The organism is Nonomuraea antimicrobica, assembly GCF_039536965.1.
GTDB lineage: Bacteria > Actinomycetota > Actinomycetes > Streptosporangiales > Streptosporangiaceae > Nonomuraea > Nonomuraea antimicrobica.
Map to the genome: position 1 here is coordinate 55,748 of NZ_BAAAZP010000074.1, position 112,786 is coordinate 168,533.

Below are 112,786 nucleotides of genomic sequence, written 5' to 3' on the forward strand. Positions count from 1 at the left end.
ATGGCCTCTGAACTGGGTGGGGCTACCAGGACTTGAACCTGGGACCTCTTCCTTATCAGGGAAGCGCTCTAACCGTCTGAGCTATAGCCCCGCTCGCACCCCGAACGCTATCGCATCCGCCTTGGAGAAGGCGAACCGATTGTTCGGACGAGGAAAAGCTTACCGCCTTCGGCGGGCTGCTCGCGCCGTACGCTCCCCTGGAGCACGGCGCGAGCACCCGGCCGCAGCAGCCCCTATTCGGCCTCGCTGAACGTCACCTCGACGCCGCCCACCAGGTCGGAGGCGATGTTGTAGATGACCGCCCCCAAGGTGGACAGGGCAGTGATCAGTACGACGTTGACCGCCCCGATGAGTGCCGTGTACCCCAGAATCCGGACCGGCTCGAACCAGGACGCGATGTCGATCGGGATGGAGTTCTGGCCGCCCTCGCCCTGGCCGAGCTGGTTGACCAGGTCGACGATGGAGTCGAACACGCCCAGCGCCGACAGCACGCCGTACAGGACGGCCACGGCCACGAACAGCACCACGAAGCAGACCAGGGACACCACGAAGCTGAACTTCATGGCCGACCACGGCTCGACACGGCGCAGGACCAGATGGGCCTTGCGGGGGAGCCGGCCGCCGGAGGAGTTTGACCCCTTCTTCTTGTTGGTCAGCTCGACGACGGGCGGGGCCTCGGTGGCCAGCGACGGACGGATGCGCACCGTGTCGTTGCCCTCCGGCTGCCCGGGGCCGCCCTGCGGGCCGCCGGGTCCGGCCCCGACGGGCACGCGAGGCCCGCCGGGCCCGTTCGGGCCGGAGACAGGGCCAGGGCCCGGAGCAGGTCCGGTGACGGGGCCGGGCGCACCCGGCTGACGCGGCGATGGCCTGCCGTCGTCCTTGCCCGGCAACGGCCCACCCTGAGCGGGCGAGGTGTCGCGGCCGTCATCGACCGCGTCGAAGATCTCGGTTTCTCTGGGCTTCTTCGGTTGTTGTCCGTTACCCGAAGCCGCCTTGGTCCTGGCGGAGCCACCCTGGGCGCTCATGAACTATTCTCCTCCCCCGTCTTCCTCATTTTCCACCGAAGTCTCCATGGACTCCGCGTTCCGGGCGAGGGCCACCACGCTGTCGCCTTCAGCGAGATTCATCAATCGCACTCCCATGGTCTGGCGGCCGGACTGCTTGATCTCTCCGGCACTCGTCCGGATCACCCCGCCGGCGGACGTGATCGCGAAGACCTCATCCTCTGGGTTGACCATGACGGCTCCGACCAGCTTGCCACGGGAAGTCACGATTTTCGCCGTCAGCACACCCCTACCGCCACGTCCTTGAACTGGATACTGCTCCACTGGCGTCCGTTTTGCGTACCCACCCTCGGTAGCGATAAGCACATCTTGACCGTCGGCGATCCGATTCATGGCGAGAAGTTCGTCACCTTCGAGGAACCTCATGCCGATGACACCGCTGGTCGCCCGCCCCATGGGACGGAGCGCGTCGTCGGAGGCGGTGAACCGGATCGACTGCGCGCCCTTGGAGACGAGCAGCAGGTCGTCGGACTCGGAGACCAGGCGGGCTCCGATGACCTCGTCGTCCTCCCGCAGGTTGATCGCGATCAGACCGCCCGATCTGGGGGAGTCGTATTCGGACAGGCGGGTCTTCTTGACCAGCCCGCTGCGGGTGGCGAGGACGAGGTAGGGGGCGACGTCGTAGTCGCGTAGGTCGAGAACTTCCATGACTGTTTCGTCGGGCTGCATGGCAAGAAGGTTCGCAAGATGCATGCCCCGGGCGTCACGACCTGCGTCGGGCAGCTCGTACGCCTTGACGCGGTAGACCCGGCCCTTGTTCGTGAAGAACAACAACCAGTGGTGCGTCGTGGTGACGAAGAAGTGGTCGACGATGTCGTCCTGGCGGAGCTGCGCCCCGCGTACGCCCTTGCCGCCCCGCTTCTGGGCCCGGTAAAGGTCGGTACGGGTGCGCTTGGCGTAGCCGCCCCTGGTGATCGTGACGACGATCTCTTCCTCGGCGATGAGGTCCTCGATGGACATGTCACCGTCGTAGGCGATGATCTCGGTCTGCCGGTCGTCGCCGAAGCGGCCGACGACCTCCGCCAGCTCCTCGTTGATGATCTCCCGCTGGCGGCTCTCGCTGGCCAGGATCGCGTTGTACTCGGCGATCTGGGTCATCAGGGACTCGTACTCGTCCTGGATGGCCTGCCGCTCCAGGGCGGCCAGCTTGCGGAGCTGCATGTCGAGGATGGCCTGAGCCTGCACCTCGTCGATCTCCAGCAGCCCCATGAGGCCCTGCTGGGCGGCGGAGGCGGAGTCGGAGGCCCGGATGAGGGCGATGACCTCGTCGAGCCGGCTGAGCGCCTTCAGCAGGCCGCGCAGGATGTGCGCCCGCTCCTCGGCCTTGCGCAGCAGGTAGCGCGTCCGGCGGACGATGACCTCGATCTGGTGCGCCACGTAGTGCCGGACGAACTGGTCGAGCCGTAGCGTCCGCGGCACGCCGTCGACCAGGGCCAGCATGTTGGCGCCGAAGGTGTCCTGGAGCTGGGTGTGCTTGTACAGGTTGTTGAGCACGACCTTGGCGACCGCGTCGCGCTTGAGCACGATGACCAGGCGCTGCCCCACCCGCGAGGAGCTCTCGTCACGGACGTCGGCGATGCCGGTCAGCTTGCCCTCGCGCACCAACTCGGCGATCTTCAGCGCGAGGTTGTCGGGATTGACCTGGTACGGCAGCTCGGTGACGACCAGCGCCTGCCGCCCCTTGTCCTCCTCGACCTCGACCACGGCCCGCATGGTGATCGAGCCGCGCCCGGTGCGGTAGGCGTCTTCGATGCCGCGCCGGCCCACGATGAGCGCCTTGGTCGGGAAGTCGGGCCCCTTGACCAGCCTGATGGCCGCTTCGAGCAGCTCTTCGTCGCCGGCCTCCGGGTTTTCCAGCGCCCACTTGACCGCCGCGGCGACCTCGCGCAGGTTGTGCGGCGGGATGTTGGTCGCCATGCCGACCGCGATGCCGCCCGAGCCGTTGACCAGCAACTGCGGGAACCGCGCCGGCAGGACGTCGGGCTCCTGCGACTTGCCGTCGTAGTTGGGACGGAAGTCGACGGTCTCCTTGTCGATGTCGCGCAGCATCTCCATGGCGATGGGCGCGAGCTTGCACTCGGTGTAGCGCATCGCCGCGGCCGGGTCGTTGCCCGGCGAGCCGAAGTTGCCCTGGCCGTCGACCAGCGGGTAACGCAGCGACCACGGCTGCGCCAGGCGTACCAGCGCGTCGTAGATCGAGGTGTCGCCGTGCGGGTGGTAGGTGCCCATCACGTCGCCGACGACGCGGGCGCACTTGAAGTAGCCGCGGTCGGGACGGTAGCCCCCGTCGTACATCGCGTAGAGCACGCGCCGGTGCACGGGCTTGAGACCGTCGCGCACGTCCGGCAGCGCCCTGGACACGATGACGGACATCGCGTAGTCCATGTAACTGCGCTGCATCTCGGACTGGATGTCGACCGGCTCGATGCGCTCAGCCGGGGGAGTGGTGTTCACGTCCGTCACAGGTAAAGGTCCTTCTGCTGGCTAAACGTCGAGGAAGCGCACGTCGCGCGCGTTGCGGATGATGAAGTCGCGCCGCGCCTCCACGTCTTCCCCCATCAGCACGCTGAACAGGTCGTCGGCCTGCGCCGCGTCGTCGAGCGTGACCAGGCGCAGCAGCCGGGTCTCCGGGTTCATCGTGGTCTCCCAGAGCTGGCTCGCGTTCATCTCGCCCAGCCCCTTGAAGCGCTGTACGTTGTCGCGCGGCCGCGGGTCGGGCTTGCCGTTGGCGATGCCCTCGGCGATGACCGCGTCGCGCTCGGCGTCGGAGTAGGCGTAGGAGGCGTCCTCGCCCTTGCGGTCCCACTTGATCTTGTAGAGCGGCGGGCACGACAGGTAGACGTGACCGGCCTCGATCAACGGCCGCATGAACCGGAACAGCAGCGTCAGCAGCAGCGTGTTGATGTGCTGGCCGTCCACGTCGGCGTCGGCCATGAGGATGACCTTGTGGTAGCGCAGCTTGGTGATGTCGAACTCGTCGTGCACGCCGGTGCCCAGGGCCGTGATCAGCGCCTGGACCTCGTTGTTCTTGAGGACCTTGTCGATCCGCGCCTTCTCGACGTTGAGGATCTTGCCGCGGATGGGCAGGATCGCCTGGAAACGCGAGTCGCGGCCGCCCTTGGCCGAGCCGCCGGCCGAGTCACCCTCGACGATGAACAGCTCGCACCTCTCCGGGTCGTTCCACTGGCAGTCGGCCAGCTTGCCCGGCAGCCCGCTGCCCGCCTCCAGCAGCGACTTCCGCCTGGTCAGATCGCGCGCCTGGCGGGCGGCGATGCGGGCGCGGGAGGCCTGCAGGGACTTGTTGATGATGTCCTTGGCCTCGCCCGGGTTGCGCTCGAACCAGTCGCGCAGGTGGTCGTTGCAGGCCTTCTGGACGAACGACTTGGCCTCGGTGTTGCCCAGCTTGGTCTTGGTCTGGCCCTCGAACTGCGGGTCGGACAGCTTCACCGAGATGATCGCGGTCAAGCCCTCGCGAACGTCTTCACCGGAGAGGTTGTCGTCTTTACCCTCTTTGAGGAACTTCTGCTCGCGCGCGTAGCGGTTGACGATCGACGTCAGCGCCGCGCGGAAGCCCTCCTCGTGGGTGCCGCCCTCCGCCGTGTTGATGGTGTTGGCGAAGGTGTAGACCGACTCCGAGTAGGAGTTGTTCCACTGCATGGCGATCTCGACCGCGATGCCGTCGCCCTCCTCCTCGAAGGCGATGATCGACGCGTGCGCCGGCTCCTTCTTGGAGTTGAGGTGCTGGACGAAGTCGGCCAGGCCGCCCGCGTAGCTGTAGACGACCTGGCGCGGCTCGCCGTTGACGTGGTCGGGGCGCTCGTCGGTGAGCGTGATCGTCAGGCCCTTGTTGAGGAAGGCCATCTCCTGGAAGCGGCGCGAGAGCGTCTCGAAGTTCCAGGTGGTGGTCTCGAAGACCTCCGCGTCCGGCCAGAACGTGACCGTGGTGCCGGTCTCGTCGGTCGGCTCGCCCTTGGCCAGGGGCGCCGTGGGCTTGGACATCTCGTAGCGCTGGCGCCAGTAGAAGCCGTTCTGCTTGACCTCGACCTCCAGGGCGGTCGACAGCGCGTTGACGACGGCCGAGCCGACGCCGTGCAGGCCGCCGGAGACCGCGTAGGACTGGCTGTCGAACTTGCCGCCCGCGTGGAGCGTGGTCAGCACGACCTCCACGGCCGAGCGCTTCTCCACCGGGTGGATGCCCGTGGGGATGCCGCGACCGTTGTCGATGACGCGCACGCCGTTGTCGGCCAAGATCGTGACGTCGATCCAGCTGGCATGGCCGGCCAGGGCCTCGTCGACCGCGTTGTCCACGATCTCCTGGACGAGGTGGTGCAGGCCGCGCTCACCGGTCGAGCCGATATACATACCCGGGCGCTTGCGAACCGCCTCAAGCCCTTCGAGTACGGTGATTGAGCTAGCGTCGTAGGACAACTGCGAAATCCTCCTGCCGCGGACACGCGGCGGGGGAGGCCATCATTCGCGAAAGCTGCCCCTGCCGTGCCCGTCACCGTCGTGAGTGCCCCGATGCGCGGTCACCCAGGGGAGTCGGCTTGCTGCCGGGGTGACACGCAAGCGGACGTGTCCGGAATCCTTTTTCATTCTACCGCCTCCGGAGGGCCAAGGTGGCAATGAACGCGCCTGTGATGCCCTCTAGCTCGTTTTGCCCCCTGTCAAGCATCCCCCCTCCGGAAAGGGGGCTTATCGCGTCTGCGGCTGTCTGATCGCTCCCGGCGCCTAACCGTAGGTGTCGCCCGGGCCCCGGCTTCCGGTCACCCGCAAACCCCCCGTCGGACGGGGCCCGCCCTGCGGCCCCTTGACCTTCACCTTCGTCACGCTGCCGTCGCCCAGCTCCTCGTTGAGCCTGCGTACGAGGGTGCGCGCGAGTAGCCTGACCTGCGTCGCCCACGCCGTGGAGTCGGCCGCGATCAGCACCTCACCGTCGTCGAACGACTCGGGCCTGGTGTGCGCGGCCAGGTCAGGACCCACGATCTCGGGCCAGCGGCCGAACACCGCGCCGACGGCCGCGGGACGCTCCCAGCCTCGATCGGCGAGCAGGTCGGCGATGGCTCGTCCGAAAAGCTGTGGATCGCCGTTCTCCCGGCGCGGCCCCTTCGCCTTGCGCCGGGGCTCGCGGCGGGGGAGCTGGCCGCGCTTGGCCGCGTCGGCCTTGGCCTGGGCGAGCTTCTCCCTGGCCATCGCCACGCCCCTGGCGGTCGCGTTTTCTCCGCCTCGGGTCAGCCTCGGGTCGTCCCCAGCCTGTGGACGAGCACCGGACGCCTTCGGGGCGCCGTCGCCAGGACTTGGGTCGTCAACGGACACGGCCCACGCTCCCCTCCGCGACGTCGTATCTGCCTCCCACCAGCTCGCGCGGCACGTCGTCGGGCACGGCCGCCGTGATGAGCACCTGCTCGGCCGGCGCCACGATCTCGGCCAGCCGCCGCCTGCGCTGGCTGTCGAGCTCGGCGAACACGTCGTCGAGGATCAGCACCGGATCGCCGCCGTCGGCCCGCAGCAGGTCGTAGGCCGCCAGCCGCAGCGCCAGCGCGAACGACCACGACTCGCCGTGGCTGGCGTATCCGCGGGCCGGCAGGTCGCCGAGGCCGAGGACCAGGTCGTCGCGGTGCGGGCCGACGAGGGTGACCCCGCGTTCGAGCTCGGACGAGCGGACCTCCACTAGCCGCTCCCGCAGACGTTCTTCAAGGGTTTTCCCCAAGTCTGTGGATAACGTCTGTGTATCGAAAGATCCCCGCTCACCGGGGACTTCGCCCTCGGGAAGACCCTCCTCCTGGTCCTCGCCTGTGGACAACGTGCTGCGGTAGGCGAGCGTCGCAGGAGCGCTCGACGGGGCGAGCGCGGCGTAGGCCCCGGACACCAGCGGCCGCAGCGCCTCGATGAGCTCCAGCCGCGCCCGCAGCAGCTCGGCCCCGTGCCTGGCGAGGTGGGAGTCCCACACCTCCAGCGTGCTCAGCACGTCGCCCGCGCCCGCCGCGGCGAACCCGCTGTCGCCCTCCTGCCGCCGAGGGCTCCTGCTGCCCCTGCGGGCCTGTGCGGCCGTGCGCAGCAGTGCGCTGCGCTGCTTCAGCACCCGGTCGTAGTCGGCTCTGACGCCGGCGAACCTCGGAGCCCTGGCCACCAGCAGGTCGTCGAGGAAGCGGCGGCGCTCGGACGGGTCGCCCTTGGCCAGCGCGAGGTCTTCCGGCGCGAACAGCACCGTGCGCAGCAGGCCGACGACGTCACGCGCCCTGGACACGGGGGAGCGGTTGAGCCGGGCGCGGTTGGCCCGCCCCGGGTTGATCTCCAGCTCGACCAGCGCCCGGCGCTCGTCCCTGTGGACGGCGCAGCGCACGATCGCCCTCGTGGCCCCCTGCCGCACCAGCGGCGCGTCGCTCGCGACCCGGTGGCTGGAGTGCGTCGCGACGTAGCCGAGGGCCTCGACCAGGTTGGTCTTGCCCTGGCCGTTGGGACCCACGAACGCCGTGACACCCGGCTCCAGGCCGAGCTCCACGGAGGCGTAGGACCGGAAGTCGATCAGCGAGAGGTGGGCGACATGCACCCCACGAAGGTTAGTGGGCCTCGCGGGTCACCGGGGTCACCGGCATGCGTTCTTGTGGAAAACCCTGCGTCTGTGGATAACCCTGGCCCGCGCCCGCCGACTCAGCGAGCGGCCTCGCGCGGCGGCGTCACGTCGGCGCCGGGGGAGTCGGCGCCCCTGCCGGTGCTGCCCTCCGTCGAGCTGATGGCGTGGCCGCCGAACTGGTTGCGCAGCGCCGCCACGACCTTCATCGCGGGGGAGTCGTCCTGGCGTGAGGCGAACCTGGCGTAGAGCGCGGCGGTGATGACCGGCAGCGGGACCGCGTGGTCGACGGCGGCCTGCACGGTCCACCGGCCCTCGCCGGAGTCTTGCGCGTAGCCGCGGAGCTGATCGAGGTGCTCGTCGTCGTCGAGCGCCCGCACCAGCAGGTCGAGCAGCCAGGAGCGGATCACGGTGCCGTGGCGCCAGCTACTGAAGGAGCCCTTGACGTCTTTGACGACGTCGGACGCCTCGAGCAGCTCCCAGCCCTCCGCGAACGCCTGCATCATGCCGTATTCGATGCCGTTGTGGACCATCTTCGCGAAGTGCCCGGCACCGACGTCGCCCGCGTGGACGAAGCCGTCCTCGCCCTGGGGCTTGAGGGTGTCGAAGATCGGCATGACCCGGTCGACGTCGGCCTTGTCGCCGCCGCACATGAGCGCGTAGCCGTTCTGCAGGCCCCAGACGCCGCCACTCACGCCGCAGTCGACGAACCCGATGCGCTTGCCCGCCAGCTCGGCGGCGTGCTTCTGGTCGTCCACATAGTGTGAGTTTCCGCCGTCGATGACGATGTCGCCCTCGTCGAGCAGCCCGCCCAGCTCGTCGATGGTGGTCTGGGTGGGCTTGCCGGCCGGGACCATGACCCAGACCACGCGCGGCGCCTCCAGGCGTTCGGCCAGCTCTTTCAGGCTGGCCACGTCGCTGATGGCCGGATCGCGGTCGTAGCCGACGACGTCGTGGCCGCCGCGGCGCAGCCGCTCGGCCATGTTGCCGCCCATCTTGCCCAGCCCCACCATGCCGATCTGCATGACTGTCCTCTACCCCCTCGTCGGACTTCCATCATCCCCGATGACAGGTTCAGCCTGACAAGCGGATGGGCATGATCAGATAACGGTAGTCGGTGGTGGCGGTGTCCTCCACAGGCTTGCCACCCGTGAGGATAGCGGGCTTCGTCGATGTGGTCATCTGCAACCGCGCGATGTCGGAGTCGATGGCCCCCAGGCCCTCCAGGAGGAACTGGTGGTTGAAGGCGATGTTCATCTCCTCGCCCTCGTAGTCGACCGGGAGCGCCTCGACGGCCTGCGCCTCGTCGCCGCTGCCGGCCTCCAGCACGACCTCGCCGCTCTTGAACGCCAGCCGCACCGGGGTGTTGCGCTCGGCGACCAGGGCGACGCGCTTGACCGCCTCCACGAACGTGCCTGTGGACAAGTCGGCGCGGGCGGAGAACTCGGTGGGCAGCAGTGAGCGGTACTTCGGGAACTCGGGGTCGAGCAGGCGCGTCGTCGTACGCCGTCCGGCGCTGGAGAAGCCGATCATGCCCTCCCCGGTGCCGCCGGCCGAGCTGAGCGCGATCTCGACCTCGGCGCCGGTCGCGCCGAGCGCCTTGGCGGTGTCGGCGAGCGTCTTGCCCGGGATCATCGCGATGGCGGCGAAGTCGGGCTGGCCCGGCTGCCACTTCAGCTCGCGTACGGCCAGCCGGTAGCGGTCGGTCGCGGCGAGGGTCACCGTGTCGCCCTCGATCTCCATCCGGACGCCGGTGAGCATCGGCAGCGTGTCGTCGCGGCCCGCGGCGACGGCGACCTGGCCGACGGCCGAGGCGAACACGTCGCTGCCCACCCGGCCCGCGGCCGGGGGCATGGCGGGCAGGGACGGGTAGTCCTCCACAGGCATGGTCAACAGGGTGAACCGGGCGCTGCCGCAGGTGACGACCGCCTTGGCGCCGTCCACCACGAAGTCCACAGGCTGTGCGGGAAGAGCGCGCGTGATCTCGGCGAGCAGCTTGCCTGAGACCAGGACGACTCCCGGCTCGCCGGTGTGGACCTCGAGCGTCACCTCGGCGGAGACCTCGTAGTCGAAACCGGAGAGCTTGAGCCGCTGCTCGTCCGTGACCTCGAGGCGCATGCCGGCGAGTACGGGCACCGACGGTCGCGCCGGGAGGCTGCGTGCCGTCCATGCCACCGCCTCAGCGAGGACGTCTCGCTCGATTCGGAACATCACGGTGATCAGCCTCCTGGGTTCGTCGTTGATTGAAGGATCTCAAGGATCCACCCTCCCGGACTCGCGCTCCGAGAGAACCCCTCTATGGGTCTTTGAGTTTCTTAGTTAGAGATAAGAGGTCATCACACTAGGGGCTGTGGAAACTGTGGACAACCAGTGTCTTGGCTGCTCAGTGGCCTTGTTTTCATCCACTGGGGGTGTGGGCCGAGCCTGGGGAGAACTCATGGTGCCTGGGGACGAAGAATTTTCGCCCACAGGCCGTCCCCAGATCATGGTGCCTTCATCCACGGATGAGGGCGGGTTATCCACGAGGTTTCCACAGGTTGTCCACCGGGTAAAAGGGCCCGTTCTGGAGCCCCAGATCGGTTGTTCACAGTCTGTCCACACGTTGTCCACTGGTAGTCCCCAGGTTCTCCCCAGGATGTCCCCAGCACTGTCCCCAACCGATGTGGATGGATTTTTCCCAGCATTGTGGGGTGAACTGCGGGTGACATTTTGCGTTTTCGCTGGTCCACAGTGTTTTCCACAGGCTGTGTATGACTTCACGACCCGCGCTGTGTCTGCTTGATCCGCATTGTTAGCTCGTTGACCTGGTTGTACATCGACCTGCGCTCCGCGATGAGGGACCGGATCTTGCGCTCGGCGTGCATCACGGTGGTGTGGTCGCGTCCGCCGAACTGCTGGCCGATCTTCGGCAGCGACAGCTCGGTCAGCTCGCGGGCCAGGTACATGGCGATCTGCCGGGCGTTGACGAGCGCCCGGCTGCGTGAGGTGCCGCACAGGTCGTCGATGCTGATGCCGAAGTACTGGGCGGTCTCGCTCATGATCGCCGCGATGGTGATCTCGGTGTCGGACTCGGAGGTGATGAGGTCCTTCAGCACCACCTCGGCGAGCTGCAGGTCGACGCCCTGCCTGTTGAGGCTGGCGAACGCCGTGACCCTGATCAGCGCGCCCTCGAGCTCGCGGATGTTGGTGGAGATGCGGCTGGCGATGTACTCCAGCACCTCGGGTGGCGCGGCCAGGCCCTCCTGGATGGCCTTCTTGCGCAGGATCGCGATCCGGGTCTCCAGCTCGGGCGGCTGGACGTCGGTGATCAGGCCCCACTCGAACCGGTTGCGCAGCCGGTCCTCCAGCGTGATGAGTTGCTTGGGCGCCCGGTCGCTGGAGATGACGATCTGCTTGTTGGCGTTGTGGAGGGTGTTGAAGGTGTGGAAGAACTCCTCCTGCGTCTGCTCCTTGCCCTCCAGGAACTGGATGTCGTCCACGAGCAGGATGTCGATCGCGCGGTAGCGGCCGCGGAAGCCGTCGGCCTTGTGGTCGCGGATGCTGTTGATGAAGTCGTTGGTGAACTCTTCGGAGCTGACGTATCTCACCCGCGCGCCGTCGTACAGGCTTTGGGCGTAATGCCCGATCGCGTGCAGCAGGTGGGTCTTCCCCAGCCCGGAGTCCCCGTAGATGAACAGCGGGTTGTACGCCTTCGCCGGCGACTCGGCCACCGCCACGGCCGCCGCGTGGGCGAACCGGTTGCTGGCTCCGATAACAAATGTCTCGAACGTGTACTTCTGGTTGAGTCTGGCCGGTTCGCTGGGCTTGTTGCTCTTCGCCTCCCACCGGTTCGGCGCGGGCTCCGGCGTCTTTTCCACAGGCGGTGTGTACGACTGCCCCTGTTCATAACCGAAGCCCTGCTGTGGATATTCGGTGGATATCTGAGGCTGCTCCGGCTGTGGAGAGTAGAACTGCGGCGGCTCCGAAGGCTGGTTGTGCTGGGGCTGCGCGGGCAGCGCGTAGCGGAGCTGACTCTCCACACCCTGGGGATAACTTTGAGTCACAGGCTGTTGATGAGAGTCGACGACGGGCGGTTCGGGAGCCGTCGTGTCGATCATCACGGCCAGTCGCATGGTCTGGCCGAGCTCCTGGGAGAGCGCGTGCGCCACCAGCGGGCGCAGCTTGCCCTCGATGAGGTCCTTGAGGAAGTCGTTGGGGACGCCGAGCACGATCGTGTCGTTGGCCCGCGCGATCGGGCGCACCATGGACAGCCAGGTGCGCTGCTGGATCGGCACGCTCTCGTTGAGGAAGTTGCCCAGGGCCCTCGCCCAAACCTGGCTGAGGTCGACACCGGTCATGGTGTGGTCCCTTCCTTCCTCTCGCGGCCCCCCGCGATCGTTCATCCACATGGCGCGACCGCCCACGGTGATCAGCGACCCCTTCGTCCACACGCGGCAGGCGGTCTCTCTGCCCACGCCCTCCACAGGCGATCCACAGGCTGTCCACAGCCCTTGGGCAGGCCCGAAAGGGCCGACAGTATCTATGTGCACAGCCGTGTTCAAGACGTTGTCCACAGCCTAGTGGCACCTGAGTGCACAAACTGTGGACGTGGGACCGGCGGTGGAAAAGTGGCCTGTGGATTAGTGGATAACCGGTCTGATTTGACCTGGACGGCACTTGGCCCGTAACGTACGACGGTCGGCTTGTCACGCGACGGCTATTTCGCGTGCCCTCGCTTTCCTGGCAGGCCAGCCCTGTGTGTTAGGCGCCCTTGTGGCGCACCATCAAGCCTGGAGCCCACCCGTGAGCAAGCGTACTTTCCAGCCGAACAACCGTCGCCGCGCGAAGACCCACGGCTTCCGGCTGCGGATGCGCACCCGGGCCGGTCGCGCCATCCTCGCCGCTCGCCGCCGTAAGGGCCGCGAGAAGCTGTCGGCCTGACCGTCCTTCGCGAGTGCAGCCCGCCGGCAGATCAGGCCGGCGGGCGTTAGACGTATACGGTGCTGTCCCGTCACTCCCGCATGCGACGCGGGGAGCAGTTCGAAGCGGCCGTCAGGCGCGGTAGGCGCGCGGGCCGCCCGACCCTAGTGGTGCATTTCACCATTTCGGGGGAAGAGCCACCTCTGGTGGGTTTCGTGGTGAGCAAGGCGGTTGGTGGCGCCGTGACCCGAAACAAGGTCAAACGACGGCTCCGACACCTGATGCGGGACCGTCTTGACCGGCTGCCGCGAGGTAGCCTGCTTGTGGTACGCGCCAATCCACCGGCCGCGTCCGTGCGATTCGAGCAACTGGCCGCCGAGCTCGATCTCGCGCTGGATCGTTTGCTCAGGCGGCGCGAGTCCTCGACGGGTGGACAAAAATGACGGAGCAGCCGCAAGGGGCGGCGCCGGGCCTAGTCGCCCAGGCGCTGATCATCCCCATTCGGTTCTATCGGGCGTTCATCAGCCCGCTGCTCGGTCCACGCTGCCGGTTCTATCCGTCGTGCAGTGCATACGGGCTCGAAGCGATTGCCGTACATGGCGCATTGCGCGGTACATGGCTGACTGTCCGGCGCATCGGGCGGTGCCACCCATTCCATCCCGGAGGTATAGACCCGGTGCCCCCACGCCCGGTCCGGTCCCACGAAACGCAAGGGAGATAGCTCGGTGGAGCTGTCCTGGCTGAGCTGGCTGTACCAAGCCGTAGCCCAAGTCATCATTTGGATCCATACTGCATACAGCACGGTCCTCAACCCGGACAGCGGGCTGACCTGGGCGTTGACGATCATCACGCTGACCGTGTTCATGCGGATTCTGATCTTCCCTCTCTTCTTGAAGCAGATGCGCTCGTCGCGGAAGATGCAAGAACTCGCCCCCAAGGTCCAAGAGCTGCGCAAGCGCTACAAGAACGACAAGCAGCGCATGAACCAGGAGGTCATGGCGCTCTACCAGGGCGCGGGCGCCAACCCCCTCGGCGGCTGCCTCCCGGTCGTCGCGCAGTTCCCGATCTTCATCTCCATGTTCACGGTGCTCCAGAACATGGCGAACGGGCACGCGAAGTACGGCATGACCAAGGAACTGGTCGACAGCGCCCGGTCCGCGCACATCTTCGGCGCGCCGCTGCCGGCCAACTTCTGGATGTCGTCCGCCGAGATCGCGGGATTCGACGCGGGTGTCGTCCAGACGAAGGTGGTCCTGGCGATCTTCGTGGCGGTCAGCTCGCTGACCACGTTCCTCACCGTCCGGCAGAGCGTCACCCGCTCCATCGCCCAGATGCCGGACAACCCGATGGCGCAGCAGCAGAAGATTCTCATGTACATCTCGCCGCTGTTCGCCTTCTTCAGCCTGAACTTCCCCCTCGGCCTGATCCTTTACTGGGTCACCACCAACGTGTGGACGCTCGCTCAGCAGCACTGGTTCTACAGTCGGCATCCGATGCCGCAGTACGACGCCAAGGGCAACGTGATCCCGATCCAGGCCAAGCCCGGTCTCATTGCCAAGCTCCGCAAGACCACTCCGGAAGAACAGGCCCCTCCGCCGCCTCCGGAGCCTAAGATCATTAGGCAGCAGCCGAGCCGGCAATCCCGCAGCAAGCGCACCGGCAGCAAGAAGTCTTGAACACGAAGGAGAGGCCGGCCATGACCGAGGCCGAGCAGGAGAAGGCTCCTGATCTCAACGCGCTGGAGCAGGAAGGCGAGATCGCTGCCGACTACGTCGAGGGCCTTCTCGACATCGCCGACATCGACGGTGACATCGACATGGACGTCGAGGGCGACCGCGCCATGGTGTCCGTCGTGGGGCTCAAGAGCACCGAGCTGGTGGGCCCCGGGGGAGAGGTCCTGGAGGCGTTGCAGGAGCTGACGCGTCTGGCCGTGCACCGGCAGACGGGGGAGCGCTCGCGGCTGATGCTCGACGTGGCGGGCTACCGCGAGCGGCGCCGGGTCGAGCTGACCAAGCTCGGCACCGAGGTCGCCAACGAGGTCAAGGAGGACGGCGAGCCGAAGTCGCTGCAGCCGATGACCCCGTTCGAACGCAAGATCGTCCACGACGCGGTCGCGGCCGCCGGGCTCCGCAGCGAGTCCGAGGGCGAGGAGCCGCAGCGGTACGTGGTGGTCCTGCCCGCCTGAGTCGGATCCCGTGCTCGGGGTTCGAGGTGCGTTCGTGCCTGTCGATCCGGCCGTCTGCCCCGCCGTTCGTGGCGCGGTGGGCGGCCGTTTCGTATGTGCTGCTTTTTATCCCTGCACTTAAGGCGTACCCCTTCTTATCCCGCTTCTCGGATATGCCCCGACATGTCATGCGAAATATTCACCGACTGCCCCCAACCATGCGCGGACGGCGCGCTCACAGGCCGCCTTTACCCGGGGCCGCTAGTCTTCCCTTGTGATCTCACCCAATAGCCTTGGGTAGAGATCGGACTCGAAACCCAAGACCTGTCGCCGCGAACATCGAACGCCGGGCGACGACTCCGTACCGATACACCGATCAAGGGCCACCAGCCCCAGAAAGGGCCACCGAGCAGTGAGCGATGAGCTTCCGGAGCCTCCGGACATAGCGCGGGACGTCTTCGCCGGGGAGGCTTGGGATCGTGCCAACGCGTTCGCCGAGCTGCTGGCGGGTCCCGGTGTCGTCCGTGGGCTGCTGGGTCCGCGGGAGGTGCCCCGGATCTGGGATCGCCATCTGCTCAACTGCGCGGTGGTGGCCGAGGTGGTGCCGCCCGACGTACGGTTGGTGGACATCGGCTCGGGGGCCGGGCTGCCCGGCCTGGTCCTGGCGATCGTCCGGCCGGACATCACCGTGACGCTGCTGGAGCCGTTGCTGCGCCGTACCGTGTTCCTGGAGGAATGCGTCGACGCGCTCAAGCTCGGCAACGTCGAGGTGCTGCGCGGCCGGGCGGAGGAGCTGGCGGGCAAGCGTGAGTTCGACGTCGCCAGCGCCCGTGCGGTGGCGCCGCTCGACCGCCTCCTGAAATGGGCGATGCCGCTGCTGCGCGAGGGTGGCGAGCTGATCGCCATGAAGGGGGAGCGGGCCGCCGGCGAGCTGGCCGAGGCCGAGGAGCAGTTGCGAGCCAGCGGAGCCCGAACGGCCGAGCTCGTGACCGTCGGGCGCGGTAAAGTCGAGCCGCCTGCAACATTGGTTCGGGTGGTAGCGGGTCGCGCGCCGGAGAGAGCCAGGCGGCGACAAAGGAGGTGACGGTTGTGCCAGTCGCGTCAAGTGGGCTTGGCTGGCCGGACAGCCGTCCGTCCGAGAGTCCAACCGGGGTTGGCTGGCCCGAAATGGGCGTGTCGCGACAGCAAATTCCCGGCACCGGCAGACCACTGGTTGAAAGGATGGCCATCGTGACCCAAACCCCCCTGAACCCCGGTGATTCGCCGTTGGTACGAGAGGCGCTCAGCTCAGTGGTTTCACGTGAAACATCTGCGACCCAGACGGCCGCCCCGACCGGCGAGACCTCCGGTGACGGCGCCGGCGCCTGGCCGCGCCCGCTCAAGACTCGAGTGGTCGCGGTGGCCAACCAGAAGGGTGGCGTGGGCAAGACGACCACTTCGGTCAACATCGCCGCCGCCCTGTCGATGCACGGCCAGCGTGTCCTCGTGGTGGACCTCGACCCGCAGGGCAACGCCTCCACCGCCTTGGCCACGGAGCACCGTGGTGATGTTCCGGACGTGTATCAGGTGCTGGTCGACGATCTTCCGATGGCGGACATCGTCAAGCAGGTGCCCGAGATGCCCAACCTCTATTGCGCCCCGGCGACCATCGATCTGGCGGGGGCTGAGATCGAGCTGGTCTCCTTGGTGGCCAGGGAGGCGCGGCTCCGGCGTGCGCTGGCGGCGTACGAGGGGGTGGACTTCGACTACATCATCATCGACTGCCCGCCCTCGCTCGGCCTGCTGACTGTCAACGCGTTGGTGGCGGCCGACGAGGTGATGATCCCGATCCAGTGCGAGTATTACGCGCTGGAAGGCCTCGGGCAGCTCCTGAGGAACGTGGACCTGATCAAGGCCCACCTGAACCCGACGCTGCGGCTCTCGACCATCGTGCTCACGATGTACGACGGGCGTACCCGGCTCGCCTCGCAGGTGGCGGATGAGGTGCGGTCCCACTTCGGGGACACCGTGCTGGAGACGGTCATCCCGCGCAGCGTCCGGCTGTCGGAGGCGCCCAGTTATGGGCAGTCGGTGATGACGTACGATCCGGGGTCGAGCGGGGCGACGGCGTACTTGGACGCGGCCCGCGAGATAGCCCACCGGGCCACCGTCGCCTGACCGTCGGTCGTTCCCCTGTTGGCGTCGGGCCCGGTGCACGCTCCTGTAGCGGGTCGGCCTGTTGGCGCGCGCCGTAGCTTCCGCATGCCTGGGCTCGTTCGGTGAGGGCGCGCATGGGCGCTTCTCCGGCTCGCTCGGCTCCGGTGGGTGCGCCGGCTTGAGCCGGGGGAGGGTCGGCCGGGCGGAGGGCGGCACGGGGAAGTGGCGAGTTGGGTACGTGCTGCGCGACGACCCAGGGCAGCGTGCGGGCGGTCGTGTTGGCGCGTCGCATTCGACGACGCGTTGTCGGCCGACCACAGTGCCGGGAGTCCGTCGGCGACCGCTCACGTGGAGAGGCGCACGGTCGCTCACGCGGAGGCGTACGGTCGCTCACGCGGAGAGGCGCGCGGTCGACCGCGTTGAGCAGCGTGCGGGTCGATCGCGTGGAGCGGCGTACGGTCACTCACGTGGAGCAGCGGCGTACGGAAGCTGCGGCGTACGGGTCGATCGCGTCGAGCAGCGTACGGTCGATCAGGTGAAGCGGCGTGCGGTCGATCGCGTGGAGCGACGTGCGGGTCGATCGCGTTGAGTGGCGTGCGGTTGATTCCGGGGGCGGCCTTGTCGCCCCCACCGCTTCAACTTCTCCTGAGCCCTTGAGGACGCCGGTGAGTGCGCGTTGAGTGGTTGGGGAAAGCGGTTAGAGCGAGGGTGCGGCGATCCCGTGTACGCATCTTGGGCCGGAGTCACGAGTTGGGCAGATTTGTGACCGTGTCGGTGTAAATCCAACGGGACGGCGTGTGGCGAGCGGGCACTACGTCGGGCGTACGACGGTAACCTCTCCTGGAGTGACCGGAATCGACCGGGTGGATGAGGAGACGCAGTGAGTCAGCAGCGGCGGGGATTGGGCAAGGGGCTCGGGGCGCTCATCCCGACCGGTCCTATCGTTGACGGCACGGGGGCGGCGCCGTCCCCGGCGAATGGTTCAGCGGAGGATACGGGGCCGAAGCCGATTGCGGGGGCGTACTTCAAGGAGGTCGCTCTTCGCGCGATCGTCCCCAATCCGCGTCAGCCGCGTGGGGTCTTCGACGAGGAGCGCCTGGACGAGTTGGCGGCCTCGATCCGGGAGGTCGGCCTACTGCAGCCGATCGTGGTCCGGTCGGTCGGCGGTGGCAAGTATGAGCTGATCATGGGGGAGCGGCGCTGGCGAGCATGCCAGCAGGTCGGGTTGGATCCGGTCCCCGCCATTGTCCGCAACACCCAGGACACCGATCTCCTCCGCGACGCGCTCATCGAGAACCTTCAGCGCGAGCAGTTGAACGCTCTGGAAGAGGCGGCGGCATACCAGCAGTTGCTCGACGACTTCCAGGCGACGCACGAGGAGCTCGCGCAGAAGGTCGGCCGGTCTCGCCCTCACATCACCAACACGCTGCGCCTCCTCAACCTCCCTCCTGAAGTTCAGCGAACGGTGGCGGCCGGAGTCATCAGCGCGGGCCACGCCCGAGCACTCCTCGGTCTGAAAGGCCCCGAAGAGCAGCTACGGCTTGCCAAGCGAATCGTGGCGGAGCTGCTCTCGGTGCGGCAGGTGGAGGAGATCGTTGCCATGGGCAGCGCCGAGGCGGCGAAGAACCCGCCCCGCGAACGTCAGCCGACCAAGCCGACGGCTCCCGGCCTGACCCACCTCGCCGACCGTCTCTCGGATCATTTCGAGACCAAGGTGAAGGTGGATCTGGGGCGGAGGAAGGGGCGGATCGTCGTGGAGTTCGCGACGATCGACGACCTTGAGCGGATCATCGGCACGATGGCGCCGGAGGCGGTCCGAGCGATGAGGGAAGCGGAAGACTGACGCGCTCGGGTCGTCTTCTTCTTTGTTCCACGTGAAACATGAAGCTGTTGGGCGCGGACGTTGCGGTTTCACGTGAAACAAGGAAGCCCGGCCATCGATAGTCAGCCGCCTTCCCGCGCCACCCGCTTTCCCTGTCGGCCACTTTCCCTCGTCGGTTACCGTCTCAGGCTGGCCGCCTCCTCGGGCTGGCCGCCTCCTCGGGTCGGCCGCCTCCTCGGGTCGGCTACCTTCCCGGGTCGGCCGCTTTCCCGCGTCGGCCGGCTTCCCTCGTCGGTTACCGTCTCGGGCTGGCCGCCTTCTCGCGTTGACTGCCTTCTCGCGCTGGCTGGCTTCTCCCGCCCCCGTCGTTCTCCTTGCTGGAGATCGAATGCGGCAGGTGGCGCTTGTTTCACGTGAAACAAGCGCCGTGGCGGCGGTCGCGCGGTGCGATCGGTCGGGACAAGCGGTATGGATCCGGCGAGTGAAAGGGCGCCGTGTTTCACGTGAAACACGGCGCCTCGAAGGCAGCCGGTGAACGGCGAGGGTGGGCGTCGGTTGGCGTTCCTCTACGCGGTGGCGGCTTTGCGGATGTCGTCGAGGAAGTCGTCCACGTTCTCGGGTGTCGTGTCGAACGCGGTCATCCAGCGGACGGTACCGGCCGCCTCGTCCCAGAAGTGGAAGAGGTAGCGCTGCCGGAGCGCCTCGGCGACCGTGGGCGGGAGGGTGGCGAACACGGCGTTGGATTGCACCGGGTGGGCGAGGGAGACGCCAGGGAGGTCCGCGAGCCCGTCGGCCAGACGGTTGGCCATGAGGTTCGCGTGTGCCGCGTTCCGCCGCCACAGGTCGTCCGTCAGGAGGGCGGAGAGTTGCGCGGAGATGAAGCGCATCTTCGAGGCGAGCTGCAGCGACTGGCGGCGCAGGAACGGGACGGCGTGCGCCAGCGACCCATCGAGCACCACCACCGCCTCGGCGGCCAGGGCGCCATTCTTGGTGCCGCCGAAGCTGAAGACGTCGACACCGGCGGCGGTCGTGATGGCCTTCAGTTCGCAGTCGAGGTACGCGGCGGCGTTGGCAAGCCGGGCACCGTCGACGTGCAGGCGCAGCCCGGCCTCGTGCGCCACGTCGGCGAGCGCGGCGATCTCGGCGGGGGAGTAGCAGGTGCCGAGTTCCGTCACCTGGGAGATGGAGACGACCGTCGGCTGAGTCTCGTGGGGATTGCCGAGGCCGCCCAGGCGTGACGTGACGTCTTCTGGACGAAGCTTGCCGTCCCGCGTCGGGACGGTCATGAGCTTCACGCCGAGCAGGCGCTCCGCGGCACCTGCCTCATGGGTGGCGATGTGCGCGCTGTCGGCACAGATGACGGCGTCGTAGCGGCCGAGCATGAGGGCCAGGCCCACCATGTTGGCGCCTGCCCCGTTGAGCACCGCGAAACCCTGCGCGCCCGGACCGAACACTTCCTTGGCCTTGTCCTCGAACGTGGACGTCCAACTGTCGTCGCCGTACGCCGGTGCGTCTCCGTGGTTCGCGGCGGCCATCGCTTCGAGGATGGTCGGATGCACGCCTGCGTGGTTGTCACTGGCGAAGCTCTTGGGGTACATGGAATCGATCAGCACACCGTAAGGCTACTTACCTCGCGTGTGGCGGCCTGTCGGCCGGGGGTGGTGATGCGGCGACGGGGAAGGTGATGGGGAAGCCGTGCCGTGCGCACATGGCCGACCGCACACGGAAACAGCTGGTTCCGGAGGACGCGGCGCGCCTCCAAGAGGGATCGGGGCGGGTGGTCGTATCGCCCACCGCCTCGCTCGTGCGGGGTCACCATGTTCACATGAGCGCGCCCGTGCCGACGCGGGCTCGTCCCGAGTGAGGGCGGGCCTCGTACCGGGGCGGTGCGGAGGAAGGAGTGGGTTACGAAGCCCGGGCGCGGGCGGCGGCGTTCTGGAGGAGGGTGCGGCAGAGGTCGCCGAGATCTTGCCCGGCCGCCTCCGCCGACATCGGCAGGAGGGAGGTCTCCGTCATGCCGGGGGCCACGTTGACCTCCAGGAAATGCGGCACCCCGTCGGCGTCGACGATGAGGTCCGTACGCGAGATGTCCCGCAGCCCCAGAGCCGTGTGGGCCGTCACGGCCGTCTCGGCGCACGCCGCCGCGGCCGCTGCTGAGAGCCGGGCCGGGGCGAAGAACTCGGTGTGCCCGGCCGTGTAGCGGGCCGCGTAGTCGTAGACGCCTTCGTCCGGCACGATCTCCACGGCCGGCAGGGCCACCGGGCCGTGGCCGAGGTCGACGACGGAGACCGCCACCTCCACGCCCTCCACGTACCGCTCGATCAACGCCGTGTCGCCGTACGCGAAGCAGCCGACCATCGCGGCGGGCAGTTCCTCGGCCGTGCGGACGAACGAGGCGCCCAGCGCCGAGCCGCCCCGTGCGGGCTTGACGAAGAGGGGGAGACCGAGGTGTTCGACGATGCGGCCGAGCACGACCGTGGCGCCGAGGTCGTGGAAGGTCTCCTTCGGCAGCGTGACGGACTCGGGAGTACGCAGCCCGACCGACCGGACGACCGCCTTGGCGGTGGGCTTGTCGAAGGCCACCCGGCACGCGTCGGGGTCGGCGCCGACGTAGGGGACGTTGAGCAGCTCCAGCACGGACCGGATGGCGCCGTCCTCGCCCGCGCCGCCGTGGAGGGTGACGAACACCGCGTCCGGCGGGTCGGCGAGGATCGAGGGGACGAGCGAGGCGTCGGTGTCTCGTGCCTCCACGTCGATGCCGGTCGCGCGCAGCACCTCGCTGACCCTGCGACCCGAGCGCAGGGAGACCTCTCGCTCATAGGAGAGGCCCCCGGCCAGCACCAGCACGTGGCCCAGATCGCTCATCACATCTCCTCCGCTCGCGGCACGCTGTCCAACCGTACCGGCGCCTGGGGTGAATGGTGTACGGGAGGTGCTATCTGCGGCGATCCCATCCCATCCCAGCCAAACGGCAGGGGATTCCTTGACGACGAAGTGAGGGGCCGGCGCGGCGGCCGGCCCCTCACGTGAAGCGGTCAGGCCAGGTCGGGCCCCGGAGTGTCGACGCCCTGGTGGTCGCGGGCGGAGGCGGTGCCGAACGTGTCTCTGAGCTGCATCTCCTGCTCGATGACTCCGGCCAGCCTGCGCACCCCTTCACGGATGCGGTCGGGCTCGGGATAGCAGTACGACAGCCGCATGTGCCGCGCCCCGCTGCCGTCGGAGAAGAACCCGGTGCCGGGCACGAACGCCACCCGCTCGGCCACCGCCCGCGGCAGGATCGCCTTCGAGTCGAGCCCCTCGGGCAGGGTCGCCCACACGAAGAAGCCGCCTCCGGGACGTGTCCACGTCACCTCGGGCGGCATCAGCGACTCGAGCGCGTCGAGCAGCGCGTCGCGGCGCTCGCGGTAGAGCTCCCTGAACGTTTTGATCTGCTCCTCCCACGGCTGCGTGGCCAGGTACTGCCCCACGGCGAGCTGCGTGAACGAGGAGTGCGACAGCACGGCCGACTCCATGGCCAGCACGAGCTTCTCGCGGATGGCGTGCGGCGCCAGCGCCCAGCCGACGCGGAACCCGGGGGCGAGCGTCTTGGAGAACGACCCCAGGTAGACCACGCCGTCCGGATTGTCGGCACGCAGCGCGCGCATGGGCTCCCCGTCGAAGCCGAGCAGCCCGTACGGGTTGTCCTCGATGATCAGGATGCCGGCCCGCTGGCAGATGTCGAGGACCTGCTGGCGGCGGGCGATGTTGAGGGTGACGCCGCCGGGGTTGTGGAAGGTCGGGATCGTGTAGAGGAACTTGATGGGCGCCCCTGCCGTCTCCAGCGCGTAGATCGTCTGGGCGAGCGACTCGGGCACGATGCCGTGGTCGTCCATAGCGATGTGTACGACTTTGGCCTGATAGGCGGCGAACGTCCCCAGCGCCCCCACGTACGAGGGGCCTTCGGCCAGCACGACGTCACCCGGGTCGATGAAGATCCGGGTGATCAGGTCGAGGGCCTGTTGCGATCCGACGGTGACGACCACGTCGTTGGCCCCGGCGCGAATCCCCTCCAGCCGCATGACCTCGCAGATCTGCTCACGCAGATGCAGGTCGCCCTGGCCGGAGCCGTACTGCAGCGCGACGGGGCCGCGCCGCGTGACGAGGTCGGAGACCAGCTCGCCGACCATGTCGAGGGGAAGAGCCGTGACGTACGGCATGCCGCCCGCGAGCGAGACCACCTCGGGCCTCGACGCGACGGCGAAAAGAGCTCGGATCTCGGAGGCGACCATCCCGGTAGCTCGTGCGGCGTACCGATCGACGTACGCGTCGATGCGCGACCCTTGGGTCGCGGGCGTCTGACCGTGATCAAGCTCTTGCGTCACGGCCCACCTCCTAGGTGTCATATCGGACTGAAATACCAGATTACGCCAGACGGACATGTCGCCCGTGACCGGGCTCGACCGTCGTGGTGTCCGCTGGTGGCATCTTCACTGGGCTACGATGCCACCTGTAGACGCGGTTTTCGCGCGCTTTTCCTGGTCAACGATAGGGGCCGTAGTTGTCGCGCCGGCTGGTCAACATAACCCTGGACAATCTCGAAGATCTGCCGCGCCGCTGCCGACGGTGTGTGTTCTGGGAGCTCGACCCGATGAGCGGTGAGCGCGCGGTCGACTCGGGTGACCCCGGGCTGGAGAAGGAGGCCTGGATCTCCGGCACCCTGCTCGAATGGGGGAGCTGCGGGAAAATCGCCTATGTCGACGGGGCTCCCGCGGGGTTCGTGGTCTACAGCCCGCCGCTCTACACCCCGCGTTCGGTGGCCTTCCCCACCTCGCCGGTCAGCGCCGACGCGGTGCTGTTGATGACGGCGCACATCGTTCCGGAGTTCTCGGGTGGTGGGCTGGGGCGGATGCTGGTCCAGGGCGTGGCCAAAGACCTGACGCGGCGCGGTGTGAAAGCCATTGAAGCTTTTGGGGACCTGAAGTGGGAAGAGCCTAGTTGTATAGTTCCGGCGGAATACTTGCTTTCTGTGGGGTTTAAGACAGTTCGTCCACATTTGCGTTTTCCGCGGTTGAGGCTGGAGCTCAAGAGTGCCGTCTCGTGGCGTGAGGACGTCGAGGTCGCCTTGGAACGCCTCCTCGGCTCCATGAGTCCGGAACGCGCGCTACGCCCCGTCTGAGAGCCCCACAGGGCCACCCAACGCCCGGCAGGCGGGCACACACGCGAAAGCCCCCCGCGGGCCAGAGATCCGCGAGGGGCTGTCGGCGGGCGAAGCGCGCCCCGACGGGCGAGTCACCGGGCGGGGCGGGCTAGATGATGCCCTCGAGCTCGCGCAGCAGCATGGCCTTCGGCTTGGCGCCGATGATCTGCTTCACGACCTCGCCACCCTGGTAGACGTTCAACGTGGGGATCTGGAGCACACCGTACTGGCGGGGAACCTCGGGGTTCTCGTCGATGTTCAGCTTGACGATCTGGAGCTTGTCGCCATGCTCCTTCTCGATCTCCTGAAGGATGGGCGCGACCTGACGGCACGGGCCGCACCACTCGGCCCAGAAATCGACCAGCACGGGCTTGTCGCTCTTGAGGACCTCGGATTCGAAAGTGGCGTCGGTGACAGCCTTCACGGTGCGCTCCTTACTTCTCGTTGTTGGCCAGCCAGCGCTCGGAGTCGAGCGAGGCCGCGCAGCCGGTGCCGGCCGCGGTGATGGCCTGGCGGTAGGTGTGGTCGACGACGTCGCCCGCGGCGAACACGCCCTCGATGTTGGTCGCGGTGGAGGGGGAGGCCACCTTGATGTAGCCGTTCTCGTCGAGGTCGATCTGACCCTTGACCAGCTCGGTGCGGGGATCGTGGCCGATGGCCAGGAACAGCGCGTCGGTCGCCAGCTCGCACTCCTCGCCGGACTTGACGTTGCGCAGTTTCACCGCCTCGACCTTGGTGTCGCCGAGCACGTCGGCGACCTCGGAGTCCCAGACGAAGCGGATCTTGTCGTTCGAGAGTGCCCGGTCCTGCATGATCTTGCTCGCCCGCAGCGAGTCGCGGCGGTGCACCACCGTGACCATGCGCCCGAACCGGGTCAGGAACGTGGCCTCCTCCATCGCCGTGTCGCCGCCGCCGACGACCACGATGTCCTTGTTGCGGAAGAAGAACCCGTCACAGGTCGCACACCAGGACACGCCGTGACCGGACAGTCGCTTCTCGTTGTCCAGCCCGAGCTCGCGGTAGCCGGAGCCCATGGCCAGGATGACCGACTTGGCGTAGTAGGTCTCGCTGTGGGTCTTGATGACCTTGGGGTTGGCCTTCAGGTCGACCTCGACCACGTCGTCGGCCACCAGCTCGGCGCCGAACCGTTCGGCCTGCTTGCGAAGGTTGTCCATCAGGTCGGGGCCCATGATGCCGTCGGGGAACCCAGGGAAGTTCTCCACGTCGGTCGTGTTCATGAGCGCGCCGCCCGCGGTGACGGAGCCCTCGAAGACGAGCGGCTTGAGTTCGGCGCGTGCGGAGTAGACAGCCGCCGTGTAACCGGCGGGGCCGGACCCAATGATGATCACGTTACGAACGTCGCTCAACGCTCCACGCCTTCCTCGTCTGCTGTTGCCATGGGCGTCAACAGATCCTAGGCCGCCGTGATTCCCCAGCCCTACCCCACACCGCCGGGACAAACGAAAGAGCCCGCCGAAGCGGGCTCTGACGTGGGCTTTCCGTTACCGCTGAGATCACGTTACCGGTGGGTGCCCGTCACCAGCGGCCCAGGGCGGGCTTACGCAGGTTCTTGCAGTTGAACGGGTCGACGACGTCGATGCGGATCTTCTTGGTGGCCTGCTGCTTCCAGGAGGTGACGATGAGGGCCTCCTGGCCGTTGTACTGCCCCTGGTCCACCGCGAACACGTCGAGCTTGGACCGGTTGGACACCGCGGTGACGCACTTGGCGACCTTGTCGGCGTCGCTGGAGTCGCTGTGCAGCATCGGCGCGGGGCCGAGGAAGCTCTGCAGCGACATCCGCAGCTCGGGGTCGCTGTAGTTGTGGCCGCTGTCGGTCAGCGCGTACGCCCTGGCCCTGGTCGCGGACTTCGTCGGCACCGGAGACTGCTTCGGCTGGGACGTCTGCGGGGGCAGGGCGGCAGGCGGCACGACGCTCACGCCGCTGTCATCGCCCCCGGCGACCACCAGGTTGGTGGCGGCCATGGCCGTGCCGACCACGACGGCCGCCGCCGCGGCCGCGATCGCGGGCATCGCCCAGCGCCGCCGCCGGATCGTATGGCTTCTGGCCGGGACGATCGTGCCGTCGTCGGACACCACGCCGAGGCGCACCGGCTCGGGGACGTCTGCCCCTCCCACCGGCGAGGGGACCTCGACCGGACGCTCCCACGGGGCGTCCCGCATGAGCTCGTCCCAGTCAGGTGGTTCGGCGAGGCCGACACTTCCACGCCGCCTGGAGGACTCGGCCTCGGCGGCCAGGGCCTGGTCTATGCGCAGTGCGACGCCCATCGGCATGGCCGGTGTGGGGGTCGCGGCCAGGACCTCGCGAACCGCCGCCAGATCCGCCAGCGACTCCCCGCAGGGGTCGCAGACCGCGAGATGCTCGCGGACCCGGCGTGCCGTGGCAGCGTCCAAGAGACCCTCGGCCAGCTCGGCGAGGATCTCAAGATCGTAGTGCGTATCACCCGTCACGAAGTTCTGCTCCCTTCGCGGATGAGACGCGATTGAGGTCCGTTCGGTTCCGCAGATGCGAAAGAATTGGGGCAAGTTTCGCGCGCCCTCGGGCACACCGGCTCTTCACCGTGCCACTGGGCACCTGAAGCACCTGAGCTGCGTCTTCGACCGAATAGCCCATCATGTCCACCAGCACCAGCGCCGCCCGCTGGTCGGCGGGCAGCAGCTTCAGAGCGGCCGAAACCTCCATCGAGACCTCGCGCTCGACGGTCTGGTCGGGCAGCGGGGTCTCGCGCTCCGCGGCCTCGATGAGCTCGTCGTCGGCGACCGGCCGGACGGACTTGCGTCGCATCCGGTCGAGGCAGGCGTTGACCACGATGCGGTGCAGCCAGGTGGTGACGGCCGCCTCGCCGCGAAACGTGGCGGCCTTGCGGTAGGCGGAGACGAAGGCGTCCTGCACGGCGTCGGCGGCCTCGTCGGGGTCACCGAGCGTACGCAGGGCGACCGCCCACATGCGGTCACGGTGCCTCTTGACGATTTCACTGAAGGCGTGTGGATCCCCGTTGATATGCGCGGTCAGCAGCTCGGCGTCTGTGACTGCCGGCCGCTCCGCTGCTGAGGGTGTCTCGGGTGGGGAGTTCACAAGAGAGATTCCTGATTATGCCGATCCGGGAGAGTGCACCACTACCTCATAGATGGTGCCATGAAAAGTGCCCGCATCCATCGGAACACGCGTAAACCAGATCAAAACGTACTGACCGCTTGTCGCCTGCTCGGGGGTGAGCGTGGTCTTGCCCGCCGCGTTCTTCGCCGTCGCCACGGTCTTGAGCGCGCCCAGCTCGGGGGAGTCGCCCACCTTCAGCTCGACGGTCGCCCCCTGGGCCTGCGACAGCGTCGCCACCACGTCGCTGATCTGCATCGACTCGCCCATGTCGAGCAGCAGGCCCACGCCGTCCTTGAGCCGGCCCAGCTCGGCGCTGCTGTAGGTCTCTGTCTTCCACAACGTGTCCGGTTTGCCATCGATGGCCAGCTTGGCCATTTCGGACTTCTCCTCGTTGTCGCCGAGCGGGTCGAAGCCCTGGGCCTTGTCGGGCTTGACCACCTTGGCCTCGGCCGAGGCCGCCGCGGGGTCGCTGGGCCGCGCGCTGGCCGTCTGGGATGCGGTCGGGCTGCCCAGGCTGCGGCCGATCGTCCAGGCGCCGACGCCGACCGCGGCGATGACCAGCAGCACCAGCAGCGTCACCAGCACCCGGTTGACCGTGCCGCCGCCGCCGTTGCCGGACACCCGGCGCGGCGGCAGAGGCGGCAGCGTGGGAATGGCGGCCGCCTGCCGGTGGGCGATGTCGAGGCCCTCGGTCTGGGACGCCGAGGCCACCGCGGGGGTCGAGGGGTAGGAGATCGGGATCGGCATCGGCCTGGCCACGTCGGCCAGCGACTCGGCCACCTCGGACGGGCTGGTCAGCATGCTCTGGCCCCTGCGCGACTCGGGCAGGCACGCCCGCACGGTGACCGCGTCGAGGTAGCCGGGCACGCCGGCGGTGACCTGCCGGGGCGTGCAGAAGTGGCCGTCGTTCATGGGGGCGGCGGGCAGCCCGCCCTCCTCCTCGTCGCCCGGCCAGTGACCGGTCAGGCCCGCGTACAGCAGCCGGCCCAGGCCCTCGGCGTCGTCGAGCGCCGGTTGGTCGGTGGTGAGCCCGTACATGGCCGCGTCGACCGCCACGCCGAGCACCTTGACCGTGTTGCCGGTCGTCCACACCAGGTGGGAGGGGCGCAGGCACAGGTGGTAGAGCTGCGCCGCATGGGCGTGGGCGAGCGCCTCGGCGGCCTCGGCCACCAGCCCGGCCGCGCGCTCGGGCTCCAGCGGCCCGGCGGCCAGCAGGTCGGTCAGCGACTCACCGTTGACCCACTCGCTGACGACGTAGGCGTGATTGTCGTCCTCGGCCGCGTCGAACACCTGCGTCAGGCGCGGGTCGGTGAGCCTGCTCGCCGCGCGGGCCGCGGTGACGACCTCGTGGACGCGCGGGAAGTCGGGCGAGAAGGTGTGCACCGTCACGGGACGGGCGAGGATTTCGTCGATGGCCTTCCACAACGTTGCGCCGTCGGACTCGCTGACGCGATCTTCCAACCGGAAGCGCTCGGCTAGACGGGTGCCGGGTTCGACGGCCGACGTGCTGCTCACTGGCTCACTCCGCTTGGCCGATCGGGCGTACTCATGACTCGACTCACCTGCGTGGTCATGTTCCACGAAGGCGCGTTATGCCGGGTGGATCCGCCCACGCCCCTCCTGCTTCCATTCGCGCGTGTCGGGCTCCATGGTAGTGCCGAGTAGATTCCGCCCGCGTTCTTTACCGACCTACCCGCCTCGCGACCATCCCAACGAGCGAGTTGACCTCGGGGATGCGCATTCTGTGGGCAACCGCGAGATAGAGCAGCATGCCCAGCCCGCCCCCGATGCCCAGCACGATCACCGAGTTGAGGAAGCGGAGCCCGTCGAAGACGCCCGTGAAGATCCAGACCGCGGCCAGCGCGAGCACCGCCGTGGGCAGCGCCGCGAGGTACATCCTGGTCATCGCCATGCCGACGGCCCAGCCGCCCAGCCCCTGGACCCGGCGGGCGGCCAGCCACCACGCCAGGGTCGCGCCCAGCGCGTACGCGATCGCGTACGCCAGAGCCAGTCCCATCACCGCGTAACGAGGCGGCAGCGCCACGTACAGCAGCACCATGAGCAACGCGTTGACCGCGGTCGTCCCCGCCCCGATGAACACCGGAGTCCTGGTGTCGCCGAAGCTGTAGAAGACCCGCAGCAGCAGTTGGAACACCGCGAACGGCACCAGAGCCAGCCCGTAGACCTGCAACACGTTGCCGATGTAGACGGCGTCGGCGACGCTGTTGGCCCCGTGCCCGTAGATCGGCACGGTGATGGCCGGCCCGAGCACCATGAGCAGCAGCGACACCGGGACCATCAGCGAGCAGACGAGCCGCACGCTCGACCCGAACTCGGCGCGCACGTCGCCGAACCGCCCCTCGGCCACGGCCCGGCTCATGCGCGGCAGCATGGCGGTGATCACCGAGACGCCGATCACGCCGTACGGGAGCTGGAAGAGCTGGAAGGCCAGCGTGTACGGGCTGATGCCGTGCCCCTCGACCAGGCTGCCCGCCGCGCTGGCCAGGTTGGTCGTCAGCATGAAGCCGAGCTGGGTGACCACCACGTAGCCGATCGTCCACACGCCCGCCTTGCCCATCTCGCCCAGCCGGGCGTTGCGCAGGTCGAAGCGGGGAACGAAGTTGAACCCGACCCGCCGCAGCGCCACGATCAGCACCGCCGCCTGCGCCACGATGCCGGCCGTGGTGCCCAGACCGAGCAGCGCCAGGTCGCCGTTGGTGGCCTGGCCGATGTCGGCGCCCGTGCCGACCAGGGCGTAGAACACGAACACGACGATGACGACCAGGTTGTTGAGCACGGGGGCCCACATCGGGGCGCCGTAGCGGTCGCGGGTGTTGAGAATGGCCCCGGCCACCGCGCCCACCCCGAAGAAGGCGAGCTGCGGCAGGATGAAGCGGGCCAGCGTGACCGCGACCTCGAATCTCCTGCTGCCCGGGGCCCAGTCGGTGTAGAGGTCGATCAGCAGCGGCGCGGCCAGCACGGCGAGCACCGCGACCACGGCCAGCGCGACCGTGGAGATCGTCAGCAGCCGCTGCTCGTAGGCCCGGCCGCCGTCGTCGTCGTGCTGCTGGGCCCGGACGATCATCGGCACCACGACGCTGCTCAGCACTCCCAGGAGCAGCAGGTCGAGGATGCTGAACGGGATGGCGTACGCGGCGTTGTAGGCGTCACCCAGCGCCGCCGTGCCGATGGCGTAGGCCAGCACCATGGTCCGCACGAACCCCGTGACCCTGGACACCATGGTGCCCGCCGCCATGATGGCGCTGGCCCGAAGCATGCGGCTCATTCGGTCTCACTCTCCCGGGACTTGGCGCGCGCGAGTTTGCGCTCCGACCGCCGCCGCAGCAGCCGCGTGACCACCGCGGCGAGCATCACGGTCAGCGCCGCCCCCACGATCACCAGGGCGATCCCGGTGTAGCCGGTGGTGCGGATCGTCAGCCGCTGCGGCTCGCCGTACGGCTGGCCGTCGGCGGTCATGAGCTGGACGGTCACCGTCGCGTCGCCGCTGGTGTCGGGGGCGGCGCTCATCGACACCTGGAACGTGGTGATCTGCCCGGTGCCGATCACCCTCGTGTCCGGGGTGCGGCTGTCCGGGTTGAGACTGACCGTGAGCAGCTCGGGGTCGTCGGACTTGACGTCGAGGTAGAGCTCGACGGGGGCTTCCATCTCGTTCTTGACGCTGATGGGCACCACGCCGTTGCTGCCCGCCAGCGTACGCGGCTGGTCGGGGCCCTCTCCGGTGATCTGGATCTGCGCGGTCTTGGCGTCGACGGCCGTGCCGACCAGCTTGGTGACGGCTCGGCCCGTACGGGTGCTGTTGCGCCAGGCGGAGGAGGTCAGCCGCAGCACCGCCGTCTCGAAGCGGGACGGCTCCTCGTTCTGGAACACCTGCGCGATGCGCTCCGACTTCGACCAGGCGTCCTTGACCGGCGCGAGGTAGTTGGCGGTCAGCTCTTCCTTGCGGTCTGCGGCGGTGTAGGTCAGGCCGGCGCGGGGGACGGACGCCTTGCCGGGCTTGACCGAATCCAGCGGGCTGAGCTGCAGCCACGGCAGCCGCTCCGCGGTCTTCAGCAGGGCGGTGACGAGCGTCGGGTTGGGGTTCCAGCGGCGGGAGGGGGCGACGACCAGCGACCTCGGCCGGGTCTGGCCGGGCTCGGAGGCGATCATCGCGGTCTCGGCGATGAAGCGCTGTGTGCTGAGCAGGGTGGAGGTGCCTGAGGCCGGCTCGAACATGCGACTCAGCTCGGCGTCGGCGACCAGCGCGGTGACCGGGCTGTTGACCGCGTCGAGCGTCGTGGCCGCGTCGGGCGTGGTGGTGAGGGGTGCCTGCGGCGGCAGGTTGGTGGAGTTGAGCAGGACGGTGTTGACCCCGCTGACCGAGAGCAGGTCGAGCGCGTCGGCGTCGAGCAGCCCGGCGGGCGGCCAGTTGATGTTCGTCTTCGTGTTGGGGCTGATCGTCGCGGCGACCGTCTGGCCGCCCAGCTTGATGGCGCGGTCGGTCTGAGTGTCGAGCCCCTGGTGGGCCAGCGCGGCCACGTCGGGATCGGCGTACGGGACCGCGACCACGGGCGACGCGGCCAGCGCCGTGCGCATGGTCGTCAGCCACTGCGTGGCCGCGGCGCTGGGCGGCTTGGCCTGGGGGCCGTCCTTGGTCTTGACGTCGTAGCCCTTGGCCATCGCGTTGAGGTCGTCGAGCAGTGACGGCTCGATCACCCACGTGACGCTGTCAGGCGCGGACTGCGCGATGGTGGCCAGGTCGGCCAGGCGGCCCCGGCCGGCGATCGACTGGCTCAGCTTGTCGTCCACGAACAGCGGCTTGCCGCTCTGCGGGTCGACGTCGGTGCCCCGGTGCGGCTGGTCGATGACGGGCAGCGCGACGGAGAGCTTGTTGCTCGGCAGCTTCGGCACCGTGGGCGGCGCGTACGTCAGGAACGTGCGCTGCGCGACCAGCGGCACGCCGTTGGGCGCCACGTCGACGGCGATCGGGTAGACCCCGAACGACCGGAGGCTGAGCTGCACAGGCGTCGCGGTGAACTGCCAGCGCTGCGAGGCTCCGGGGGCCAGCGACGGGATCACCGCCCGCGAGTTGCTGGAGACGGAGCCGGGCAGCGTGGTGAGGCTCTGGTCGGCGGCGTAGGAGCTCATCGTGGTGCGGTCGGCGAACGGCTGCGACTCGTAGCGCAGCCGGATCAACACGTTGTAGAGCGTCGAGCCGGTGTCGTTGCGCACCGTGCCGGTGAACGTGATCTGGTCGGTCAGGCTCTTGGGCACATCGGGCGTGATCGACGAGATCGACACCGAGGCGGTCTGCCTCTGGGCCGCGTTCGCGGTCGGCTTCGCGGCAGCCTGGTGCGGCGTCACCGCCATGACGGGGGCGAGCAACGCGGCGGACAGCGCGGCGATCAGCGTGGCCTTACGGATCACGCGGACGCCCGGCCTGGACTACGACGACGCACGCCCGCAATGGTACGGGCTCAGTGCCGTCGTGCGACCGCCGCACGTGACGCTCCGGCCCGCGGGCACCGTAGGTCGACGATCTTTCCTGGTGGCGATGCCGGCAGGTCGCGGGACCGTCCCCGGCGGCTCTTCCGCGCGTGTCATGGGACGCGGAAGGCTACGATCTCATGATGGACCTGGTGTGCGAGGAGCCGGCGGTGGATCGCGGGGGCGTCCTTCATATAGTCCTCCTTGCCGCATTCCATGCCCCCGACGGTCCGTGGACCGACGGTAAGCACACAAGAAGGCCGACTCTGCTTTGTCCGACTCAACTCTGACCGACTCAACTCTGACGGAAAGCCAGCAGCAGGGCATGAACGACCTGTTCAGAAAGATCGCCCCAGTGGCCGACGAGCTGGGCCGCCTGTTCGCCGCCCAGGGGCACGAACTGGCCCTCGTCGGCGGCCCCGTGCGCGACATCCTGCTCGGCCGCAGCGGCAACGACCTCGACCTGACCACCGACGCCCACCCCGAGCGGGTGCTCGAGATCGTCAGAGACTGGGCCGACTCCGTGTGGACGATCGGCATCGACTTCGGCACGGTCGGCCTGCGCAAGGGAAACTGGCAGATCGAGGTCACGACATACCGGAGCGAGTCGTACGACCCCAAGTCGCGCAAGCCCGACGTCATGTACGGCGAGACCCTGGAGGCCGACCTCGAACGCCGTGACTTCGCGGTCAACGCGATGGCGGTGCGGCTGCCCGGCCACGAGTTCGTCGACCCCTACGGCGGGCTGGACGACCTGCGCGCCAGGCTGCTGCGCACGCCGGGGGCCCCCGAGCGGTCGTTCGGCGACGACCCGCTGCGCATGCTGCGGGCCGCCAGGTTCGCCTCGCAGCTCGGGTTCGCGGTCGACCCGCGGGCGGTGACGGCGATGACCGAGATGGCCGAGCGCATCGAGATCGTCTCGGCCGAGCGCATCCGCGACGAGCTCGACAAGCTGGTCTGCGGTGCCGACCCCCGCGAGGGCCTGCGACTGCTGGTCGAGACGGGTCTGGCCGCCCACGTGCTGCCCGAGCTGCCCAAGCTGCGCCTGGAGATCGACGAGCACCACCGGCACAAAGACGTCTACGAGCACTCGCTGACCGTGCTCGACCAGGCCATCGCGCAGGAAGACGACGGCAAGCCCGACCGCGTCCTGCGCTGGGCGGCGCTCCTGCACGACATCGGCAAGCCCAAGACCCGGCGGCACGAGCCAGGGGGTCGGGTGTCGTTCCACCACCACGAGATGGTCGGCGCCCAGATGACGAAGCGGCGGATGGCCGAGCTGAAGTTCCCGAAGGACGTCGCGTCCGACGTGGCCCGGCTGGTCGAGCTGCACCTGCGCTTCCACGGCTACGGCACCGGCGAGTGGACCGACAGCGCCGTGCGCCGCTACGTGCGCGACGCCGGCCACCTGCTGTCCCGGCTGCACAAGCTGACCAGGGCCGACTGCACCACCCGCAACAAGCGCAAGGCGCTGGCGCTGTCGCGTACCTACGACCACCTCGAAGAGCGCATCGCCAGGCTGGCCGAGGAGGAAGAGCTGGCCAAGATCCGGCCCGAGCTCGACGGCAACGAGATCCAGCGGGTGCTCGGGGTCGGGCCTGGGCCGGTGGTGGGGCAGGCGTACAAGTTCCTGCTCGACCTCAGGCTCGACAAGGGTGTGATCGGCAAGGAGGCGGCCACCGAGGCGCTGCTGGAGTGGTCTCGGTCAAACGACCTCGGCGCGTGACGACGGCGTGATGACCATCCGGTACACGAGCGCCGCGGCGGCGTAGCCGACCCCGATGATCATCACGGCCGCGTACGACTTGCCGTCGGCGGGCAGGATGAGCGCCGACAGGGCGGCGGCGAGCACGTACATGCCGTTGAAGAGCATGTCGTAGATCGAGAACGCGCGGCCCCGGTAGATGTCCTCCACGTCGCGCTGGACGGTGGTGTCGGCGCAGATCTTGACGCTCTGCCCGGCCACCCCCAGCACGAACCCGGCCGCCGGCGGCCCCCACTCCTGGAACGGCAGGATCAGCACCGCCGCCAGCACCCCGGCCGCCACCAGCGCGATCTGCACCCAGAGGCCGATACCGAACCGCTCGGTCGCGTACGGGGTGACGATCACGGCGAGGAAATAGCCGACTCCTGAGACGGCCACCACCACGCTGATCCCGCGCAGCGCGGCCTCGGGGTCGCCGTGGGAGAAGTAGTAGCGGTAGAGGATGATGCCCGTCGCGGTGCACATGCCGTACAGGAAGCGGTGGGCGGCCATCGCGCCCATGGTGGCGGCGGCCATGCGGCGGTGCACGAGGTGTCGGGCGCCGTCGCTCAGCCCGGCGACCACGTTGTGCAGGGCGTCGCGCGCCTGCGGACGCTCGGGGTCGGACCACGGGCCGAGCAACTGGCGGTCCATCGTCCGCGCCACCAGCGTGCTCATCGTGAACACCACGCCGGAAGTGACCAGCAGCAGCGCCACGCCCGTGTCGTCGCCGCCGAAGATCTCGCGCAGCAGGAAGCCCACGCCCGCGCCGACGAACGTGATCACCGTGCCCGACGTCGGCGTGACCGCGTTGGCCGCCATCAGCCGCTCGGGCGGCACCACGTGCGGCAGCGAGGCGCCGAGCGCGGCCAGGAAGAACCGGTTGACCCCGAGCACGCCGAGCGCCGCCGCGTAGAAGGCGGGATCGGGCGCGTCGGCGGCGACCAGACCGGCCGCCACCAGCAGCAGCATGCCGCGTACGAACGGCGCCACCACCAGGATCTGCCGCCTCGGCCAGCGGTCGATGAAGACGCCCACGAAGGGCCCGAGCAGGCTGTACGGCAACAGCAGCACCGCCAGCCCGGCGGCCACCTCGATCGCGGTCGTCTGGTTCTCCGGGCTGAAGAAGGCGAATCCGGCCACCGCGAACTGGAAGATCCCGTCGGAGAACTGGGAGACCAGCCGGGTGCCGAAAAGCCGCCTGAAATCTCGCCCCCGCAGGACCACGCGGAGATCGGCGACGAAAGACACGCCGTCAGCCTAGCCCCGCGTCCGTGCTTTAGGATGCCCCGGGATCGGTAGGACAGATGAACTTCGGGTTCCGGATCGCCCGGGTGATCTCGTACGCTTCATAGCGTGACCATCGAGGAACACGTTGTGCTGGTCGACCCCGACGGCCGCGCGGTCGGCACCGCTCCCAAGTCGTCGGTGCACGGCCGCGAGACCCCCCTCCATCTGGCTTTCTCCAGCTACGTCTTCGACCACGAAGGCCGCGTGCTGCTCACCAGGAGGGCCGACCACAAACTCACCTGGCCAAGTGTCTGGACCAACAGTTGCTGCGGCCACCCGCTGCCCGGCGAGCCGCTCGACCACGCGGTCCTGCGCCGCCTCTCCTACGAGCTGGGGCTCACGGCCGAGGGCGCCGACCTCATGCTGCCCTCCTTCTCCTACCGCGCGGCGATGGCCAACGGCATCGTCGAGCACGAGCTGTGCCCGGTCTACCGGGTCATCGCCGACGGGCCGGTCGAGCCCAACCCCGAAGAGGTGGGGGAGACGCGGTGGATGCCGTGGAAGGAGTTCGCTGAGGGGGCGCTCAACGGGCTGCTGGCGATCTCGCCCTGGTGCAGGGAACAGGTGCCGCTGCTGACTGAGCTGGGCGCCGACCCGCTCTCCTGGCAGCCGGCCGCGAGCACCGCCCTACCCGCGGCGGCCCGGCTCTGAACCAGACCGACGGCGCCGCGCCCCCGCTACGAGGGCACGGCGCCGCGGCCGAGGGCCCAGGTCAGCGCGTCAGCGCTCGACCTCGCCCCGGATGAACTTCTCGACGTAGTCGCGGGCCTCGTCGTCGGAGAACTGCTCCGGCGGCGACTTCATGAAGTACGAGGACGCCGACAGGATCGGCCCCCCGATGCCGCGGTCGAGCGCGATCTTGGCCGCGCGCACCGCGTCGATGATGATCCCCGCCGAGTTGGGGGAGTCCCACACCTCGAGCTTGTACTCCAGGTTGAGCGGCGTGTCACCGAACGACCGCCCCTCCAGCCGCACGTACGCCCACTTGCGGTCGTCCAGCCACGGCACGTGGTCCGACGGCCCGATGTGCACGTCGGCCTTGCCCATCTCGTGCGGGATCTGCGAGGTGACCGACTGCGTCTTGGAGATCTTCTTCGACTGGAGGCGCTTGCGCTCCAGCATGTTCATGAAGTCCATGTTGCCGCCGAAGTTGAGCTGGTACGTGCGCAGCAGCTCCACCCCGCGGTCCTCGAACAGCTTGGCCAGCACCCGGTGCGTGATGGTGGCGCCCACCTGTGACTTGATGTCGTCGCCCACGATCGGCACCCCGGCCTCGGTGAACTTCTCGGCCCACTCCGGGTCGGAGGCGATGAAGACCGGCAGCGCGTTCACGAACGCGACCTTGGCGTCGAGTGCGCACTGCGCGTAGAAGCGGTCGGCCTCCTCCGACCCGACGGGCAGGTAGGACACCAGCACGTCGACCCGGTTGTCACGCAGCACCTGGACCACGTCGACGGGCGCCTCGTCGGACTCCTCGATGATCTCCCGGTAGAACTCGCCAAGGCCGTCGAAGGTGTGGCCGCGCTGGACCGTCACCCCCGTGGGCGGCACGTCGCAGATCTTGATGGTGTTGTTCTCACTGGCGACGATCGCCTCGGACAGGTCGCGCCCGACCTTCTTGGCGTCCACGTCGAACGCGGCGACGAACTCGACGTCGCCGACGTGGTACTCGCCGAACTTCACGTGCATCAGGCCCGGGACCCGTGTGTCCGGGTCCGCGTCCTTGTAGTAGTGAACGCCCTGGACCAGCGACGACGCGCAGTTGCCGACACCGACAATGGCCACGCGAACCGAACCCATCGCACTCGCTCCCTTACTCATCAGTTGACGTGGTGTCTCGGTCGGGCCTCTCCTCTGACGAGGCCCGACGCTCCGTTGCGATCAGCTCGTTCAGCCAGCGCACCTCGCGCTCGACGGACTCGAGCCCATGGCGTTGCAGCTCGAGCGTGTAGCTGTCGAGACGCTCTCTGGTACGCGCCAGCGCAGTGCGCACCGCGTCGAGCCGCTCCTCCAGCCTGCTACGGCGGCCTTCGAGGATGCGCAGCCGCACTTCGGCCTCGGTGTGCCGGAAGAAGGCGAAGTGCACGCCGAAGCTCTCGTCCTCCCAGGCGGACGGACCCGCCTGGGTGAGCATGTCCTGTAGGCGTTCCTTGCCGTCGGCGGTCAGCTTGTAGACGATCTTCGATCTGCCGCCGACGATCGCGGAGGGAGCGGGCTGCTCCTCCGCGATGAGGCCCTGAGCCAGAAGCGATCGCAGACACGGGTACAGCGACCCGTAGGAGAACGCACGGAACATCCCCAGCAGGGCGTTGAGCCGTTTGCGCAGCTCGTAGCCGTGTAGCGGCGTCTCGTGCAGCGACCCGAGCACGGCCAGTTCCAAGACCCTGCCCTGTCCGCTGGCCACTGGAACCGCCCCCTCTCGCATCGATGTATCGAGCCGATACATCCCGAGGATACGTCCAGCCGCTATATGGCCGCAATCTATGAATCTGCCAAGCCGTTGGGATGAACCCGTAAAACGCCGTAGTCTGGCGCTCATGTGGTCACAGAGAAGGGTGGTGGATTACGGCCTCGCGAAACGGGCGGTGGTCCGCTCCCTGCGCACGGGGCATGCCTCGCGCGGTGACGTCTGTGACGCACAGCCCTATCTCCTTCGCGCGGCACGCCACTTCGGCAAGCCGACCGAACGCACCTGCCCGGTCTGCGAACGGGAGAACGTCACCGACGTGACCTACGTCTACGGCGATTCCCTCGGTCGGCATGCCGGTCAGGCAAAGGTCACCTCAGAACTCGACGCCATGGCTCATGATTACGATGAGTTCCGGGTGTACGTTGTCGAGGTCTGCCAAGGTTGTTCCTGGAATCACCTGACGGTTTCGTATGTCCTGGGCAACGGACCGCCGGACCTCGTCGATCAGACGTGAAGACCGAGGGCGGCGAGATGCCTCACGCCCAACCGCCGTTACAGTTCCGACGACGTTGCGAGGACGTGTGAGTCACAGCATGAACGAGGGGACGGCCCGCCCGGGGAGGCGCCGTCGCTCCAACTCATCCCGTTCTTTGCCCCAGGGTTCCCCGGCCCAAACCGGGGAGCAGGGCTATGGGGCGGCACAGCCGCCGCGTCGTCCGGAAGCGGCCTACGAGCAGACCGGCGCCATGGCCGCACAGCCGTACGACGAGCCTTCGCCCAGGCGCTCGCAGTCGTACGACGAGCCTCCTGGACGCGCGCGGTCGTACGACGAGGCGCCCAGGCGTGCGCAGTCGTACGACGAGCCTGCGCCCAGGCGCGCACAGTCCCGCCAGGCACGGGCCGAGCACCCCACGGGCGCCGGCGACCAGCCGGGGCCGCGCTCGCGTGCCCGCCAGGACACGCGTGGGGTGAGTCACGAGGAGACGATCGTCAGCGACGGTCCGCGACGCTCGCGCCGCCGGGGGTCGGACGGTCCGCCGGAGCCCCCGGGGCCGCCCACGAAGCAGGGCGGCGGTCGCGGCGGCTGGCGCAGGTTCGTCCCGAACTGGAAGATCGTCGTGGTCGGCGTCGTCGTGCTCTCGGCCGGCCTCTTCGGCATGATCATGGTCGCGTACGCGAACACCGCCATTCCCACCGAAGCCCAGGCAGAGGCGCTGGCCCAGCAGAGCACCATCTACTACCGCGACGGCAAGACCAAGATCGCCGACCTGGGCTTCAAGCGCGAGTCCGTTCCTATCACGGCCATGGCGCAGGTGGTCAAGGACGCCGCGGTGGCCATCGAGAACGACACGTTCTACGAGGACTCCGGCATCTCCATCCCCGGCATGTTCCGCTCGGTGTGGATGACCGTGTCAGGGGAGCAGCTCCAGGGCGCCTCGACGATCACCCAGCAGATGGCCCGTAACTACTACGACGGCCTCAGCCAGGAAGTGTCCATCAAGCGGAAGGTCATGGAGATCTTCGTCGCGGTCAAGCTCGACGACGAGCTGACCAAGGACCAGATCCTGCAGAACTACCTCAACACCGTCAACTTCGGCCGGGCCTACGGCGTCCAGACCGCCGCCAAGGCGTACTTCGGCTCCAAGGCCACCGCCGCCAACCTCACCCCCGAGCAGGGCGCCTACCTCGCCGCGCGCATCCAGCGGCCCAACTGGGAGCCCGACGACCCCGCGCTGCAGAGCCGCTTCAAGACCGTCATCGACTACATGGCCAAGCAGTGGCCCGACAAGTACGGCAACCTCCCGCAGACCGCCAAGTTCCCCAAGACGCTCAAGAACCCGCCCAACACCGACCTGTCCGGCATCAAGGGCTACATGGTCGAGCAGGTGCTGCAGGAGCTGGAACAGCGCAACCTGAGCCGCGACGAGGTCAAGAGCGGCGGCTACAAGATCACCTCGACGTTCGACAAGAAGCTCATGAAGGACGCGCAGACCGCGGTCAAGAGCACCATGAAGGAATTCGGGATGAGCACCGAGTTCCACGGGGGCCTGGCCGCGGTGGATGCCCAGCACGGCCGCGTCCTGGCCTTCTACGGCGGTGACGACTACCTCACCGACCCGTGGAACGAGCCCTTCCAGTCCACGAAGCAGGCCGCCTCCGCCTTCAAGCCGTACGTGCTGGCGGCCTGGCTGCAGGCCGGCTACTCGCTCAAGAGCTTCGTGCCGGGCAACCAGACGGTGCCGAAGGAGCTGCCGGGCCAGCAGCCGGGCGGCATCAAGAACAGCCACAACGTCGGCGCCGCCGTCGACGTGGTCAAGGCCACCGCAGAGTCGGTCAACACGGCCTTCGTGTCGATGGCGTTCGCGCTGCCCAACCAGCTCGAAGACGTCCAGAAACTCGTCGAGGACGCCGGGTTCAACCCGAAGCGCATGAAGGATGACATCGACGAGCACCACTACCAGTTCGCCATCGGCAGCGCCCTGGTGACACCGGTGGAGCAGGCGGCCGGCTACGCCATCTTCGCCAACGGCGGCAAGTACACCCGCTACCACGTGATCCGCGAGGTCAAGCAGAACAACAAGCTCGTCTACGGCGAGCAGGCCACCTCCAAGTCGGTCATCAACGCCGACGTCGCCGCCGACTCGACGATCGCCATGCAGGAGGTGCTCAAGAGCGGCACGGCAGCGGGCAAGGGCCTGGGCAACAGGCCGGCCGCCGGCAAGACCGGGACGAACAACGACGAGAAGGAAGCCTGGTTCGTCGGCTACACGCCGCAGATCTCCACGGCGGTCGGGTTCTACCGTGAGCAGTGCCGGACCAAGTCGGGCAAGGTCGTGCCGCCGGAGCACTCCAACTGCCCCTACCTCCGCAAGGGCAGCGACAAGTACGGCCCGGACAACCCGTACACGGAGCCCAAGGAGGTCTCCCTGGGCTTCGAGGGCGCGGGCCCGCCCACGATCGCCTGGCAGCGGTTCATGCAGCTCGCGCACGAGAAGCTGCCGGTCGAGCAGTTCCCCGACCGGGCCGAGGTCGGGGTCGCGGAGAACATCGTGCCGAGCCCGACGCCCACGCCGTCGCCCACGCCGGAGGCCGACGACGATCCGTTCGGTCCCGACGACCCGTTCGCCGACGAGAACCAGGACTGCCTGATCGGCTGTGACGAGAGCAACCCGACCGTCCCCGACGAGCAGCCGACCATCGACGAGGGCAACGGCTTCCCCGAGACGCAGGACGACGTCGGTGACGTGGGCGTCGCGGGCGGCGGCTCGCCCGACAACCAGGGGTCCGGCGGCTCGCGGCAGGTGCCCGTCAGACCAGAGGACCAGTGACGAGCACAGTGACGAGCACCGAGGCACGCGCCCCCTGGGTGGCGCGTGCCGTGCCGTACCTGCCCCTGGGGCTGATCGCGGTCCTGGGGGCCAGCCTGGCGTACGTGGTGCGCCTGCCCTGCCGCACCGGCGGCTGGAACAACCAGGTCACCACGTACACGAACTTCTGCTACACCGACATCTACCCGCTCTACTTCGACCGGGAGCTGTCCACCCAGAACCCCTACTTCGCCAGCGTGCCGTTCGACAAGCAGGTCGAGTACCCGGTGGTGCTGGGCGAGGTCATGCAGGTGTTCAGTTGGATCGCGCGGGCGCTCGACCCCGACAACGTCGCGCAGGCGGTGCGCTTCTACGACCTGACGGTGATCCTGCTCGGCCTCTGCCTCGTGGTCGGCGTGCTGCTGATGGCCGCGGTGGCCGGGCCCACGCGCCGCTGGGACCCCCTCTGGTACGCCATCTCGCCCGCCGTGGTGCTGGCCGCCTACATCAACTGGGACCTGGTCGCGGGCGCGCTGTCACTGGGCACGCTGCTGGCCTGGAAACGGGGCCGGCAGGTGCCCGCAGGGGTGCTGCTGGGGCTGGCGATCGCGACCAAGTTCTATCCGCTGATGTTCGTGGGCGCGTTGTTCCTGCTGACGTGGCGTACCGGGCGATGGCGGCCGTTCCTGGTCACGATGGGCTCGGCGGCGGCGGCGTGGCTCGTGGTCAACGTGCCGTTCATGGTCTTCGCGTGGGACGGCTGGCGCAGGTTCTACGTCTTCTCCCAGGAACGCGGGGTCGACTGGGGCTCGCCGTGGCTGTTCTTCCAGAACAAGGGCTGGCCGGTCCTGGGCGAGGCCGACGTGAGCACGCTCGGCATGGCGGCGCTGGCCGTCATGTGCCTGGGCATCGCCGTGCTGACGCTGGCCGCGCCGCGCCGTCCCCGGCTGGCGCAGATCTGCTTCCTGGCGCTGGCCGCGTTCATGATGACGAACAAGGTGTGGTCGCCGCAGTTCGTGCTGTGGCTGGTGCCGTTCGCGGTGCTGGCCAGGCCCAACTGGAAGCCGCTGGCGCTGTGGCAGCTCGCCGAGGTCTGGTACTTCATCGCGATCTGGCTCTACCTGCTCGCCCAGCCGCCGCTCGATCGGGACGACCTGGGCATCGCCGACGACACGTACTTCACCGCCGTCTGGGGCCGGGTCATCACGATCGGGATCATGATGGCGCTGGTGGTGCGCGACATCCTCCGTCCTGAGAAGGACGTGGTGCGCCAGGCCGACATAGACGACCAGGCGGGCGGCGTGTTCGACCGCGCCCCTGACCGCTTCACGCTGGCCACCCTCACCAAGTGACCCGCCAGGCGCCCGGCAGATGATCACTCGCTCGATCGGCCGGGACGCGCTGCTGCTCTGGTTGGGCTCGCGGGCCGGGCTGCTGGTCGCGACGGCGCTCGGGGTGGCACTGGCCGAGTACGCCGACAGGTGGCGCAAGTGGGACGCCACCCTGTTCATCACGATCGCCCAGTACGGCTACGACGGAGAGCCCGGCAAGCCGCCCGACGAGGGGCTGCCGGCGTTCTTCCCCGGGCTGCCCGCGGCGCTGCGCCTGGTCCACCTCGTGATCCCCGACTGGGGGGCGGCCGGGCTGCTGGTCTCGCTGGTCGCCGGGGCGGTGGCCGTGGTGGCGCTGGCCCGGCTGGCCGAGGCCGAGGGCGCCTCCGGCTGGATCGCGGTGCTGGCGCTGCTGTTGTTCCCGATGGCGGTGTTCCTGGCCGCGGGATACAGCGAGTCGCTCTTCCTGGCCTTCGCGATCCCGGCGTGGCTGGCGGCCAGGCAGGGGAACTGGGCTTCGGCGGCGTTCCTGGCGGCGGGGGCCTCGTGCGTGCGGATCACGGGGTTGTTCCTGGCCGTGGCGCTGGTGGTCGAGTTCGTGATGCGGCGCGATCCGGTGCGGCAGGCGGCGTGGCTGGTCGTGCCGTTCGTGCCGCTGGTGGCGTACTCGTATTACCACTACGGCAGGACCGGCGACTGGCTGGCCTGGAAGCACGCCCAGGAGGCCGGGTGGGGGCGCGACTTCGCCTGGCCGTGGGAGGCGTGGGGGACGACCTGGCAGTCGGCCATGGAGTCGGGCGACTTCGCGGTGGCCTTCCGCATGGAGATCGTCGGGGCCGTGGCGGCGGTGGGCGTGCTGGTCTGGCTGCTGGTGCTGCGGCGGTGGAGCGAGGCCGTCTACACGGGTACGCAGGCGGCGGCGCTGATGACGTCGGCGTACTATCTGTCGATCCCGCGGTCGCTGCTGCTGTGGTTTCCGCTGTGGGTGCTGGTGGCCAGGCTCGCGACCCGGCGTACGTGGGTGATCGCCCTCTACGCGCTGATCTCCGCCCCGCTGATGATCGCCAACGCCGGCCGTTTCCTGAGCGGAGCCTGGGCCGGCTGAGGGAGATCAACTTCCCTACCCGGTTTCTCGTCTCGGTAATCCAGGGAAGTTATCCACAGGCTGTGTGTATTCGCTAGAGGTTCTTCCTCAGGAACGCGATGTCGGCCGCCTGGCCCTCGGCGGGCGTCTCCACCACGACCGGCGCGCCGGCCGCCCGGCAGACCGCCAGGATCAGCTCGGGGTCGATCTTCCCCTGGCCCAGGTTGGCGTGGCGGTCGGCGCCGGAGTCGAAGTCGTCGCGCGAGTCGTTGCAGTGGACGAGGTCGATGCGCCCGGTGATCGCGATGACGCGGTCGACCACGTCGACCAGCTCTTCGCCGCCGGCGTGGGCGTGGCAGGTGTCGAGGCAGAACCCCACGTCGAACCCGTCGAGCGCGTCCCACAGCCGCGCGATGCGCTCGAGCTTGCGCGCCATCGCGTTGCCGCCGCCCGCGGTGTTCTCGATCAGCACCGGGATGGGGCACTCCATGCGCTCGAACACCTTGCGCCAGTTGTCGAACCCGCTCTGTGGATCGTCGTCCTTGTTGACGTGCCCGCCGTGCACGATCAGCCCCTTGGCGCCCAGCCCGGCGGCGGCCTTGAGGTGCTGCTCCAGCAGCTTGCGGCTGGGGATCCTGATGCGGTTGTTGGTGGTCGCCACGTTGACCAGGTAGGGGGCGTGGATGTAGATGTCCACGCCCTCGACCGGTTTGGCGGGCAGCACGGGCTTGTCGTAACCCTGCGGGTCGCCGAGGAAGAACTGCACCACCTCGGCCCCCACCTCCGCGGCGTGGGCGGCGGGGTCGTCCTGATCGACATGAGCTCCGATGCGCACCATGTCACCGAGCTTATCCGTTTGGCAGGCACGCGTTCGGGCAGTCGGGAGGCTCCCCTACCTCCTGAGGAGAAGCAAAATATGAGCCGCTGGCGCTTACGAGCGCTGATCGTTTTGATCTACGTCGCCGTGGGCCTCTACATCGCCTGGGTGTACGACTACATCACGCCGGGGCTGCTCAAGGACCTCGTCGAGGCGCTGCTCGCGATCTTCCTGTGGTTCCTGGTCCTGCTCGGAACAGACCTGCGCATCGGCGGGTGAGCCGCATATCGGACGGCCCCGGAGCAGGCACGCCCGGGGCCGTCACCCATGTCCGTACGCTCGGCATCGGCCGCTCGGGCCTGGGGAAAGCTAGGGATGAGGGAGGAAACCGCCGTGAGCGATGCCGAGCGCGGCCCCGACGAATGATCCGACGAGCCCGATGATGTTGAGCGAACGCTGCGGCGTGGTCGCCGAGATGTACTGAGAATAGAGGCCCATCCCGAACCCCAGGGTGCCGAACCACGACGCGATGATGTGCGCCGAGGTCCAGAACGTCGAGACGAAGGCCACCACGCCACACGCCAGCGTGGCGATGGCCAGGACGTTCTCGACCGGGTGTGAGCGTCCGTCGGTGTTGAGCGTGAGCCTGAACCGCTCCCTCTCGGAGGGCTGAAGCACATGTGGCACAGCCACCACCCCCTTGGTTTCCTAAAGGCTTTCCCACCATCGCGCGACTGGTAACCTGGGCACGCTGCGTTGTGATGGGTGATCCATCGCCCCGGGCAGGCCGAAAAGGGGCCACGCTCGGGCTCACGTCAGCGTCCTCCTGTCACGGCAGAGCGTCGTGACCGCAAGAGTCCAGAGGAGGTTGGAGTCCCGCATGCGTCGTTACGAAGTAATGGTCATTCTGGACCCTTCGCTCGATGAGCGCACCGTCACGCCGTCCCTCGACCAGTTCCTCACCGTCGTGCGCAACGACGGCGGCACTGTGGAGAAGGTCGACGTCTGGGGCCGGCGCCGTCTCGCCTACGACATCGACAAGAAGTCCGAAGGCATCTACGCCGTCATCGACCTGTCCGCGGAGCCCGCGACGGTCAAGGAGCTCGACCGGCAGATGAACCTCAACGAGGGCATCCTGCGCACCAAGGTCCTGCGTCCGGACGTGCACTAACCTCCGGCTTTTGTCGGGGAAGACCCGTACTCTGAGCCGTAACCCAAGCGAAGGCGTGCAGGAAGGCGAGCGCTAGCCATGGCAGCAGGCGACACCGTAATCACCATCGTCGGCAACCTGGTCGACGACCCGGAGCTGCGCTTCACCCCGACGGGGCAAGCGGTGGCTCGATTCCGCATCGCGTCCACTCCGCGGTTCATGGATCGACAGACCAATGAGTGGAAAGACGGCGAGAGCCTCTTCCTGACCTGCAACGTGTGGCGGCAGGCGGCGGAGAACGCCGCCGAGAGCCTGCAGCGCGGCATGCGGGTCATCGTGCAGGGGCGGCTCAAGCAGCGGTCTTACGAAACCAAGGAAGGCGAGAAGCGCACGGTCTACGAGGTCGAGGTCGACGAGGTCGGCCCGTCTCTGCGCAACGCCACCGCCAAGGTCAACCGCACCTCCCGCCAGGGCGGGGGCGGCGGCGGCTTCGGCGGCGGCCCGGCCGACGACCCGTGGGCCTCCGCGTCGCCCGCCCCGCCTCAGGGCGGCGGCTTCCAGGGCGGCGGCGGTGGCGGCGGCGGCCAGCAGGGCGGCGGCGGCTTCGGCGGCGGCAACGACTTCAGCGACGAGCCGCCTTTCTAGATCCAGTTCACCAGCCCGAGTCCATTCCCGCCCCGAAGGCGGGGCTCTGAAAGGAGCACCACGATGGCAAAGCCGGCACTGCGCAAGCCCAAGAAGAAGGTTTGCCTGTTCTGCCACGACAAGATCTCCTACGTCGACTACAAGGACACGGCCCTGCTGCGGAAGTTCATCTCCGACCGCGGCAAGATCCGTGCGCGCCGGGTGACGGGCAACTGCACCCAGCACCAGCGCGACGTGGCGACGGCGATCAAGAACGCCCGTGAGGTGGCTCTGCTGCCCTACACGAGCACCGCGCGCTAAGGAGGCCTGTCGAAATGAAGCTCATCCTCACTCACGAGGTCTCCGGCCTCGGCACCCCTGGCGACGTCGTCGAGGTCAAGGACGGCTACGGCCGTAACTACCTCATTCCGCGCGGCTACGCCATGCGCTGGACGCGTGGGGCCGAGAAGCAGATCGAGACCATCCGCAAGGCTCGTGACGCCCGCGAGATCCGCGACCTCGGCACCGCCAAGGAGGTCGCCGGTCAGCTCGGCGCGCTGCGCGTCCGCCTGGCCACCCGCGCGGGTGACTCGGGCCGCCTGTTCGGCTCGATCACCACGGGTGACATCGCCGACGCCGTCAAGGCCGCCGGTGGCCCGATCCTCGACCGCCGCCGCATCGAGATCGTCAACCCGATAAAGAGCGTCGGCTCCCACAAAATCACCGTCAAGCTGCACCCCGAGGTGCGGGCTTCGGTCGACGTGGAGGTCGTCGCGGGCTGAGCCCGTCTGCGAAGCCCCCGCCTCGTGCGGGGGTTTTCCATTTCTCGCGCCTTTTCCCGCGCCCCTTTCGCGCCGAGCCGCCCCCGCCCTCGCTGCCAGGCCCTGACCGCCAGGTCACCCGCCGTCCGGCCGACGGTCGAGTGACCCCTCGGGCGCTATTTCCTACCCGGGCCGCGTAGAATGCCGTCGTCCTTCTGCATGTTCCCCCTGGAGGCAAGGCCATGGCCACTCGCCCGTTGATGCTGCTCGCGCTGGCCGTGGCCGTGGCCGGGTGCGCGCCCGTCGACAACACCGACAACACCGCCGGCTCCGGCACGACCACCGCGGCGGCCCCGTCGCAGTCCACGGCCTGCGCCAAGGAGCAGCTCCAGCTCGTCACCCCCGGCAAGCTGACCATCGGCACCGACAAGCCCGCCTACGAGCCCTGGTTCAAGGACGACGACCCGAGCAACGGCCAGGGCTTCGAGAGCGCGGTCGCGTTCGCCGTGGCGGGCGAGATGGGCTTCGACCGCAGTGAGGTGCAGTGGAGCACGGTGAAGTTCGACTCCGCGTACGCGCCGGGGGAGAAGCAGTTCGACTTCGACGTCAACCAGGTCTCGATCACTCCCCAGCGGGCCGGGGCGGTCGCCTTCAGCAAGGGCTACTACACGGTCAAGCAGGCGATCGTGGCCGTCGAGGGCGGCAAGTACGCCGGGGCGAAGAGCCTGGCCGAGCTGAAGGACGCGAAGATCGGCGTACAGGTCGGGACGACCTCGCTCGAAGCGGTCAAGAACGTGATCAAGCCGGCCGACGACCCCAACGTCTACAACGAGCAGATCGACGTCGTGACCGCGTTGAAGAACAAGCAGGTGGACGCCGTGGTGGTGGACCTGCCGACCGCGTTCTACGTGACGGCCGCCCAGGTCGACAACTCCAAGATCGTGGGCCAGTTCAGCTCGACCGGCGGCACGCCGGAGGAGTTCGGGCTGGTCATGGAGAAGGGCAGCGCGCTCAAGACGTGTGTCGACAAGGCCGTTGACGCGCTGAAGTCGAAGGGCGAGCTGGCCAAGATCGAGCAGCAGTGGCTCGGCTCGGCGGCGGGCGCCCCCGAGTTGCGATGAGCGAGTGGGTCAAGTCCGAGCGGCAGGCCGAGCGCGAGCATGTCCGCAGGTCGCGCGCCCGCCGCTCGGCCTCGATCGCGACGGCCTCGACGCTGGTCTTCATCGTGCTGGTCGTCTGGGGGATCACCAACTCCCCTGGCTGGTCGCGGGTGCGGGAGACGTTCTTCGACGGTGAGCAGTTCGCCGTGGCGCTCCCCGACGTGCTCAGCGGGTTCGTGCTCAACGTCAAGATCTTCCTCGTCGCCGAGGTGCTGATCCTGGTCATCGGGCTGCTGGTGGCGCTGGCCAGGGGGATCAGGTCGCCGGCGTTCTTCCCGATCCGGGCACTGGCCACGCTCTACACCGACGTCTTCCGCGGCGTGCCGACGATCCTGGTGATCTACCTGGTCGGGTTCGGGCTGCCCGCGCTGCGGCTGCAGGGCATCCCGTCCGACCTGGCGACTTTGGGGATCATCGCGCTGACGCTCTCGTACGGCGCGTACGTGGCCGAGGTGTTCCGCTCCGGCATCGAGTCCGTGCACCCGAGCCAGGTGGCCGCGGCGCGCTCACTCGGGCTCAGCCATGCCAAGACCATGAGGTTCGTGGTCCTGCCGCAGGCCACCCGCAGGGTCGTGCCGCCGTTGCTGAACGACTTCGTCTCCCTGCAGAAGGACACCGCGCTGGTGGCCACCATCGGCCCGCTGGACGCGCTCAGGCAGGCGCATATCCACGCGGCCAGCACGTTCGACTACACGCCCTACCTGGCCTCGGCGCTGCTGTTCATCCTGCTGACGATCCCGATGGCCAGGTTCACCGACCATCTGGCAGCGCGCACGCGCAGGAGGCGTGGAGCATGAGCGAGCACACGAGCCTGCTGACCGTCGAGGGGGTGTGGAAGAACTTCCACGGCCACAGCGTGCTGCGCGGCATCGACCTGGAGGTGGCCCCGCACGAGGTGGTGAGCCTGATCGGGGCCTCTGGCTCGGGCAAGTCCACGCTCCTGCGCTGCGTCAACCTGCTGGAGACGGTGGACGACGGCGCCGTCTTCCTCGACGGTGAGGAGATCACCCACCCGCGCGTGAACGTCGACGAGGTACGCAAGCGGCTGGGCATCGTCTTCCAGGCGTTCAACCTGTTCCCGCACATGACCGTGCTGGACAACATCACGCTGGCGCCCCGCCGGGTGCACGGGGTGAGCAGGGGGCGGGCGGAGGAGGAGGCGCACGACCTGCTGACCAGGTTCGGGCTGGCCGAGAAGGCACGGGCCTACCCCGACCAGCTCTCCGGCGGGCAGCAGCAGCGGGTGGCGGTCATCAGGGCGCTGGCCACCCAGCCCACGCTGATGTTGCTCGACGAGGTCACCTCGGCGCTCGATCCCGAGCTGGTGCTGGAAGTGCTGGGGATCATCAGGGAGCTGAAGGAGTCGGGCATGACGATGATCCTCACGACGCACGAGATGGGCCTCTGCCGGGACATCTCCGACACGGTGTGCTTCCTCGACGGCGGCGTGCTGCTGGAGAAGGGGCCGCCCGAGCAGATCTTCACCGAGCCGGAGCACCCGCGTACGCGGGAGTTCCTGCGCAGCGTCCTGGACTCGGGACGGTTCTAGCGGCGGTGCCGTCCGTGGACCGGTCTGGCGGGGAGGTCCGGCTGGGCCAGGACGCTGTGGCGGCGGCCGTACACGAGGTAGACGAGCAGGCCGAAGGCCATCCACAGCACAAACCAGGCCCAGGTCAGCACCCGCAGGTTGACCATGAGCCAGAGCGTGGCCACCAGCGACAGCGCGGGCAGCAACGGCGACAGCGGCACCCGGAACCCCCGCTCCAGGTACGGCATGCGCCGCCGCATCACGATCACCCCGGCCGCCACGAACGTGAAGGCGAACAACGTCCCGATCACCACGAGCTGCTGCATCGTGAGCACCGGCACGAACTCGGCCAGTACGATCGCCACCAGCCCGATCACCAGCGTGACCCGGGTGGGCGTGTGGTAGCGGCGGCTGACCGAGGCCAGGGCGCGCGGGATGAGCCCGTCACGGGCCATCGAGAACAGCACCCGTGTCTGCCCCACGATCAGCACCAGGATCACGGTGGTCAGCCCGAGCACCGCGCCCGCGTCGATGACGTGCGCCATCCACCCCGCGCCCACGGCCTGGAACGCGCTGGCCAGCGGCGCCTGCTCGGAGATCCGCGTGTACGACACCATGCCCACCATGACCAGCGCCACCGCGAGGTAGATGACCGTGGCGATCACCAGGCTGCGGATCATGCCTCTGGGCACGGCCCGGCGCGCGTTCGCGGTCTCCTCGGCGGAGGTGGCCACGATGTCGAACCCGATGTACGCGAACGCGATGGCCGAGGCCGCCGCGAAGATCCCGAACCAGCCGAACGCCTGGCTCTCCCCGATGAAGACCTCCAGCACGGTGGCCGGCGCGGTGTCCAGCGTCTTCGGCGGCACGTAGAACTCGCCGAAGTTGGCGACCTGGATGTAGGGCAGGCCCACGACGATGACCGCGCCGATGGCCAGCAGCTTGGCCGACACCATGATCCACAGGGCGCGCAGCCCGACCCGCGCGCCCAGGGCCACGATGCCGGTGAGCAGCACGAGGATCACGAACACGAGCACGTCCTGGACGACACCCTCGTGGGGGACGCGGACGCCGAAGTTGGTGATCGCGCCGACCGCGATCGCGCCCCAGGCCCTGGCCACCATCGCGGCGGCGAACTGTAACTCCAGGATCAGCGCCCAGCCGATGATCCAGGCCCAGACCTCGCCGAAGATGACGTACGTGAAGGTGTAGGCGCTGCCGGAGGTCGGCATCGTGGAGGACAGCTCCGCGTAACACAAGCAGGCGAGCAGACAGGCGATCCCCGCGATCATGAAGGAGAGGATCACGCCGGGCCCGGCCGTGGTGGCGGCCTGCTCGCCCGCGATGCTGAAGATGCCCGCGCCGATCATCACGCCGAGACCGAGCACCACCAGGTCGGCAGGGCGGTAGACCTCGGCCAGGCTGTGCCGGGCGCCGATACGCAGGCCAGTTGCCTCCGAGGCAGGCAGTCTTCGCAGAATCGTGGACACGGAACACCCCGCTCAGGGAACGCGCCCACTCTGTCTCACCCCTTGAACAACGACAAGCACGAAAGCATCACGGGTGGACCGTGCCCAGGGGGTGCCGCGCCGGCTCGTCCGGCTACGCGCCGGTCACCAGCCAGGCGGTGCCGGACGCCCGCCGTACGAGGGTGATCAGGCGTGCCACCATCCACACCCCGAGCGCGCACCAGAGGGCGACCACTCCATAACCCGAGGCCAGCAGGGCGGCGGGCAGGTAGGCCAGCGTCGTCCACACCGCGGCCCAGGCCAGATACCGCTGGTCGCCCGCCCCGATCAGCACCCCGTCGAGCACGAACACGACCCCGGACACCGGCTGGAAGAGCGCCACGGGCCACAACAGGTCCAGCAGCATCCCGGCCACCCGCTCCTCGGCGTCGAACAGCCCCGGTAACACCGGCCGCGCCGCCACGACGAGCAGCCCCAGCACCGCGCCCGACCAGGCGCCCCACTGCACCATGCGCTTCGTCGCAGCCCGCGTGGCGGCCACGTCACCGGCGCCGAGCGAGCGCCCGGTGATGGTCTGTCCCGCGATGGCGATGGCGTCGAGGGCGAAGACGAGCAGCGTCCACACCTGGGTGGCCAGCGCGAACGCGGCCAGCTCGGCCTGGCCCATCCTGGTGGCGAGCACGGTGGCCGCCAGCGTCACGACCCGCATGCTCACGGTACGGATGAACAGCGCGAACCCCGCCGTACCGGCCTGTTTGACGCCCTGCAGCCCGGGTGTCAGCGGCGTTCCCATCCGGCGCGCGCCCCGCGCCACCACCACGAGGTAGACGGCCGCCCCCAGCGTCTGGGCCAGCACCGTCCCCCATGCCGACCCCGCGATGCCCCATCCCAGCCCCAGCACGAACCAGGCGTTCAGCGCGGCGTTCGCGGCGAACGAGCCCACGGCCACCACCAGCGGCGTCACCGTGTCCCGCAGCCCGCGCAGCACGCCGGTCCCCGCCAGCACGACCAGCATCCCGGGCGCGCCGAGCAGGCTGATCCGCAGGTACGTCACGGCCTGCTCCGCCTGCGTGCCCGTGGTGCCGAACAGTCCCACGATCGTCGGCGCCAGCGGCCAGCACACCGCGATCAGGACGGCCCCGATGGCCAGCGCCAGCCAGATGCCGTCCACACCGCTGCGCATGGCCCGCGCGTGCTCGCCCGCCCCCGACTGCCGCGCCACGGACGCCGTCGTCCCGTACGCGAGGAACACGCACAGGTTCATCAACGTCGCCAGGACCGTGCCCGCCACCCCCAGCGCGCCCACCGCCGTGGTGCCGAGGCCGTGCCCCACGATGGCGTAGTCGGCGAGCAGGAAGAGCGGCTCGGCCACCAGCGCCGCGAAAGCGGGCACGGCAAGCCGTAGAATCTCCCGATCCCTGGGGGTAATGAGCATTTGTCCATTATGGCCATTACATGGCGCGTCGGACCAACTTTCTTTCCTCCACAGCCGGTGGACACCGTTCGCCCCGCTCACACGGGCTTCGGTGGATATCCGCAAGAGTTATCCCCAGCCCCGTCCACAGGTCGTTCACACCCTTGGCGCCATCGTGCACAGCTTGACCACAGGGTTGTCCACAGGCCACGTTGCCGAGCGACCGAGACTCCGCGAAACTGTCAGACCGGTCGACTACAAGTGGGGGTGGTGCGACCGCCTGCGAGTTCGAGGGGGCGCGGTGAGCATTGACGAAGAGGCCGGCGGAGGCCCTGGTTTCGAGCGCACACCCCCGCACAACATGGAGGCGGAGCAGTCCGTCCTGGGCGGCATGCTGCTGTCGAAAGACGCCATCGCCGACGTGGTGGAGATCCTGCGTGCCGACGACTTCTACCGCCCGGCGCACCAGATGGTCTACGACGTCATCACCGACCTCTACGGCCGGGGCGAGCCGGCCGACGCGGTCACGGTCTTCGACGAGCTGCAGAAGCGCGGCGAGATGGCCAGAGTGGGCGGCGCGGCCTACCTCCACACGCTCACGGCCGTCGTGCCCACGGCCGCCAACGCCGGCTACTACGCCAAGATCGTCCGGGAGCAGGCGATCCTGCGCCGCCTCATCGAGGCCGGCACCCGCATCGTCGCCTTCGGCTACGGCGGCCAGAACGAAGAGGTCGACGACCTCGTCGACCGCGCGCAGGCCGAGATCTACCAGGTCACCGAGCGCCGCACGGCCGAAGACTACGCGCCGCTGGCCGACATCATGCCCGGCGCCCTCGACGAGCTGGAGGCCATCGGCAGCCGCGGCGGCCAGATGGTGGGCGTGCCGACCGGCTTCCAGGACCTCGACTCGCTCACCAACGGCCTGCACCCGGGCCAGATGATCGTCGTGGCCGCCCGTCCCGCGATCGGCAAGGCCCTGGCCCTCGACACGCCGCTGCCCACGCCGACCGGCTGGACGACGATGGGCGAGGTCCGGATCGGCGACCTGCTCATCGGCGCCGACGGTGAGCCGACCGGCGTGGTCGCGGCGACCGAGGTCATGCATGGGCGGCCGTGTTACGAGGTGGAGTTCAGCGACGGCACGGTGATCGTCGCCGACGCGCGGCACCAGTGGCGCACGACCACCGGCGCCGCCGAGCACCAGACCGTGCACACCACAGAAGAGCTGGCCGCCTCGCTGCGCCGCACGACGCCCGGTGGCGGGCCGCGCCACGCGGTGTCCGTGGCCGCGCCCTTCCAGCTCGTGGAGCGGGCCCTGCCGCTGTCGCCGCACGTGCTCGGCACCTGGCTGGGCGCCGCCCACGGCGCTCCGGAGACGGGCGCAGGCGAGCCGGCGTGTCCCGCCTGCGCGGATCCTTCGAGTGGCCCGCGACGTCGCCAGACCTGTGACCACGGCACCGTCCGAGACCTCCTGGGCGAGCTGGGCGTGCTCCACGACAGGCACATCCCCGCGCTCTATCTGCGCGCATCGGAGAAGCAGCGCCGCGATCTCCTCGACGGGCTGCTCGGCGCCGACGCACACCTCGACGCCGAAGGGTGGCTCCAGCTCGCCGTGCCGGGTCGGCGGCTGGCCGATGACGTGCTGGAGCTGGTCCTGAGCCTCGGGCACCAGGCGACGATGCGCGCGAAGCAGGCCGACGGGCGCACGCCTGGCTGCTACCTGATCGATTACGCCGCCTCCGAGCAGTCCCTGCAGCTCCCAGGGAAGGCCGGCGCGCGTCCGTCCGCGCGCCTGCGATACATCGTCGACGTGCGCCCCGTCCCGTCGCGTCCGGTCCGCTGTGTCGAGGTCGACAACGCCGACCACCTGTACCTCGCCGGCCGGTCGTGCGTCCCCACCCACAACAGCACGCTGGGCCTCGACTTCGCCCGGTCCGCGGCGATCAAGCATGGGATGACCACGGTCGTCTTCTCCCTGGAGATGTCCCGCAACGAGATCACCATGCGACTGCTGTCGGCCGAGGCCCGCGTGGCGCTGCACCACATGCGCTCGGGCATGATGGGCGACGACGACTGGACCCGCCTGGCCCGCAGGATGAGCGAGGTCGCCGAGGCGCCGCTGTTCATCGACGACTCGCCCAACATGTCGATGATGGAGATCAGGGCCAAGTGCCGGCGGCTCAAGCAGCGCAACGACCTGCGCTTCGTGATCATCGACTACCTCCAGCTCATGAGCTCGCCGAAGAAGACCGAGAGCCGCCAGAACGAGGTCTCGGAGATCTCGCGTGCGATCAAGCTGCTGGCCAAGGAGCTCGAGGTGCCGGTCATCGCGATCTCCCAGCTCAACCGTGGTCCCGAGCAACGTACCGACAAGCGTCCGATGGTCAGCGACCTGCGTGAGTCGGGGTGCCTCACTGCGGACACCCGTGTGCTGCGGGCCGACACCGGAGCGGAGGTGTCGCTGGGCGAGCTGCTGGAGTCCGGAGCCCGCGACGTCCCGGTGTGGTCTCTGGACGAGAGGCTCAGGCTCGTCCCGCAGACCATGACCCATGTCTTCTCCAGCGGGGTGAAGGAGGTCTTCCGGCTGCGGCTGAAGTCCGGCCGGGAGGTCGACGCGACGGCCAACCACCCCTTCATGACCCTCGACGGCTGGCGTCCGCTGGGTGAGCTGTCCCCAGGGGCACGGCTCGCCGTCCCGCGTCATGTCCCCGCTCCCCAGCGCCTTCGGGAGTGGCCGCACGCTCTGCGCGGCCACGGGAGGTCCGTTCCCGCCGAGGTCTTCTCGCTGCCCAGGCGGCAGCTCGCCCAGTTCCTGCGGAGCCTGTGGGCCACCGGCGGATGCGTCCGATGGGACGAGCGGCTCGGGCAGGCGCGGATCCACTACGCCGCCGCGAGCCGGCGGCTCGTCGACGACGTCGCGCGACTGCTGCTGCGCTTCAACGTGCTGGCGCATGTGCGCGAGCACGACCACCGGCCGGGCTACCACCTGGTGATCCACAGCGCGGAGGACCAGCTTCGGTTCCTGGACGGGGTGGGCGTGCCCGGCGAGTGGTCCACGGAGGCCGGCCGGTGTGTCGCTGAGCTCCGGAAGATCATCGGCATCGCCGGTCTCGACACCGTTCCGGGTGAGGTGTGGGGCCGCGTCCGCGAAGCCCTGGTGGGGCAGGACGGCGCGCACCGCCGGGTCGCCGCCCGCGTCGGCGCGGGCGCGCCGGGGGAGCCCGCACCCGGTCGCGAGCCGCTGGGCCGGGTCGCCGCGATCCTCGATGACGCCGACCTGGAGATCCTGGCCACGAATGACGTGTTCTGGGATGAGATCGCCTCCGTCGAAAGCCTGGGGGAGCAGCCGGTCTACGACGCCACCGTGCTCGGCACCCACAACTTCGTGGCCAACGGGATCAGCGTCCACAACTCGATCGAGCAGGACGCCGACATGGTCATCCTGTTGCATCGCGAGGACGCGTACGAGCCCGAGTCACCCAGAGCCGGTGAGGCCGACCTGATCGTGGCCAAGCACCGTAACGGCCCCACCGCCACCGTGACGGTGGCCTTCCAGGGCCACTACAGCCGGTTCGTGGACATGGCCCAGCACTGAGCCGCCCGTGCAGGATCTATTTCGGGTGGTCTTCTCCAGAAGATCTTGGCCTCTGGACGGCAGGTGTGGGCCGCCTGTTCAACGAAGGTCGGGGATGCGTTCGCCACCCGTCACAGGGCTCCGGGTTGGCGATGAAGCCGGCCACGCGACGTCGTCAATCGCGAGCCACGGCGCGACGGCCACGGCCGCGGGCGTGAGCCCGGTGAAGGTCTTGACCTCGCGGTGGAGGTGGGACTGGTCGACGTAGCCGCTCTCGGCGGCAACGTCGGCGGCGGTGTGACCCGCCGCGAGAAGGTGGCAGGCGTGGTCGAACCGCACCAGCCGGGCGGCGCGTTTGGGGGTGATGCCGAGCCGGGCACGGAAGCGGGACCACAGGCGCTTGCGGCTCCAGCCGACCTCGTCGGCCAGGCCGTCGACCCGCACCCGCCCCCGGCTGGTGAGCGTCCGCCGCCAGGTGTAGACGAGCTCCGGATCGACCGGCGGGCGGGCGCCCAGCCGTCGGCCGAGGATGTCCGCCGCGATCGCGAACCGCTCGTCCCACGACGCGGCGGCGCGCAGCCGGTCCTCGGTTCGCCCGGCGTCGCGGCCCCAGACGTCCTCCAGCGATGCCACCGTCCCGCTCAGCTCGGTCGACGCACCGAGCACCGCAGCCGCCACGACCGGCTCCAGTCGGATCTGGAGGCACTCGATCCGCGCCCAGCCGGCCGCCCGGAGATCGCCGGGCAGGAGCCCGACGACGGCGCTGCCGCGCTCGTGCCGGCCGTGGACGTCGTAGACGAGGCCGTCTCCCTCGCTCAAGTCGATGAGCACGGTGACGAAGGGGTGGGCCACCATGGCGATGTCCCCGAACGCGGGGGCACGTTGGCAGAACCCCGCCATGCTGATCCCCGGCAGCCGATCTGACGGGTGCGGGACTGCGACCTCCACGTCCGACCACGCCCATCCGCGTGGTGTCCCGGCCGACAGCACATGGCCAGTCTATGCGTCAGGGATCTCGGTCGGGGCGTCGGCGCTCGTTGTCGTGAAGCCGAGCAGCAGTTCGCCGGTGGTCTCGGGTGCTTCGAACATGGGCAGGTGCCCGACGCCGGGCAGCAGCTCGACCCGCGCGTTCGGGGCCGCGTCGTACTGGTGTGCCGACGACGGGTCCCAGCGTGGGTCGGCCGTGCCGAAGAGCACCAGCACCGGGACGTCGAGGGCGGCGAGACGCGAAGGCACGCTCCGCTCGGCGAGGTACGCAGTGTTCCCCCGCGACGCCGACCTCATCGCGCGGTACGTGGTGCCCCGTAGCTCGGCGATCACGTCGTCCGGGATGTCCACCGGGCGGGCGCAGGTCGCGCTTATCGCCCTACGGGTTGTCGCGTCCGTACGCCTCGACCAGAGGAGCGGGCCGAGAGGCGGGGCCAGCAGGGCCCGGAGGAGGACCGGTTGCGGAAGGAGCGCATCCATGCTTGGGCCGGTGCTGATCAGTGCGAGCGACGTCACCAGGTCGGGGCGCTGTTCGGCGAGCGCGGTGGCGGCGTAGCCGCCGCTGGAGTGCCCGACCACGGTGACGGGACGAATCTCGAGGTCGTCGAGGAGTGCCGCCACCCGGCCCGCCTGCCCGGGCACGTCGTATGACGGCGGGGGCGGGGACTGGCCGCAGCCCGGCAGGTCGACCCGGATGACGCGATGGTGGCGCGCGAGTGCGGGGACCACCGGTTTCCAGGAGCCGCTCGAGGCCCCCGATCCGTGGATGAGCAACAGCGGCGGCGCCTCCCGCGGGCCGTCGTGGACCACGTGCATCCGATGCGAGTGCTCAACGTAAGACTCACTCATACCGGGACTGTGCACGGGCGGTCGGCTGTCGGTCTTGGACAAATGTTCCCGGAGAGTCGACGGCCGACGGCAGCCCGGCAGCACGGGACAGACGTGTGACAAACCAGACATCGTCCTCAGGAATGGCGTCCGATCGCTCCAGTGCTGAAGCGGATGACTGAAGCGAAGGGAAGACGCCATGACCATCCTCGTCGCCTACGACGGCTCGGCCGACGCGCGCGCCGCGATCGAGTTCGCCGCCAAGCACCTCGCCGCCGAGCCCACGGTCGTCATCACGGTGTGGGAGCCGCTGCTCGTCCAGCTCAAGAAGTATCCGCTGGCCGCCGGTGCGATCGACCCCAACACCGAGGGCGAGGCCCAGGCCCAGGCCGAGCAGCACGCCAAGGAGGGGGCCGAGCTGGCGGTCGCCTCCGGGCTCGGCGATGTCACCTACCGGGCGGTGGCCGACAACGAGTCGATCTGGAAGACGATCGTCGACGTGGCCGACGAGATCGACGCCTCGCTGATCGTGACCGGCTCGCGCGGGCTGGCCGGGGTGAGGTCGGTGCTGCTCGGCAGCGTCTCCAACCACGTGCTGCACCACGCCCACCGGCCGACCCTCATCGTCCCTCCGGCCAAGACGCCCAAGACCCCCTCGTAAGCCGCCCGGCCGAGACGCCCAAGACTCCCTCGTAAGCCGCCGTCCCGGGCGCTCCTGTCACTTCGGGTCAGCACGCCGTGCTGGTGCCGCAGGTCTGAGGTGGGCACAGCCGGGTGTCGATGCGCCGCGCGCCCGGCCCCTCCTCGCCCAGCCGGTCGTGCGGGTTGGCCACCGGACACCGGTCGAGCGACAGGCAGCCGCAGCCGATGCAGTCGGTGAGGTCGTCGCGCAGCCGCTGGAGCTGCTCGATCCGGTCGTCCAGCTCACCGCGCCAGGCCGCCGACAGCCGGGCCCAGTCGTCGCGGGTGGGGGTGCGTTCGTCGGGCAGCTCGGTCAGGGCGTCCTTGATCACCTTCAGGGGGATGCCGATGCGCTGGGCCAGCCGGATGAACGCCACCCTGCGCAGGCTGTCACGGGTGTAACGGCGCTGGTTGCCCGCCGTACGCCGGCTCTGGATGAGCCCCTTGGCCTCGTAGAAGTGCAGGGCCGAGACGGCGACGCCGCTGCGCTCGGCGAGCTGGCCGACGGTGAGTTCCTTGGTGTTCCAGGCGACCTTCGTCATACCTGAAGGTTACTTGAGGCTTCGTTCGAAGAAGGTCTCGAGGACGACGACCGTACGCGTCCCGGTCACGCCGTCCACCTGGAAGATCCGGCGCAGGACGTCCTGGAGCTCACGGGTGCCGGGAGTGCGGACCTTCACCAGCACCGACGCCGGGCCCGCGATGACGTGTGCCTCCTCGATCTCCGGGATCGCCGCCAGCCCCTCCTTGCTGTCGCCCATCCACGAACCGCCGTCCACCAGCACGTACGCCGTCACGTGCCGCCCGAGCGCCGCCTGGTCCACCTCGATCGTGGTGCGCCTGATCACGCCGCGCTCACGCAGCTTGCGCACCCGCTCGTGCGCCGCGCCACTGGACAACCCCACCGCCTGCCCCAGCACCGCGTACGACCGCGTCGCGTCCTCCTGGAGCAGCCCGATCAGCATCTTGTCGACTTCATCCACGACCGAATGATATCTGGCAATATGCCATTCATGCCGAACCGCGTATGGTGTTCGGTATGACGGACACGATCCCCACTGAGTTCGAGGTGCTCGACGAGCGGTTCGCCGCGATCGGCGGAGACGACCGGGTCGAGATCCTCCACACCGGCACCCGCTGGGCGGAGGGCCCGGTCTACTTCCCGGCCGGCCGGTTCCTGGCCTGGAGCGACATCCCCAACGAACGCATGCTCCGCTGGGACGAGATGACCGGCGCGGTGGGCCCGTTCCGGCAGCCGTCCGGCTACACCAACGGCAACACGCTCGACCGCGAGGGCCGGCTGATCTCCTGCGAGCAGGGCAACCGCCGGGTCACCCGCACCGAGCACGACGGCTCGATCACGGTGATCGCCGACCGCTGGGAGGGCAGGCGGTTCAACAGTCCTAACGACGCGGTCGTCCACTCCGACGGCTCCATCTGGTTCACCGACCCGCCGTACGGGATCACCAGCAACTACGAGGGCGTGGTCGCCGAGCAGGAGATCGACGGCTGCCACGTCTACCGGGCCGACCCGGTGACCGGCGAGGTGCGCGTGGTGGCCGACGACTTCGCCCGGCCCAACGGCCTGGCCTTCTCCCTGGACGAGCGCCTGCTCTACGTCGCCGACACCCAGGCCAGATACCTGCGGGTCTTCGAGGTGGGCGAAGGCGGCACGCTGGGCGGCGGCAAGGTGTTCGCCGCGGGCGGCGACCCGGACAGGTACGACGGCCTGCGGCTCGACGACACCGGCCGGGTCTGGGCCGCGGCCGGCAAGGCGGTGCTCTGCCACGACCCCGACGGCACGCTGATCGGCCGGCTCCGGCTGCCCGAGTTCACGGCCAACCTGGTCTTCGGCGGGCTCAAGCGCAACCGCCTGTTCATCGCCGCGTCGTCCTCGCTGTACTCCCTGATGACCAACGTCACAGGCGCGCGCCCGGTCTGGGCCGGGCGCTGACGCCTCCCGCCGCGCCCCCGCGACGGCGGGCCCGATCCCCAGGCCGACTCGCGCGGCGGTCACTCCCACCGGAAGAGCCGCACGGCCAGCCCGCCGAAGACGACCAGCCCCACGGCCACCACGATCAGGTGCGTGAGCTGCGGCGCGTGGCCCGCCCACGTGTCCCTGAGCGCCTGCCCGAACGGCCCGGCCACGGAGTAGTCGCTGACCGTGCGCAGGGCGTCGGGCATGATGTCGCGCGGCACCCACATCCCGGCCAGGAACAGCAGCGGGAACATCACCGCCGACCCGATCCCCGGCGCGACCTTGCCGTTCGGGGCCAGGGCGGCGATCACCAGCCCCAGAGCCATCAGCGCGGCGCTGCCGAGCAGGAAGACCAGGACGAACCCCACCCACTGCCGCGGCGCCGACGAGCCGAACACCAGCGCCCCGGTCACGATCAGGATCGCCGTGGACAGCGCCCCGATGGCCAGGTTGATCAGGAGCTGCACGCCCAGCAGCCGCGCTGGGTGCACGGGCGTGGTCGACATGCGCCGCAGCACCCCCTGCTCCCGGTACGTGGTCAGCACCGCCGGCACCACGTTGCAGGCCAGCGTCATCAACGACAGGAGCGTCATCATGCTCGGCATCTGCGTGTCCACGAACCGTTCTCCCGACTCGCCCACCGTCGTGAAGTCGGGGATGCTGATCCCCAGCACGACCAGCAGCGCGACCGGCAACCCGATGGTGAACACCAGGAACGGCCAGTCCCTCAGGTGCAGCTTGGTCTCCACGAGGAGCAGCTTCATGACAGCTTCCTTCCGGTCAGAGCGAGGAACGCGTCGTCGAGCGTGGCCTGCTCGATGCGCAGGTCTCCGGGGACGACCTGGTGGTGGGCCAGGGCGAGGGTGACGGCGGGCGCGAGGTTGCCCGAGCCGCTCACCACCATCTGCTCGCCGCTCCTGGTCACCTCCCGCACCTCGGGCAGGGCCAGCAGCACGGCGTCGTCCACGGGTGCGGACGGCCGGAACCACAGCCGCTGCCCACCGCTCACCTGCGCGATGAGCCCGGCCGGGGTGTCGGTGGCGACGACCTTGCCCGCGTCGATGAGCGCGAGCCGGTCACACAGACGCTCCGCCTCCTCCATGAAGTGGGTGACGAGCACGATGGTCACGCCCGTGGCGCGTAGCTGCGCGACCAGCTCCCACGTGTCCCTGCGGGCCTGCGGGTCGAGCCCGGTGGTCAGCTCGTCGAGCACGGCCACGCGGGGCCGCCCCACCAGCGCCAGCGCCACGGACAGCCGCTGCCGCTGGCCGCCCGACAACTTCCTGAACGCGGTCTCGCGCTTGTCGGCCAGGCCCACCCGCTCCAGCAGCTCCGTCCAGTCGGCCGGGTCGGGGTAGAAGGAGGCGTACAGGTCGAGGGCCTCGCGTACCTTGATCTTCTCGGGCAGCGCCGCGCTCTGGAGCTGCATGCCCAGCACCCGGCGCAGCTCGTCGCGGTCGTTTCGCGGGTCGAGCCCGGCCACCCGTACGGTGCCGCCGTCGCGTTCCCGCAGGCCCGCCACGCACTCCACGGTGGTGGTCTTGCCCGCGCCGTTCGGGCCGAGGATGCCGAAGATCTCCCCCTCCGCCACCTCGAACGACACATCGTCGACCGCCAGGTGGTTCGGATACTGCTTGCGCAGGTTCCTGACTTCGATGATTTTCATGGCTACGACGCTAGGAACGCCGCATTCCTCGGGGAATCGGGCTGGATGCCCGGCAGGGGTGTATCTAGGTGCAGTGACCTGGCCCCTGGCCGTGGCGCAGACTGGTGGCATGCTTCGGAGGTTCGGGAACGTCGTGACCCTGCTCGCGCTCGTGCTCGTGCAGGTCCCCATGATCGCCCTGACCGCCGTGATGCTGCTCCTGGCGTTCGCGCTGGGCATGGTCTTCCTGTTCCCGCCGCAGGTGATGATGGTCAGGGAGCTGGCCGAGCTGAACCGGCGGCTCGTACGCGACTGGACGGGCATCGACATCGAGCCCCCCTACCTGCCCCCGCCCCTGCCCCCGGTGCCGCAGGCCGACGGGATGTACCGCTCCGAGCGCACGCTCTATCGGACGCCCCGCGTTCCGGCCTGGAACAACCGGTGGAAGTGGCTGGTCAGCGATCCGGCGACGTGGCGCGACGAGGTCTGGCTGCTGTTCGACCCGCTGGTGAAGGTCGTGCTGCTGCCGGTGCTCGTCCTGTTCCCCGGGCCCGGCCTGCGCCTGTACGGCCGGTGGAGCCGGTGGCTGCTCGGCGCGACCGCCGCCGGCCGCCTGGCGGGCCAGGTGAGCCACCTCAGGCGCACCCGCAACCTGGCGGCCGACTCCCAGGCGGCCGAGATGCGCAGGATCGAGCGCGACCTGCACGACGGCACCCAGGCCAGGCTCGTGGCGATCGGCATGACGCTGGGCGCGGTCGAGCAGCTCGTCGAGACCGACCCGGGAGCGGCCAAGGCGCTGCTGGCCAAGGCCAGGGACGCCTCCTCCGAGACGCTCACCGAGCTGCGCCGGGTGATCCGCGGAATCCACCCTCCGGTGCTGGCCGAGCGCGGGCTGGCCGACGCCGTACGCGCTCTGGCCATGGACAGCCCGCTGCACGTCACCGTGGACGTCGACCTGCCGCACCGGCCCGAGGCGCCCGTCGAGGCCGCGGTCTACTTCGCCGTCAGCGAGCTGCTGTCCAACGCCGCGCGGCACGGCGACGCCGACACCGCGATCGTGGACATCAGCACCGACGGCGCCGACCTGCGGGTCACGGTCACCGACGACGGACTCGGCGGCGCCGATCCGGCCAGGGGCAGCGGCCTGGCCGGGATCGAACGGCGGCTGGCCGCCTTCGACGGCCTGCTCGCGCTGCACAGCCCGCCGGGCGGCCCCACGATCGTGATCATGAAGCTGCCCAAGGTGCTGCCCGATCACTGGGCGGGCAACCTGCCGAGGATGCCGCGCTGGAAGTCCGTCACGGTCATGCTCCTCTGGGCCACGGCCTGGTGTCCCACGTTCCCGCAGGGGCTGGTGGCGGCGGTGTTCAAGATCTTTGGGGTCGAGGAGAAGACCTGGTTCCTGGCCCTGCACCTGCCCGAGCCCTGGCAGTGGCCGGTGATCCTCGGCATGGTCTCGCTGGGTGTCATCATGCATGTCATGGCCATCCGCATCCCAGCCGCGCACGACCGCGGGTGCTTCATGGCCGAGGCGCAGCCGGGGAAGCCGTGGTGTCCGTGAGCCGCGTACTCATCGCCGAAGACCTCTACCTGCTCCGAGACGGCCTGGTCCACCTGCTCCAGGCGCACGGCTTCACGGTCGTGGCGGCCGTCGAGAGCGGGCCCGAGCTGCTGAAGGGCCTGCTGGAGCTGCGCCCCGACGTCTCCATCGTGGACGTACGACTGCCGCCCACCTTCACCGACGAGGGCCTGCAGGCCGCGCTCGCCGCCAGGAAGCAGATGCCCGGTCTGCCCGTCCTCGTGCTGTCCCAGCACGTCGAGCAGCTCTACGCCCGTGAGCTGCTCGCCGACGGCTCGGGCGGGATCGGCTATCTGCTCAAGGACCGCGTCTTCAACGCCGAGCAGTTCGTCGACGCCGTACGCAGGGTGGCCGCGGGCGGCACCGCCATGGACCCCGAGGTGATCGCCAAACTGCTGGCCAGGAACGCCAGGAACGAGCCGCTGGCCGCGCTCACGCCGCGCGAACGCGAGGTGCTGGAGGCCATGGCGGAGGGACGCTCCAACGCGGCCATCTCCCAGCGGCTCTACCTCAGCGAGAGCGCCGTGGCCAAGCACACGGCCTCCATCTTCGGCAAGCTGGGCCTCGCGCCGTCCGACGACGACAACCGCCGCGTCCTGGCCGTGCTCGCCTACCTCAACAGTCGCTGATCGGAGTTATCGGGTCGGGCGACCCGGTAACTCTTCGAACGGCCGTGACTTGTCGGTGGCACCGGCTATTTTCATAGAGGCACGGCACGACGAAGAGGTGGTATCAGGTGAAAATCCGGGTTAACCGCGATGTTCTGGCAGATGCGGTGGCATGGGCTGCCCGAGTCCTGCCGAGCCGTCCCGTGGTGCCCGTCCTGTCCGGGCTGCTGCTGGAGGCGGGGGAAGAGGTCACGCTGTCCGCGTTCGACTACGACGTCTCCGCTCGGGCGGCGATCGACGCCGACGTGGCCGAGGAGGGGCGCGTGCTGATCCCCGGCCGCCTGCTGGCCGAGATCAGCCGGAGCCTGCCCGCCGACGACGTCGAGATCGTCACCGAGGGTCCCGAGGCCGTCCTCACCTGCGGCAGCGCGGAGTTCGGGCTGATCACCATGCCGGTCGAAGACTTCCCGACCCTACCCACCATGCCGCCCGGCATCGGGGCCATCGGCGGCGGCGTGTTCGCCTCGGCGGTCGCCCAGGTGGCCCCGGCGGCCAGCCGCGACGACACGCTGCCCATGCTCACCGGCATCCGGATCGACATCGAGGGCGAGTCGGTCGCCATGGCGGCCACCGACCGCTACCGCATCGCCGCCCGCGACTTCACCTGGCGTCCTGCGGGTCCCGACGCCGCCGTCTCCGCGATGGTGCCGGCGCGGGTGCTGGTCGAGGTGGCCAAGTCGCTGCGCGGGGGCGAGGTCTCGGTCGCGATGGGCGACGGGGTGGCCGGGTTCGAGAGCGTCGGCCGCAGCACGACCGTCCGCCTGCTCGACGAGCAGTTCATCGACTATCGCACCAGGCTCACCGCCGACTGGTCGATCAGGGCCGACGTGCCGGTGGCGCCGTTCGTGGGGGCGATCAAGCGGGTGGCCCTGGTGGCCGAGCGCAACACCGCGATCCGGCTGGCGTTCAGCCAGGGGCAGGTGCTGATCCAGGCCGGTGGCGGCGACATCGGGCGCGGCGCCGAGGTGGTGCCGTGCGAGCTGCGCGGCGACGACATCGAGATCGCCTTCCAGTCGCAGTTCCTGCTCGACGGGCTGACGGGGATCGAGACCGAGCTGGCCCGCATCAACCTCGAGTCGCCCACCAGGCCCGCGCTCATCCAAGACGTGCCCGGCGACGCCCAGCCCGCCTTCCGCTACCTGGTCATGTCCCTGCGCCAGAGCTGAGCCCGCCCCGCCCCGGCCGCAGGGCCAAGGCTCGACGCGCCGGTCGGGCTACGGGTCGGTGCGGTCGCCGGTCTGGCGTTCGACGACCAGCCGGAAGACCCTCTTGAACTCCGCGTACGCCTCCGCGCCCACCGCCCGCGCGTGAGCCGCCTCCATCTCGGCGAGGATCACGTCCGACTTGGCCATGTGATCGAGCCCCTTGGCGGTGGGCACGATGAGCTTGGCCCGCCGGTCGGCGGGGTCCGGCCGCCGTTCCACGTACCCGAGCTCGACCAGCTCGTCCACCAGCGTGCCGATCACCTGCTTGTGCTGGCCCGACTGCGCGGCCAGGTCGGTGGCCCGGCTGCCCTCCTCGTCGAGGTAGGCCAGCACCGCGCCGTGCCGGGGCCGCAGCCCCGGGTGCCCCTGCTCGGCGAGCTTGGCGAACAGCTCGCGTTGCAGGCTGAAGAGCGTCCTGCCGGAAAGGACGCCGAGATCCGGATCATCCTGCTTGCGCCGGCTCCTGCGCACCACGCACTCCCGAGGATTGGTCACCATATTTGATAGTCACTAATCATTACTATATGGTCGAGCCACGACGACCACCGTGGAACTCACCCGATTCCGGGTGCCCCCCGACCGCGCCGACGACCTGCTCGCCGCCCGCGCGGGGATGATCGCCGACTTCCAGGCCGACCGGGCGGGGTTCCTCGGCGCCAAGCTGGTCCGCGTGGCGCCGGACGAGTGGCTGGACATCGTGGAGTGGCGATCGAGCGCCGACTTCGCGCGGTCGCGCGCGAAGGGCGCCAACCTGCCCGGCATCCGGGCCTTCTTCGACCTTATCGACGAGGTCGTCTCCGCCGAGGAGGGCGCCACCGGATGACCACACCGATCGTGGCGTCGACAGGATCGTGATCGGCCCAGGAGTCGCCGATCAGGAGTCGGTGAGCGCGATGAGGATGTGCTCCATGCAGGCGTGCCCCGCCCGCTCGGCCGCCGACGCGTCGCCGGCCGCGATGGCCCGCGCGATGGCGTCGTGCGGGATGTAGCTCTTGTTGAGCGACGTGCCGACCGCCGTGATGCTGGCCCGCAGCGCCGCCGAGAAGTCCTCGTAGAGGTCGATGAGCACCAGGTTGTGCGTAGCGTGTGCGACCGCCATGTGGAAGGCCAGGTCGGCCTCGACGAAGAAGTCGGGGTCGTCCAGCTCCCAGGCGCGGTCGCGCTCGGCCAGCGCCGCCTCGATGCGCCGGATGTCCTCGTCGGTACGCCGGGTGGCGGCCAGGCGGGCCGACTCGACCTCGAGCGCACGGCGTACTTCGAGGATCTCGAGTTGCTCGGCCTGGCGCAGCCGCCGCAGCATCGCACCGGACAGCTCACTCGTGGCACGGACGTAAGTGCCGTCGCCCTGACGGCACTCGAGCAGCCCGGCGTGCGTGAGCGCGCGGACGGCCTCACGAACGGTGTTACGCCCCACCCCGAGTTGCTCGGCGAGCACGGTCTCGGTCGGGATCTTGCCGTTCATCGACCATGACCCTGAGGTGATCTGCTCCTTGAGCTGATCGATCACCTGGTCGACGAGCGAAGCCCGCTGCGCCGTACGCAGACTCACAGTCCGCCTCCTCCGGGAAACCAATCATCCTATGAGTCAATGACTGGTCGACCCTAATTATTCCAGACTCGAAAGGCCAAATCTGGAGCTCCCGGAGTTCAGCGAGAGACCGTGGCGTCAGCCGTCACCCCCGCCATGGCGGAGCGAACTCCGGCAGCTTCGAGGGCTTTACGATATGCGGCCGTCTGCTGAGTCCTGGACCCGACCCGGCCGTAGAGGTCGCCCAGCTCACGCCAGCAGCGGGCGGCCTGCCGGTCGGTGCCGAACACCGGCCGGTCGAGCGAGTCGAGCAGCTCGTACGCGCCGCGCAGGTGCGCCGAGGCGTCCCCCTCCTGGGCGAGCGCGACAGTGGCCAGCACGAGACGCGCCTCGGCGGCGGTCGTGCCCGCGCGGTCGTGCGCCGACCCCAGCGCCGTCACGGCCAGCTCGCCGGCGCCCACCAGGTCGTCGGCGCGCAGCTTGACCCGCGCGTGGACGACCAGGCTCTCCCCGTGCTCGCGCACCGTGGACGGGAACGCCGAGAACGTCCTGACCGCGCCCGCGACCAACCGCTCGGCCTCGTCGGCCGGCACCGAGGACAGCCTGGCCCAGTGCATGGCCGTGCGGGCGAGCTGCAGCGCGAGCCGGGTCTGGCGGCCCGCCATGATCGCGTCGTCGGCCAGGCGTACGGCCAGTGCCGAGTCTTCACCGGCCGCCGCGGTGGCACTCGCCCGCCACAGCGCCTGGATCTCTCCGGAACGGTCCACAACCTCAGGGATGCCGGTCGTGTCCAGCACGTGCTGGACGTATGCCAGCTCGGGGGAGTCGCTCTCGCGCTCGCTGCGCCCCTCGATCAGCGCGGCGGCCAGGTCGGTGGCCAGCTCTCCCTGGGTGATGGACAGCCGCTCGGCCTGCCCCAGCGCGGCGGTGGCCAGGTCGCGGGCCCGCAGACGGTCGCCCGCCCGCTGGTAGCAGCGGCTCAGCGCGATGGTGATCGGCAGGTCGGCCAGGCGCTCGGGGTGCGCCGCCGCCTCCCTGCGCAGGCGTTCGAACGCCTCCACCGCCTGCCCCAACCGGCCCTGAGCCTCCAGCGCACGCGCCCGGCCGAACCGCGCCTGCGCGGTCAGCATGGCGTTCTCCTCGTCGGCCGCCTTCACGATCTCCGTGAAGCGGTCGGCGGCGACGGACGGGTCGCCGTGCTGCAACTCGAGCTCGGCGTGACGCAGCCCCAGCTCGGTGTCGATGCGCTGCCGAGGCTCGATCCCGTGAAGGAGGAACTCGGTCGTGCACCCCAGCCGCTCAGCCAGGAGCCGTGCCACCACTGGAGTCGGCGTGCGCTTGCCCGACTCTATGAGCGAGACATAACTGTCAGACAGGTCGGGTCCGGCCAGTTGGGCCTGAGACATCCGCCTGTTCAGCCGCAGTCCACGGACGCGGTCACCGATGGTTCCCTGACTCGGCATCTCATCTCTCAAGGCGGGGAAGGGTCAACAACACGCAATGATTGCATGAAGTAGCCGAATCTGGTATCCCCGCGTGAAGAATTTGCCACGCCGAGATTAATCGTCGCTGTCGTCCTTGCCGGGAAAAAGCATCTGACAGACCTCGAGGTAGAGGGTCTCCGGATACGGAATGTACTCCACCGTTGACAGAGCCTGATCCTGACCGGCTGACTCGAGGATGAACTCACCGTAACCGAGCATGCGCCCAAGCAGAGATCTTTGGAAGCTCATGTCGGTGACCTTGCCCAGGGGCATCATCGCGACCTTGCGCGTGATGAGCCCCGTGGTGAGCAACATACGCTTCGAAGTCACCACAAAGTAATCGACCGACCACTCCGCGACTTTCCATACGAAACGGATCAGAAGCAGGAGCCAGAGCCACCAGACGACCACGAGCGTGGTGCCGCCTGCCTCGCCGCCGCCGAAGAACCTGCTGAGCACTCCGGCGATGATCAGGCCGCCGAGCACCTCGGCGACCGGGCGAAGCAGGATGGCAGGGTGCCGCCGCACCATGATGACCTGTTGTTCGTGGGGGAGGAGGTAGCGGTTGACCGACGATGGAGCGGAGTCCCCGTGGGTCACAAGTCTCATGAGAGGCTGTTCACAAATTGAGCCAGCGAGTCGGCCGCGTTGAACACCGTGTCGAACGCTCCCCTCACCGCATCTGCGGCGTCTGCTGGTCGCGCGAACAGGTAGTACGCAACAAATGCGATACCACCGTATGTGAGGACCTTTTTGACCTGCACCGTCGCCTCCGTGCCACTTACCCACTCCACCCGCCAACTACATTACCCACCCGGGTGCCCGGGTAAAGGTAACTTGGCGGGTTAGTTCGGATCTTGCTTAGCCACGTTCGCTGGCCACCAGAGCCAGCACGTGAAGGTGCTTGCGCGCGATGCGCTCGACAAGGCTCGGATGGGCGTAGCCGGTGACCTCCAGCGCGCCGTAGTGCGCCGCCTCCACGCAGCGCGTTACGGTGGTCGTGGAGTGGACGCCGGCGAACTCGTCGCACAGCACCGACTCCACATCCGCGTACGGAGTCGGATCCGCCTCGGTGTGATCGCTCATCGTGCTTCCCCCACGCGCATCCGGAAGTTGCCTTCCGTTCTCTTTCGTACCCACCAAACCACAGTATGTAACGAAGCGATGACTCGGTGTGATGAGAAGCGGGCTTTCCGGACGGATCCTGGGGCGTGCCTTTCTCGCGACGGCTACCTGACGCCGGCGGCGCTTACGCGTCGCTGACAGTGTCTATACGTCTGGGTCCATACGTCTGGGGCGCGGTTACACGACGCCGTAGAGCCGGTCGCCGGCGTCGCCGAGGCCCGGCACGATGTAGCCGTTCTCGTTGAGCCGCTCGTCGAGGGCGGCGGTGACGACGCGGATCGGCTTGCCCGAGTTCGCGAACACCTTGTCCATGTACGCCAGCCCTTCGGGCGCGGCCAGCAGGCACAGCGCCGTGACGTCGACCGCGCCGCGGTCGAACAGGTACTGCACCGCCGCCGACAGCGTGCCGCCGGTGGCCAGCATCGGGTCGAGCACGTAGCACTGCCGCCCCGACAGGTCGTCGGGCAACCGCGTGGCGTACGTCTCCGCCTGGAGCGTCGACTCGTCGCGGATCATGCCGAGGAACCCGACCTCGGCCGTGGGCAGCAGCCTGGTCATGCCGTCGAGCATGCCGAGCCCGGCCCGCAGGATGGGCACGACCAGCGGGTACGGCTTGGCCATGCGCACACCGCGGGCGGGCGAGACGGGGGAGTCGACGGTGACCTCCGCGACCCGGACGTCACGCGTGGCCTCGTACGCGAGCAGCGTCACCAACTCGTCCGCGAGCCTGCGGAAGGTCGGCGAGTCGGTGCGGACATCGCGCAGCGTGGTGAGCTTGTGGGCCACGAGCGGATGATCGACGACGAGGGTCTCCATGGGACCCCACGCTATCTCCTGAGCCACCCTGCTGCCGACCCCCGTACCTGGGGCGAACGTCACAAATCCCCGGGTGACGGCGGGGCGGGCGCGGAACCGCTCCCGAGGCGACCGGGGACGGCTCGGAGCCCGCTCTGACGCGACTCCTCGCGCGGCGGTGGAATCACGCGGCTCCTTGCGGGGCGGTGGAACACGACAAGAGGGTCCCGGGGAGCTCACATCTTTGGTTTTGATCACAATTTGGCCCGAGAGGCACACGGCCAGTGGCCGGTTCTGGAACGATTGGGTCTCGGTGATATCTGTCGTGTCAGAGGTCGGGTGGGAATGGCGATGACAGACGAAGACGCTCTCGACTTCGCCATCGTGGTCTACCGCGAGGACGAATGCTGGCAGGCCGAGCTCCTGCCGGTCACGCTCACGTCCGACCTGCACGGGCTCATCCATGCCCTGAAGCAGCAGCCGAGCGAGAGCGGCACGATCGGGCTGGTCGCGGTCGGCGACGAGTTCTTCGTGGCGCTGCGGGTCCTCCGCGACCGGGTCGACGTCTTCCTCTCCGACATCGCCGCCTCCTGGGACTTCCCGCTGGCGCGTCAGGTTCTCCACTACCTCGACGTCCCCGTGCCGGACGAGGAGGAGCTCGACGAGATCCTCCAGGACGAGGAGACCGTGCTCCCCGCCGGTGATCTGTCGATCTTCGCCGACCTCGGGTTGGACGAGATGGAGCTGGGCATCCTCTCCGGCGACATTGATCTGCTTCCCGAAGATGTGCTGTCCAGCATTGCCGCGCGGCTCGGCTTCTCCGAGCCGTTCGAGCGTGCCATCGAATCGGTCTTCGGCTGACCCCCTGGAGCGCGGACATGGCGTCCAACACCTTCACTGCGGCTTTTGTCAGGACTTCCGATGGCTGGAGCGGTGCCGAAGTCGACCTCGGGGACGCCGAGATCGTTGACGACTTCGGCGACGCGGTCACGGAGACGCTCGGCCTCTCCAGCGACGAACTCGCCCTGTTGTGCGTCGAGGTCGAGGACGAATGGTTCGCCATCGCCCGCTACCGGGGCGAGGACGAGCCACGGGTGTTCCTCTCCGACGTGCACGCGATTCTGTCCGACAGGTTGGGCGAGCTGTTCGCCGAGTTCGCCGGGGTGGTGCCCGACAAGGAGAGCAACGGCCTCGGCGTACGCCCGGCGGGCGACTTCGAGTTGCTCAGCGACCTGGGCGTGAGTTCTGAGGAACTGCTCGAACTGAGCATGGAAGAGGGCACGCTGCCCGCCGACATCCTGTCGGTGCTCGCCGAGCGGCTGTCGTTCGGCGACGAGCTCGACCGGCTGCGGTGACGTACCGGGGCTCGCGGTGACCGACGAGGAGGCCATGCGCCTGGCCCTGGCGGAGGCCGTCACGGCCGGCGCCAGGGGGGAGATCCCCGTGGGCGCGGTGGTGCTCGACCCGCTCGGCGAGGTGTTGTCGGCGGCGGGCAACGACCGCGAGTCGGCCGCCGACCCGACCGCCCACGCCGAGGTGCTCGCACTGCGCCGGGCCGCCGCGCTGCGCGGGCAGTGGCGCCTCAGCGGCTGCACGCTCGTGGTCACGCTGGAGCCCTGCACCATGTGCGCCGGAGCCGCGGTGCTGGCCAGGGTCGAACGCCTCGTGTACGGCGCCACGGACGAGAAGGGCGGGGCCGTGGGCTCGCTCTGGGACGTCGTACGCGATCGGCGGCTCAACCATCGGCCCGAGGTCGTGATGGGGGTTCTGGCCGAGCAGTGTGGAGACGTACTAAAGCGGTTCTTCGCCACTCGCAGGATCCGGTAAGCTCGTCCGCGGTGGTGTCGCCTAGTGGCCGAGGGCGCACGCCTCGAAAGCGTGTGATGGGGCAACTCATCCGTGGGTTCAAATCCCACCACCACCGCCGCTAAGTTGGGCCTCTGACCTGCGAAAGTAGGTTGGAGGCCCTTCGTCTTCCCATCATGGGGCCATTTTGGGGGCATCAGCCCTCAGCCATGATCGCGCAGACGACACCGCCCACGATCTTCGCCGCGGCTTCGGATACACGCCAGAGGGCGAGCCGATGAATTGGCTCGAGGCCCCCATGCCGGAGACGACCGAGGTACGACGGCCACTTACTCCGCGAGTTGCCGGTAGGACAGCTCGTAGAGGTGGCCACCCTTGATGAGAACGGATACTTCCACCGGCTGCCTGGAATTGCTGTAGACAGTGCGAAACTGGCGGAACACCGGCACGTCGGGCGGTAGGTCCAGCCCTTCGACCTCTTCCGTTGTCGGTTGCCGTACAGAAATTCGGTCCTCGAAATGGCGCTCTGGAAAGCCCAAGTCGGCCAGGACCTCCGGTGCGCCTCCACGGATCTTCTTACGGGCTGCCAGCGGAGTTCCGGCGGCGATGTGGACCGGATAGTACGACCACGACAGCTCAACTGGATCACCATCGTGAACCAGCAGTCGCTGGCGCACGACGACGCGGCCGCCGTCCTCGGTCCCGAGCGCAGTGGCCACGTCGTTCGGTGGCTGCACCTCGCCGACCTGGAGGAGTTCGTAGCTGTAGCCGCGCGGGTTCGGGGACTTGTATGCCGAGGCTTCGACGACCAAAGGCTTTCTGTCTCGTACGAACACGCCCTTACCAGCGTGTCCGCGTACGAAGTCCTCATCCTTCAAAGCTTGCAGGGCTCGCTGAATCGTCGCGTTGGCCGCGCTGAAACGCACGACCAGATTTGACGTGGAAGGAAGCTGCTCGCCCGGCCGCAGAGTGGTTGGCCAAGCCCGCCTCTCTGATCGCGGCCACGTTCGACGACCCCGCCGAGGCGGCGGCCTGGCTGACGTCCGCGTACCGCACGGTGCGGGCGGCGTTCCTACACCTGGAGAGTGTCCTGCTGGAGGACCGCCTGGAGTGGGCTGCCGATGCGCTGCCGCGTGGCGTGGACGTGCAGTGGGGCGAGTGGCTGCAGGCCGGCCGGTTCGCCTCGATCGCCATGATCTGCTGTCCGAACCGGCACGTGCCCCATCCCTGCCCGACCGCAAGGGGCACGGCCTCATGAGTCGGCCGGTCGGCCTCGGCCTGGCGGCGACCGGGGTCACGGCTCTCGTGCGCGAGCCTGGGGGAATCCCGCCCGCCGCGTCCCGGACATGACGAACGACGCCCCCGCCCATCCTGTGGACAACCTGTGCACAACCTGGCTCCAGGGCTGGGGGCATCCTGTGGATAAGTTGTGGAAAGGTCTGTGGATTCGTGTGGCAGCAGTCCACACCGTGAAACGTTGATCGGCCAGTTTTTGCTGGTCAGAGCTTCGTGCGAGGTGATCCACAGAGACTCACAGGTTGTGGATGGACGAAGTGTTGAAAGAACCTTGGCCGACCAAGGGGCCGGGTGGCCCGTCCGTCCGGTCCCGGCCGGGTCTGTCTGCGTCCGTCCTGACCGGCTACGGGCTGGGGTGCAAATCTCGTCAGCGGTAGCCGAAGGTCCTTTCGCGTGCCGGGGGACGCGCTGGTCGCGCGGGTGACGGGCATAACCGTTTTCAGTGGGATTCCCGAATGATGTGGGAAAGTTCGGGCCACTTCGCCGGGCACCGAAAAGGGAGGAGCCGGGATTCGCGGCCCCTCCCTTTTCCCTTTCTCAGTCGGGCAGCTCCAGGACCCTGGCGTGCAGGATCGATCGCTGCTGCAGTGCCGCCCGCAACGCGCGGTGCAGGCCGTCCTCCAGATAGAGCTCGCCCTGCCACTGCACCACGTGCGGGAAAAGGTCCCCGTAGAAGGTGGAGTCGGCGGCGAGCAGCGAGTGCAGGTCCAGCATGGCCTTCGTGGTGACCAACGAGTCGAGCCGGACCTGCCGTGGAGGGATTTGTGCCCATTCGCGGTGCGTCAGACCGTGGTCGGGATAAGGGCGTCCGTCGCCGACTAGCTTGAAGATCACCCTCCGATTTTAGGAGAGATTCCGATTCCTCGCGCTATCTCGGTGACGTCGGCGCAGCCCAGTGGGCAGACGCGTGCTTTTCGCAACCGGTGGTAAGACGGCTTCCGAAGAGGGCCTATATCTGTCCGGAGAAGGTGTCGCACCGCCGGGGATCGCCGCTGTCGTAGCCGACGGTGAACCACTTCTCGCGCTGCCGCGAGGTGCCGTGCGTGAAGGCGTCCGGGGTCACCCGGCCCTGCGTACGCCGCTGGATGCTGTCATCGCCGACCGCCGAGGCGGCGCTCAGCGCCTGGTTGATGTCGCTCTGGGTGAACGGCTCCCGGTAGAAGCCGGTCTTGACCGCGTTCTGGGCCCAGACCCCGGCGTAGCAGTCGGCCTGGAGTTCGAGGCGTACGGAGGGGCTCTCGGCGCCGGGCCGGTTGTCGCGGCCGACCCGGTCCATGGTGCCGAGAAGGTTCTGGACGTGGTGGCCGTACTCGTGGGCGATCACGTACGCCTGGGCGAACGGCCCGCCCTCGGCCCCGAAGTCGCGCTGGAGCGTGTTGAAGAAGGTCAGGTCCAGGTAGACCTTGCGATCGGCCGGGCAGTAGAACGGCCCCGCGGCGGAGTCGGCAGGCCCGCAGCCGGTGTTGACCGCCTGGGAGAACAGCACGGTCTTGGCAGGTGTGTACGCCCGGACCCCGAGGTCCTGGAACTCCTGCCGCCAGTAGGCCTGGATGCTGTTGACCGTTCCGACGACGCGGCAGTCCTCCGACTGCTCGGCGTCGGCGCCGGTGCGGCAGCGCTCGGCCAGGTTGCCGCTGGGAGAGATCGCGGGCGGAGGGCTGGGCTGCTGCCCGCCGCCCTGCTGCCCGCCCTCGTTGCCGGAGAAGGGCGTGGGGACGATCCCGAACAGGAACATCGCCCCCACCGCCAGGAGCAGCAGCAGGCAACCGCCGCCCCGGCCGCCGATGGGCAGCATGCAGCCGCCGCCCGGCATCCCGCCGAACCCCCCGCCGCCCCCGCGGCCCGGCTGCGGCCCGGAGGCCCGGACATCCTCGACCTGCGACGGGTCGAGTGGCTTGTCGTCGTCGAACTGCATCGCTCCCCCCGACGCAGTTCTCCCCCGTAGTGGGACAAATACGCACCGCGATGGGAATGGGTGGGACTTTCAGTGGCTTGTCGGATAATGTGCCGATATGACGGCTGGCTTGATCGGGATCGCGCTGGTTTCGCTGGGCATGGTTCTCACACCCGGTCCGAACATGATCTATCTGATCTCGCGCTCGATCGCGCAGGGCCGCCGTTCCGGGCTGATCTCGCTCACGGGCGTCTTCCTGGGGTTCAGCGTCTATCTGACCGCGACCTGCCTCGGTCTGACGGCCGTCTTCGCGTACGTGCCGGCCGCGTACACGGCGCTCAAGCTGGCCGGGGCCGCGTACCTGCTCTGGCTGGCCTGGAACGTCCTCAAGCCGGGCGGCACGTCCGCCTTCGAGCCGCGCGACCTGCCGGAGGAGCGTCCCGGCAAGCTGTTCACGATGGGCCTGCTGACCTGCCTGCTGAACCCCAAGATCGCGATCCTGTACCTGTCGCTGCTTCCACAGTTCATCGACCCGGCCATGGGGCACGTGCTGCTACAGAGCCTGGCGCTCGGTTCGGTGCAGATCGCCGTCGGCACCCTGGTCAATGGCCTGATCGTGATCACGGCGGGCGGCCTGGCCGCGTTCCTGGCCCGCCGTCCCGTCTGGGTGCGCGTCCAGCGGTACGTCACCGGCACGGTCCTCGGGGCCTTCGCCGTCAGCATGGCGACCGACCGCTCGAAGGCCCTGGTCAGCACCTGACCGCCAGGGCCCCGAGCGATCACCGGTCGAACCACGCCGCCGCCGGAGCCCTGCACAACTGCGCGAACACGACCCCGGCCAGCAGCACGCCCAGCACGTTCCCGAAACCGGCGCCGTCCACGAGCTGCCAGACACCCAGCAGGACGAGCAGGAACTCGATGACGATCCCGCAGGTACGCACCCAGCCGCGCCGGGACGCGACCCGCATCGCGAGAAAGCCGATCAGCAGGATCATCACCAGCGGAACGGTGAGCCCGGCCAGCAGAACCCCGCCCACCGCGCCGACCGGGGCACTCCCCAGCAGCACGAAGAGCAGGAACAGGCCGACCATCCCCAAGACCGCCTGGACCCACATGCAGAGCCTGGCCACGAGAACGGACTGGGGCATCACCTCGACGCCATAGGACTCGGACATTCGAGCCTCCCGATTCAGGGGCAGCGATTGACTGGGTGAGCATAAAACCGCCCAAGATGGTCATGTCTGGGAAACGACCGCAGACGTATGGATTGGGTCATACCGGCATTTCGCCGTCGACGGGAGCGGCCGCTCTCGGTCCGCGCGTGGCGGGAATGCGGCGCGGTTGAACGCCAGGGCGGGCGCGGTCAGGATGGGGCGTCATGAAGCAACCGACCACGCTGTCCGCCACGGAGATCCCCTCGGATCGGCTCCGGCTGCGCAAGGCGTACGACGGTGATCGCGAAGGTCTCATCGAGCTCTTCACCGATCCCGAGGTCCGGGCCCACCTCGGCGGCCCACGGCCCAGGAGCGACGTCGAGCAGTACCTCGACGCGATCGGCGTCGCCAACGCGACGTCCGCGCCGGGCAGCTACGTCATCGCCGACCACACGACGGACCGGCTCATCGGCACCCTGATGCTCGACCGCCGCCCCGCCGAGAGACCCGGGCACGTCACCGAGGAAGGCGGGGAGCTGGAACTGTCCTATGTGCTGCGGCGCGGTGCGTGGGGTGCGGGGCTCGCGTACGAGGCCGCGACGGTCGCGTTGCGGGCCGCCGCGGCGGAGCTGCCCGATCAGCCGGTCGTGGTCGTGACCCAGACCGAGAACGAGCGTTCGCTGAAACTCGCCGCCCGCCTCGGTTTCCGCCACGTCGGCACCTTTGAGGAGTTTGGCGCGGAGCAGACCCTCAGCACGGCGAGCCTGTCGTCGTTCGAAGCCTGACCTCAGTGGGCGCTCAGGACGTCGGCGCTCAGGACGTCGAGGCTCAGGACGTCGGGGGTCAGGACGGGGTCGGCTCGGCAGGTGGGTCGGTGGGAGGCTCGGAGGGTGACTCGGTCGGGGCGATCCACTCGAAGCCCTCCGGCCGCGTCGGGCAACTCGCCCCCGTCGTGCCAAGTCCAACCATGATGATGTCGTTCCATGCGCAGTTGCTCACCAACACAGAGAGCCGTTACCTCTACCGCGTCATCATTGAGGGCGGCGCGCGCTGCGCCTTTCTGGTTCTGGATACGGAGAACGGAGAGATCTTCTCATCCAACGTCGACGGAGAGACGTTTGGAAACATGTCGTTGTCTCTGGAAGAGGGCGAGACGCGGCCCGTCACGGACTCGGAGGGCTCCGCTGAAACAAGCGAGATGAGCAGGTGGGAGTTCGCTCTCGTCTCCAGCAACATCAGGCGTGGCTGGGTCAAGGAGGGTACGCCGCCGACGAAGGTCACCAAGTACTACGGTTGAGCCGGGATGTCCCTCTATGCAGCGTTCGCCGAGACCGCGGATCCCGTTGATGAGCTGCCGCTTCGTCCAGAGCTGCGGATCGCCCATGTTCCTGCCCGCCAGCAACAGCGATTCCAGCATCGCCCACTGCGCGGCGGTCAAATCACCCCGACCCACGCGTGATCCACTTCTCAAGCGGTCAGTCAGATCCAGAGGTACAGGCCGTGGCCGGCGCGTACGACCGGGTCCAGCCAGTCGAAGAACTCCTCCACCCACGTGTCCCGCTGGCGTTCTTCCAGGACCGGCAATGGAGGCAGGCTGCGTTTGAAGGCGCTCGGCACCGTACGGCTGAACTCGCGCGCGGCCTGTCCCAGCAGCGCGCCGTGCCGCGTCACCGCCTCACGGCGCTCCTGCTGCCCAGGCGTTGCGCGGTCGTCGCCGGCGGCTCGTGGCGGCGGGTCGAGGTCGGGTACGACGGGTGGGGGCGGCAGGGCGAACACGTGCTCCCGGGCCTCGATGAAGGCGGGTTTGCGGGTCCAGGCGTTCGTGCGGTGCTCGGTGGCCCGTGCCGTCGTGAGGAGATCGGCTTGGGTCTCGGCGAGCAAGCGGCTCGTGTCCCATGTACGCAGCCGGTCGTGGTAGTGACGGAACCCGCCGGCAGTCGTCTCGGCGTACCAGTGCCGCCATCTGACCGACCACTCTGCCAGCTCGTCGGGGAGGAGCGTCGCCCAGGCCGCATCCCGCCACTCGGGCGGAAAGATGGGGTTGATGCCGACGACGAAGACCCGGTGGGGGTTGTCCAGATCGACGACCAGCAGCGAGCGCAGCCGCTGGTCGATGTCCCGCCACCGCGCGTGGGCTGTGTCGTGGTCGATCTCTTCTTTGGCTGGGTTCGTCTCGTCAAGCGGGGTGGTGCGGTGCGTGCGACCGAGTGCATACGCCAAGCGCGTGTGGGCGCGTGCAAGCCGTGCGAGCTCGCCGAGGTCGTCCTGCCCAACGTCACGTACGGCCGCAGGCGCCCAGTCCGTACCCACGGTCCGCCATCGTAACTCGGCCGGGGAACGAGGGACAGGAGGGACAGCCGTCCAGGTGACCTGTCCCTAGTCTGGAGAGTGCGTTTGGCCTGGTCATGGCAAGAGTGGGGACGCCTGGGACAGTTGGGACACTGAGAGCCCTTCTACTGGACGGCGCGTGATCGATCTGCCGGATGAGCTGGTGGCCCTGCTCAGGAAGCACAAGGCAGAGCAGGACAAGGACCATGAAGAGGCTCGCCAGCTCTGGCAAGAAGGGGACTGGGTCTTCACCACGGCGACCGGCCGGCCCGTGAGTCCGTACACCGACTACCAAGAGTGGAAGGCCCTGCTCAAGGCCGCTGGCCTAAGGGACGGACGTCTTCACGACGCCCGCCACACCGCCGCCACGGTGTTGCTCATCCTTGGCGTGCCCGAGCGCACGGTCATGGCGATCATGGGGTGGTCCGGCTCGGGCATGGCGGCGCGGTATCAACACGTGACAGACGGCATCCGGCAGACCGTGGCCAAGCAGGTCGGGGGTCTCATCTGGGAGGCAGACAGGGACTCTGGAAAGGCCAACTGAGACCCAAACTGAGACCCGAATAGCGAAAGGGGCCGACTTGGATGGGGTCGGCCCCTTCGCGTTTACTGCCTCAACCAGGCGCGGAGGATAGGGGATTTGAACCCCTGATAGGTTGCCCTATACACGCTTTCCAAGCGTGCGCCCTCGGCCACTAGGCGAATCCTCCGCCGATGAGCTTACCGGACTTCTCGGGGTGTGCAGACCATGTTTTCGCCGGGGATCGCGGGGGTGGAGCGAACACTGCGGCATCCGGCTAGACTGTCGGAGGACCCCTCGCGCGGCGTCATCCTGTGAACCTCCCCAGGGCCGGAAGGCAGCAAGGATAAGCGGGCTCTGGCGGGTGTGCGGGGGGTCTCTTCGTTGGGAGCCCCCTCGCAGGCGGGATGGTCGTATGAGCCTTGCGCTTTACCGCAAGTACCGGCCCGGGACCTTCGCCGAGGTCAAGGGTCAGGAGCACGTCACCGACCCGCTGCGGCAGGCGTTGCGCACGGGCCGTATCAACCACGCCTACCTGTTCAGCGGCCCCCGCGGATGTGGCAAGACCTCCAGCGCCCGCATTCTGGCGCGGTCGCTCAACTGCGAGCAGGGCCCCACCCCCGACCCGTGCGGCGAGTGCGAGTCGTGCGTGGCGCTGGCTCCGACCGGCCCAGGCCACCTCGACGTCATCGAGATCGACGCCGCCTCCCACGGTGGTGTCGACGACGCCCGCGACCTGCGCGAACGGGCCTTCTTCGCCCCCGTCTCCGCGCGCTACAAGATCTACATCATCGACGAGGCGCACATGGTGACCCGCGAGGGTTTCAACGCGCTGCTCAAGCTCGTCGAGGAGCCCCCGCCGCATCTGAAGTTCATCTTCGCGACGACGGAGCCGGAGAAGGTCATCGGCACCATCAAGTCGCGTACGCACCACTATCCGTTCCGGCTGATGCCGCCCGCGACGCTCCGGGGGCTGCTCGAGGAGATCCTCACCGCCGAGAGCGTGCCCTTCGAGCCGACCGCGCTGCCCCTGGTCGTACGCGCGGGCGCCGGTTCGGCCCGTGACTCGTTGTCGATCCTCGACCAACTGCTCGCCGGGGCCGAGGACGACGGCATCACCTACGCCAAGGCCGTCTCCCTGCTCGGCTACACCGACGGCGACCTGCTCGACGAGGTCGTCAACGCGTTCGCGGCCAGGGCCGGCGCGCAGGTCTTCCACACGGTCAGCCGGGTGATCGAGGGCGGCCACGATCCCCGCCGCTTCGCCTCCGACCTGCTCGAGCGCTTCCGCGACCTGGTGATCCTGGCGAACGTTCCCGAGGCGGCCTCGAGCGGTCTGCTCGACCGTCCCGCCGACGAGCTGGAGCGCCTGGTCCAGCAGGCCGCGTCGATGGGCCCGGCCGAGCTGACCCGGGCCGCCGAGGTCTTCAACGCCGGTCTCACCGAGATGCGCGGGGCCACCTCGCCGCGACTGCTGCTGGAGTTGATGTGCGCGCGTGTCCTGCTCCCGGGGGCGGCGCAGGGGGAGGAGGCGCTGCTGGCCCGCATCGAGCGCCTCGAACGCGGTGGCGCCGTCGCTCAGATGGCGGCGCGTGCCTCGGCTTCGGCCGGAAGTGGGCCCTCGGTGGTCGGTCCGGTGAGTGTTCCACGGCCGCAGGCGTCCGCGTCCGGTGAGCGGGTTTCGGGTGAGCAGAGCGTGGCACCGGCGGTGGGGGCGAGCGTGCCCGCCGCGACCGCGTCGTCCTCCGCTGCGTCATCCTCCGCTGCGCCGTCCACCGCTGTGCCGTCGCCTGCCGCGCCGAGTGGGGATGACTGGCCCGAGCCCGCGCGTCCCGGGGCGCCCGTGGTGTCCGCGCCTGCGGCGTCGTCGGGCGGGGCGTCCGCACCCGCGCCGCAGGCCGCCGCCGCTCCGAGCGGGGGCAGTGCCCCGGTGGCCGGGGGAGCGGGGGCCATCCAGGGGCAGTGGGCCGGCGTACTGGCCGCGCTCAAGCAGCGCAGCATCGTCGTCTGGGCCAACGTGAGCACCAACGCCCAGGTGGTGGGCGTGGAGGGCAACCTGGTCACGCTCGGCTTCACCCAGGTCGGCGCGATGAAGAACTTCACAGGAGGCGGCAAGGACGCCGTGGTGGCCAGTGCGCTGGGCGACGTGCTCGGCGGCACCTGGCGCGTGGAGGCGGTCGTCGGGGGCTCCGCGCCTCCGCCCGCCTCCCGTGGTTCCGCCCGTCCCCCCTCTCATGGCGCGGCGGCCGGTGGCCATGGGCCGGTGACCGGGCCTCAGGGGGCTCCGGGGTCTGTCGCGGCGGTTTCCCCGGCGGCGGCGGGCGGTCAGGCCGCCGGAGGGCAGAACGCGCCGGGGCCCCAGGGACGTACGGCCTCTCACGGGGCGTCCCGTGACGACCGGAGCGGTCAGGACCCCGACCAGCCTCCGGCCGCCGTCGCGACGGCCGCACCGGCACACCAGACCACCGACGAGTCCTGGCCCGACGCGCCCGACGACCCCGGCCTGGGCTCCCCGCCCGGTCCCGACCCGACGGAGACCGTCCCTGCGACCCAGCAGGCGGCCAATGGGGGCGCCACGGGCGCCGGGCTGGCCGCCGCGAGGTCTGCGGCGAAGGCGGCGGCTCAGGGAGGCCCACGTGTCCCGGCCGCCCGCAGCGCGAGCGCGGGAGCCTGGCCCGACGCCATTCCCGGCCGTGCCAAGGGGCCCGAGTCCGACGAGGTCGACCCGCTCAACGACGCGGACGCCGACGTCGACGCGGTCTCGGGCATGGCCCTGCTCGAACGGGAGCTGGGCGCCCAGGTGATCGGCGAGATCGACCACACCTGATCACACGCCTGATCACACATCTGATCACACGCGTCCGGCCCTCGGCCCGCCACGCGGCCCACCCCGGCCGGGTGAAGGCCGCGCCGAATCACCGGTCCTCGGTCCGCTTCGCGGCCCACCCCGGCCAGGTGGAGGCCGCGCCGAATCACCGGTCCTCGGTCCGCTTCGCGGCCCACCCCGGCCAGGTGGAGGCCGCGCCGAATCACCGGTCCTCGGCCCGCCCTGGCCGGGTGAAGGCCGCGCCGACCCAGAAGAGCCGCCGCGGAGTCAGAAGAGCCGCCGCCGAGCCAGGCGAGCCGGAGCAGAGTCAGGCGAGCTGAATCAGGCGAACGCGGGCTAATTCCGGCGAACTCCGGCGAACTCCGGTGAACGGCCTCAGGACAGGAGGCGGGAGCGGGCGGCCGCTGAGCGGGGGTCGGTGGACGGGAGGGCCGCGAGACGTTCGAGCACCTCGTAGTCGTCGCGCCCGCCGCTCGTCTGCGCGTACGCCCACAGGTCCTCCGGCGCCCCCCGCCGCAGCAGGCAGGCGCGTACCTGCGCCTCCAGCTCGTCCCGCTCCCGCCGGATCTCCTGCGACTCCGAGCGCGGCAGCAGCGGCCCCGGGTACGCCCGCGCCAGCGGGCCCGGCTCGCCGGCCGACAGGAGCCGGCCCAGCGTCAGGAAGTCGGCCTCCACCGGGCACGTCAGCCGGTACGGCTTGGCCGCGATGGCCTCCCCGAGCTGTGCGCGCAGCCGGTGGATCTCCGCCCGGATCGTGACGGGGTTGCCGTCGTCGCCGTACAGGTGGCAGGAGAGCTGTTCGGCCGTCAGCCCGTGCGGGTGCAGGGCGAGGAGGGTGAGGATCTCCGCGTGCCGCAGCGAGAGCGGCCGGTCACGGTCGCCGAACGTGGCCGAGGGCGACCGTTCGCCGAGGAACGACAGGGTCAAGACCGGCGGCGCGGCGGTCGCCGAGGGGCGCAGGAGGAAGCCGTCGGAGAACGGTTCGAGCAGGGCCGTGGTGCCGTCGCGCAGGATCATGCGCCGGCCCGGCATGTGGACGGCCCGCTCGCCGAGGTGGACGCGTATGCCCAGGTCGCCGGCAGGGTCGCCGGAGATGACGCGGCCGGTGGCGGACAGCAGGACGCCCGGCCGTCCGCGCAGGGACTCGTAGCGGCGGCGCAGGCGTTCGTCGCGCTCGTGCATGCGCAGGGCGAGCTGCGTCTCGGCGAGCTTGGCCGTGGCGGCGACCAGGGCCACCGTGGCGGGGTGCAGGCTGCGGGCGGTGCCGCTGACGTCGACGCAGCCGATGACCCGGCCGGAGTCGGGGTCGATGATCGGGGCGGCGCTGCACGACCACACGTGCAGCACGCGCATGAGGTGCTCCTCCGAGTAGACGTGTACGGGCCGGCCTGTGGCCAGGGCGGTGCCGATGCCGTTGGTGCCGACGCTGTGCTCGGACCAGCGGTGCCCGTCGGCCAGGCCGATCTGGTCGGCGCGGCCCATGGTGGTGTGGTTGCCGTCGCGCCACAGCACGCGTCCGTCGCAGTCTGTGACAATCATGACGTGCCCGGACTCGTCGGCCAGGCCGGACAGCGTCTGCGCGAGCATCGGCAGCAGCGGGCGCAGGGGGTGCGCCTGACGGAGGTCCCTCATATGGGACAGGTCCATGGCAAGTGGGGCACTCTTGCCTTCCGGGTCGATTCCTGCATCCAGCGAACGACGCCAGGATGCCTTGATCAGGCGGCGGGGCGACTGCGGCGAGGCGAGGCCCGTGGCCGCGGCTTCGTGTGCCCCGCGCAGCAGGCGGGAGTACGCGTCGAGGTGGGCGTAACTCATCGGTCACTCCAAGTAGTTGTCTAGAGCATCCGTCCTGCGCGCCGGAAGTGCAACCCGTTCAAGAGGGATTGCAGAGAGTGATTGAACGAAAGCAACGTGTGTGCAACGTTCCGCTGACTAGCGTCTCGATCCAGCGCGTCGGCGTGGTGCGGCCGCTCCGCCGACGTGATGGCCGGGTCTCGGACGCTGGAGGGGGGCCGAGACCCGGCCAAAACACACCGACGCCCGACAGAACCCGGGATGTCGGGATAGGGGCGAGGCACCCTGTTCCGGAGGGAAAACACCCGCCACGGGCGGCGCATGGGGCCGGGTAGGTCGTCCCATACAGGAACCGGGTACGAAACAGGGGGACACCCCAGTACATGACGCCGCCCAAACACCGTAGGCTCGTGGCAGTCAAGAACGCGGAGCCACGAGGAGCGCACGACGGTGAACCCAGGGGATGTCAACCTGCAGCAGCTGCTGGAGCAGGCCCAGCTCATGCAGCAGCAGCTTGTGAGCGCCCAGCAGGAGCTCAACGACGCGCAGATCGAGGGCTCGGCGGGCGGCGGCCTGGTCACGGCCGTGGTCAACGGCTCGGGCGAGCTGCTCGAGCTCAAGATCGACCCGAGCGTGATCGACGCCGGCGACGCGCAGGACACCGCAGAGACGATCGCCGACCTGGTGATCGCGGCCGTCCGCGACGCCGTGCGCGCGGCCGCCGACCTGCAGCAGGAAAAGCTCGGCCCGCTGGCCCAGGGCCTGGGCGGCGGCGGCCTCGGACAGTTGCCAGGGTTCTAGGCATGTACGAAGGGGTCGTCCAGAACCTGATCGACGAGCTTGGCCTGCTGCCCGGGGTCGGTCCCAAGAGCGCGCAGCGGATCGCGTTCCACCTGCTGGCGGCCGACCCGGCCGACGTCAAGCGGCTGGCGCACGCGTTGCTGGAGGTCAAGGAGAAGGTCCGGTTCTGCCGGGTCTGCGGCAACGTGGCCTCCGAGGAGGAGTGCCGCATCTGCCGCGACCCGCGCCGTGACACGCACGTCATCTGCGTGGTCGAGGAGCCGAAGGACGTCGTGGCGATCGAGAAGACGCGCGAGTTCCGCGGCACCTACCACGTGCTCGGCGGCGCGATCAGCCCGATCGACGGGGTCGGCCCCGACGACCTGCGCATCCGTGAGCTGATGACGCGCCTGGCCGACGGCCGCGTCACCGAGCTCATCCTCGCCACCGACCCCAATCTCGAAGGCGAGGCGACGGCTACCTACCTCGCCCGTCTGGTCAAGCCGATGGGCATCAAAGTGACACGACTGGCCAGCGGTCTGCCTGTGGGCGGTGACCTCGAGTACGCCGACGAGGTCACCTTGGGCCGCGCGTTCGAAGGACGGAGGCTGCTGGATGTCTGACCAGTGGAGCACCCTCGCGGAGGAGATCTCCGGGCACGCGCAGAACTACGTGGACGGGCTGACCAGGGTGGCGGGCGGCGAGGGCGGAGACGCCATCTGGTCGATCCTGCTGGTGGAGGTCGCCCAGGTGAGCCTGGCGGGAGCCAAGCTGGGCGCGAACCGCGACGTCATCCTCGCCGGCAACTACGAGCCGCCGATGAGCGAGGACCCCGACATCGACGGGGTCCGTACGGCGCTGGCCGAGCGGCTGGAGGCGGTGGACGACTACGCCGAGGTGTTCGATCCGTACAAGGACACCGGCGTCACCCCGTACCGGCTGTCGGACGACCTGACGGCGGTCGCGGCAGACCTCATCCACGGGCTGCGCCACTACCACGCCGGCCGTCCGCACGAGGCGCTGTGGTGGTGGCAGTACTCCTACTTCAACACCTGGGGCAACCACGCGGGCGCCGCGATGCGCGCGCTGCAGGCCCTGGCCGCGCACTCGCGCCTCGACGTGGCCGAGGAGGCCACGACGGTCTGAGACCGCCGCGACGGCCCGCCCGGAGCGGGTCCGGGCACGTCACAGTCTGATCATCCACATAATGGTACGAACCATCAGGCCCATAAGAGGCCCCCGTTAGACTGGCAGCTCATAGTCCAAACCGGGAGACTCTCGTGGCGCTCGTTGTGCAAAAGTACGGTGGTTCGTCCGTCGCCGACGCGTCCTGCATCAAGCGGGTCGCGCAGCGGATCGTCGCGACGAAAAAAGCCGGCAACGACGTGGTCGTGATCGTCTCCGCCATGGGCGACACGACCGACGAGCTGCTCGACCTGGCCGAGCAGGTGTCGCCGCTGCCCCCGGGCCGCGAGCTCGACATGCTCCTGACCTCGGGAGAGCGCATCTCGATGGCCCTGCTGGCGATGGCGATCGCCAACCTGGGGCACGAGGCCCGCTCGTTCACCGGCTCGCAGGCAGGTGTGATCACCGACTCCACGCACGGCAAGGCGCGCATCATCGACGTGACGCCCGGCCGCATCCAGGAGGCGATCGACCAGGGTCACATCGCGATCGTGGCCGGCTTCCAGGGCGTCTCGCAGGACACCAAAGACATCACCACGCTGGGCCGGGGTGGCTCCGACACCACGGCCGTGGCACTGGCGGCGGCGCTGAACGCCGACGTGTGCGAGATCTACACCGACGTCGACGGCATCTTCACCGCCGATCCGCGCATCGTGTCCGCGGCGCGCAAGATCCCCAGGATCTCCTACGACGAGATGATGGAGATGGCGGCCTGCGGCGCGAAGATCCTGCATCTGCGCTGCGTGGAATATGCTCGCCGATTCGACCTGCCGATTCACGTACGCAGCTCTTTCAGCACCAAGGAAGGCACGTGGGTCGTCTCCGACCCTTACACCGAAGGAACCGAGATGGAGCAGCCGATCATCTCCGGCGTCGCACACGACCGGAGCGAGGCCAAGATCACTGTTGTCGGGGTTCCCGACAAGGTCGGCGAGGCTGCCTCGATCTTCAAAACCCTGGCCGACGCCGAGATCAACATTGACATGATCGTCCAGAACGTCTCCGCCGCCGCCACGGGGCGCACCGACATCTCCTTCACGCTGCCCACGGCCGACAGCCAGACGGCGCTGACGTCGCTGAAGAAGATCCAGCCCCAGATCGGGTTCGAGTCGCTGTTGTTCGACGACCAGATCGGGAAGGTGTCGCTGATCGGGGCGGGCATGCGCTCGCACCCGGGCGTCACCGCGACGTTCTTCGCGGCCCTCGCCGACTCGGGGGTCAACATCGAAATGATCTCCACCTCGGAGATCCGCATCTCAGTGATCGTCGAGCAGGACGGCGTCGACGCGGCGGTGGCCGCCGCGCACCGCGCCTTCGATCTCGACGCCGACCAGGTCGAAGCCGTGGTGTACGGAGGTTCAGGACGATGAGCGAGAGGCCCAGTCTGGCCCTGATCGGGGCGACCGGAGCCGTGGGCACGGTCATGCGCGACATCGTGTCGACGCGGGAGGACATCTGGGGTGAGATCCGCCTGGTGGCCTCGCCGCGCTCGGCGGGCAAGGTCCTCCAGGTACGCGGCGCGGACGTCGTGGTGCAGGCCCTGGCCCCCGAGGTGTTCGACGGCATCGACGTGGCCATCTTCGACGTGCCCGACGAGGTGTCGGCCGTCTGGGTGCCGATCGCGGCCGAGCGCGGCGCCATCGCCATCGACAAGTCGGGCACGTTCCGCATGGAGCCCGACGTGCCGCTGGTGGTGCCCGAGGTCAACCCGCTCGACGCGGGCAACCGCCCGCGCAACATCATCTCGACCCCCAACTGCACGACGCTGTCGATGATGGCGGCCATGGGGGCGCTGCACGCCGAGTTCACGCTCACGGAGCTGGTCGTCGCCTCCTACCAGGCGGTGTCCGGCGCCGGTGTGGCCGGTTCCGCTCGGCTCTACGACGAGGCCGAGGCGCTGGCCGGTGACCGTACGATCGGGCAGGCCGTCGGCGACGTACGCAAGGTGCTGGCCAACAAGCTGGCGCAGGAGTCGCCGTTCCCCGCGCCCATCGCGTTCAACGTGGTGCCGTGGGCGGGCTCGGTCAAGGCCGACGGCTGGGCCTCCGAGGAGCTCAAGCTCCGCAACGAGTCCCGCAAGATCCTCGGCATCCCCGACCTGAAGGTCTCCGCGACCTGTGTCCGCGTCCCGGTGGTGACCACGCACTCGCTGGCCGTGCACGCGCGGTTCGCGCGCGAGATCACGGTCGCCGACGCGCACCGCGTCCTGGAGGCGGCGCCGACGGTGGTCCTCATGGACGACCCGGCCAACGGGGTCTACCCGACGCCCCTCGACGTGGTGGGCACCGACCCGACCTACGTGGGCCGCATCCGCCAGGCGATCGACTTCCCCAACACGCTCGACCTGTTCGTGTGCGGTGACAACCTGCGCAAGGGGGCGGCGCTCAACGCGGCGGAGATCGCCGAGCTGGTCGCTGCCGAGTTCTGACCTGGTTCCCGTGGCACTCCAGTAGGTCTGCGAGGGTGTGGCGCCGTGCGCATCGTGCGGCGTCACACCTCTTCCCGTGCGGTGTCACGGCTTTCGACGCGGCGGGCGGGCCCTGTCACCGGAAGAGGATGTCCCAGTGGTCGCTCTCGTCGGCGAACGTCGTGCCCGAGGCTGACTTGTAGAGCCGGGCGCCGTCGCTGCGCACCCCGGCCTTGTCGTGGTTCTTGGTGATGTGCCGGTCGATGCAGGCGTTGTGCGAGATGTCCAGCTTGTAGCCGTTGCCGTGGCTGAACTGGCCGGGCGCGTGGCCCCGCTCGGTGCCGCCGGTCACCATGATCGGGCAGCCGCTCTCCTGCTTCAGCTCGATGACCTTGGCGATGGTGCCGGTCCGTACCGAGTCGAGCGAGGTGCAGTGGTGCTGGTGCTTGCTCACGCAGTTGCCGGTCGACTTCGTACGCAGTCCCGCGCTCTTCAGCCATCCCTCCGCGCTCGCGTGGGACATCTGCACGGCGGCCCTCCTGGGCAGGACCCGCGCCAGATCGATCTGAGCGCGCTTGTGGGCGACGTGCGTGCGCGCCCGGGGCATCTTGGCCACTCCGGTGCGTACGCGCTTCTTCGGCGCTCTGGCGGCCGTCAGCGGCGCCTGGGCCACCTGAGCCAGGGCCGCCTCCGCCGCCTCCGCGGGAGCCGCCAGTGCCGCGGTGATGACGTCGGCGCGCTCCTCGACCGTGGGCTCCCAGACCTGCGGGGCACGAACTTCGTGGGCGCGGACCTCATCGGCACGAGCCTGGGCGTGGGCCTTGTCGGCACGGACCTCGCGGGCGTGCGCCTCGTCGGCGCGGTGCGCCTCGCCGCGATGGCGGTGAGAGTAGCTCCGCGTCCAGCGGGAGTCGCCGAAGAGCCACCGGGAGTCGAGCGTCGTCGGCCAGTGGCGCATCATGTCGAGCCGCTCCCCGGCCGCCATGAGGCTGTCGTACGCCCAGGTGCCCGCCCTGCCCGCGCCCATCTCGTAGCCGCCCATCTCGTAGCCGTCCGTCAGGAAGGTCGCGGTCGTGCCCCACTGGGCGGGGTCGTCCTGCCAGCCGGTGGGCCTGGCCTGGTGAAGGCCGCCCTGAGCCGCCGTCCCTTGGGGGTGGGTGGCGGCGAAGGCGGTCGAGGCCAGCGCGATTATGGTGATCTCAATGCCGAGGAGCGCGACTACCAGGAGGCGCACTGTTCCACGTATCCACATGTCGATGCCTTTTCGCGGAAATAGCCCTTCCGCCTGAAACGACAATCCCACTAAACACTGGAGATAACTCATGCCGCGAGCGCAACTTTGCCTTGTGGCGGTGATCACCGTGCGGCTTCATGACCGAACCACGATCCACGACGTAAAGTGACGAACGTGTCCGAAGCCCGAAACCGAGGATCGGAGAGCACCCGAGAGGTCATCGTCGAGACGGCCTTGCGACTGTTCAGGGAGCGCGGCTTCGACGCGACCACCATGCGGGCCATCGCCGCCGAGGCGGGGGTGTCCGTCGGCAACGCCTACTACTACTTCGACAGCAAAGAGGCGTTGATCCAGGCGTATTACGACCGCGCCCAGGCCGAGCACGAGGCGGCCTGCGGGGAGTTCCTGGCCACGGAGGAGTCGTTCGCGGCCAGGCTGAGCGGGGTGTTGCGCGAATGGGTACGCGTCTCCGAGCCCTACCACGAGTTCGCCGTCAAGTTCTTCAAGCACGCGGCCGAGCCGACCAATCCGCTGAGTCCGTTCAGCGAGCAGTCGTCCCCGGCCAGGGAGGCGTCCATCGCCATCTATCGGGAGGTCGTGGAGGGCTCGCGCGATCGGATGAACGCCGAGCTGCGCGAGGAGCTGCCCGAGCTGCTGTGGCTGCTGTCCATGGGGATGGTGCTGTTCTGGGTGCATGACACGTCGCCGGGGTGCGCGCGTACGTACCGGTTGATCGAGGTCACGGTGCCGCTGGTGGACCGGCTGGTGGGGTTGTCGCATCTGCCGGGGCTGCGGGGGATCACGAAGGACTTCATCGCGGCGGTCCACGAGCTGCGCGCCTAGAAGGGCATACCGAGCGGTTGGTATGGTGCCTCCAAACGCTGGAGGCCGTGTATGACGCAGAACTGGGGCATGACCATCCCCTTCTACGACCGCTCGCTGTCCACGTCGCAGGACCTCGTCGCGGAGCTGCCCGCGCTCGGCTACACCGACGCGTGGTCGGCCGAGGTCAACGGGACCGACGGGTTCGTGCCGCTGGCCATGGCCGCGCAGTGGGCGCCGGGGCTCAGGCTGGGCAGCGCCATCGTGCCCGTCTCGACGCGCGGGCCAGGGCTGCTGGCGATGTCCGCGGCCACGCTGGCCGACCTGGCGCCAGGGCGGTTCGTGCTCGGCATCGGCGCGTCCTCGCCGGCGATCGTCGAGCGCTGGAACGCGGGCACGTTCGCCAAGCCCTACGCGCGCACCCGCGACACGTTGCGCTTCCTGAAGAAGGCGCTGGCCGGGGAGAAGGTCTCGGAGAGGTACGAGACCTTCGAGATCAAGGGCTTCAAGCTGGAACGGGCGCCGAGCACGCCGCCGCGGATCGTGCTGGCGGCGCTGCGTCCGCGGATGTTGCGGCTGGCCGCAGAGGAGGCCGACGGCGCCATCACCAACTGGCTGGCCCCGCGCGACGTACGCAAGGTGCGGGCCGAGCTGGGCCCGGACACCGAGCTGATCGCCCGCCTGTTCGTCTGCGTGGACGAGGACGCCGAACGCGTACGCCAGACGGCCCGCTGGATGCTGGCGAGCTACCTGACCGTCCCCGTGTACGCGGCCTTCCACGACTGGCTCGGCCGCGGCGCGGTGCTGCGCCCGATGCAGGAGGCGTGGGCGGCCGGGGACCGGCAGGCCGCGCTCAAGGCCATCCCCGACGAGCTGGTGGACGACCTCGTCGTGCACGGCGACGCCGCCACCTGCCGCGCCCGGATCCGGGAATACGTGGCCAACGGACTCGACACCCCGGTGCTCGCCCCCATCCCCGGCGGGGACGTCCCCATCGACCAGGCGGTACGCGATCTGGCCCCGCGAGCGGGGGCATAGGCGATCGGGGAAGGTCAGGAACTCATGTCCGTCCCGACGCGTTATATCGTGAGAATCCGGGGGTAAGGGGGAGCACATGATGGCGAAGACCGCACGGGCGGCAGCGGCGTGGCGCACGTACCGCGAGGTGACCAGGCCCGGCTCGCCCAAGCTGGCGACCAGGATCCGCGCCATCCCGCGCATGGTGCGCGCGGTGGTGCGCGGCGACTACGCGGGCCTGGGCAAGGGCAAGCTGGCCCTGCTCGGCCTGGGCGTGGTCTACCTCGTGTCGCCCTTCGACGTGGTGCCCGACTTCCTCGCGCTGATCGGGGTGGCCGACGACTTCGGTGTGCTCCTGTGGCTCGTGGCCGCGCTGCTCGGTGAGAGCGGGCGCTATGTCCAGCACGAACACCAGGTGATCGAGGGCCACCTCGAAGAGCGTTAGATCTCCTCCATCCGCAGCCAGGCCCGTGAGGGCAGCGGGTGGCCGAAGAGACGGGCGGCGTTGCCGTAGGCGACTCTGGCGATGTCGGCCGGTGGGAGCGTTCCGAGGTTGCGGGCCACCGACTTCTGCGTGTCGGGCCAGGTCGAGTCGGAGTGCGGGTAACCGCTCTCCTGGAGCACGTGGTCGAGGCCGACCGCGAGCCGCACGCCCGACAGCGCGTGGTCGTCGAGCGTCCCGAAGAAGAAGTTGCGGCGCAGCACCTCGCTGGGCTTGAGCCCGCCCTCCCACGACGCCTCTCCGGCCACGGGGTGGTCGAGGGCGTAGTCGGCGCGCTCGGCCAACATCGGCAGCCAGCCCACGCCGCCCTCGACGATGAGGATGCGCAGCGAAGGGAAGCGCAGCGGCAGCCCCGACCAGAGCCAGTCGGCGCAGGCGAACATCGCGCTGGTCGACATCAGCGTGGTGATGGCCTCGATGGGTGTGTCGGGCGAGGGCACGGGCGACCAGGACGAGTCGCCGGCGTGCAGGCAGACCACGGTGCCGGTCTCCTCGCAGGCGGCGAAGAACGGGTCCCAGTGGCCGGTGTGGATCGACGGCAGTCGCAGCCTGGTGGGGAACTCGGGGAAGACGACGGCCTTGAAGCCCCTGGCGGCGTTGGCGCGGATCTCCTTGGCGGCCACGTCGGGATCGGGCAGCCACGGGAGTTGCAGGCCGATGATCCGTTCGGGGTAGGTGCCCGCCCAGACGTCGATGTGCCAGTCGTTCCACGCCCTGACCAGGGCCAGGCCCAGCTCCTGGTCACGCGTCCTGGCGAACGGCATGCCCGCCTGGCCGGCCAGCATGCCGGGGAAGCAGAGCGCGGCCCAGATGCCCGCGATGTCCATGTCGCTGACGCGGGCCTCGATGTCGTGGCAGCCGGGGCGCATGTGCTCGAACCTGACCGGGTCGAGCGTCCGTTGCTCTCTCGGTTTGCCGGCGCCCACGTCGATGCCGGCACACGGGTACGTCGCCCCGGCATAGCGCCAGACCTGGTGACCCGCCTCCGTCTCGACGACCTTGGGCGCGACCTCGGCGTATTTCTCCGGCAGACGCCCGTCGAACAGGTCGGGAGGCTCGATCAGGTGATCGTCGGCTGAGACGATCACGTAGTCGCGCCGCCTGGGGTCAGGTTCGGGGAGCAGCGGCGTAGTCACGCACGTAACCGTACGACGACGGCATAACGTCGAACAAGCTGCGACGTATCCGTTGGGTTCCGAGATTGGCGACCCGGGACCGCCGGGAGGGGGATGACTGGCGATCCCGGGAGAGTCGGGCCCGTCTCGCGCAGGAACGGTCCCGCATGCCCACTACCCCTCTCCGTTCGGGTCGGTCAGCAAATGGCCGCGAAGTTCCTCGACTGTCGCGGGAGAAACCTGGAGCACCCGGGCGACGTACGCCTCCGCGGAGCCGTGCCGGGCCCTGAGATCGGCGAGGAAGAACCGCATGGCCTCGGCGGGCGCCCGGCCGAGTCCGGGCCACACGGGCACGTCTGGGTGCCTCCTGCCCCAGTCGGCGATGACGCGTTCGGCGGCCAGGCCGGTGAGCGCGTAGTCCGCCACGATGTCGTCCTCGCTCACGCCCGCGAGCGTCAGGACCAGCGCGGTGAGGACCCCCGTGCGGTCCTTGCCGGCGGCGCAGTGAATGACCACGGGGGCGTTGTCGGCCCGCGCGATCGTCTCCAGGGCGGTCCTGAGGTTGCCGACGCCGTCCTCGCTCACCTCCAGGTAGCGGTCGGCGAGGTAGCGGGCGACGCCCAGCTCCTCGTCGTAGGCGTCGACGTCCCAGCGGCGGCCCTCGATCGGCAGGTTCCTGTAGTGCTGGCCCTCGGTCTCGGGGACCCGTCCGTTCCGTTCGACCTCGTACGGGTGCCGCAGGTCGATCACGCTGCGCACGCGCAGCGCGGTGAAGGTCGCGAGGTCGGCTCCCTGCAGCCGGCCGAGCGAGTCGGCGCGGTAGAGCCGCTGCCACCGGACGGAGCGCCCGCCCTGGGCGGCATATCCGCCTACGTCGCGGAAGTTGCGGAGGTGGGTGAACTCAATGTGGCGGATCACCCCCAATACCTTAATTGGCGGCGGTCTCCGCATTCTGCGGCCCGGCCGTCTCAGTGCTGCCGGCGGTCTCCTGGGCCCTGCGTTCGGCCACCTCGCGCCGGATCAGCAGCGCCCATCCGGCGACCGCGATCCCGATGAACATCCACCACTGCACGCCGTAGGCCAGGTTGAGCCCGCCGCCCGAGCCGACGTCGGGCGCGGGTACCGGGTCGGGCGCGGCGGCGGGCCTGGGCTGCTGCTCGGTCAGCTCGACATATCCGCCGACCAGCCGGTACGGCAGCCCCTCGCCGATCCGGCCGGCGTCGATCAGCAGCACCTGCCCGGCCGGCAGGCCGGAGAGGTCGCGGATGCCGCTGGACTCCTCGGTCTCGCTGGTCCGGAGCCGTCCGGTCACCGTCACCTGGCCGGTCGGCGGGGCGGGCACCTCGGGGGCGGTGTCGGCGGTGGCGCCCGCGGGGACCCAGCCCCGGTTCACGATCACGGCCGTGTCGCCGCCGGTGACCAGCGGGGTCAGGACGTAGTAGCCGGTGCGGCCCTCCTGCGGGCGGCGGCGTACGAGCAGGGCGTGGGCGGGGTCGTACGTGCCGGTGACGGTGACCTTCCTGAACCGGTCGTCCTCCTTGACCGGCTGCCCCGGCGCGGCCAGCCGCTCCAGGAGCACGGGGGCGGCCTCGATGTTGGCGGTGACCCGTTCGCTGTTGGCCGAGCGTTCCTCGAAGCGCCCGAACTGCCATCGCCCGAGGAACACGAAGGCGGGGATGACCAGGAGCACCACCACGTGGAGTGCGATCCAGCGGGGCGTCAGCAGGAACCGGTACACGCCTTCCAGGTTAGGGACCGGGAGGGGTGCTCCCCAACGCGACCTGGGCTCAGGCGCTCCTGAGGTCGGTCGCGGGCCCCGGCACGGGGGTGACCTCGCGCGGCCCGCCGACCTCGTGGCCCGCGGCGCAGCGGAAGCGCAGCTCGATGGGGGCGCCGCAGTCGCGATGGGTGAGCAGCACCGGCGGGCCCTGCTCGCCCGCCAGGTGTTTGTCCCCCCAGTGCATGAGCGCGACCAGCAGGGGATAGAGGTCGCGGCCCTTCTCGGTGAGGCGGTATTCGTCGCGCTGCCGCTGCCCCGGCTCGCGGTAGGGCTCTTTGCGCAGCAGGCCCTCGTCGACCAGCCGGGCCAGGCGGGCGCTGAGCACCTGCCGGGGAGCGCCGGTGGTGGCCTGCATGTCGGCGAACCTTCGCACGCCGGTGAACGCCTCGCGCAGCACCAGGAAGGTCCACTTCTCCCCGACGATGTCCAGGGTGCGCTCGATCGAGCAATTGTCCACCCGAAAACCCATGCGGGATGGCACGTTCATCCACGTAGTATATCTGAGTTCAATTGACAGACTCAGCCTTTCGGTGGAGGCTGGGTCTATGCAACGACCTCAGATCCGGCCGGCCCGCCCGGAGGACGATGACCGGATCCGGCACTTCCTGGCCGGGTTGTCGCTGCACACCCGGACGCTCCGGTTCTTCACCGGCGTCTCCGTCCTGCCCCCCGGGCTCGTACGGGTGCTGCTCGCCCTGGACGAGCGCCGTGACGCGCTCGTCGCCACCACCGGCCACGGCGAGATCGTCGGCCACGCGATGAGCTACCGGGGAGACCGGTTGGACGTGGAGATCGCCGTGGTCGTCACCGACGAGTGGCAGGGGCGCGGGCTGGGGCCCAGACTGGTCGACACGTTGCTGCTGCGGGCCTTCGTACGGGGTGCCAGGACCGTGGGCATGGACGTCATGGGCGAGAACCGGCGCGCGCTCAGGCTGGTCCGCCGCCTCTGGCCGGACGCTGAGATGAAGGTCACATCCGGAACGGTGGAGGTGACCGCTATGATCGACGAGGCTGCGCTATTTGCGGAACAAGGTTCTGTTGGCACACCATTGACAGTGTGAAGACTGCCAAGAACGGACGCGACGGCCGTACCCGGATCATCGAGGGCGCCCTGCGGCGATTCAGCCAGGACGGGGTGTCGGCCACCACCCTGGCCAGTCTCCGCGAGGAGAGCGGTGTCAGCGTCGGCAGCTTCTACCACCACTTCGCGAGCAAAGAGCACGTCTTCGGCGTGCTGTACGCCGAGATCCTCGACGCCTACCAGAAGTCCTTCCTCGCCGAGCTGGTCCGCCACGACAGCGCCCGCGACGGCATCGAGGCCATCGTCGCCTTCCACATGCGGTGGGCCGGCGAGCACCCCGAGCGCGCGCGGCTGCTGATCAGCGAGCGCCCCCCGCGCAAGCACGAGCCCGGCGGCACCGAGGTGGCCGAGGCGCGGCGCGGGTTCTTCCGGCAGGTCTCCGACTGGTGGCGCCCCCACATGAAGAACGGCCTGCTCCAGCCCGTGCACGCGACCATGTGCTACGTGCTGTGGCTCGGGCCCGCTCAGGAGATGTGCCGGCTGTGGTTCGCCAGCGCGCACACCCCCACCGAGGAGGAGATCAAGGGGCTGGGCGAGGCCGCCTGGCAGAGCCTGCGCCAGCCTCCCGAGTGAGCCGCGGCGCGGGGTTCCGCCCTGCGCGGGGAGCAATGATCCGAGCACCGTCTGTGGTGTTATTGTCGCAAATGTGAGACGACCTCGGGCGCTGGTGCTGCCCACCTTGCCGGAGAGCGCGCTCGCCCGCCTGGGCGAGATCGCCGATCTGACCGAGGTTCCCGCACGACCGAGCCTCGGCTTCACCGACGAGCAACTCGCCGATCTGGTCATCGAGACCGGCGCGACCGTGCTCATCACCGACGGCGACCAGGTGCGCACGTCGGTGCTCGGGCTCCACCTGGACGTCGTGGCCACCATGGGCCCGCCCGCGAGCGTGGATATGGCGCTGGCCGCCGAGCGCGGCGTGACCGTGCTGCACGCGGCAGAACGCGACCCGGAGGCGGTGGCCGAGCTGACGCTCGCCCTGCTCTTCGCGGTGAGCAGGAACATCGTCGCCGCCGACCGCGAGGTGCGCAGAGGGCGCGTCTACCACGGCAGGGTGCCGCCCGCCCAGCGCCACCGCGGTCGCAGGCTGACCGGCAGGACGGTCGGCATCGTGGGCCTGGGCAGCGTCGGCCGGGCCCTGCGCTGGCGTTGTGAGGGCCTGGGCATGCGGGTGATCGTCTGCGACCCGTTCGTGCCCGAGGCCACCCACACGCTGCCCGCGCTGATCGCGGAGGCCGACGTGGTGTCGCTGCACGTGCCGCTGACCGAGGAGACGAGGGGCCTGTTCGGCTACGCCGAGTTCGGGGCGATGCGCCAGGGGGCGATCTACCTCAACACCTCGCGCGGGGCGTTGCACGACCTGAAGGCACTGGTCGACGCGCTGCAATGGGGCCGGGTGGGCGGCGCGGGGCTCGACCACTTCGAGGGCGAGTGGCTCGACCGGGCCCATCCGCTGACCCGGCTGCCGAACGTGGTGCTGACGCCCCGGCTCGGCGAGGCCACCGGGGAGAGCCGGGAGGAGCTGGCGGACAAGCTGGTGGAGGACATCGCGCGGCTGCTGCGCGGGGACCGGCCCGCCCACGCGCGCGCACCCGCGTAGACGGGAGCGCGACGGTCCGCGCGGGTCAGACGGGCTGGCGGAGCCGGGTCGGTACGCGCCAGCTCGCCCGGTCGAGCGAGATGTCCAGCCGCAGGTCACCCCGTTGCCTGCGCAGCCCGGGCACACGCACCCGGTCGAGCACGTCGAACCTGCCCCGGTGCGGATAGCCGAACCCCAGCTCGCCCGGCAGCACGCGCAGGTCGTCGCGGTTGCCGCAGCGCGGGCACGTCCACGAGACCAGGTCGAGGCCGCGGTTGTAGTCGGAGCAGGCGCTGAAGTACTCGTCGGGCCCGAATCGGGACCCGCAAGCCAGGCAGGGGATCAGCATCGGTCCGCTCCTCGGGGTGACGTGCCGGCCCCCTACAGATACCGCGCGTCACTTGTTCCCCGCTTGCGGAACGCTTGGGCGCGTACGTAACAGTATGAGCACCGTCGATACCAGATCATGCGGGGGAGCCCGCGGTGAAAAGATGGTCCTGTGGAACGACTGCGCCATCATCTCCTCGACACCGGCTACACGATCGACGGCGTACGCGAGCGCCTGGGCGCGGTGGCCGCCTCGGCCCTGGCCCGCGAGGAGCTGACGCCGGCCCTGCGCGCGACGGCTGACGGCGACCCGCTCGGCACGCTGATCCGGCTGTGGTGGCTCGGGGTCCCCGTGCCCGCCAAGGCGGTCGCGCCGGAGGTGCTCGCGTCGGGGCTGGTCGCCGCCGACGGTGCCCGGGTCAGCGCCACCGTCCACCTCCAGCCGTGGGAGACCGGCGGTTACCTCGTCTCCGACCGCAAAGTACGCCCAGGCGACCCCGCGCTGCGGCCCGACCACGTGGTGGGCGCCGGTGGCGCCTCGGCCAACCTGGCCCAGCTCGTCAGCCGCCGCCCGGTGGGCCGCGCGCTCGACCTGGGCACCGGCTGCGGCGTGCAGGTGCTGCACCTGGCCGGGCGGGCCGGGCAGATCGTGGCCACCGACGTCAATCCGCGGGCGCTGGAGCTGGCCCGGCTGAGCTGGGCGCTGTCCGGCGTCGAGGGGGTCGAGGCGCGGACGGGGCCGATGTTCGAGCCGGTCGAGGGCGAGCTGTTCGACCTGGTCGTGAGCAATCCGCCGTTCGTCGTCGCCCCGGCGCGCGAGGGCAGGCTGACCTATCGCGAGTCGGGTGCCGAGGGCGACGACTTCTGCCGCGACCTCGTCCGCCGCACTCCCCGCCATCTCAACCCCGGCGGCCAGGCCCACTTCCTGGCCAACTGGCTGCAGGTCGAGGGCGAGGACTGGCGCGACCGCGTGGGCGGCTGGCTGCGCGAGACCGGCTGCGACGCCTGGGTGGTCCGGCGTGACGTGCAGGACCCGGCCGAGTACGTCGAGCTGTGGCTCAAGGACGCCGCCGAGCAGGGCACCCCTGCCTACGCCGAGCACTACGATCGCTGGCTGGCCTGGTTCGAGGAGCGCCGGGTGGAGGGCGTCGGGTTCGGCTGGATCACCATGCGCAACTCCGGCACGCTCGACCCGGTCGTCCGCGTCGAGCACCTCTCCCACCAGGTCTCGCTGCCGGTCGGCGACTACGTCGACACGGTCGTCGACGCCATCGCCGCCGCGCATCGGGTCACGGGGCTGGACGGCGCGCGGCTGCGTACCGTGGCCGGGCTGCTCGACGAGCGTGTGAGCCTGCCGGGCGCGGAAGACCCCATCCGCATCGTGCTGCGCCAGACGCAGGGGCTGCGCCGCAGCAGGGAGGTCGGCACGGTGGAGGCCGCGCTGGCCGGGGTGTGCGACGGCGAGCTGGCGCTCGGCCCGCTGCTCAACGTGATCGCCGAGCTGGTGGGTGACGGTGAGCTCCTCAACGCCGACGCGGTCCGGCCGCTCATCGCCGAGGGTTACTTCCTGCTTTGATCCGGTGTTGATTCGACGTTGACACCGCGGGTGGAGGCTCGGGGGAAGACACGGACCTGGGGGGTTCGAGGGCCGTGTCAGGTCCGGCCGGTCGTCTGAGTGAGGCGGCCGGCCGCCGCGCGGAGCATCCGGATGACCGGGCCCCCTAGCGACGCGTGGTGGCCAAGGATGGCCGGCCGGGCTGCACACATTCGATCACGACGATCTTCGTGACTCCCTAAGGACAGCCTTGATCAACCATGTGTGGATGACACGTCTGGACGACGAGCTGTACTCAGGACTCGACGACGGACTGAGCGGCGGACTCGGCGGCGGGGTCGGTGGCGGGCCGGGCGGGGACGCTGTCGAGCAGGACCTTGAGATCGCCGGCCTCGGGGGCGCCGAGCCGGGAGAAGATCTCGAAAGCCTGCCGTAGGCACTCGCGGCTGCGGGTCGTGCTGCCGAGCCCGTGCAGCGCCTTGCCGAGCACGGTGAGCGAGAGCGCCTCCCCGTACGGGTGGCCGATCTCGCGGGAGACCACGAGGGCCTCCTCGGCGTGGCGTACGGCGTCGGGGTAGCGCTCGGCGGCGATGAACGTCTCGGCCAGCCTGGAGCACACCCGCTGCTCCCAGACCCGCTGCTTGCCGGCCCGGAAGAAGGCCAGGCACTCGGCGTGGTGGTGGACGGCCTCGGTCAGGCGGCCCACGCGGCTGAGCACGACGCCGAGGTGGTAGCGGGCGCGGGCGGTGCCGGCGCCGCTGCCGATCTCGGTGAAGATGGCCAGGCCCTTCTCGGCGGCGGTGATCGCGTCCTCCGGACGGTTCAGCCCCAGGTGGTCGCGGGCCGAGTAGCTGAGGACGAGGGCCTCGCCGGCGGGTACGTCGTTCTCGCGGTAGAAGCGCGTCGCGGCGTCGAACAGCGACAGCGCCTCGGTGTGGCGGCGCTGCCTGCCGACGACGACGGCCAGCGCGTTGAGCACCTCGCCGGTGACGATCCGCTCCGCGCGGGCGCGCGACAGCTCGTCCACGATCCTGAACTGCCGCTCGGCCTCCTTGAGCCGGTTGCCGGCGAACAGCACCCGGCCCAGCACGTAGCGGGCGCGCAGCTCGCCGGCCTGGTCGCCGAGGTTTTGCGCGGTGGCCAGCACGGCGCGGGTGCTGTGGTCGAACTCGCGCGTGTGGGTGCCCGACTCCAGCAGCGGCTCCATCGCCACCAGCAGGTCGGCGGCGGGCAGGAGCTGCTCCGCGGTACGCGCCGCCGCGGCGGCCTGGCTGATGGCCGCGAACAACGAGTCGCCCTCGGAGATGAGCCAGGCCACGGCCTCGTCGGCGGAGGTGAACGTCAGGCCGCTGCCGACCACCACGAGGTTGCCGGGGATCATGCTGCCCTCGTAGGCCAGCGTGTGGGCGGACTGCGCGGAGGCCAGGTAGAAGCCGAGCAGCCGGCGCAGCGCCATGGTCTGGGCCTGGGGCCGTTCGGACTTGTCGAGGGCGCGGCGGGCGAACAGCTTGAGCAGGTCGTGGAAGCGGTAGCGGCCGGGCGCGGGGGCCTCCAGCAGGCTGGCGTCCACGAGCGACTCCAGCATCTCCTCGGCCTCGAACGCGCTCATCGACAACACGGCCGCGGCCGCCCCTGCGGAGATGTCGGGACCGGTGGGCAGCGAGAGCAGCCGGAAGGCGCGCGCCTGGGCGGTGGTGAGCTGGCCGTAGCCGAGCGCGAACGTGGCCTCCACGGCCAGGTGGCCCACCCGCAGCTCGTCGAGCCGGCGCTGCTCGTCGGCGAGCCTGGGCACCAGGGAGGCGACGGTCCACGAGGGCCGCGCGGCCAGCCTGGCGGCCACGATGCGCACCGCCAGCGGCAGGAACCCGCACGCGGCCACCACGTCCATGGCCGCGCCCTGCTCGGCTGCGACCCGCTCGGCCCCGGCCACCGCGGCGAAGAGCCGCAGCGCCTCGCCCGGCTCCATCACGTCGAGGTCGACGAGCCGGGCCGAGGGCAGGTCGGCGAGCTTGACGCGGCTGGTGACGATGGCCGCGCAGCCCGGCGAGCCCGGCAGCAGCGGGCTGACCTGCTCGGCGTCGCGGGCGTTGTCGAGCAGGACGAGGATGCGCCGCTCGGCGAGGATGGAGCGGTAGAGCGCGGAACGTTCCGCCGCGCCGTCGGGGATGACGTCGGGCGGGATGCCGAGCGCGCGCAGGAAGCCGCCGAGCGCCGACTCGGGCGCGGTCGCTCCGTCGGTGTAGCCGCGCAGGTCGGCATAGAGCTGGCCGTCGGGAAAGACGTCGTCGAGCAGGTGCGCCACGTGTACGGCCAGCGCCGTCTTCCCGACCCCGCCGATGCCGGAGATGGCCGCCACCGGCACGCCCTCGGCCGACGACCGGGCCGACAGCAGCGTGCGCAGGCGTACGACGATCTCCTTGCGGCCGGTGAAGTCGCCGGGCGCGGCGGGCAGTTGGGCGGGCCGGGGGAGTTCGATCGGCGGCTGCGGCTCGTCCGCCTCCGCGGGCTCCTCCCGGGGCACGTCCGAGTGGACCTGGACGGGCGCGGCGAGCGCGGGGTCGGCGGCCAGGATGCGCTGGTGCAGGGCGGTCAGCTCGGGGCCGGGCTCGATGCCCAGCTCGTCGATGAGCGCCTCGCGCGTCTCGGTGAACACGTTGAGCGCGTCGCCCTGCCGGCCGCAGCGGTAGTAGGCCAGCATGAGCTGGGCGCGCAGCCGTTCGCGCAGGGGGTGGTCGGCGGTCAGGGCGATCAGCTCGGAGACGATCCTGGCCTGGTTGCCCAGCTCCAGGTCGACGTCCATGAGCGTCTCGACGACGCTGATGCGCCGCTCGATGAGCCGGTCGCGCTGGTGCTCCGCGTACGGGCCGACGGTGCCGGCCAGCGGCTCGCCCTCGAACAGCGCCAGCGCGGCCCGAAGCGCCGCGGCGGCCTCGGGGAGCCGGCCCGTCTTGCGGGCGGTCTCGGCCTGGCCGATGCCGCGTTCGAAGCGGGTGAGGTCGAGCGCGTCCTCCGGCAGCAGCAGCGCGTAGCCGCGGCCGATGGAGGTGAGCAGCTCGGGCCGGGAGCGGGCGGGCCTGTCGGGTTCGAGCACGGTGCGCAGCCTGGAGACGTACGTGCGCAGCGCGCCCAGGGCCCGCGGCGGTGCGTCCTCGCCCCACACCGCGTCGATCATCTCGTTGGGGGTGACCGCGTGGCCCGCGCGCAGGAGCAACATGCCGAGGATGGAACGCTGCAGCGGGGTGCCCAGGTCGAGCTCCTGACCATCTCGCCACGCGCGGACAGGACCGAGCACGGCGAACCGCAGCCCGCCCTCATCGCTCTGACCAGCCATGCCGTCTGTCTCCCAGCCAATGGAATGATTTGTTACCAAATGATAGATCCCGAGTCGCTCGTCACCTAGATCCGGGTTGATCCGTTAACCGACTCGTTGATCCGCCTTTAATCCGGTGTTGAGCCCGCCCCTGGATGCTGAAGGTCGGCTAGGCGTGACGCACATCGCGGGGGCGTGTGTCATGTAGAGCGCGCGGAGGCGGCGAAAAATACCGGCCCCGCCCTGGGAATCGGGCGGGGCCGTGGTGGATGGTTTCTCAGGCTGCCTCGACCAGTCCGAGCCTCATGAGCAGGCGGTCGCGCACGACCGGCCATTCGGAGTTCAGGATCGAGTAGAACGCGGTATCTCGGACCGTGTTGTCGGCGCCTCGGGTATCCGCTCGCCGCACCCCGTCGAAGTGTGCGCCGAGGGCCTCGATGGCGGCCCGGGATCTGGTGTTGCGTACGTCTGCTTTGAGGGTGATGCGGTGGACGTTCCACGTCTCGAAGGCGTGCGAGAGCATGAGGAACTTGCTCTCCCGGTTGACACCTGTGCCCTGGGCGCTGGCGGCCAGCCAGGTGTAACCGATGTCAGCCACGGACGGAATGTCGCCCACCGCACCGCGTGTACCCGGCGGCCAGGGCATGGGGCCCTGCCAATACTCCAGGTGCATGAGACGGGTGGCACCGACCACGCGGTCGGTGTTCAGCCACCGGATGGCGAAGGGCATGGTGCGGCCCTCCGCCTGCTCAGCCATGGCGGCCTCGACGTACGAGACCACCTCGTCCCGCCCATTCGGGACACGAGTGAAGGCATAGGTGGAGCGGTCTTCACTCGCCGCGGTGACCAGGTCATCGACCACCGCGAGGCTGAGAGGTTCCAGGCGCACGGAGCGCCCGGACAGGGTGACAAGAGCGGGCATGAGCACATGATGGGGGCTGCTCGCCGCGCACGTCACCAGGCAGTTGACCCCAACTTTCCGCGTCGTTCGCGGGCCCTGAGTTTCCGCAGGTCAGAGGCCCCTTTTGGGGGATGGTAAACCCGCTCTTGGGGAAAGATTCGCCTAACCGTGACATGGGGTAGGGACGAGCGCGGGGTGCGGTTCGCCCACCACGCCGTGCCGGATCAGCGACAGCTCTTTCAGACCCATGGACAGATAGTTGAGATTGTCCGCGATCCAGGGGAGTTGAAGCGGATCGGGGCTGGTCAGGGCGGCCTGCCGCTCCTCGGGGGCGTCGCCGTAGAGCAGGCTCACCGCGACGCGTACCCGGGCGGCCGAGGGGTCGTCGCCGAAGGCGTGTCCGGGCAGGACGCCGATGCCGTGTTCCTCCAGCAGCAGCTTGGTGATCTCGACGGAGCCGCCGAGTCGCAGGTGGCTCAGGTCGGGGTAGAGGTAGAAGCCGCCCTGGGGCACCGCCACGCGGGCGCCGATCTCGGCAAAGCGTTCGTACACGGCCCGCGCGACCAGGCCGTGCAGCCGGCGGCTGCGGGCGATGCGGTCGGTCAGCTCGGGCGGGTCGCCGAAGGCGTACGCGGCGGCCTCCTGCACGGGAGCCGCGGGCGCGGACCAGATCTCGCTGGCCACGGCGAGCAGGCGCCTGCGCAGCGCGTGCCCGTTCTCCGGCAGCCGGGCCACGCCGATCCGCCAGCCGCCCAGCGCCAGGCTCTTGCTCAGCCCGGTGGTGATGATCGTGCGCTCGGGCGCGAGGTCCGCCGGTGAGGTGTACGGCAGCGACGGGTCGTGCATGAGATCGCGGTAGATCTCGTCGGAGATGATCATCAGACCGAGGTCGCGGGCGACCCGCACCAGCCGGGCGACGGTGGCCGGCGTGGCCAGGCGCCCGGTCGGGTTGTCGGGCAGGGTCACCAGCACGGAGCTGACCGTCCTGCCCTCCGCCCTGGCCCGGCGCACTTCCGCGGCCACCAGGTCGGGGTCGGGCACCCCACCCTCTCCTGGCGGTGCGGGCACCAGGATAGGACGCGAGCCCACGAGGTCGGCCTGCGCGGCGTAGCTGACCCAACTGGGCATCGGCAGGACGATGTCGCCGCCGATCGCCAGGAGCAGGCCGTACAGCAGCGACTTGCTGCCGGGGCCGCAGACGACCAGTTCGGGGTCGGTGATGAGCCCCCGTCGTGTCCAGTAGCCCGCCGCCGCCGTCCGTAGCTCGGACGCGCCCGCGACCGGCCCGTAGCCGTTGCGTTCTGAGGCGGCGGCCAGCCTGTCGCGCAGCGCCGGGTGGACGGGCAGACCTGCCTCACCGAAGGCCAGGTGCAGCACGCGCTCCCCGGCGCGTCGTCTTCGCTCGATGTCCTCGTTGGCCGCCAGGGTGGCCGACAGAGTTACGGTCATGTTTGTCACGTTCCCAGCGTGGTTGGATGAAGGCATCAGCACAAGCGAGGCTTTTTGTGGGTAGGCATAAGGAAGTCTGATGCTCGAATTGCGGCGTTTGGTCCTGATCTGCGAGTTCGCGAGAAAGGGAAGTATCGCGGCGGCGGCCGAGTCGCTCGGGTACAGTCCTTCGGCCGTCTCCCAACAGCTCGTCGCGCTCGAACGCGAGACCGGCACGGCGCTGATCGACCGTACGGCACGCAGCGCCGAGCTGACCGACGCGGGCCGCCGGCTGGTCATGCACGCCGAGCGCATCCTGTCGATGGTGGAGGAGGCCGAGTCCGACCTGTCCGCGCACGCCGGCACACCGTCGGGGCGGGTCGTGGTGACCGCCTTCCCGACGGCGGCGGTGGCGTTCGCGCCCGCGCTCGCCCGCTCGCTGCGCCGCCACACCGAGCTGACCCTGCGGCTGGGGCAGAGCAGGTCGGGGCGCGGGATGCGCGAGGTGCAGTCGGGGGAGGTGGACATCGCGCTCGTGGACGACTGGTACGGCCGCGTACGCGACAGCGAGAGCCTGCGCGTCTTCCCCCTGCTGTGCGACCCCCTGGTGCTGGTGGTGCCGCGCAAGCACCGCCTGGCCGACCCCGACGTGCCCGTCGTCCTGCGCGAGCTGCGGGACGAGCCCTGGATGGCCACGCCCGACGGCGAGCCCTCGCGCCTGGCGGTGGACCGGCTGCTCGTGGACGTGGGCGGCACCCGGCCGACGCCGTGGGAGTTCGAGGGCCTCGGGACCATCCTGTCGCTGGTCGCCAAGGGCATCGGCATCGCGGCCGTACCCGCGCTGGCGCTGGCCGCCGGGGTGCGGGGGCTGGCCGTACGGCAGTTCCCCGGCAACCCGGTGGGGCGCGACGTGCACGCGGTGGCGCGCGGCTCCAGCGTGCACCGGCCGTCGGTGTCGGTGACGCTGCGGGCCATCCACGTGGCGGCCCGGTACATCGCGGCCGACCTGGAGCCGGTACGGCCGGCCGAACGGGCACAGAACAACAGACCGGCCGGTGACGACCCGCTGGCCGACCCGGTGCGCTCGGCGAACGACGTGGGCCGCTCGTTCGGCGAGTGACGGCGGCGAGTCGTGCGAGGCGAGCCGCGCGGGGCGGGTCGTGCGGCGCGGGTCATGCGGTGCAAGTCGTGCGAGGGGTCGTCCGGGGTGGGCCGTCCTTCGGTGTGCGGCGTGCGAGGGCGCCGGACGCGGTAGCGTCTGCGCTCATGGCGCCGACGTACGACATCGAGCAGCTCCTCCTCGCCCAGCCCAGCACCCGCACGGTCGCCGGCGTCGACGAGGTGGGGCGCGGCGCGTGGGCCGGTCCTGTCACGGTGTGCGCCGTCGTCACCGACCTGTCCGAGCCGCCGCCCGGCCTCACCGACTCCAAGCAGGTCTCCGAGGCCAGACGCGGACCGCTGGCCGACGCGCTCACCGGCTGGGCGGCGGGCATCGGCTTCGGCGAGGCCACCCACCGGGAGATCGACACGCTCGGCATGACCGAGGCCCTGCGCCGGGCGGCACGCAGGGCGCTGGAGGCGCTGCCGGTGCGCCCCGACGCGGTGATCCTCGACGGCAAGCACGACTACATCGGCGCGCCCTGGCCGGTACGCCTGGAGGTCAAGGGCGACGCGGCCAGCATCTCGGTCGCGGCGGCGTCGGTGCTGGCCAAGGTGCGGCGCGATGCGTACATGGCGACGATCGGATGCGCCGACTACGGCTTCGCCGAGAACGCCGGCTACCCCTCGCCCCAGCACCAGGAGACCCTGGCCCGGCTGGGGCCGACCCCGCACCACCGGCTCTCCTGGTCCTACCTCGACGACCTGCCCCGGTGGCGGCACCTGAAGCGGCACCGCGACCCGCTGGTGGGCGAGGGCCAGGACAGCCTCTTCGCCTGACCCGCCACCCACGTCGGCGCAACCGGGCGTCGCGTGCGGTGCGCATCCGCGGCGGTGTTCGGCCATCATTCGGGGAATGCGGATCGGGATCTTTGTCGTCGCGGGGCTGTTCCCCGGCCAGGAGTCCGGGAAGGTGCTGGCGAACGCGCTGGAGTGGATCGTCGCGGCCGAGGAGGCGGGCTTCGACGACGCGTGGATCGCCGAGCACCACTTCATGCCGTACGGGGTGTGCCCGTCGCCCATCACGTTGGCCGGGGTGGCGATCGGCAGGACCACCCGGATCGGGCTCGGTACGGCCGTGAGCGTGCTGTCCACCCAGCACCCCGTGGCGCTGGCCGAGCAGGCCGCGATGTTGCACCACCTGTCGGGCGGGCGGTTCACGCTCGGCGTGGGCAGGGGCGGGCCGTGGGTGGACCTGGAGGTGTTCGGCACCGGGCTCGAACGCTACGAACGGGGCTTCGGCGAGTCGCTCGACCTGCTGGTCGCCGCGCTGTCGGACGGCTCGGTGGCCGCGGACGGGGAGTTCTTCCGCTTCAGGGAGGTGCCGATGGTGCCGGCGGCCCGCCTGCGGCCGGTCGTCGCGTGCACCTCCGAGGCCACCGTGGCGATGGCGGCCGAGCGCGGGCTGCCGATGCTGCTCGGCCTGCACATCGGCGACGAGGAGAAGGCCGCCGTGGTCGGGCGGTACCGCGAGCACGGCGGGCCGGTGACGGGGCACGTGGCGGCGGGGGTGGCGTACGTGGCCGACTCCACGGCGGCGGCCGTCCGCGAGCTCAAGAAGGCGATGCCCGCGTGGCTGGGGCCTGGGCTGGCCGGTTACGTGCCGGTGGACGGCCGGCCGCGCGCCAGGCTGGACGTCGGCGCGTACGTGGATCTGCTGACGCGGATCCACCCGGTGGGGTCGGCCGAGCACTGCGCCGAGACGCTGCGGCGGACGGCCGAGGAGACCGGCATCGAGCACTTCGTCCTGCTCGTGGAGGGCCTGGGCGAGCACCGGCGGACGCTGGAGAACATCAGGAGGTTCGGCGCCGAGGTGCTCCCGCTGCTGCGTCGAGGAGAGCACCGGCGAGGAGAGCACCGTCGAAGTGAGCACCGCCGAGGAGAGCGCTGATGAGGGGCGAGCCGGCCAGGGGCCGGCTCGCGGGGTGGGGCTCAGCAGTCGACGAGCTCAGGTTTCTGGTTGAGGATCTGAGCGCGCGGGGTGACGAAGTCGGCCAGGGCCTTCGTCGCCGCCGGGTCGAAGACCGCGACCCGGTGGCAGTTCTGGAAGGCCAGGCGCACGCCGTAGTGACGCTCCAGCGCGCCGCGCATCGAGTCGCTCGCCAGGCAGCGCAGGAGCTGGCCGCGAGCCTCCTCCGACGGCGGCGGCACCTCGTTGTCGGCGAACTGGGCCCCGCTGTGCTCACGCTGCTTGACCAGCTCGCTGATCAGCGACCACGCGTAGGGAAGTGAGTCGCGGACGCAGGCGAGGAACGCCGCGTCGTCCACCTCACCGGCTCTGGCCTGGTCGAGCAGATCGTTCGGAACGGTCAGCGACATGCTGTCTCCTCTCGAAGGGGTCGAATCGGACGTTAGGTCTCCGGAGCGGCCCGCTCCAGAGTCCTGGCGGGAACACTCGTGTGGTCAGGGGCCGTAGACGAAGCCGGGGTCGACCTGCTCGGCGAGGTCGAGACCGGTGCGGTCGTCGGCCCACGCGCGGGCGTTGCGCAGGTGGAACTCCACCGTCTGCCGGCCGAACCTGGCCCAGTCTTTGACCTGCTCGTCGAGGGTCTTGTGGAGCAGCGCGAGCGCGTCGGCGTTGGCCGGCTCGAGGTCGTCGAGCGTGAGGTGGCGGCCCTGCTCCATCGCGCGGACGGCGGCGGAGTGCTCCATCCAGGTGAGGAGATCGTCACCCACGTGCTCGCGCAGGAACTCGACGTCGGACTCGCCGTGCACCTTGTTGCCGATCACGGCCAGCGCGACGTCGTATTTGGCGGCGTGGTCGCGGTATTGCCGGTAGACGCTGACGCCCTGCCTGGTCGGCTCGGCGACGAGGAAGGTCAGGTCGAAGCGGGTGAACAGGCCGGAGGCGAAGGAGTCGGCGCCGGCGGTCATGTCGACCACGACGTATTCGCCGGGGCCGTCGACCAGGTGGTTGAGCAGCAGCTCCACCGCGCCGACCTTCGAGTGGTAGCAGGCCACGCCCAGGTCGTCCTCGCTGAACGGCCCGGTGGCGAGCAGGCGCAGGCCGTCGGGGGTGGTCAGGCCGTAGGGGTCGGCGGCGAGGTCGTCGAAGCTCAGGATGGTGGAGCCGCGGCCGGGCGGGGTGGTCTTGACCATGGCCTCGGCCGAGGGGATGCGCGGGTTGGCGCCGCGCAGGCGGTCTTTGATCTCGGTGAGGTGGGCGCCGAGCGGCTCGGGCTGGGCGTCGAGGCCGAGGACGAGGGCAAGGTGCTGGTTGATGTCGGCGTCCACGGCGACCACGGGGGCGCCCTGGCCGGCCACGTGCCTGGCGAACAGGGCCGACATCGTCGTCTTGCCGCTGCCGCCCTTTCCGACGAACGCCACTCTCACTGCGGTCCTCCTGGTGGTGATGAAAATCGTTTCCGTTCTGGACAGTCACCATCATGCCACAGCCGGTGCACGCCGGTGGAGCTTTCCTGGCATGGGAGGTCACCGGGAGCGGACGGGGTCCCGGTCGCGGTGGGTATGTGCGGTCAGGCGCAGGTGGTGTCGAGGTTGATGGGGATGTTCGGGCTGAGGGCGGGGCTCGGGGACGGGGCGTAGGGGTCGACGGCCGTCCTGCCGGGCTCCTCCTGGACCGTGGGGGAGGGCGAGCGCTCCTCAAGGGCCTGGGTGACCTCGCGGCGGATGAGGTACCAGTCCGGGTCGGCGGTGTCGATCAGCGGCGGTACGAAGCTCAGGCTGCGCATCCTGGTGTCCTTGACCTTCTGCGCCAGGTCCACGGCCGCGGGCAGGAGGTCCTGGGGGAGGTCGGTGGAGATGGCGCGCTTGGTGGCGGCGGCGAGGCTTTCGAAGCTGTTGAGCACCGTCATCGGGTCGGCCTGCTTGGCGACGGCATTGAGCAGGCACTTCTGGCGTCCCATGCGCACGTAGTCGTCACTGTCGGTACGTGACCGGCCGAACCAGAGGGCCTCATCGCCCGACAGCTTGCGGGTGCCGGCCGGGAGGAGGCCCTCGCGGCGCTTGCCGTACACGATGGGGGCCTTGATGGTGACCTGCACCCCGCCCATGGCGTCGACGATCTCGGCGAAGCCCTTCATGTCCACCATGGCGTAGTAGTTCACGGGCAGGCCGAGGATGTCGCCGATGGTCTGCTTGATCAGGGTGGGGCCGCGTCTGCCGTCCTCGACGCCGGGCACCATGCTCGGGTTGTCCTCGGCGAACTGGAAGATCTCGTTGAGCAGGCCGGGGGTGTCGGGGCCCGTGCCGGTGAAGCCGAAGGGGAAGAGGTCCCTGGCCGGGCCGTAGGGGAGCTGGACCTGCTGGAGGTTGCGCGGCAGGCCGAACAGGACGGTCGCGCCGGTCTCCACGTCCACGCTGGCCACGGTCATGCTGTCGGTACGCACCCCCGGCCGCTTCGGCGCGGAGTCGCCGCCGATGAGCAGGAAGTTGACCCGTTCCGCGCCGTTCCACGGGTCCTGGGCGAGCACGGGCGTGGTGTTGTCGCTGGGGGCGAACAGGGTGGTGACGACGTCGCGCGACACGTACGCCAGCCGCGCGGCGTACACGCTGGGCACCAGGACGAGCGCGCACAGCGCGATCGTCAGGACGGTGGTCAGGAAGCGGCTGACGGTGTGGGAGCGGTCAGGACGGACGAGGAGGAACGACCAGATGATCACGCCGGTCCACATCAGCGCGATCACCACCAGCGCCACCGTCAGCCAGGTGAGCCAGCGCGGCTGGACGGCCAGGGACAGGAGGTTGGCGCTGAAGGCGGTGAACACGCCCAGCACGGCCGCCAGCATCAGCACGTAGGCGAACATGAGCGTCAGACCGGTCTTGCGCCGCTCGGCGGCCAGGTGCGCGACGCCCCACAGCATGGTCGAGGCCACCGTCAGCGCGATGCTCGCAACCAGCCCGAATCGCCGATTTGCCCCCATCATGCCTGGTCAATCCCCCAGTGTGTGCCCATCCAGGTCACCGTAGTAAAGCGTTGTGCTTGATAGGCGGGACGAAAGGGAAGGGGTTGGTCAATTCCCCGTCAAGACGAGCTTGAGCTGGAATGTGAACGTGAGCAAGCGACACGGCAGCTACGGTTTCGACGCGCCGTGGGCAGTGGCCGGCTCGCTCCTCGGAGCGGTCGTGCTGGGCGCCCTGGCCGCGCTCTCCTTTTCCCTCGACATCCTCGCCGCGGGCCTGGCCTTCCTGTTCGGCGCGCTCTACACACTGGCCAGCGCGGTCAGCCACGTCTACACCGCGCGGCGCGGCAAGTTCGCGGTCTGGGCCGAGGAGCTGCGGCGGCTACGCGGTGACGAGCGCCTGCTCGACCTGGGCTGCGGCCGGGGGACCGTGCTGCTGCTGGCCGCCGGGCGGCTGGAGAGCGGCCGGGCGACCGGCGTCGACCTGTGGCGCTCCCGCGGACGGTCGCGCGCCCGCCCGCCGGCGGCCAGGGTGAACGCCGAGGTGGAAGGCGTCGCCGAGCGGGTGGACCTGGTGACCGCCGACCTGCGTGACCTGCCGTTCGGTGACGACGTCTTCGACGTGGTGGTGTCGAGCCGGGCCGTGCACACCGTCCGCGACGCCGACGGGCGGGCCGAGGTCGTTCGCGAGGCCCATCGGGTGCTGCGGCCCGGCGGCCTGATGCTGATCGCCGACGTCGGTCACACCGCCGCGTACGAGGAGACGCTGCGCGGGCTCGGCGTGGTCGACGTGCGCCGGCGCGACGCGGGCTGGCGCTTCTGGGCCGGCGGCCCGTGGTCCGGCACCGTAATCGTCGAGGCCAGGAAGCCCGCCGGATAGAAATCCCGATCTCCGGGTAGCCGCGTGAGCCTATGAGCGACGTGGAAACCGGTACCGTCACCACCAAGGTGCCCGCGCGGCTGGACCGGCTGCCCTGGTCCCGCTGGCACTGGATGATCGTCGTCGGTCTCGGCACCGTCTGGATCCTCGACGGGCTCGAGGTCACCATCGTCGGCAACCTCTCCGCCCAGCTCGCCAAGCCGGGCAGCGGCCTGGAGATCACCCAGGCCCAGGTGGCGGGCACGGCCGCGGCGCTCTACGTGGCGGGGGCGTGCTCCGGCGCGCTGTTCTTCGGCTGGCTGACCGACAGGTTCGGCAGGAAGAAGCTGTTCATCATCACGCTGGTCGTCTACCTGGTGGCCACGCTGATGACCGCGTTCTCGTTCAGCGCGTGGTGGTTCTTCCTGTTCAGGTTCATCACCGGTTTCGGGATCGGCGGCGAGTACGCGGCCATCAACTCGGCCATCGACGAGCTGATCCCGAGCCGGCACCGCGGGCGCATCGACATCATCATCAACGGCAGCTACTGGCTCGGCGCGGCCGGCGGCGCCCTGCTGACCGTGCCGCTGCTGAACGACCTGCCGGTCGCGATCGGCTGGCGGATCGCGTTCGGGCTGGGCGTGGTGCTCGGGCTGGCCATCCTCCT

112 protein-coding genes, 3 tRNA genes and 1 other RNA gene (1 of these 116 only partly in view) are annotated in these 112,786 nt (G+C 69.5%); 58 read left to right on the forward strand and 58 right to left on the reverse strand.

The features are described from left to right. Nucleotides 1-17 precede the first annotated feature (17 nt). The 9 genes from ABD844_RS18595 to dnaA all read right to left on the reverse strand — a co-directional run bounded on the left by ABD844_RS18595 (nt 18) and on the right by dnaA (nt 11,972). Nucleotides 18-91: transfer RNA gene (locus ABD844_RS18595), tRNA-Ile, on the reverse strand. 142 nt (nt 92-233) lie between these two features. Further along, nucleotides 234-1,025 (reverse strand): DUF3566 domain-containing protein, encoded by a 792-nt coding sequence (locus tag ABD844_RS18600; RefSeq protein WP_344878822.1) that lies wholly within the window; start codon nt 1,023-1,025, stop codon nt 234-236. Between the two features lie 3 nt (nt 1,026-1,028). After that, nucleotides 1,029-3,527 carry a DNA gyrase subunit A gene (gene gyrA / locus ABD844_RS18605; RefSeq protein ID WP_344878825.1) on the reverse strand — a complete coding sequence of 833 codons (2,499 nt, stop codon included), beginning with the start codon at nt 3,525-3,527 and terminating at the stop codon, nt 1,029-1,031. Nucleotides 3,528-3,548: 21 nt separating this feature from the next. Then, the gene (gene gyrB, locus ABD844_RS18610; protein WP_344878828.1) at nt 3,549-5,492 is read right to left on the reverse strand and encodes a DNA topoisomerase (ATP-hydrolyzing) subunit B; all 1,944 of its coding nucleotides are present in this window, start codon (nt 5,490-5,492) and stop codon (nt 3,549-3,551) included. A 303-nt stretch (nt 5,493-5,795) separates the two neighbouring features. Then, the gene (locus tag ABD844_RS18615; protein WP_344878832.1) at nt 5,796-6,380 is read right to left on the reverse strand and encodes a DciA family protein; all 585 of its coding nucleotides are present in this window, start codon (nt 6,378-6,380) and stop codon (nt 5,796-5,798) included. Next, on the reverse strand, nt 6,370-7,614 hold the full coding sequence (gene recF / locus ABD844_RS18620; protein ID WP_344878835.1) for a DNA replication/repair protein RecF: 1,245 nt from the start codon (nt 7,612-7,614) through the stop codon (nt 6,370-6,372). The genes ABD844_RS18615 and recF overlap by 11 nt, the downstream gene beginning before the upstream one ends. Nucleotides 7,615-7,715: 101 nt before the next feature. Continuing rightward, nucleotides 7,716-8,660, reverse strand: coding sequence for a phosphogluconate dehydrogenase (NAD(+)-dependent, decarboxylating) (gene gnd / locus ABD844_RS18625; RefSeq protein WP_344878838.1), 945 nt, complete (start codon nt 8,658-8,660; stop codon nt 7,716-7,718). 49 nt (nt 8,661-8,709) lie between these two features. Then, complete coding sequence (gene dnaN, locus ABD844_RS18630) at nt 8,710-9,849, reverse strand: DNA polymerase III subunit beta (RefSeq protein ID WP_344878841.1); 1,140 nt, start codon at nt 9,847-9,849, stop codon at nt 8,710-8,712. A 542-nt stretch (nt 9,850-10,391) separates the two neighbouring features. Further along, the gene (gene dnaA / locus ABD844_RS18635) at nt 10,392-11,972 is read right to left on the reverse strand and encodes a chromosomal replication initiator protein DnaA (RefSeq protein ID WP_344878844.1); all 1,581 of its coding nucleotides are present in this window, start codon (nt 11,970-11,972) and stop codon (nt 10,392-10,394) included. Between the two features lie 445 nt (nt 11,973-12,417). Between dnaA and rpmH the strand changes: the two genes are divergently transcribed. From rpmH to ABD844_RS18675, 8 genes are all read left to right on the forward strand, one after another. Further along, entirely contained in the window at nt 12,418-12,555 is a 138-nt protein-coding gene (gene rpmH, locus ABD844_RS18640) for a 50S ribosomal protein L34 (protein ID WP_043614899.1), read from the forward strand. Nucleotides 12,556-12,635: 80 nt separating this feature from the next. After that, on the forward strand, nt 12,636-12,977 hold the full coding sequence (rnpA, locus tag ABD844_RS18645; protein ID WP_425568606.1) for a ribonuclease P protein component: 342 nt from the start codon (nt 12,636-12,638) through the stop codon (nt 12,975-12,977). Continuing rightward, entirely contained in the window at nt 12,974-13,255 is a 282-nt protein-coding gene (gene yidD / locus ABD844_RS18650) for a membrane protein insertion efficiency factor YidD (RefSeq protein WP_344878850.1), read from the forward strand. Before rnpA ends, yidD begins: the two co-directional genes overlap by 4 nt. Before the next feature lie 4 nt (nt 13,256-13,259). Continuing rightward, on the forward strand, nt 13,260-14,210 hold the full coding sequence (gene yidC, locus ABD844_RS18655) for a membrane protein insertase YidC (RefSeq protein WP_344878852.1): 951 nt from the start codon (nt 13,260-13,262) through the stop codon (nt 14,208-14,210). A 20-nt stretch (nt 14,211-14,230) separates the two neighbouring features. Continuing rightward, nucleotides 14,231-14,719 (forward strand): Jag family protein, encoded by a 489-nt coding sequence (locus ABD844_RS18660; protein WP_344878855.1) that lies wholly within the window; start codon nt 14,231-14,233, stop codon nt 14,717-14,719. A 391-nt stretch (nt 14,720-15,110) separates the two neighbouring features. Next, nucleotides 15,111-15,782 (forward strand): 16S rRNA (guanine(527)-N(7))-methyltransferase RsmG, encoded by a 672-nt coding sequence (gene rsmG / locus ABD844_RS18665; RefSeq protein ID WP_344878858.1) that lies wholly within the window; start codon nt 15,111-15,113, stop codon nt 15,780-15,782. A gap of 137 nt (nt 15,783-15,919) precedes the next feature. Beyond that, entirely contained in the window at nt 15,920-16,855 is a 936-nt protein-coding gene (locus tag ABD844_RS18670) for a ParA family protein (RefSeq protein ID WP_344879370.1), read from the forward strand. 859 nt (nt 16,856-17,714) lie between these two features. Continuing rightward, nucleotides 17,715-18,677 carry a ParB/RepB/Spo0J family partition protein gene (locus tag ABD844_RS18675; protein WP_344878861.1) on the forward strand — a complete coding sequence of 321 codons (963 nt, stop codon included), beginning with the start codon at nt 17,715-17,717 and terminating at the stop codon, nt 18,675-18,677. A gap of 545 nt (nt 18,678-19,222) precedes the next feature. Here ABD844_RS18675 and ABD844_RS18680 read toward each other — a convergent pair. The 3 genes from ABD844_RS18680 to ABD844_RS18690 all read right to left on the reverse strand — a co-directional run bounded on the left by ABD844_RS18680 (nt 19,223) and on the right by ABD844_RS18690 (nt 23,017). Next, on the reverse strand, nt 19,223-20,269 hold the full coding sequence (locus ABD844_RS18680) for a threonine aldolase family protein (protein ID WP_344878864.1): 1,047 nt from the start codon (nt 20,267-20,269) through the stop codon (nt 19,223-19,225). Nucleotides 20,270-20,561: 292 nt separating this feature from the next. Next, complete coding sequence (locus ABD844_RS18685; RefSeq protein ID WP_344878867.1) at nt 20,562-21,521, reverse strand: D-alanine--D-alanine ligase family protein; 960 nt, start codon at nt 21,519-21,521, stop codon at nt 20,562-20,564. 170 nt (nt 21,522-21,691) lie between these two features. Next, nucleotides 21,692-23,017, reverse strand: a complete 1,326-nt coding sequence (locus ABD844_RS18690; RefSeq protein ID WP_425568607.1) for an aminotransferase-like domain-containing protein — start codon at nt 23,015-23,017, stop codon at nt 21,692-21,694. Between the two features lie 176 nt (nt 23,018-23,193). On the opposite strand from ABD844_RS18690, the gene ABD844_RS18695 reads away from it, so the two are divergent. Beyond that, complete coding sequence (locus ABD844_RS18695; protein WP_344878870.1) at nt 23,194-23,811, forward strand: GNAT family N-acetyltransferase; 618 nt, start codon at nt 23,194-23,196, stop codon at nt 23,809-23,811. A gap of 130 nt (nt 23,812-23,941) precedes the next feature. Here the strand turns inward: ABD844_RS18695 and trxA are convergent, their stop codons facing one another. The 7 genes from trxA to ABD844_RS18730 all read right to left on the reverse strand — a co-directional run bounded on the left by trxA (nt 23,942) and on the right by ABD844_RS18730 (nt 32,371). Next, nucleotides 23,942-24,256, reverse strand: coding sequence for a thioredoxin (gene trxA, locus ABD844_RS18700; RefSeq protein ID WP_344878874.1), 315 nt, complete (start codon nt 24,254-24,256; stop codon nt 23,942-23,944). A 10-nt stretch (nt 24,257-24,266) separates the two neighbouring features. Continuing rightward, nucleotides 24,267-25,199, reverse strand: a complete 933-nt coding sequence (gene trxB / locus ABD844_RS18705; protein WP_344878878.1) for a thioredoxin-disulfide reductase — start codon at nt 25,197-25,199, stop codon at nt 24,267-24,269. 169 nt (nt 25,200-25,368) lie between these two features. Then, nucleotides 25,369-26,301 carry an anti-sigma factor family protein gene (locus ABD844_RS18710; RefSeq protein WP_344878881.1) on the reverse strand — a complete coding sequence of 311 codons (933 nt, stop codon included), beginning with the start codon at nt 26,299-26,301 and terminating at the stop codon, nt 25,369-25,371. Beyond that, entirely contained in the window at nt 26,291-26,926 is a 636-nt protein-coding gene (gene sigM / locus ABD844_RS18715) for an RNA polymerase sigma factor SigM (protein WP_052422340.1), read from the reverse strand. Before sigM ends, ABD844_RS18710 begins: the two co-directional genes overlap by 11 nt. Before the next feature lie 15 nt (nt 26,927-26,941). Next, the gene (locus ABD844_RS18720; RefSeq protein ID WP_344878886.1) at nt 26,942-28,462 is read right to left on the reverse strand and encodes a protein kinase family protein; all 1,521 of its coding nucleotides are present in this window, start codon (nt 28,460-28,462) and stop codon (nt 26,942-26,944) included. A gap of 166 nt (nt 28,463-28,628) precedes the next feature. Next, nucleotides 28,629-30,233 (reverse strand): murein biosynthesis integral membrane protein MurJ, encoded by a 1,605-nt coding sequence (murJ, locus tag ABD844_RS18725; protein ID WP_344878889.1) that lies wholly within the window; start codon nt 30,231-30,233, stop codon nt 28,629-28,631. Continuing rightward, entirely contained in the window at nt 30,230-32,371 is a 2,142-nt protein-coding gene (locus tag ABD844_RS18730; RefSeq protein WP_344878892.1) for a DUF6049 family protein, read from the reverse strand. The genes murJ and ABD844_RS18730 overlap by 4 nt, the downstream gene beginning before the upstream one ends. A gap of 385 nt (nt 32,372-32,756) precedes the next feature. On the opposite strand from ABD844_RS18730, the gene ABD844_RS18735 reads away from it, so the two are divergent. After that, nucleotides 32,757-34,157 (forward strand): CCA tRNA nucleotidyltransferase, encoded by a 1,401-nt coding sequence (locus ABD844_RS18735; RefSeq protein ID WP_344878895.1) that lies wholly within the window; start codon nt 32,757-32,759, stop codon nt 34,155-34,157. Here the strand turns inward: ABD844_RS18735 and ABD844_RS18740 are convergent. Continuing rightward, a complete protein-coding gene (locus ABD844_RS18740; RefSeq protein WP_344878898.1) occupies nt 34,137-35,426 on the reverse strand; it encodes an MFS transporter in 1,290 nt (429 codons plus the stop codon). The genes ABD844_RS18735 and ABD844_RS18740 overlap by 21 nt on opposite strands. Before the next feature lie 105 nt (nt 35,427-35,531). On the opposite strand from ABD844_RS18740, the gene idi reads away from it, so the two are divergent. Further along, nucleotides 35,532-36,116: an isopentenyl-diphosphate Delta-isomerase gene (gene idi, locus ABD844_RS18745; protein WP_344878901.1), complete on the forward strand. Its 585-nt coding sequence runs from the start codon at nt 35,532-35,534 to the stop codon at nt 36,114-36,116. Nucleotides 36,117-36,185: 69 nt separating this feature from the next. Here the strand turns inward: idi and ABD844_RS18750 are convergent, their stop codons facing one another. Further along, a complete protein-coding gene (locus ABD844_RS18750; protein ID WP_344878904.1) occupies nt 36,186-37,265 on the reverse strand; it encodes an inositol-3-phosphate synthase in 1,080 nt (359 codons plus the stop codon). 13 nt (nt 37,266-37,278) lie between these two features. Further along, on the reverse strand, nt 37,279-37,869 hold the full coding sequence (locus ABD844_RS18755; RefSeq protein ID WP_344878907.1) for a PadR family transcriptional regulator: 591 nt from the start codon (nt 37,867-37,869) through the stop codon (nt 37,279-37,281). A 133-nt stretch (nt 37,870-38,002) separates the two neighbouring features. On the opposite strand from ABD844_RS18755, the gene ABD844_RS18760 reads away from it, so the two are divergent. The 4 genes from ABD844_RS18760 to ABD844_RS18775 all read left to right on the forward strand — a co-directional run bounded on the left by ABD844_RS18760 (nt 38,003) and on the right by ABD844_RS18775 (nt 43,619). Continuing rightward, nucleotides 38,003-38,389, forward strand: coding sequence for a DUF5318 family protein (locus tag ABD844_RS18760; protein WP_344878911.1), 387 nt, complete (start codon nt 38,003-38,005; stop codon nt 38,387-38,389). A 232-nt stretch (nt 38,390-38,621) separates the two neighbouring features. Next, the gene (locus tag ABD844_RS18765; protein ID WP_344878914.1) at nt 38,622-41,204 is read left to right on the forward strand and encodes a transglycosylase domain-containing protein; all 2,583 of its coding nucleotides are present in this window, start codon (nt 38,622-38,624) and stop codon (nt 41,202-41,204) included. Beyond that, complete coding sequence (locus ABD844_RS18770) at nt 41,201-42,535, forward strand: glycosyltransferase family 87 protein (protein ID WP_344878917.1); 1,335 nt, start codon at nt 41,201-41,203, stop codon at nt 42,533-42,535. The genes ABD844_RS18765 and ABD844_RS18770 overlap by 4 nt, the downstream gene beginning before the upstream one ends. A gap of 19 nt (nt 42,536-42,554) precedes the next feature. Continuing rightward, a complete protein-coding gene (locus tag ABD844_RS18775; protein WP_344878919.1) occupies nt 42,555-43,619 on the forward strand; it encodes a mannosyltransferase family protein in 1,065 nt (354 codons plus the stop codon). Between the two features lie 73 nt (nt 43,620-43,692). Here the strand turns inward: ABD844_RS18775 and ABD844_RS18780 are convergent, their stop codons facing one another. Then, nucleotides 43,693-44,436 carry a deoxyribonuclease IV gene (locus tag ABD844_RS18780; RefSeq protein WP_344878921.1) on the reverse strand — a complete coding sequence of 248 codons (744 nt, stop codon included), beginning with the start codon at nt 44,434-44,436 and terminating at the stop codon, nt 43,693-43,695. 78 nt (nt 44,437-44,514) lie between these two features. On the opposite strand from ABD844_RS18780, the gene ABD844_RS18785 reads away from it, so the two are divergent. Continuing rightward, complete coding sequence (locus ABD844_RS18785; protein WP_344878924.1) at nt 44,515-44,694, forward strand: hypothetical protein; 180 nt, start codon at nt 44,515-44,517, stop codon at nt 44,692-44,694. A 90-nt stretch (nt 44,695-44,784) separates the two neighbouring features. Here ABD844_RS18785 and ABD844_RS18790 read toward each other — a convergent pair whose 3' ends face one another. Further along, nucleotides 44,785-45,102 (reverse strand): hypothetical protein, encoded by a 318-nt coding sequence (locus ABD844_RS18790; RefSeq protein ID WP_344878926.1) that lies wholly within the window; start codon nt 45,100-45,102, stop codon nt 44,785-44,787. A 193-nt stretch (nt 45,103-45,295) separates the two neighbouring features. Here ABD844_RS18790 and rpsF point away from each other — a divergent pair, with 193 nt between their 5' ends. The 7 genes from rpsF (at nt 45,296) to ABD844_RS18825 (ending at nt 49,659) form a co-directional block, all read left to right on the forward strand. Beyond that, nucleotides 45,296-45,586: a 30S ribosomal protein S6 gene (rpsF, locus tag ABD844_RS18795; protein ID WP_344878929.1), complete on the forward strand. Its 291-nt coding sequence runs from the start codon at nt 45,296-45,298 to the stop codon at nt 45,584-45,586. Nucleotides 45,587-45,664: 78 nt separating this feature from the next. Next, the gene (locus tag ABD844_RS18800) at nt 45,665-46,210 is read left to right on the forward strand and encodes a single-stranded DNA-binding protein (RefSeq protein WP_344878932.1); all 546 of its coding nucleotides are present in this window, start codon (nt 45,665-45,667) and stop codon (nt 46,208-46,210) included. Nucleotides 46,211-46,273: 63 nt separating this feature from the next. Further along, complete coding sequence (rpsR, locus tag ABD844_RS18805) at nt 46,274-46,510, forward strand: 30S ribosomal protein S18 (protein WP_020543048.1); 237 nt, start codon at nt 46,274-46,276, stop codon at nt 46,508-46,510. A gap of 14 nt (nt 46,511-46,524) precedes the next feature. Continuing rightward, nucleotides 46,525-46,971, forward strand: a complete 447-nt coding sequence (gene rplI, locus ABD844_RS18810) for a 50S ribosomal protein L9 (RefSeq protein ID WP_344878935.1) — start codon at nt 46,525-46,527, stop codon at nt 46,969-46,971. A gap of 221 nt (nt 46,972-47,192) precedes the next feature. Beyond that, entirely contained in the window at nt 47,193-48,071 is an 879-nt protein-coding gene (locus tag ABD844_RS18815; RefSeq protein ID WP_344878938.1) for an ABC transporter substrate-binding protein, read from the forward strand. After that, a complete protein-coding gene (locus ABD844_RS18820; RefSeq protein WP_344878941.1) occupies nt 48,068-48,907 on the forward strand; it encodes an amino acid ABC transporter permease in 840 nt (279 codons plus the stop codon). The genes ABD844_RS18815 and ABD844_RS18820 overlap by 4 nt, the downstream gene beginning before the upstream one ends. Next, nucleotides 48,904-49,659 carry an amino acid ABC transporter ATP-binding protein gene (locus tag ABD844_RS18825; RefSeq protein ID WP_344878945.1) on the forward strand — a complete coding sequence of 252 codons (756 nt, stop codon included), beginning with the start codon at nt 48,904-48,906 and terminating at the stop codon, nt 49,657-49,659. The genes ABD844_RS18820 and ABD844_RS18825 overlap by 4 nt, the downstream gene beginning before the upstream one ends. Here ABD844_RS18825 and ABD844_RS18830 read toward each other — a convergent pair. Next, on the reverse strand, nt 49,656-51,128 hold the full coding sequence (locus ABD844_RS18830) for an APC family permease (RefSeq protein WP_344878948.1): 1,473 nt from the start codon (nt 51,126-51,128) through the stop codon (nt 49,656-49,658). The genes ABD844_RS18825 and ABD844_RS18830 overlap by 4 nt on opposite strands. A 112-nt stretch (nt 51,129-51,240) precedes the next feature. Next, on the reverse strand, nt 51,241-52,542 hold the full coding sequence (locus ABD844_RS18835) for an MATE family efflux transporter (RefSeq protein WP_344878951.1): 1,302 nt from the start codon (nt 52,540-52,542) through the stop codon (nt 51,241-51,243). 280 nt (nt 52,543-52,822) lie between these two features. On the opposite strand from ABD844_RS18835, the gene dnaB reads away from it, so the two are divergent. Next, nucleotides 52,823-56,116, forward strand: coding sequence for a replicative DNA helicase (dnaB, locus tag ABD844_RS18840; RefSeq protein WP_425568609.1), 3,294 nt, complete (start codon nt 52,823-52,825; stop codon nt 56,114-56,116). 78 nt (nt 56,117-56,194) lie between these two features. Here the strand turns inward: dnaB and ABD844_RS18845 are convergent, their stop codons facing one another. Beyond that, nucleotides 56,195-57,043 (reverse strand): helix-turn-helix domain-containing protein, encoded by an 849-nt coding sequence (locus ABD844_RS18845; RefSeq protein WP_344878954.1) that lies wholly within the window; start codon nt 57,041-57,043, stop codon nt 56,195-56,197. Between the two features lie 51 nt (nt 57,044-57,094). Further along, the gene (locus tag ABD844_RS18850) at nt 57,095-57,931 is read right to left on the reverse strand and encodes an alpha/beta fold hydrolase (RefSeq protein WP_344878957.1); all 837 of its coding nucleotides are present in this window, start codon (nt 57,929-57,931) and stop codon (nt 57,095-57,097) included. Between the two features lie 178 nt (nt 57,932-58,109). Between ABD844_RS18850 and ABD844_RS18855 the strand changes: the two genes are divergently transcribed. Next, on the forward strand, nt 58,110-58,571 hold the full coding sequence (locus ABD844_RS18855) for a universal stress protein (RefSeq protein WP_344878959.1): 462 nt from the start codon (nt 58,110-58,112) through the stop codon (nt 58,569-58,571). Between the two features lie 67 nt (nt 58,572-58,638). Here the strand turns inward: ABD844_RS18855 and soxR are convergent, their stop codons facing one another. Both soxR and ABD844_RS18865 read right to left on the reverse strand, forming a co-directional pair. Further along, the gene (gene soxR, locus ABD844_RS18860; RefSeq protein ID WP_344878962.1) at nt 58,639-59,133 is read right to left on the reverse strand and encodes a redox-sensitive transcriptional activator SoxR; all 495 of its coding nucleotides are present in this window, start codon (nt 59,131-59,133) and stop codon (nt 58,639-58,641) included. Nucleotides 59,134-59,142: 9 nt separating this feature from the next. Next, entirely contained in the window at nt 59,143-59,574 is a 432-nt protein-coding gene (locus ABD844_RS18865; protein ID WP_344878965.1) for an Lrp/AsnC family transcriptional regulator, read from the reverse strand. A gap of 56 nt (nt 59,575-59,630) precedes the next feature. Here ABD844_RS18865 and ABD844_RS18870 point away from each other — a divergent pair, with 56 nt between their 5' ends. Next, a complete protein-coding gene (locus ABD844_RS18870; protein ID WP_344878968.1) occupies nt 59,631-60,545 on the forward strand; it encodes an SMP-30/gluconolactonase/LRE family protein in 915 nt (304 codons plus the stop codon). 59 nt (nt 60,546-60,604) lie between these two features. Here the strand turns inward: ABD844_RS18870 and ABD844_RS18875 are convergent, their stop codons facing one another. Next, the gene (locus ABD844_RS18875; protein WP_344878971.1) at nt 60,605-61,333 is read right to left on the reverse strand and encodes an ABC transporter permease; all 729 of its coding nucleotides are present in this window, start codon (nt 61,331-61,333) and stop codon (nt 60,605-60,607) included. Beyond that, a complete protein-coding gene (locus ABD844_RS18880; RefSeq protein ID WP_344878974.1) occupies nt 61,330-62,235 on the reverse strand; it encodes an ABC transporter ATP-binding protein in 906 nt (301 codons plus the stop codon). Before ABD844_RS18880 ends, ABD844_RS18875 begins: the two co-directional genes overlap by 4 nt. Nucleotides 62,236-62,344: 109 nt before the next feature. On the opposite strand from ABD844_RS18880, the gene ABD844_RS18885 reads away from it, so the two are divergent. The 3 genes from ABD844_RS18885 (at nt 62,345) to dnaN (ABD844_RS18895) (ending at nt 65,627) form a co-directional block, all read left to right on the forward strand. Next, entirely contained in the window at nt 62,345-63,775 is a 1,431-nt protein-coding gene (locus ABD844_RS18885; RefSeq protein WP_344878977.1) for a sensor histidine kinase, read from the forward strand. Then, nucleotides 63,772-64,422, forward strand: coding sequence for a response regulator transcription factor (locus tag ABD844_RS18890; RefSeq protein ID WP_425568610.1), 651 nt, complete (start codon nt 63,772-63,774; stop codon nt 64,420-64,422). The genes ABD844_RS18885 and ABD844_RS18890 overlap by 4 nt, the downstream gene beginning before the upstream one ends. A 107-nt stretch (nt 64,423-64,529) precedes the next feature. Then, a complete protein-coding gene (gene dnaN / locus ABD844_RS18895) occupies nt 64,530-65,627 on the forward strand; it encodes a DNA polymerase III subunit beta (protein ID WP_344878983.1) in 1,098 nt (365 codons plus the stop codon). A 48-nt stretch (nt 65,628-65,675) separates the two neighbouring features. Here dnaN (ABD844_RS18895) and ABD844_RS18900 read toward each other — a convergent pair whose 3' ends face one another. Beyond that, the gene (locus ABD844_RS18900) at nt 65,676-66,164 is read right to left on the reverse strand and encodes a MarR family winged helix-turn-helix transcriptional regulator (RefSeq protein WP_344878986.1); all 489 of its coding nucleotides are present in this window, start codon (nt 66,162-66,164) and stop codon (nt 65,676-65,678) included. Nucleotides 66,165-66,213: 49 nt separating this feature from the next. On the opposite strand from ABD844_RS18900, the gene ABD844_RS18905 reads away from it, so the two are divergent. Next, the gene (locus ABD844_RS18905) at nt 66,214-66,489 is read left to right on the forward strand and encodes an antibiotic biosynthesis monooxygenase family protein (protein WP_344878989.1); all 276 of its coding nucleotides are present in this window, start codon (nt 66,214-66,216) and stop codon (nt 66,487-66,489) included. A gap of 51 nt (nt 66,490-66,540) precedes the next feature. Here the strand turns inward: ABD844_RS18905 and ABD844_RS18910 are convergent, their stop codons facing one another. The 6 genes from ABD844_RS18910 to upp all read right to left on the reverse strand — a co-directional run bounded on the left by ABD844_RS18910 (nt 66,541) and on the right by upp (nt 70,619). Continuing rightward, nucleotides 66,541-67,215, reverse strand: coding sequence for a FadR/GntR family transcriptional regulator (locus ABD844_RS18910; RefSeq protein WP_344878992.1), 675 nt, complete (start codon nt 67,213-67,215; stop codon nt 66,541-66,543). 98 nt (nt 67,216-67,313) lie between these two features. Beyond that, the gene (locus ABD844_RS18915) at nt 67,314-68,657 is read right to left on the reverse strand and encodes a helix-turn-helix domain-containing protein (protein ID WP_344878995.1); all 1,344 of its coding nucleotides are present in this window, start codon (nt 68,655-68,657) and stop codon (nt 67,314-67,316) included. A 96-nt stretch (nt 68,658-68,753) separates the two neighbouring features. Next, nucleotides 68,754-69,287, reverse strand: coding sequence for a PH domain-containing protein (locus ABD844_RS18920; protein WP_344878998.1), 534 nt, complete (start codon nt 69,285-69,287; stop codon nt 68,754-68,756). Further along, a complete protein-coding gene (locus ABD844_RS18925; protein WP_168010888.1) occupies nt 69,284-69,442 on the reverse strand; it encodes a hypothetical protein in 159 nt (52 codons plus the stop codon). The genes ABD844_RS18920 and ABD844_RS18925 overlap by 4 nt, the downstream gene beginning before the upstream one ends. Before the next feature lie 97 nt (nt 69,443-69,539). Beyond that, nucleotides 69,540-69,764, reverse strand: coding sequence for a hypothetical protein (locus tag ABD844_RS18930; protein WP_344879006.1), 225 nt, complete (start codon nt 69,762-69,764; stop codon nt 69,540-69,542). Between the two features lie 216 nt (nt 69,765-69,980). Further along, entirely contained in the window at nt 69,981-70,619 is a 639-nt protein-coding gene (gene upp, locus ABD844_RS18935) for a uracil phosphoribosyltransferase (protein ID WP_344879012.1), read from the reverse strand. A gap of 324 nt (nt 70,620-70,943) precedes the next feature. Here upp and ABD844_RS18940 point away from each other — a divergent pair, with 324 nt between their 5' ends. From ABD844_RS18940 to ABD844_RS18955, 4 genes are all read left to right on the forward strand, one after another. Further along, nucleotides 70,944-71,459, forward strand: coding sequence for a tRNA adenosine deaminase-associated protein (locus ABD844_RS18940; RefSeq protein ID WP_425568611.1), 516 nt, complete (start codon nt 70,944-70,946; stop codon nt 71,457-71,459). Nucleotides 71,460-71,476: 17 nt separating this feature from the next. Beyond that, the gene (locus ABD844_RS18945; RefSeq protein ID WP_344879018.1) at nt 71,477-71,953 is read left to right on the forward strand and encodes a tRNA adenosine deaminase-associated protein; all 477 of its coding nucleotides are present in this window, start codon (nt 71,477-71,479) and stop codon (nt 71,951-71,953) included. Nucleotides 71,954-71,969: 16 nt separating this feature from the next. Then, nucleotides 71,970-72,425: a tRNA adenosine(34) deaminase TadA gene (gene tadA / locus ABD844_RS18950; RefSeq protein WP_344879021.1), complete on the forward strand. Its 456-nt coding sequence runs from the start codon at nt 71,970-71,972 to the stop codon at nt 72,423-72,425. 10 nt (nt 72,426-72,435) lie between these two features. Further along, nucleotides 72,436-72,522: transfer RNA gene (locus ABD844_RS18955), tRNA-Ser, on the forward strand. A gap of 211 nt (nt 72,523-72,733) precedes the next feature. Here the strand turns inward: ABD844_RS18955 and ABD844_RS18960 are convergent. Further along, a complete protein-coding gene (locus ABD844_RS18960) occupies nt 72,734-73,330 on the reverse strand; it encodes a GntR family transcriptional regulator (RefSeq protein WP_344879024.1) in 597 nt (198 codons plus the stop codon). Nucleotides 73,331-73,377: 47 nt separating this feature from the next. Here ABD844_RS18960 and ABD844_RS18965 point away from each other — a divergent pair, with 47 nt between their 5' ends. Then, complete coding sequence (locus ABD844_RS18965; protein WP_344879027.1) at nt 73,378-73,662, forward strand: hypothetical protein; 285 nt, start codon at nt 73,378-73,380, stop codon at nt 73,660-73,662. 575 nt (nt 73,663-74,237) lie between these two features. On the opposite strand, the gene ABD844_RS18970 is transcribed toward ABD844_RS18965, so the two are convergent. Together ABD844_RS18970 and ypfJ are read right to left on the reverse strand one after the other, a co-directional pair. Beyond that, nucleotides 74,238-74,534: a type II toxin-antitoxin system VapB family antitoxin gene (locus ABD844_RS18970; protein WP_344879030.1), complete on the reverse strand. Its 297-nt coding sequence runs from the start codon at nt 74,532-74,534 to the stop codon at nt 74,238-74,240. 115 nt (nt 74,535-74,649) lie between these two features. After that, on the reverse strand, nt 74,650-75,615 hold the full coding sequence (gene ypfJ, locus ABD844_RS18975) for a KPN_02809 family neutral zinc metallopeptidase (protein ID WP_344879033.1): 966 nt from the start codon (nt 75,613-75,615) through the stop codon (nt 74,650-74,652). 97 nt (nt 75,616-75,712) lie between these two features. Between ypfJ and ABD844_RS18980 the strand changes: the two genes are divergently transcribed. Beyond that, nucleotides 75,713-76,354: a LysE family translocator gene (locus ABD844_RS18980; protein WP_344879036.1), complete on the forward strand. Its 642-nt coding sequence runs from the start codon at nt 75,713-75,715 to the stop codon at nt 76,352-76,354. 19 nt (nt 76,355-76,373) lie between these two features. Here ABD844_RS18980 and ABD844_RS18985 read toward each other — a convergent pair whose 3' ends face one another. Next, entirely contained in the window at nt 76,374-76,769 is a 396-nt protein-coding gene (locus tag ABD844_RS18985) for a hypothetical protein (RefSeq protein WP_344879039.1), read from the reverse strand. A gap of 203 nt (nt 76,770-76,972) precedes the next feature. Between ABD844_RS18985 and ABD844_RS18990 the strand changes: the two genes are divergently transcribed. Together ABD844_RS18990 and ABD844_RS18995 are read left to right on the forward strand one after the other, a co-directional pair. Further along, on the forward strand, nt 76,973-77,533 hold the full coding sequence (locus tag ABD844_RS18990; protein WP_344879042.1) for a GNAT family N-acetyltransferase: 561 nt from the start codon (nt 76,973-76,975) through the stop codon (nt 77,531-77,533). Between the two features lie 5 nt (nt 77,534-77,538). Next, nucleotides 77,539-78,045, forward strand: coding sequence for a hypothetical protein (locus ABD844_RS18995; protein ID WP_344879046.1), 507 nt, complete (start codon nt 77,539-77,541; stop codon nt 78,043-78,045). Between the two features lie 182 nt (nt 78,046-78,227). Here ABD844_RS18995 and ABD844_RS19000 read toward each other — a convergent pair whose 3' ends face one another. After that, nucleotides 78,228-78,968, reverse strand: a complete 741-nt coding sequence (locus tag ABD844_RS19000; RefSeq protein ID WP_344879049.1) for a hypothetical protein — start codon at nt 78,966-78,968, stop codon at nt 78,228-78,230. Nucleotides 78,969-79,215: 247 nt separating this feature from the next. Here ABD844_RS19000 and ABD844_RS19005 point away from each other — a divergent pair, with 247 nt between their 5' ends. Beyond that, on the forward strand, nt 79,216-79,620 hold the full coding sequence (locus tag ABD844_RS19005; RefSeq protein WP_344879052.1) for a tyrosine-type recombinase/integrase: 405 nt from the start codon (nt 79,216-79,218) through the stop codon (nt 79,618-79,620). A gap of 81 nt (nt 79,621-79,701) precedes the next feature. Here ABD844_RS19005 and ABD844_RS19010 read toward each other — a convergent pair. Continuing rightward, nucleotides 79,702-79,786: transfer RNA gene (locus tag ABD844_RS19010), tRNA-Ser, on the reverse strand. A gap of 98 nt (nt 79,787-79,884) precedes the next feature. Between ABD844_RS19010 and ffs the strand changes: the two genes are divergently transcribed. Then, nucleotides 79,885-79,980, forward strand: an RNA gene (ffs, locus tag ABD844_RS19015) — signal recognition particle sRNA small type. 31 nt (nt 79,981-80,011) lie between these two features. Beyond that, nucleotides 80,012-82,423: a DNA polymerase III subunit gamma and tau gene (locus ABD844_RS19020; protein WP_344879055.1), complete on the forward strand. Its 2,412-nt coding sequence runs from the start codon at nt 80,012-80,014 to the stop codon at nt 82,421-82,423. Nucleotides 82,424-82,798: 375 nt separating this feature from the next. Here ABD844_RS19020 and ABD844_RS19025 read toward each other — a convergent pair whose 3' ends face one another. Next, nucleotides 82,799-84,238 (reverse strand): helix-turn-helix domain-containing protein, encoded by a 1,440-nt coding sequence (locus ABD844_RS19025; protein WP_344879057.1) that lies wholly within the window; start codon nt 84,236-84,238, stop codon nt 82,799-82,801. Between the two features lie 429 nt (nt 84,239-84,667). Between ABD844_RS19025 and ABD844_RS19030 the strand changes: the two genes are divergently transcribed. The 5 genes from ABD844_RS19030 to ABD844_RS19050 all read left to right on the forward strand — a co-directional run bounded on the left by ABD844_RS19030 (nt 84,668) and on the right by ABD844_RS19050 (nt 88,610). Next, nucleotides 84,668-85,018, forward strand: coding sequence for a YbaB/EbfC family nucleoid-associated protein (locus ABD844_RS19030; RefSeq protein WP_344879060.1), 351 nt, complete (start codon nt 84,668-84,670; stop codon nt 85,016-85,018). Between the two features lie 2 nt (nt 85,019-85,020). Then, entirely contained in the window at nt 85,021-85,620 is a 600-nt protein-coding gene (gene recR / locus ABD844_RS19035) for a recombination mediator RecR (RefSeq protein ID WP_344879063.1), read from the forward strand. Next, nucleotides 85,613-86,143 (forward strand): DUF5063 domain-containing protein, encoded by a 531-nt coding sequence (locus ABD844_RS19040; RefSeq protein WP_344879066.1) that lies wholly within the window; start codon nt 85,613-85,615, stop codon nt 86,141-86,143. Before recR ends, ABD844_RS19040 begins: the two co-directional genes overlap by 8 nt. Nucleotides 86,144-86,277: 134 nt before the next feature. Continuing rightward, nucleotides 86,278-87,552: an aspartate kinase gene (locus ABD844_RS19045; protein WP_344879069.1), complete on the forward strand. Its 1,275-nt coding sequence runs from the start codon at nt 86,278-86,280 to the stop codon at nt 87,550-87,552. Further along, a complete protein-coding gene (locus tag ABD844_RS19050) occupies nt 87,549-88,610 on the forward strand; it encodes an aspartate-semialdehyde dehydrogenase (RefSeq protein WP_344879072.1) in 1,062 nt (353 codons plus the stop codon). The genes ABD844_RS19045 and ABD844_RS19050 overlap by 4 nt, the downstream gene beginning before the upstream one ends. Before the next feature lie 115 nt (nt 88,611-88,725). Here the strand turns inward: ABD844_RS19050 and ABD844_RS19055 are convergent, their stop codons facing one another. Beyond that, nucleotides 88,726-89,823, reverse strand: a complete 1,098-nt coding sequence (locus tag ABD844_RS19055; protein WP_344879075.1) for a hypothetical protein — start codon at nt 89,821-89,823, stop codon at nt 88,726-88,728. Nucleotides 89,824-89,997: 174 nt separating this feature from the next. Between ABD844_RS19055 and ABD844_RS19060 the strand changes: the two genes are divergently transcribed. The 3 genes from ABD844_RS19060 to ABD844_RS19070 all read left to right on the forward strand — a co-directional run bounded on the left by ABD844_RS19060 (nt 89,998) and on the right by ABD844_RS19070 (nt 92,107). Next, the gene (locus ABD844_RS19060) at nt 89,998-90,666 is read left to right on the forward strand and encodes a TetR/AcrR family transcriptional regulator (RefSeq protein ID WP_344879078.1); all 669 of its coding nucleotides are present in this window, start codon (nt 89,998-90,000) and stop codon (nt 90,664-90,666) included. A gap of 51 nt (nt 90,667-90,717) precedes the next feature. Beyond that, on the forward strand, nt 90,718-91,683 hold the full coding sequence (locus ABD844_RS19065; RefSeq protein WP_344879081.1) for an LLM class F420-dependent oxidoreductase: 966 nt from the start codon (nt 90,718-90,720) through the stop codon (nt 91,681-91,683). A gap of 76 nt (nt 91,684-91,759) precedes the next feature. Next, the gene (locus tag ABD844_RS19070) at nt 91,760-92,107 is read left to right on the forward strand and encodes a YkvA family protein (RefSeq protein WP_344879084.1); all 348 of its coding nucleotides are present in this window, start codon (nt 91,760-91,762) and stop codon (nt 92,105-92,107) included. Here the strand turns inward: ABD844_RS19070 and ABD844_RS19075 are convergent. From ABD844_RS19075 to ABD844_RS19090, 4 genes are all read right to left on the reverse strand, one after another. Further along, complete coding sequence (locus ABD844_RS19075; RefSeq protein WP_344879087.1) at nt 92,104-93,300, reverse strand: amidohydrolase family protein; 1,197 nt, start codon at nt 93,298-93,300, stop codon at nt 92,104-92,106. The genes ABD844_RS19070 and ABD844_RS19075 overlap by 4 nt on opposite strands. Before the next feature lie 153 nt (nt 93,301-93,453). Further along, the gene (locus tag ABD844_RS19080; RefSeq protein WP_344879090.1) at nt 93,454-94,197 is read right to left on the reverse strand and encodes a tyrosine-protein phosphatase; all 744 of its coding nucleotides are present in this window, start codon (nt 94,195-94,197) and stop codon (nt 93,454-93,456) included. Nucleotides 94,198-94,207: 10 nt separating this feature from the next. Continuing rightward, a complete protein-coding gene (locus ABD844_RS19085) occupies nt 94,208-95,017 on the reverse strand; it encodes an SURF1 family cytochrome oxidase biogenesis protein (protein WP_344879094.1) in 810 nt (269 codons plus the stop codon). A 49-nt stretch (nt 95,018-95,066) separates the two neighbouring features. Further along, nucleotides 95,067-95,546: a winged helix-turn-helix transcriptional regulator gene (locus tag ABD844_RS19090; protein ID WP_344879097.1), complete on the reverse strand. Its 480-nt coding sequence runs from the start codon at nt 95,544-95,546 to the stop codon at nt 95,067-95,069. A 58-nt stretch (nt 95,547-95,604) separates the two neighbouring features. Between ABD844_RS19090 and ABD844_RS19095 the strand changes: the two genes are divergently transcribed. The 3 genes from ABD844_RS19095 (at nt 95,605) to ABD844_RS19105 (ending at nt 97,740) form a co-directional block, all read left to right on the forward strand. Beyond that, nucleotides 95,605-96,120: a GNAT family N-acetyltransferase gene (locus ABD844_RS19095; RefSeq protein ID WP_344879100.1), complete on the forward strand. Its 516-nt coding sequence runs from the start codon at nt 95,605-95,607 to the stop codon at nt 96,118-96,120. Further along, nucleotides 96,117-96,713 carry a TetR/AcrR family transcriptional regulator gene (locus ABD844_RS19100; RefSeq protein ID WP_344879103.1) on the forward strand — a complete coding sequence of 199 codons (597 nt, stop codon included), beginning with the start codon at nt 96,117-96,119 and terminating at the stop codon, nt 96,711-96,713. The genes ABD844_RS19095 and ABD844_RS19100 overlap by 4 nt, the downstream gene beginning before the upstream one ends. A gap of 73 nt (nt 96,714-96,786) precedes the next feature. Then, complete coding sequence (locus tag ABD844_RS19105; RefSeq protein ID WP_344879106.1) at nt 96,787-97,740, forward strand: NAD(P)-dependent oxidoreductase; 954 nt, start codon at nt 96,787-96,789, stop codon at nt 97,738-97,740. A gap of 25 nt (nt 97,741-97,765) precedes the next feature. Here the strand turns inward: ABD844_RS19105 and ABD844_RS19110 are convergent, their stop codons facing one another. Beyond that, nucleotides 97,766-98,068, reverse strand: a complete 303-nt coding sequence (locus tag ABD844_RS19110) for a hypothetical protein (protein WP_344879109.1) — start codon at nt 98,066-98,068, stop codon at nt 97,766-97,768. Between the two features lie 150 nt (nt 98,069-98,218). On the opposite strand from ABD844_RS19110, the gene ABD844_RS19115 reads away from it, so the two are divergent. Continuing rightward, nucleotides 98,219-99,622, forward strand: a complete 1,404-nt coding sequence (locus ABD844_RS19115) for a DUF7059 domain-containing protein (RefSeq protein ID WP_344879112.1) — start codon at nt 98,219-98,221, stop codon at nt 99,620-99,622. 274 nt (nt 99,623-99,896) lie between these two features. Here ABD844_RS19115 and ABD844_RS19120 read toward each other — a convergent pair whose 3' ends face one another. The 3 genes from ABD844_RS19120 to ABD844_RS19130 form a co-directional block, all read right to left on the reverse strand. Beyond that, complete coding sequence (locus tag ABD844_RS19120) at nt 99,897-102,932, reverse strand: AfsR/SARP family transcriptional regulator (RefSeq protein WP_344879115.1); 3,036 nt, start codon at nt 102,930-102,932, stop codon at nt 99,897-99,899. A gap of 256 nt (nt 102,933-103,188) precedes the next feature. After that, nucleotides 103,189-103,833: a GNAT family N-acetyltransferase gene (locus ABD844_RS19125; protein WP_344879117.1), complete on the reverse strand. Its 645-nt coding sequence runs from the start codon at nt 103,831-103,833 to the stop codon at nt 103,189-103,191. Between the two features lie 141 nt (nt 103,834-103,974). After that, nucleotides 103,975-105,261, reverse strand: coding sequence for a pyridoxal phosphate-dependent aminotransferase (locus ABD844_RS19130; protein ID WP_344879120.1), 1,287 nt, complete (start codon nt 105,259-105,261; stop codon nt 103,975-103,977). Between the two features lie 79 nt (nt 105,262-105,340). On the opposite strand from ABD844_RS19130, the gene ABD844_RS19135 reads away from it, so the two are divergent. From ABD844_RS19135 to ABD844_RS19145, 3 genes are all read left to right on the forward strand, one after another. Continuing rightward, the gene (locus ABD844_RS19135) at nt 105,341-106,360 is read left to right on the forward strand and encodes a LysR family transcriptional regulator (protein WP_344879122.1); all 1,020 of its coding nucleotides are present in this window, start codon (nt 105,341-105,343) and stop codon (nt 106,358-106,360) included. A gap of 146 nt (nt 106,361-106,506) precedes the next feature. Next, nucleotides 106,507-107,178, forward strand: coding sequence for a ribonuclease HII (locus tag ABD844_RS19140; RefSeq protein ID WP_344879125.1), 672 nt, complete (start codon nt 106,507-106,509; stop codon nt 107,176-107,178). Nucleotides 107,179-107,254: 76 nt separating this feature from the next. Then, nucleotides 107,255-108,289 carry an LLM class flavin-dependent oxidoreductase gene (locus tag ABD844_RS19145; protein WP_344879128.1) on the forward strand — a complete coding sequence of 345 codons (1,035 nt, stop codon included), beginning with the start codon at nt 107,255-107,257 and terminating at the stop codon, nt 108,287-108,289. A gap of 41 nt (nt 108,290-108,330) precedes the next feature. Here ABD844_RS19145 and ABD844_RS19150 read toward each other — a convergent pair whose 3' ends face one another. The 3 genes from ABD844_RS19150 to ABD844_RS19160 all read right to left on the reverse strand — a co-directional run bounded on the left by ABD844_RS19150 (nt 108,331) and on the right by ABD844_RS19160 (nt 111,284). Further along, nucleotides 108,331-108,717 (reverse strand): SCO5389 family protein, encoded by a 387-nt coding sequence (locus ABD844_RS19150; RefSeq protein ID WP_344879131.1) that lies wholly within the window; start codon nt 108,715-108,717, stop codon nt 108,331-108,333. Nucleotides 108,718-108,801: 84 nt separating this feature from the next. After that, nucleotides 108,802-109,731, reverse strand: a complete 930-nt coding sequence (locus ABD844_RS19155; protein ID WP_344879134.1) for an ATP-binding protein — start codon at nt 109,729-109,731, stop codon at nt 108,802-108,804. A 143-nt stretch (nt 109,732-109,874) separates the two neighbouring features. After that, a complete protein-coding gene (locus tag ABD844_RS19160) occupies nt 109,875-111,284 on the reverse strand; it encodes an LCP family protein (RefSeq protein ID WP_344879137.1) in 1,410 nt (469 codons plus the stop codon). 127 nt (nt 111,285-111,411) lie between these two features. Between ABD844_RS19160 and ABD844_RS19165 the strand changes: the two genes are divergently transcribed. Together ABD844_RS19165 and ABD844_RS19170 are read left to right on the forward strand one after the other, a co-directional pair. Continuing rightward, nucleotides 111,412-112,140 (forward strand): SAM-dependent methyltransferase, encoded by a 729-nt coding sequence (locus tag ABD844_RS19165; RefSeq protein WP_344879140.1) that lies wholly within the window; start codon nt 111,412-111,414, stop codon nt 112,138-112,140. Between the two features lie 32 nt (nt 112,141-112,172). Continuing rightward, nucleotides 112,173-112,786: the beginning of an MFS transporter gene (locus ABD844_RS19170; RefSeq protein WP_344879143.1), read on the forward strand. The gene runs 829 nt beyond the window's last position; 614 of the gene's 1,443 nt are visible here — the first part of the coding sequence; its start codon is at nt 112,173-112,175; its stop codon lies off the right edge, out of view.

Coding starts and splice junctions, on each gene's coding strand:
- ABD844_RS18600 (WP_344878822.1), bottom strand. CDS start 1,025: ATGAGCGCCCAGGGTGGCTCCGCCAGGACCAAGGCGGCTTCGGGTAAC.
- gnd (WP_344878838.1), bottom strand. CDS start 8,660: ATGCAGATCGGCATGGTGGGGCTGGGCAAGATGGGCGGCAACATGGCC.
- dnaA (WP_344878844.1), bottom strand. CDS start 11,972: ATGACCGGTGTCGACCTCAGCCAGGTTTGGGCGAGGGCCCTGGGCAAC.
- rnpA (WP_425568606.1), top strand. CDS start 12,636: ATGCGACGCGGGGAGCAGTTCGAAGCGGCCGTCAGGCGCGGTAGGCGC.
- yidD (WP_344878850.1), top strand. CDS start 12,974: ATGACGGAGCAGCCGCAAGGGGCGGCGCCGGGCCTAGTCGCCCAGGCG.
- ABD844_RS18660 (WP_344878855.1), top strand. CDS start 14,231: ATGACCGAGGCCGAGCAGGAGAAGGCTCCTGATCTCAACGCGCTGGAG.
- ABD844_RS18670 (WP_344879370.1), top strand. CDS start 15,920: ATGGCCATCGTGACCCAAACCCCCCTGAACCCCGGTGATTCGCCGTTG.
- ABD844_RS18685 (WP_344878867.1), bottom strand. CDS start 21,521: ATGAGCGATCTGGGCCACGTGCTGGTGCTGGCCGGGGGCCTCTCCTAT.
- murJ (WP_344878889.1), bottom strand. CDS start 30,233: ATGAGCCGCATGCTTCGGGCCAGCGCCATCATGGCGGCGGGCACCATG.
- ABD844_RS18735 (WP_344878895.1), top strand. CDS start 32,757: ATGAACGACCTGTTCAGAAAGATCGCCCCAGTGGCCGACGAGCTGGGC.
- ABD844_RS18750 (WP_344878904.1), bottom strand. CDS start 37,265: ATGGGTTCGGTTCGCGTGGCCATTGTCGGTGTCGGCAACTGCGCGTCG.
- ABD844_RS18760 (WP_344878911.1), top strand. CDS start 38,003: ATGTGGTCACAGAGAAGGGTGGTGGATTACGGCCTCGCGAAACGGGCG.
- ABD844_RS18765 (WP_344878914.1), top strand. CDS start 38,622: ATGGCCGCACAGCCGTACGACGAGCCTTCGCCCAGGCGCTCGCAGTCG.
- ABD844_RS18775 (WP_344878919.1), top strand. CDS start 42,555: ATGATCACTCGCTCGATCGGCCGGGACGCGCTGCTGCTCTGGTTGGGC.
- ABD844_RS18780 (WP_344878921.1), bottom strand. CDS start 44,436: ATGGTGCGCATCGGAGCTCATGTCGATCAGGACGACCCCGCCGCCCAC.
- ABD844_RS18785 (WP_344878924.1), top strand. CDS start 44,515: ATGAGCCGCTGGCGCTTACGAGCGCTGATCGTTTTGATCTACGTCGCC.
- rpsF (WP_344878929.1), top strand. CDS start 45,296: ATGCGTCGTTACGAAGTAATGGTCATTCTGGACCCTTCGCTCGATGAG.
- ABD844_RS18800 (WP_344878932.1), top strand. CDS start 45,665: ATGGCAGCAGGCGACACCGTAATCACCATCGTCGGCAACCTGGTCGAC.
- rpsR (WP_020543048.1), top strand. CDS start 46,274: ATGGCAAAGCCGGCACTGCGCAAGCCCAAGAAGAAGGTTTGCCTGTTC.
- rplI (WP_344878935.1), top strand. CDS start 46,525: ATGAAGCTCATCCTCACTCACGAGGTCTCCGGCCTCGGCACCCCTGGC.
- ABD844_RS18815 (WP_344878938.1), top strand. CDS start 47,193: ATGGCCACTCGCCCGTTGATGCTGCTCGCGCTGGCCGTGGCCGTGGCC.
- ABD844_RS18820 (WP_344878941.1), top strand. CDS start 48,068: ATGAGCGAGTGGGTCAAGTCCGAGCGGCAGGCCGAGCGCGAGCATGTC.
- ABD844_RS18825 (WP_344878945.1), top strand. CDS start 48,904: ATGAGCGAGCACACGAGCCTGCTGACCGTCGAGGGGGTGTGGAAGAAC.
- ABD844_RS18835 (WP_344878951.1), bottom strand. CDS start 52,542: ATGCTCATTACCCCCAGGGATCGGGAGATTCTACGGCTTGCCGTGCCC.
- ABD844_RS18850 (WP_344878957.1), bottom strand. CDS start 57,931: ATGAGTGAGTCTTACGTTGAGCACTCGCATCGGATGCACGTGGTCCAC.
- ABD844_RS18855 (WP_344878959.1), top strand. CDS start 58,110: ATGACCATCCTCGTCGCCTACGACGGCTCGGCCGACGCGCGCGCCGCG.
- soxR (WP_344878962.1), bottom strand. CDS start 59,133: ATGACGAAGGTCGCCTGGAACACCAAGGAACTCACCGTCGGCCAGCTC.
- ABD844_RS18870 (WP_344878968.1), top strand. CDS start 59,631: ATGACGGACACGATCCCCACTGAGTTCGAGGTGCTCGACGAGCGGTTC.
- ABD844_RS18875 (WP_344878971.1), bottom strand. CDS start 61,333: ATGAAGCTGCTCCTCGTGGAGACCAAGCTGCACCTGAGGGACTGGCCG.
- ABD844_RS18880 (WP_344878974.1), bottom strand. CDS start 62,235: ATGAAAATCATCGAAGTCAGGAACCTGCGCAAGCAGTATCCGAACCAC.
- ABD844_RS18885 (WP_344878977.1), top strand. CDS start 62,345: ATGCTTCGGAGGTTCGGGAACGTCGTGACCCTGCTCGCGCTCGTGCTC.
- ABD844_RS18900 (WP_344878986.1), bottom strand. CDS start 66,164: ATGGTGACCAATCCTCGGGAGTGCGTGGTGCGCAGGAGCCGGCGCAAG.
- ABD844_RS18915 (WP_344878995.1), bottom strand. CDS start 68,657: ATGCCGAGTCAGGGAACCATCGGTGACCGCGTCCGTGGACTGCGGCTG.
- ABD844_RS18920 (WP_344878998.1), bottom strand. CDS start 69,287: ATGAGACTTGTGACCCACGGGGACTCCGCTCCATCGTCGGTCAACCGC.
- ABD844_RS18930 (WP_344879006.1), bottom strand. CDS start 69,764: ATGAGCGATCACACCGAGGCGGATCCGACTCCGTACGCGGATGTGGAG.
- upp (WP_344879012.1), bottom strand. CDS start 70,619: ATGGAGACCCTCGTCGTCGATCATCCGCTCGTGGCCCACAAGCTCACC.
- ABD844_RS18940 (WP_425568611.1), top strand. CDS start 70,944: ATGGCGATGACAGACGAAGACGCTCTCGACTTCGCCATCGTGGTCTAC.
- ABD844_RS18945 (WP_344879018.1), top strand. CDS start 71,477: ATGGCGTCCAACACCTTCACTGCGGCTTTTGTCAGGACTTCCGATGGC.
- ypfJ (WP_344879033.1), bottom strand. CDS start 75,615: ATGCAGTTCGACGACGACAAGCCACTCGACCCGTCGCAGGTCGAGGAT.
- ABD844_RS18980 (WP_344879036.1), top strand. CDS start 75,713: ATGACGGCTGGCTTGATCGGGATCGCGCTGGTTTCGCTGGGCATGGTT.
- ABD844_RS18985 (WP_344879039.1), bottom strand. CDS start 76,769: ATGTCCGAGTCCTATGGCGTCGAGGTGATGCCCCAGTCCGTTCTCGTG.
- ABD844_RS18990 (WP_344879042.1), top strand. CDS start 76,973: ATGAAGCAACCGACCACGCTGTCCGCCACGGAGATCCCCTCGGATCGG.
- ABD844_RS19020 (WP_344879055.1), top strand. CDS start 80,012: ATGAGCCTTGCGCTTTACCGCAAGTACCGGCCCGGGACCTTCGCCGAG.
- ABD844_RS19025 (WP_344879057.1), bottom strand. CDS start 84,238: ATGAGTTACGCCCACCTCGACGCGTACTCCCGCCTGCTGCGCGGGGCA.
- recR (WP_344879063.1), top strand. CDS start 85,021: ATGTACGAAGGGGTCGTCCAGAACCTGATCGACGAGCTTGGCCTGCTG.
- ABD844_RS19040 (WP_344879066.1), top strand. CDS start 85,613: ATGTCTGACCAGTGGAGCACCCTCGCGGAGGAGATCTCCGGGCACGCG.
- ABD844_RS19050 (WP_344879072.1), top strand. CDS start 87,549: ATGAGCGAGAGGCCCAGTCTGGCCCTGATCGGGGCGACCGGAGCCGTG.
- ABD844_RS19065 (WP_344879081.1), top strand. CDS start 90,718: ATGACGCAGAACTGGGGCATGACCATCCCCTTCTACGACCGCTCGCTG.
- ABD844_RS19070 (WP_344879084.1), top strand. CDS start 91,760: ATGATGGCGAAGACCGCACGGGCGGCAGCGGCGTGGCGCACGTACCGC.
- ABD844_RS19090 (WP_344879097.1), bottom strand. CDS start 95,546: ATGAACGTGCCATCCCGCATGGGTTTTCGGGTGGACAATTGCTCGATC.
- ABD844_RS19095 (WP_344879100.1), top strand. CDS start 95,605: ATGCAACGACCTCAGATCCGGCCGGCCCGCCCGGAGGACGATGACCGG.
- ABD844_RS19110 (WP_344879109.1), bottom strand. CDS start 98,068: ATGCTGATCCCCTGCCTGGCTTGCGGGTCCCGATTCGGGCCCGACGAG.
- ABD844_RS19120 (WP_344879115.1), bottom strand. CDS start 102,932: ATGGCTGGTCAGAGCGATGAGGGCGGGCTGCGGTTCGCCGTGCTCGGT.
- ABD844_RS19125 (WP_344879117.1), bottom strand. CDS start 103,833: ATGCCCGCTCTTGTCACCCTGTCCGGGCGCTCCGTGCGCCTGGAACCT.
- ABD844_RS19130 (WP_344879120.1), bottom strand. CDS start 105,261: ATGACCGTAACTCTGTCGGCCACCCTGGCGGCCAACGAGGACATCGAG.
- ABD844_RS19135 (WP_344879122.1), top strand. CDS start 105,341: ATGCTCGAATTGCGGCGTTTGGTCCTGATCTGCGAGTTCGCGAGAAAG.
- ABD844_RS19140 (WP_344879125.1), top strand. CDS start 106,507: ATGGCGCCGACGTACGACATCGAGCAGCTCCTCCTCGCCCAGCCCAGC.
- ABD844_RS19145 (WP_344879128.1), top strand. CDS start 107,255: ATGCGGATCGGGATCTTTGTCGTCGCGGGGCTGTTCCCCGGCCAGGAG.
- ABD844_RS19150 (WP_344879131.1), bottom strand. CDS start 108,717: ATGTCGCTGACCGTTCCGAACGATCTGCTCGACCAGGCCAGAGCCGGT.
- ABD844_RS19160 (WP_344879137.1), bottom strand. CDS start 111,284: ATGATGGGGGCAAATCGGCGATTCGGGCTGGTTGCGAGCATCGCGCTG.